Below are 109,980 nucleotides of genomic sequence, written 5' to 3' on the forward strand. Positions count from 1 at the left end.
ACCGGGCTTTTCAGCCATTCTGCGAACCGGTGAAGCCAGGCTTCTGGGACGCACAAAACCGTAAGAGAGAAGCCAGAGGCTTGCCTCTTTTATCGTTTCCGACGATTCGATTGGAGCGCGGAGACTATGTGGAACCTTCCGCGAAAGCAAGGAGTTTTTACTCTCCTCGTTTCCTCCTGGTCCGTGGCGACTGATGTCCCCGCAGCCCCGGTGGCCGGCCCGTCTCCGAGCGAGGCGGGGATATACGGAGGCCTCACTTCGTCCGCAAGCGGCATTTTCGTGGCGGACGAAGATTCACGCAGACTCCTGTTCGGCGGCTCGCCTATCCCGCCGCGATATAGGTTCGCAGGCTCTCGGCCTCCTGCGTTGCCTCCGCGATCTGGCATTTGACCACATCCCCGATGGAGATGACGCCGGACAGGCGCTGGTCCTTTAGCACCGGCAGGTGCCGGATCCTGCGATCCGTCATCCGCCCCATCAGGATCGCGACCGTCTCGCCCGGCTCGGCGAAGATCACCTCACGGGTCATATAGCCAGCCACAGGCCGCCCGAGGCTTTCGTCGCCGTCTGTCGCCACCGCCTTGACCACGTCTCGCTCGGAGAAGACGCCGACCACCCGGTCTCCGTCACAGACGATCAGGGCGCCGACCTTTCGGCGATCCAGCTCGCCACACGCGTTGGCCAGGGTGGTGTCGGGAGCGATGCTGAACACGTCGCCCCCCTTGGACTTGAGGATTTCTGCAACCAGCATAGCGACGCTCCTTCCCTAGTGTTTCTTGGGAGCGGCCGCCGGCCCGAAGGACACGAAGGCCGCTTCAGTGGTGAGGATCACCCAGACGGGCCCGCGAATCAAACCTTTCCGGAGGCGGAGCGAACCACCGTGCCAGGGGGCCGATGGCGAGGATCCCGAACAGGAAGCCGAAAGCATGGGCTTCCCAGGCGATTCGCGCGCCTTCAACACCGGGCGCAAAGCCGATCAGGCCCAGCACCGCGTTCACCGCCATCCAGGCGATCGACGTCGTGATGACGCCCCGGTTGGTCAGCGGCAGAACCCGCCCTCCCCCGCCCAGCAGCCGTGTCGCCGCCCCGATCAGGCCGAACACCGCGCCGGACGCTCCAACGAGCGGATCCACGCTCCCCCAGTGCACCAGACCGTAGCCCAGGGTCGCGACGACACCGGATACAATGTATAGGGCCAGAAAAACGAAGGCTCCTGCGGTGCCCCTGAACAGCCGCGCGACCGGAGTGCCAAAGATCAATGCCGCCACCGCATTCATCATCGCATGTGCCCACCCGCCGTGGACGAACAGCGAGGTCACCAGACCGGCATAACGCCCCTGGCTCAGGTCGATCGGCGCGAACGCCAGCTCCAGCCAATAGGTGTGGGCACGGGCCTGGAAGAAATAGAGCGCGGGCATCGAGGCGGCCAGCAGCACGGCCAGCAGCGGCGCGTTGAACACGCGTTCGCGCGACGGCGGCGGCGATTCGACCGGTCCCCAAGGGGATGAGGCGTTCGGGTCAGCGGGCGTAACGGCCTCCATCACGGCATACGACCCATTCTGACGTGGGTCTCCTCTAGGCTGCCGGTTGATGACCGACATCGCCATGACCCGCAATGCCGCAGGATCGTTCCAGCCCGATCGGGCCTCCAAGGCCGCATTGGAGAAGTAGAAGTCGCTTTTTATGACTCCAGAACTCCAGTCCGATCCTCAGCCCGCCCCCTCTGACCAAGGATCGGCAGAGAATTTCTCCGCTTTTTCGATCTCAAGTGGTTCTTAATAACCGTGACCCATTTTGGCACGCGAACCGTCTCCGGCGGATCGTGTCGCGTGGAATGCTCGAAATGGACCTCAGACTTACAATCGCTGCCGGAGGGGTCCTGGCCCTGTCCGTGATCGCGGTCCCCGCCATGGCCCAGACCGCGGGGTCCGGCGGCCTGTCGTCGTTCCAGAACGGCTATGGCGGCGCGCGCCAGTCGGTTACGACGGCCCAGACCGGGTCGACACGCGACGCCGCAGGCAACCGCCTGATCGTCGACGGCATCATCCAGGCGGGCGCCTCCGCCTATTCGGCCCAGTCCGGCGGCGTGTCCCAGACCTATTCCGGCTCCGGCGGCCACGGCGGCGGCACGGCCATCGGCGGTTCGACCGCCATCGGCAACAATCTGAACGTGGTGGTCCAGGGCAGCCACAACACGGTCATCGTCAACTCGCGTCAGACCAATACGGGCAATGTCAGTGCCCGCACGGACCTGACCGGCACCCTGACAGGCTTCTGATGAAATCCACCGCCCTCACCCGTCGGCTGAAGGTCGGCGGCGTCGCCGTGGCCGTCACGGCCCTGCTCGGTGCCTGCGTCAGCCCCGTTGCGGGTCCCAACGGCCGATATGCGACGCCGATCGGCAATGCGCCGGTGACCTCAAACCCGACCCCCTATTCCACGGCCCTGTATTGCCTGGCCGACTATGCGCGCCGCTACAACCTGCCCTCGCCTCGCATGGCCGTTGGGCGGATCAGCGACTACACCGGCACGGTCTCGTCCGACGGCGGCCGCCAGGTCACCGGCGGGGCGTCCCTGATGGCCTTCAGCGCCCTGGCCAAGGCCGGAGCCCAGATGGTCGAGCGCTACGACACCTCGATCTCCGAAATGGAGCTGCGTTACGCCAACAATCGCCTGATCGGCGACCAGGGCGGCACGGCCGAGGATCCCAACTATCGCCGCATCCTGGCGGGCCAGGTTCCGGGCTCGGACTTCTACCTGGTCGGCGGCATCACCGAGGTGAACTACAACATCCGCTCGGCTGGCTTCGATGCCGGCGTGGGCGAAACCGACAGCGACCGGCCGGGCTCCGGCATCGTCCAGGGCAAGGTGTTCGTGATGAACATCGCCATCGACCTGCGCCTGGTCCAGACGACCACGCTCGAGGTCGTCGATGTGGTGTCCTACCAGAAGCAGATCATCGGCCGCGAAATCTCGGCCGGCGTCTTCGACTTCCTGAACGGCAACGTCTTCGACATCTCGGCCGGGACCGGCGGGATGGAGCCGGTGCAGCTGGCCGTCCGCGCCCTGATCGAACGGGCGACGGTCGAGTTCATGGCCAATCTGTATGGCGCGCCGGGTCCCGAAGTCTGCCTGAACGCCTCCAACGACCCGCTGAACACGGTGGGCGCGACCGGGGGCTACTACCCCGCCTATGACAACACGGGAACGAACAATGGCCAGACCCGCGCCGATCCGGATCGCTGGAACGATCGCCGCGACGGCGCTGTGCGTCGCAGCCGCTACTAGCGCCTTCGCTCAGGACGGTCAGGTCGTCCTGAACAACCAACTCCAGCTGGGCGATGTCATCGCCGGCCAGACCCTGAACGTCGAGGGTGCCTCGGACGAGGTCGGTGCCGACACGGCCGCTCAGGGCAACAGCCTGTCCGGCACGGCCCAGGACCGTGACCTGCGACTGACCTCGACCCAGACGTCGAACGGCGACGTCCGCTCGACCACAACCCTGAACCTGGACGGCGACCTGGAAGGCCCGGTCAACGCCACGACCCAGTCACGCGGCAACTATCTGGCGGCCGCGGCCTATGGCGGCGATGTCGCCATCGAGGCGACCCAGGACGTCGGCCCGTCCGAGGTCACCGCCGCCTCGACCCTGAACGGCCCGACCGCGCGAATGCTGGGCGGGGCCTCCATCGGCGTCACCGCCATCGGCAACACGACCTCCATGGCCGCCAGCGCGTCGCATGTCTCCGGCACCGTCGTCCAGCGCTCCGAGGCAGGCGTCCGCGCCGAGAACTTCGCGGAGACCCAGTACATCCCCGCGACCGCCGAGTTCATCAGTCAGTCGATCGCCAACACCACGGCCCTGAACTCCGGAATCGCCTCCAGCCAGGACCTGACGATCCGCCAGCGCTCTGCCGGCGACGCCGTCACCGCCTCGACCAGCGCCAATGCCGCCAATGCCTGGGACCTGGCGGGTCGCGCCCGTGCGACCGCCAACCAGACCCTGCTCTACAACGACGGCGGCTCGGTCGTGGCCACGACGGACCAGTCGAATCTGTCCCAGGTCCGCGCCTCCACCGTCGTCACCAGCTACGACTGGGGCGGGGCCACCGCCGTCGCGGCCGGAACGGGCAACGAGGTCGTCGCGGGCAACAACGACGTCTATCTGGAGATCGACAACAGCCAGGTGAACTCCGGCGGCGTCGAGGTCACCGCCGACTTCACTGGCACCAACGGCTATGACGCCTATGTCACGGCCGATGCGGTCGGCAACTCGGTCACCGGCTACGTCTGCTCCACCTGCCAGGGCAATCTGATCGCGACGAACAACCAGACCAATTCGGGGCCTGTCTCGGCGACCGCGACGACCACCGTGAACGGGACAGGCCGGGCCATCGCGTCCAGCGCCAACGCCGTCGGCAACACCGCGACCTTCTACGTTTCCCGCCCAGGCTCCTGAAGCGCGACCAAGCGATGCTGACGTAAAGTTCACTTTACAGAGCGGCCTGATTCAGGACAGGTTGGCGTCGGGGCGATCTGCCCTCCTGTCAGACCCACTCCCGGGCCACGTCTCGACGACGGCTCCGGTTTCGCCTGGAGCCTTCATGACCCCTCGCCGCCTTCTGCTCGCCGCCGTGTCGGGCCTCGCCCTTCTGGCAGGCCCACTGTCCGGTGCCGCCCTTGCCCAGACGACGGCCGCGGCCCAGCCCTCCTATCCCTGGCCCCAGGCCGCCAGCGACATTCCCGCCGATCCCGCCGTCCGGTTCGGCGTCCTGCCCAACGGCATGCGCTATGCGATTCTGAGGAACGCCACCCCTCCGGGCCAGGCCTCCCTGCGGCTGCGCATCGACGCCGGATCGCTGATGGAGAACGAGGACCAGCTGGGTCTGGCCCACTTCATGGAGCATATGGCCTTCAACGGCACGACCAACATCCCGGAAAACGAGCTGCTGCGCATCCTCGAGCGCCTGGGTCTGGCCTTCGGGGCCGACACCAATGCCGCGACCAGCTGGGACCAGACCTTCTACCAGCTGGAACTGCCCCGCACGAATGACGAGACGGTCGACACCGCCCTTCGTATCATGCGCGAACAGGTCTCCGAAGCCCTGATGGAGGCCGACGACATCGACGGCGAACGCGGCGTCATCGAGGGCGAGGAGCGCACCCGCAACACCCCCGGCCTGCGCTCTGCCAAGGCACAGTTCGCCCTGCTGGCACCCGGTCAGCGCGTCTCTGAACGCTTCCCGATCGGTGACCTGGAGGTCATCCGCACGGCCCCACGCCAGCGTTTCGTCGATTTCTACAACAGCTATTACCGCCCCTCGCGCGCCACGATGTTCGCGGTCGGCGACTTCGACGTCGACGTGATGGAAGGCAAGATCCGCTCCGCTTTCGAAAGCTGGCAGCCCAAGGCCCCCGATGGTCCGGAGCCCGACCTGGGCCAGGTCGCGCCGCGTCAGGAGGAGACCCGCATCCTGGTCGAACCGGGCGTCCAGTCCTCGGTCCAGCTCAACTGGGTCACCAATCCGGACCGCGACCCCGACACAGTGGCCGAGCGCCGCTCGCGCATCCTGCGTGGGCTGGGCCTGTCGGTCCTGAACCGTCGACTGGGCGAGATCGCCCGCGCCGACAATCCGCCCTTCATCTCGGCCGGGGCAGGCAGCAGCACCCTGTTCGACAGCATCGATATCTCCACCTTGACCGCCAACTTCAACCCCGGCGGCCTCCAGCGCGCGCTTGAAACGGCCGAGCAGGAGCAGCGTCGCCTGGTCCAGTTCGGCACGACCGAGGCCGAGCTGCAGCGCGAGATCACCGACACCCGCACGGCTCTCGAAAACGCCGTGGCCTCGGCGGCTACCCGCTCCACCCCGGGACTGGTCAATGCCCTGCTGAGTGCAACCAACGACGACCGCGTCTTCTCGACGCCCCAGACCAATCTCGACATCTTCAACGCCGCCGTCTCGGGCCTGACCCCGGCCCAGGTGGACGAAGCGGTCAAGCCGGTGTTCGAGCGCCAGGGTCCGCTGGCACTGGTCGTCACCCCCGAGGCGATCGAGGGCGGAGAGGCCGCGGTCACCGCCATGCTTCAGGCATCCGAAGCCACGCCCGTCACCGCCCGTGCCGCCCAGGCCGCCGCCGAATGGCCCTATGCCAGCTTCGGCACGCCCGCCCAGCCGACCGAACGCCGCGAGCTGGCCGAGGTCGGGGCGACCCAGGTCACCTTCGCCAACGGCACGACCCTGGTGGTCAAGCCCACCACCTTCCGCGACGAGCAGATCCTGATCAGCGTGCGCACCGGCATAGGCGAGCTCGGTATGCCGACCGACGCGGTCCAGGCCCAGACCCTGGCCGGTTTCACGTTCGCCGCCGGCGGCCTGGGCAAGCTTACGTCCGATGAACTGGCTCGCGTCCTGAGCGGCAAGATCGTCGGAGCCGGTTTCTCCACCGACGCCGACGCCAATCAGCTGGCCGGCGCGACCCGGCCCCAGGACCTGACGACCGAGATGCAGTTGCTGACGGCCTATCTGACCGATCCCGGCCTGCGTCCGGCACCGTTCGAGCAGATCAAGGCCGTCTTCCCCCAGATCATCGCCCAGCAGTCGGCGACGCCGGGCGGGGCCTTCGCCATCCAGTCCAGCGGTCTTCTGGCCTCCGGTGACGCGCGTCAGGCGTTCCCAACCGCCGAACAGGTCGCCGGCTTCACCAACGACCAGCTGAAAAGCCAGGTCACCAGCGGCCTGTCGCAAGGCCCGATCAGCGTGGTGATAGTCGGCGACGTCACGGTGGACGATGCCATCGCGGCCGTCGGCTCCACCCTGGCGGCCCTGCCCGCGCGTTCCGCCGCGCCCGCGCCCCTGCCCGGCTCAGATACCCTGCGCTTCCCGGGAGGGACCGCGACGCCGGTCGCCCTGACGCACAACGGGCCGGCCGAGCAGGCCCTGGGCTATGTCGCCTGGCCGACGACGGACCAGATCGCCGATCGGACCGAGGCGCGCATCGTCGGCATCCTGGCCGATGTCATGGAACTGCGCGTGCTGGACGAAATCCGCGAACGTCAGGCCCTGGCCTATTCGCCAACGACCGACGCCAGCGCGTCCGAGGTCTATCCCGGCTACGGCTCGATCTTCGTCACGGCCCAGACCACGCCCCAGAACCTGGGGGCCTACTTCAGCGCGGTCGATGCCATCGCGGCCTCCCTGCGCGACACTCCGATCACGGATGACGAGCTGAACCGTGCACGAGCCCCGACCATCGAGGCCCTTCGCCGCAGCCAGGCCGGCAACGAATACTGGCTGGGCCAGCTGGAAGACGTCGCCGCCCACCCGGAGAGCATCCAGCAGACCCTGACCCACATCAGCGATCTGGAAGCCCTGACGCCCGCTGACATCCAGGCGGCGGCCCGCAAGTATCTGGTGCCCGAGAAGGCCTGGCGCGCCCAGGTCACCTCGGCCACCGCCGCCGCGCAGTAGACGGAAAAGAGGCCCCGGGGCTTTCGCTCCGGGGCCTTTCAGTCTTCTCAGGATCGTCGGCGATGAACCCGACGCTTCAATCTATGCGACCCGCCATGCCGACAAGCTGAACGGACCGTTGTCCGCCATTCAGGCTCAGAACACCCGCCCGCCGACGCCGCCGTCCAGCATCATCGAGGCTCCGACGATCGAGGCCCCCTGCGCCTGGACGACCTCCTCGCGGTATTCGGTGTAGATTTCTTCCTTGACCCAGACGAGCACCTTGATGCCCGCGCCATAGCGGCGCAGCAGCGAGCGTTCGTTGCAGTCGCGCTCTACGATCTGGGTCTTGCAACGCAGGTCGCCGGAGCGGTCGCGCCACAGGGCCTCGCCCTTCTGGCAGGCGAAGGTCTGACCGCCCTCGAAGCTGACCTGACCGGTCCACTCCGACCACGTCACTTGCAGCCGGGTCCCAGCGATGCAGCGATACAGCTCGCCCTCGTAGCCGTCATAGATGTCCCGGTCGGGCGTGACCTGGGACGCCGGATGCGGAATGTCGCGGTCGTCGATGCAGAAGGCCTGGATCACGACCCGCTTTTCCCAGCGGCGGCGCGCTTCGTAAGGAACGCGGATGACCTGTGCCACGGCCCCGGCCTCGACGTTCAGGCCCTGGATGACGGTCGGATAGGGCTGTTCGACGCTGAAATAGGCCCCGCCTCCACCCCCGCCCCGCACATTGCCATAGCTGTTCAGCCGGGCGTTGATGCCCGCGCGAGCCCCCGCCGTGGCGTTGGCCCCGGCATTGGCGTTCGCATTGACATTGACGTTCACATTGATGTCGCCGCCATAGGGCGGATAGCTGGGCGGAGGCGGGGGGGTGCAGCAATCCGGCGGCGGAGGGGGCGGTGGCGGAGGCGGAGGGGGCTGGCACGATCCGCAGGGCGGCGCCGGCGGCGGCGTGCAGCCCGAATTGCACTGGGCCGAGGCCGGTCCGGCAAGGCTGAGCAGAGCCAGGGCACCGGTGAAGGCCCCTGCCACCACCGGCAGCCAGATCTTGATCGCCACCCGCATGGGCCAGGCTCCTGAACGTTCTTTTTGCCGACCCTGACAAAACGCAGGCCGGTCCAATGGCCCATCTGCGGGCAAAACCCTTGCGTTTCCGTTGCCAAAGCATTCGGTGCCCTACCGCTCGCCGCGCGGCTGCTCGCTGCTTGAGGGCAGGCGACTGGCCCCCGCCTTGCGCCGTCGCGCCCGAAGGCGAGACCAATGTTCCATCCCGGCACACAGACCCTGATCGACCACTGGGCTGCCCTGCCCGCCGTCGGCCCGATTCCGGCGCGCGCCGGGTTCGATCCGATGCGGCTGGGGCGGCTGGTCCCGCAACTGTTCACTGCGGACCGGACAGCCGATGGCGCGGCCTTTCGACTGGCCGGGGCCTGGATCGAGACCCTGCACGGACGATCGATGCGGGGCGTCGGCTGGCTGGAGCTGTGGGCCCCCGAAAGTCGGGGCCTGGTCGCCGCCGCCGTCGTCCAGACGTTCCGCGAGGCCCGCCCCGTCGTGATGGTGGCAGAGGCGGCTCGTCTGCGGGGCGTGCTGGAGATCGTCATCGCCCCGATGCGCGGGCCGGACGGCGAGGCGAACCGGCTGCTGGGCCTGTATCAGCCGGTCATGGACCAGGAGCGGCGGCGCGAGGCGGTCGGGCCGCTGACCGCGCGGCTGTCGGTCGGCGTCGGCGTGGCGGGCAGACCGCCCTTGACCCTGGCCGCCGTGGATGGGCGACGGATCGCGTGATGTTCCCTTCTCTCCTTGCGGGAGAAGGTGGGCGAGCGAAGCGAGGTCGGATGAGGGGTGAGACCCGGTCTTGACGATCGGGGCATGGCGGATGCAACCCGCCCGCATCCGCGTACCCCTCATCCGTCAGCCTTCGGCTGCCACCTTCTCCCGCAAGGGGAGCAGGGACGTCGAATACCGCTTCCAGTTCTGCACATAGTGCTCGGCCGAAGCGGTCAGGGCGGCGATCTGGGCGTCGTCCAGGGCGCGGATCACCTTGCCCGGCTGGCCCATGACCAGCGAGCCGTCCGGAATGACCTTGCCCTCGGTGATCAGGGCGTTGGCGCCGATCAGGCAGTTCTTTCCGATCACCGCGCGGCCCAGGATCACCGCCCCGATGCCGATCAATGTGTTGTCGCCGATGGTGCAGCTGTGCAGCATGGCCATGTGGCCGACGGTGACGTTGTCGCCAACGGTCAGCGGCTCGCCCGGATCGGAATGCAGGACGCTGCCGTCCTGGATGTTGGTGTTGTGGCCGATCGTGATCGGATCATTGTCGCCGCGCACGGTCACGCCGAACCAGACACTGGCCCCCGACTTCAACGTGACATCGCCGACCACCACGGCATTGTCGGCGATCCAGTATTCGCCATGCGGCGGCAGTCGCGGTTTCTTGTCCGTCAGCGAATAGATCGTCATGGAACCATCATCCTGATCTTCAACAAATGAGGCTTTAACACTCGGGAAACCACGCTAGCCTCAATGTGTTGCAGCGATTCGAGGTCGCCATTTCGGCCCCGAGTCCGAAGCCGGATCAACCCCGGTCCGGTCAGAACCCTGGAGAGCGTGCGTGACGCGTTCGGGTATGCGGCGGGTCTTCCCGCTGGATGTGGGATACATCTCCGACCCCGGACGGCCTGTCGGCGCCTTCTCTTTCCGTCCCGCCCTCGTTCGAGGCGATGCCGTTTCCGGCGTCGCCTTTTTTATTGCCCGACGACCGGCTCCCCCGGCGTCGTCTCCCTGCATCTGGAGCCTGCCATGACCAAGCGCGCCGCCCTGAAGCGTCAATCCCGTGAAGGTGGAGCCTTCGACGGCCCCGACTATGGCAACGATGCCAAGGTCCGCCGCCTGCCGACGCCGCAGAACCGCGGGGGCTGGTCGCCGCATCCGTCGAACGACGATCGGGATCAGAGCTATCTGAAGACGCTGAAGCCAAAGTCCGAGGGTCAGGCCGAACTGCTGAACGCCATCGACACCCACAACCTGACCCTGGCCCTCGGCCCCGCAGGCACGGGCAAGACCTATCTGGCCGTGGCCAAGGCGGTCGAGGCGCTGGAGGCCGGCAAGGTTGGGCGCATCGTGCTGTCGCGCCCGGCGGTCGAGGCGGGGGAATCGATCGGCTTCCTGCCCGGAGCCATGGAGGACAAGCTGGCCCCCTATCTGCGGCCCCTCTACGACGCCCTGTCGGACCGGCTGTCGATGAAGCGGGTGGGGGCGTTGATGGCCGAGGGGCTGATCGAGATCGCGCCGGTCGGATACATGCGGGGTCGCACGCTGAACAACGCCTTCATCGTCATCGACGAGGCCCAGAACTGCACCTACGTCCAGCTGAAGATGCTGCTGACGCGGCTGGGCTGGCATTCCAACATGGTGGTGACGGGCGATCCGGGACAGACGGACCTGCTGCCCTCGCTGTCGGGCCTGGCCGACATCGCCACGCGGCTGGAAGCCGTGCCGGAAATCGCGGTGGTGCGCCTGGCCGAACAGGACATCGTCAGACATCCCCTGGTCGCCAGCATGATCGGGGTCCTGTAACGCCCCCGCGCGCGGCGTCGCGCTCGCGTTCCTGATCGGCCCCGCCGCGAAAAGCTCGCAAGGCCTTGCGCCCTTCCCAGGCGACGGGACCGGGAGGATTGTAAGGGCGAATGGAATGCGGGCGCGTTGGAGGGGTCGTTAAACCGGGTGGGCGTTGAAAGGGTTGGACTTCGGGGTCAGCGCGGACAGTTAAGCGGTGTAAAGCGGACACGGCGCTCCTTCTCCCCTTGCGGGAGAAGGTGGCCGAGCGGAGCGAGGTCGGATGAGGGGTGACACGCGGTATCGACGATGAGGGCATTGCCCGGCTCAGCGCATCCGCATCTTCGTACCCCTCATCCGCCCCTACGGGGCACCTTCTCCCGCAAGGGGAGAAGGACAACTCTACCGCTTGCGCGCGCCGTCCAGGCTCCAGGCACCGGGGCCGGAGGTGACCAGGTAGAGGAAGATGAAGCAGAACAGGATCGCCGCATCGCCGCCATTCACGGCGGGATAAGGCGAACTGGGCGCATGGAACATCCAGTAGGCCACGGCCATCATGCCCGACAGGATGAAGGCCGTCGGGCGGGTGAACAGACCCAGGATGATCAGCAGGCCGCCGACCACCTCCAGAATGCCGCCCACGCCCATCAGCGAGGCGATCGCCTGCTGGCCAGGCTCGGCCCCGTCGGGAAAGCCGAACAGCTTGATGACGCCGTGGGCCATGAAGGTCAGGCCGGTCACGATGCGCAATATGGCCAGCGCGCGCGGCTGCCAGGAGGAGATGGAAGCGGCGGTGTAGGTGGCCATGGGTTGTATTCCTGTTTCAAAAAGAGTGGTCCGTCCAACGACGCTAAGCCAGACGGACCGTTTGGCAATCTCAGGCTGCGTCGACCAAAACGATCTCCGCGTCATTGACGGCGGTCACCGTGATCGTGGCCTCGTCCGAGATCGCAGCGCCGTCGCGAGGCTTCAGGTTTATGCCATTGACCGAGACTTCGCCCTTGTCGGTGACCAGATAGCCCCGACGCGTCACGCCCAGAGGATAGGTCGCAGTCTCCCCCACCTTCAGCGTGGCACCGACGATACGGGCGTCGGTGCGAATGGGCAGGGCACCATCGTCGCCCTCGAAGCCTGAGGCGAGGACGACGAACTGACCGGCGCGATCGCCCTTGGGGAAGGGCTTGGTGCCCCAGGCCGGGGCCTCGCCGCGCTTGGTCGGCTCGATCCAGATCTGGAAGATGCGGGTCAGGACGGGTTCGGCATTGTATTCGGCGTGGCGGATGCCGGTGCCCGCGCTCATCACCTGGACGTCGCCGGCCTCGGTCCGGCCCTTGTTGCCCAGGCTGTCCTCGTGGGTGATCGCGCCCTCGCGGACATAGGTGATGATCTCCATGTCCGAGTGGGGATGCGGCGGAAAACCCGAACCGGCCGCGATCTCGTCGTCGTTCCAGACCCGCAGATTGCCCCAGCTCATGCGGGCCGGGTCATAATAGTTGGCGAACGAGAAATGGTGTTTGGCATTCAGCCAGCCGTGGTTGGCACCACCCAGGCTGTCGAACGGTCTGCGCTCGATCATCGAAGTCTCTCCGGCCGCGGGACGTCCCGCCGCGCTGTTGCGTAGACGGTAACATAGGGCGGCCGGAGATAACTGCAACAGTCTTGGTATTGATTAGCCTCTACCGGCCCAGATCGTAGGTCCCGGTGATGTCGATCCGGACGGCCAGTTCGCCGGCCGCCACGGGGGTGGAGGCGCTGTCGGCCATCGCCATGCGGGCCATCATCGGCATGGGCTGGGGGGCCTGATAGCCGCCGCCTTCGTTCAGGGTGCGGATCGGGCCGAGGGTGACGCCCAGGGCCTGGGCATACAGGGCGGCCTTGGCCTGCAGGGCCCGAACGGCCAGCACGCGGGCCTGATCCTCGGCGGTCTTCGGATCCTTCAGGCCGAACGAGATGCCGTCGATCTGGTTGACCCCGGCCGAGACGACGGCGTCGGCGGTCGTGCCGACCCGGGTCAGGTCCATGATGTTGACGGTCACCCGGTTCGACGCCTGATAGCCGCGCAGCTTGGGCGGCTCGTTCTGGACGTAGTCATATTGCGGCGACAGGTTCAGGCCCGAGGTCTGGATGTCCCGATCGGCGATGCCAGCGCGGCTGAGGGCGGCGAAGACCTCCTGCATGCGGCGGGCGTTATCGGCCATGGCGGCCTGGGCGGTCGGAGCCTCGGTCGTGACACCGAAGGTGATGGTGGCCATGTCGGGCGCGACCTTGACCTCGCCGTAGGCCGACAGGTTCAGGGCGGGCGCGGGGGTCATGGCGTGCATCTCCATGGGGGCGGATTGCGCCAGGGCGGCGGGCGCGGACAGGCCCACGAGGGCGGCTCCGAGCATGAGAGCAGGAAGGTTACGGGTCATGGACAGCCTCATCGAGAACGATACCTGGGACGGCCCTCAGTTCTCTGCGAGGGCCGTGGCGGAACCTTGGCCTTGAACGCCTGAACGGCGGTGGGGTGGCATCGGCAGGAACCGTTCATCTGCATGACATCGAAGCAAGGTCGCGGACGTCGTTGGTGCGCCACCGCTCGACGCGCGGCGTCTCGCTGCTTGAGCGCATGTCCGGTGCGCTAACGCTCGACGCGCGGCGTCTCGCTGCTTGAGCGCGGACTTTCCCGGACGTTCGCCCCCTGCTAGGCCGTGCCGTTCGGCGGGCGCGTAGCTCAATGGTTAGAGCCGACCGCTCATAACGGTCTGGTTGGGGGTTCGAGTCCCTCCGCGCCTACCGATCCCGACGAAAAACCCGGCCTGCGAGCAGGCCGGGTCCGTGTCGTGAAGCGTGGGCGATGGCCTAGAAGTGCCAGGCTCCGGTGATGCGGAAGGCGTGAAGCTCCAGCTTGTCATTCGAACGACGCTGGTCCGTGCCGTTCGCGTTCACGAGAATGAACGGATTGGTCGCGGCTTGCGTGCCCTGGCTGGTCCGAACGATCAGCGGGTCGGTGTCGATGTCGGTGTAGAGATACTCCAGTCCGACGCTGAAGTTGGACGTGACCTTGGTCTCGATCCCGGCGCCCAGTTGATAGCCCTCGGCATCCTGGTTCTGGACGGTGGGCGTGAAACCGTTGCCCGTGTTCGAGGACGAGAACTGGTCGCGGACTTCCGCACTGGCATAGCCGCCGGTGACGTAAGGCAGGTAACGCCCGTAGGCGAGGCCAAGCCGGAAGCGGGCACCGACCAGGTGCTGGACCTCGCGCTGGAAGGAATAGTTGGCCGGAGTGGTTGAAAAGGCCGTCACCGAATCCTGGACGGTCGGCACGCTGAAGTCGGCGACCACGCCGACGACGATCGGGCCGGTCTGGAAGTCGTAACCGGCGCGCACGCCGAACTCGCCGGAACCGTCCTCGTCGTCGTTGCAGCCGGCTCCTGCGTTATTGCCCTTGGGCGAGCCGTCGCAGAAGCCGGGCGAGAAGGCGTTGGCCGGGGCCGTGGTGTTCACGGTGTCGCCGAACCTGCCGTCAAGGTTGGTGTCGAACAGGACGGTTTCGTCGTCCTGCTGGCTGAGCTTCTGATAGCCGGCGAACCCCCCGGCGTAGAAGCCTTGCCAGTCCTGGGCGGCGGCGGAACCCGCGATCATGGCGAGGGCGGAAACGCCGGCAACGGCGACGGTCTTGAACATTGGATCCATCCTGACGAGCGGCCACGTCGGGCCTGACCGTCCTGATACGGTGCAGGTCTGCCCACGGACGCAAAACCGCCGTGGATTCGCCCGGATTGGGCTAAGCGACCCCGCTCAGCGCCTGCGACCGCGGCCTCCGCGCCAGCGATCGTCGCCATAGGGCGTGGGCTGATCCACATACTGGCCCTGGCCATTGTACCAGCCATAGCCCTGCTGGAACCGGTCATAGCCCGTCGGGCTGTAGGCATAGTCGTCGTAGGGATCGCCGTAAGCTCCATCCATCTCGTCCCACCAGTCGCGCGGATAGGCGGTCCGCTGACACTCGTAGCCCTGACCACCCTGGCCCCAGTAGGGCGCATAGCGATCCTGGTAGACCGGACGATAGGTCGGACGGCACAGGCTGTCGGACCAGACACGGTTGCCGTTGGCGGTCAGCTGGGCGCGGTATTCCTGCTGGAACACGGCCATGACGCCCACGAAGATATTGTCGGTGACCACCGCGCGGCCCGAGGCGATGCCGACGCCGACGCTGTCGGCGCGCACACGGCTGTTGGTCAGGCTGAGTTCGCCGTTGTAGAGCACGACACCCTTGTCGGACTTGCAGATCTTGGAGCCGTCGATGGTGACCGAGGCCCCTTCGATGGCGACACCCTCGACATATCCGCAGACCTTGGTGTTCGAGACCTCGACCCGCCCGTAGTCGCGGCGCGACCGGACTGAAATGCCGATGGACCGGGGGCCGTAGTTGTTGGGCGTGTCGACACCGACAAGCGTCGTCGAATCGATGCGCGACGGGTCGCCGGAGCCGGGCGTCAGTTCGATGCCGGACTGGGCACCCGTGACCACCGTCTCCCAGGTCGTCAGGGTCGCGCCGTCGGCGACGATGGCCGGGGCGATGGTCTGGGCGTCGATCACCACGTCGCGCAGATCGACCAGACCGCCGTCGGACAGGATGGCCGCCTCGTCGCCCGAGTGGCGGATGCCGGCGCGGCTCATGATTACCTGGCCGCCGTAGTTGACGATGCAGGCCGCATCGCCGCCGCGGGGCGAGGACAGAACGAGGTCGCGGACTTCCAGCCGCACGCCGGAAGCCACCGTGATGCAGGGCAGACCGTCCGGGGCCTGGAGGCTGGCGGACGGATTTTCGTTCCAGCGACGCGGATCGAAGCCGCCTTCGCCGATGATGGTCAGGGGCTTGTCGACGTTGAGCCAGCCCACGCAGGCCCCACCCCGCGCGCGGATCACCAGAGTGCCGCCGGGACGCACCCGCTGAACCGCGGCCTCGACCGCCCCCGTGCCGGGATTGCCGCCGCAATCGACCAGGACGATCTCCTCCGTGCCGTTCGGCTGATAGATCGGGGGAGGCGCGCCGTTCCAGCCGGGATAGCGATTGCCATAGGACCAGCGCCGGTGGGTGCGCGGGCGGCTGCGCTGGCCGGCGGGCGGATCGAGCAGCAGGCCAAAGTTCGGCCGCGTCTGGCTTTCGACCCGGGCGGCGGTCTGGGCAAACGCCTCGGGCGCGGCCGACAGCGTGAGGGCCAGGGCCAGAACCGGGGCGGAAGCGGCCAGGATCAACGTCTTCATGGTTCAGCCCCTCCTAACGGCGCTGCGAACGGGAAACTTGGGACAGGACGGCCTGCAGGCGCGAGGCGGAGGGGCCGAAGCCCGCCAGGGCCGAATCGATGCGGGAGGCGACGGCCTCGGCCTTGTCCTGGTCCGCGACCCCGGCGACGCCCAGCGCGAAATAGGTCGAGACGGCGAACTTGGCTTCGGGCGACCCCTGCTTGTCGGCCTGGGAATACCAGTGGAAGGCGCGGGCGTAGTCGGTGGGGACGCCGATCCCCTCGGAATACATCACCGCCAGCACCAGTTGCGCTTCAGACGAGCCGTTGACGGCGGCCAGCTGGATCGCGCGGACCATCTCAAGATACGACAGGCGCGATTCCATGTCGTGACCCAGCATGGCTTCCAGCGTCTGGATCTGGCGGGCGCTGAGGTCGGCCGGGCGGCTGACGACCGTCTCGGTCACGCCGAGGTAGCGCAGGGCGCGCCCGACATGGACGAAGGGTAGCTCGGTCATACGGCCGAGGGCGTACTCATAGGCGTCGCCGCGCGGCCGGCTCTCGTCCGAGAAGGGCACGCCGGAGGCCGGGGCGTCGTTCGGATAGAATTCGAACGGCGGCACCCACTGACGCGCCTTGGCCTCGACGAAGGCGCCGTATCCGGACCGGCGGGGCGAGGAGCGCTCGAAGTCCTTCAGCAGCACATAGGACCCGACGTCGCCCGTCTGGGTCGCCAGGTAATTGTAAAGGTAGGCATCGACGTCGTTGCGGGGAAACAGGGACGCGGCGGAATAGAAGCCGCCCCTGCCCTGCCCGCCGGTGGGATTGCGTCCGATGGCTTCGCGCGCTTCGCGATTGTCGGAGGGCTCGCCGTAGGGGCCGTAGAGCGAATCATGCAGGCGGGCCAGGGTGCGGAAACCCTCCGCGTCCTGGGTCGAAAGGACATAGATCATCCGGTCGCGGACGGCGGCCTGTTCCTCGATCGTCATCTGTCCCAGCTGTCGATCCAGACGCTGGTAGGCGACGTGGCGTTCCCAGGCGCGGCAGTCGTCGTAGCGGGAACCGCCACCGAAACCGCCCCAGCCGCGACGATTGATGCGGTTTATGGGCGCGTAGCCCTCGTCATTGGCGAGCGCCAGACCGGTCCAGACCGCGCTCTCGATCGGGTCCTCGATATTCTTGTCGGTGGCGCGAATGGCGGCATAGCGCGACCCAAGCTCCAGCTGGGCGAAGAAGTCGCCACGGAAGGCCCCACGCCGCAGCAGGCGCAGCCCGGCCTCCTGCGCATTGAACTCGGGTCCGGTGATCGACTGCGGGCGAGGGCATTGATTGGCGGCCGGATTGCCGGAACGCCGCCAGAAGGCGGCGCCGTTGTCGCCGCAACTGGCCAGAGCCCCGGCGGTCAGGGCCAGAAGCGTGATGGCGGACACGACCGCGACCGGGCCACCGACGCGACGGCGCGGGCGGTCGTCATGGCTGGCGTCACGATCGCGCATTCCCCTCACCCCGTATTTCCCCGCTCGGCGAACCGACGCCCGCGTTAACCATTTCCGAAACCGAGCCGTCGGTCCAGTGAAGTTCAAGACATGGTTAACGGCGTTCGCTCACAAAGCGTTGCCGCAGAACGGCGAAATTATGGTCCGGCCAAGCTTCGTCCACAGAAAACAGTGGTTTACGCCCGTGACGCGAACCCGGCGCTCGCGCGGCAGGGGGTCACGTCCTATATCGCGCCTCCCCTATGTCGTTTCCGATGGGCCCGTCCGATGTCCTATGTTGCCCGCAATGACCGCCCCGCCGACAAGGCCGAGGCCTATCGGGAGGTCGAATCGGAAATCCTGGCCGTGCTCGAGGGGGAGCCGAATCGCGTGGCGCGCATGGCCACGGTGACCTCGATGCTGGCCGACGCCTTCAACGACTACTTCTGGACCGGCTTCTATGTCGTGGATCCCGACAAAGCGGGCGAACTGGTGGTCGGCCCCTATCAGGGCACGCTGGGGTGCCTGAGGATCGCCTTCGGGCGCGGGGTGTGCGGCACGGCGGCCGAAACGCGCCGGACCCATATCGTGGAGGATGTCCACGCCTTTCCCGGACACATCGCCTGTGACGGGCGTTCCGAAAGCGAGATCGTGGTGCCGGTGTTCGACGCGGGCGGCGACCTGATCGCCGTCTTCGACGTGGACGCGACGTCGAAGGCCGCCTTCGATAGGGTGGACGCCGAGGCGCTGGAGCGGTTGATGGGCAAGGTGTTTGGAGCGAAGGCATGACCGATCGGGTGGTGGTGGTGACGGGCGGGCACGGCGTGCTGGGCCGCGCGGTGGTGGAAGCGGCGCTGGGGCGCGGGCTGAAGGTCGCCCTGATCGACCATGCGACTGGCGAGAAAGCGCCCAAGGACGCTCTGGAGATCGCGGGGGTCGACCTGACCGACGCAACGGCCGCCGGACAGGCGATGGCCCAGGTGTTCGAACGGTTCGGACGCATCGACGCGGTGCTGAACATCGCCGGGGGTTTCGTCTGGCAGAAGACGGACGACGCCGAGCCCGCCTGGGACCGGATGTTCGCCCTGAACCTGACCACGGCGCTGAACGCCAGCCGTGCCGCCCTGCCCCACCTGAAGGCAGCCAACGAAGGCCGGATCGTCAATGTCGGATCGGCGGCGGCCCTGAAGGCGGGGGCGGGCATGGGGGCCTATGCGGCGTCCAAGGCGGCGGTCCACAGTCTGACCCAGGCCCTGGCCGAGGAGCTGAAAGACACCTCGGTCACCGTCAACGCGGTCCTGCCCTCGATCATCGACACCCCGGCCAACCGCAAGGACATGCCGGACGCGGACCCGAAGGCGTGGGTGGCCCCGGCCGATCTGGCCGAGGTGATCCTGTTCCTCGCGTCCCCCCACAGCCGGGCCATGACCGGGGCGCTGGTGCCGGTGACCGGGCGGGTCTGAGCGTGACCCCGGTCCGCAGCGTCCTGTTCCTGCCGGCCTCGAACGCGCGGGCGATCGAGAAGGCGCGCGGGCTGAACTGCGACCTCGTCGTGCTGGACCTGGAGGACGCGGTCGCGCCCGAGGTGAAGGCCGAGGCGCGGGCAGCGGCTGTCGAGGCCGTGCGCGCGGGCGGCTTTCGTGGCCGGGTCGCAGTGCGGGTCAACGCCCTGGGCACCGAATGGGGCGAAGAGGATCTGGCGACCCTGACAGGGCTGCCGCTGGACTGGATCGTGGCCCCCAAGGTCGAGGAGCCGGGCACGGTCGATGCCTATGAGGCGCGGATGGACGACGGCGTGCGGCTGTGCGCCATGATCGAGACGCCCCGGGCGCTGCTGGAGCTGTCCCGGATCGCGGCTGCGGGCGGGCCGCTGGGCGCGCTGATGCTGGGGGTCAACGATCTGGCCAAGGCACTGGGGATGGGCGTGTCCCTCGATCGCGAGCCGCTGAAGCCCTGGCTGGCGGCGACGGTGGCGGCGGCAAGGGCACACGACCTGCTGGCCATCGACGGGGTGTTCAACCGGCTGGACGACGCCGAGGGGCTGGCGACCGAATGCGCCCAGGGACGGCTGTACGGGTTCGACGGCAAGAGCCTGATCCATCCCAACCAGATCGAGGCGGCCCACGCGGCCTTCTCGCCCAGCGACGCCGAGGTGGCGGAGGCACGGGCCATCGTCGCGGCCTTCGCGGCACCCGAGGCCGAGGGCAAAGGCGCGATCCGGGTGGGCGGCGCGATGGTCGAGCGGCTGCATCTGGTTCAGGCGCAGGCCCTGCTGGACCGGGCGGCGGCCTGTCGCTAGAGGCTGGCGAGCCTTTGAAAGCCCGCGCTTGACCACAGTCCCCTCCCTTCCGACCGACCGTCGCCGCGCCTGGGTCTGTGCGCCCGGCATCTGGAAGCTGCCCTACCTGGCGACCTTCCTGGACGATTTCGAACTGGCAGCCAGTCCCGTCGCGGCGGTGGATGCGGTGGCCGGGTGGGGTCTGAAGCCCACGTCGAAGGCGGGGCGGCAGAGGGCCGCCAGGCAGGGCCTGACCTATCTGGCTCTGGAAGACGGCTTCCTGCGGTCCATCGGCTTGGGGGAGACGGGCGCGGCCTCGGTCAGCCTGATCGTCGATGACCTGGGCATCTATTACGATGCGACGCGACCCTCGCGGCTGGAACAGCTGATCCTGACGGCCGATGACTGGTGCGACGAAAGCGTGCGGACACGGGCGCGGGCGCTGATCGACCGGATCGTCGAGACCGGCATGTCCAAGACCAATATGGGCGGGCCGCTGGACCGCTCGATCCTTAAGGACCGACCGCGCATCCTGCTGGTCGACCAGACGGCGGGCGACGCCTCCATCGCCCATGGGATGGCGGGGCCTGAAAGCTTCGCCGAGATGGTACGCACGGCCCGGTCCGAACACCCGGACGCCCAGCTGATCGTCAAGCGGCACCCGGCCGTGGCGGCGGGTCGGAAACAGGGCTGCATCGCCGACGCCGACCTGGCGGGCCTCACCCTGCTGGACACCGACGTGCGACCCGCCGATCTGTTGGCCGAGGTCGATCAGGTCTGGTGCGTGACCTCGGCGCTGGGATTCGAGGCCCTGATGCGCGGCCTGCCGGTGCGGTGTTTCGGGGCCGGCTTCTATTCCGGCTGGGGGCTGACGACGGATGCGGTCCAGACGGGACGGCGCGGCGTGGCGCGCGATATCGAGACCGTCGTGGCGGCGGCCATGATCCGCTACACCCGCTACGTCGACCCGGTGACGGGCCAGCGCTGCGAGGTGGAGGCGGCGCTGGAGCGGCTGGTCTCGATGCGCGCGCGGGCCGAGCGGCTGGCCGGGGACTGGGCCGGGGTGGGGTTCTCGCCCGCCAAGCGGCCGCCGATCCGCCGACTGCTGAACGGGCCCAGAACCACCATGACCTATTTCGCCTCGGCCAGCCGGGCGGCGAGGCGGGCCGAGGCGACCGGCGGACGGCTGATCTACTGGGCCGGCAAGGAGACGCCAGAGATCGCGGCGGCGGCGGCGGCGACCTCGGTGCCCGTGGTGCGGATGGAGGACGGCTTCATCCGGTCGCGCGGGCTGGGGTCGGACTTCTTCGGGGCGCTGAGCGTCGCTCTGGACGACCAGGGCGTCTATTACGATCCGACCCGGCCTTCGCGGCTGGAGACCCTGATCGAGGGCGGGGCGCAGTCGCCGGAGCTGCTGGCCCGGGCGGCGCGGCTGCGGGCGCGGGTGGTCGAGGCGGGGCTGTCGAAATACAATCTGGTAGGCAGCGCGGCGCGGCCGGACTGGCCGCAGGACCGGCGGAAGCTGCTGGTCGTCGGTCAGGTCGAGAACGACAAGTCGATCCTGAAGGGGTGCGGCGACATCCGCACCAACTCCGGGCTGGTCGCGGCGGCGCGGGCGGATTTTCCCGACGCCTTCCTGATCTATCGCAACCACCCCGACGTGATGAACGGCAATCGGCCGGGCCTGCTGGATGCGTCGGCCATCGAGGCGGTGGACGCGACGGCGGACGAGCTGGACATCGTCGATTGCCTGGACGCCTGCGATGGGCTGGCGACGCTGACGTCGCTGTCGGGTTTCGAGGCCCTGCTGCGGGGCAAGGCGGTGGCGACCTATGGCCGGCCCTTCTATGGCGGCTGGGGGCTGACGACCGATGCCATGACCTATGAACGCCGGACGCGGCGGGTCGGTCTGGATGCGCTGGTGGCCGCCGCCCTGATCGAATATCCGATCTATGTCACGCCCGACGGCTGGCCCTGCGAGGCCGAGGACCTGGTCGAGGCCTTGATCGCGGCCCGGCACGACCCGCCGCCCGCCGCCCCGCCCCACCAGATCGCCCGCTGGTGGAAGGGCATCAAGGCCAGTCTCGACCGCCGCCCGCCACCGGCCTATTGAGCGCTTCATGACGCACGCAGTTATCGCCGCCACCGGCCTGTTCACCCCCGAACAGTCCATCTCCAACGCCGAGCTGGTCGAGGCCTACAATGCCTGGGCCGAGCGGTGGAACGCCGCCCACGCGGGCCAGATCGCCGAGGGCGACGTCGCGGCCCTGACGCCCTCCTCGGAGGCCTTCATCGAGAAGGCGTCAGGCATCAAGAGCCGGTTCGTGCTGGACAAGGCGGGCATCCTGGACCCCGAGCGGATGGCCCCGCGCATCACCGAACGCTCGAATGACGAACTGTCGATCATGGCGGAGATGGCGGTCAAGGCGGCGCGACAGGCGATCGAGGCCTGGGGCAAGCCGGTCTCGGAGATCGGCGCGGTCCTGTGCGCGGCGTCGAACATGCCCCGCCCCTATCCGGCGCTGGCGGTCGAGATCCAGCAGGCGCTGGATATCGACGGGTTTGGCTTCGACATGAACGTGGCCTGTTCGTCGGCCACCTTCGGCATCAAGACGGCGGCGGACTTCATCGCCAACGATCCGTCCAAGGCCGTGCTGATGGTCAACCCCGAGGTCTGTTCGGCGCACCTGAACTTCACCGACCGGGACAGCCACTTCATCTTCGGCGACGTCTGCACCGCCGTGATCGTCGAGTCATCGGAAACGGCGGGGCCTGGCGGCTGGGACATCCTGGGCACGCGGCTGAAGACGGTGTTCTCGAACAACATCAGGAACAACTTCGGCTTCCTGAACCGCTGGGCCGAGGAGACGGGGGCCGCTCCAGGCGAGCGCGCGGCCGGTCAGCAAGACGACAAGCTGTTCATCCAGCAGGGCCGCAAGGTGTTCAAGGATGTGGTGCCGCTGGTGTCCGACATGATCGTGGATCATGCGGGCGCGCTGGGTCTGGACCCGACCGCCCTCAAGCGTCTGTGGCTGCACCAGGCCAACATCAACATGAACTCGATGATCGGGCGAAAGGTCCTGGGCCGCGATCCGACCGAGGACGAGAACGTCATCATCCTTGACGAATACGCCAACACCAGCTCCGCCGGATCGATCATCGCCTTCCACCTGCACAACGATGGGTTCGAGGCCGGCGAGACAGGGCTGATCTGCAGCTTCGGCGCGGGCTATTCGGCCGGGACGGTGTTCGTGCGCAAGCGGGGCTGAATCAGCGCCAGGCCGCCCAGATGATCCAGGGCCAGACGGCAACGATGACCACGAAGCTGACGGCGACACCCCAGGGCGGTCCACCACGGCGGATCATGGGCAGGGCACCGGTCACCAGCCACAGGGACTTGTAGATCACCTGCAGGACCAAGATCGGCACCATTAGCGACGGCCGCCACAACCCGACGACCGAACAGAGCAGGATCGCGCTCCACAGACTGGCGACCAGGCGGCTGAGGGGCACCGAGGCCGGAGCCCTGCCCTCGAACACCGCCGAAGGTTTGTCGGCGCTCGCAAGCCACAACCCGATCAACACCGGCGTCAGGATCAGGATGTTCAGCCCGTAGGCCAGGCGCAATGCCAGATCGACCGTCATCGAACCCTCGTAACCAGGGATCGAAGCCATATCACAAAGTGATGACCCATCGAACACCGGCTCAGCTTGCGCTTTTGGTTTCAATCTGTGACGTATCCGCCACCAAAGACACCGAGCGGCACGGAGTCCCTTGATGAGCGCAGCGCCCGCCAAATCCCCCGGCTTTCTGGAATCGCTCGCGCGCGACGTCGCGCTGGTGCTTAAGTCGCTGGGCGGATCGGCGCACCAGAACGTCGTGATCGACTGCGTCGCGGCGTTGAAGCGTCAGCGCGGAGAGCCGGTGACCCAGGACCTGCGTCAGGCGGTGGTCGAAGCTTTCGAACGCTATTCGGAATGGTTCACCCGGCCGTTCGGCGACGGGTCGATGCGTTGGGCGCTGGTGGCCGAGCCGGGCTGAGGAGCCCTTCTCCTCACTGCTGCGCAGCAGCGGGGCTTGCCGCCGTCCAGATCCCCTACGTCCGCTTGCACGGGCTCGCATCCACCTCCCCATTCGCCAGGCGGCGAACGGGGAGGAGACGTCGTCTTTCCTTAGAAGCGGCGGACGTAGCTGACGCCGTAGGTGTCGATCTTGCCACCGTTGTCGTCGGTGAAGTCGCGGCGCGTGATGTCGCCACGGATGCCGTTCACGCCGTCGAAGAAGTAGTTGGCGCCGACGCCATAGTTGACGCTTTCGCCGTCCTCGTTGGCGGAGAAGCCGGCGACGTCCGCCTTGATGCGGGTCGTGCCGTAACCGACGCGGCCGAACAGTTCCAGGTTCGGGCTGACGGGCAGATAGCCGACGGCATAGGCGGCGGCGTCATAGTCTTCCTCGATCGAGCCGGTCACGCCGGCGACGGTGATGTCGTCGTCGCGGACGCCGATGGAGGCTTCGCCTTCCAGGCCGAAATTGGGGTGCAGGCGCGCGTCCAGGCGGCCGGTGATGGCCCCCAGATCAGCGTCGTCGCCGTCCAGGTGCGTGTAGCCGATCGATCCGGACCAGGTCGGGCCCGAAACGGTCTGTGCGGCCGCCGGCAGGGCGAACAAGGTCAGGGCGGCGGTCGCGAGAAGAATGTTACGCATTGTTTCTTATACTCCTAAGGATGAGGGACGGATCGTCCCTGCCCCATCCAGCGAGAGGACAAGTAGGTATGAGAACCGGCCGTTCCATGGCCGATCGATTACACAGTTGAAACTGTGTGAGACGAAGCACAGACGGCGTTATACTGGCCGACTTCTTGCCTCAATCGTCAAGCTGGAGCTGCTTGTGAGACCTAGCGATCCTTTTCCCGCGCCTCGCCGCCCCGGTGCTCCAGGGCCGCCTGGGCCGCCGCCAGTCGGGCGATCGGCACGCGATAGGGCGAGCAGCTGACATAAGCCAGGCCGACCTGCTCGCAGAAGGCGATCGAGGCGGGGTCGCCGCCGTGCTCGCCACAGATGCCCATCTTGATGTCCGGACGCACGGCCCCGCCCCGCTCGGCGGCGATGCGGATCAGGTCGCCGACACCCTCCTGGTCCAGGCGGACGAAGGGGTCGGTCTCGAAGATGCCCTTGTCCATATAGGCCTGCAGGAACCGCCCGGAATCGTCGCGGCTGATGCCGAAAGTCGTCTGGGTCAGGTCGTTGGTGCCGAAGCTGAAGAACTCCGCGTGTTCAGCCAGATCACCGGCGCGCAGCGCGGCACGCGGCAGTTCGATCATGGTGCCGACCAGGTATTCGACCGTGTCGCCGGCCTTTTCGAAGACGTCCCTCGCGGTCCGGTCGGTCAGCTCCCGCAGGTATTTCATCTCCAGACCCAAGGCGACCAGGGGGTGCATGATCTCGGGGATGGGGGCAGCCTGCGCGCCTGTTTGCTTGACCTCCAGCGCGGCTTCCAGGATGGCGCGCACTTGCATCTCGTAGATCTCGGGATAGGCCACGCCCAGGCGGCAGCCGCGGTGGCCCAGCATGGGGTTGGTCTCGTGCAGCTCGCGGGCTCGGCGCTTCAGCTTGGCCGCGTCGATGCCAGAGGTGGCGGCGAGCGCATCGATGTCCTCGTCGGAGTGCGGGATGAACTCGTGCAGGGGCGGGTCCAGCAGACGCACCGTCACCGGCAGCCCGGCCATGATGGTGAACAGCTCGACGAAGTCCGACTTCTGGAACGGCTCGATCTTAGCGAGCGCGGTGCGACGGCCCTTCTCGTCATCGGCCAGGATCATCTCGCGGACGGCGGCGATCCGGGCCTCGTCGAAGAACATGTGCTCGGTGCGGCACAGGCCGATGCCCTCGGCCCCGAACCCGCGCGCGGTCTTGGCGTCCAGCGGGGTCTCGGCATTGGCGCGAACGCGCAGGCGGCGCACCGTGTCGGCCCAGCCCATCAGCGTCTGGAAGTCGCCGGTCAGCTCCGGCTCGATCATGGCGACCGCGCCTTCCAGCACCTCGCCCTTGGACCCGTCGATGGTGATGATCTCGCCGGCCTTGAAGGTGCGGCCGTTGGCAGTGAAGGTCCCGGCCGCCTCGTTGATCGACAGGGCATTGATGCCGCAGACGCAGGGGCGACCCATGCCGCGCGCGACCACCGCCGCATGGCTGGTCATGCCGCCGCGCGCCGTGACGATGCCGCGCGCCGCGTGCATGCCGTGGATGTCCTCCGGCGACGTTTCCTCGCGCACCAGGATGACGGCGTCACCCAGTTGACCCAGCCGTTCGGCCTCATTGGCGTCGAAGACGATCTTGCCGGTCGCGGCGCCGGGGCTGGCGGGCAGGCCGGTGGCGATCACGGTGCGGGCGGCGTCGGGATCCAGCGTGGGGTGCAGCAGTTGATCCAGGGCCGAGGGCTCGACCCGGCTGATCGCCTCCTCCTGGGTGATCACCCCCTCGGCGGCCAGATCGACGGCGATCTTCAGCGCCGACTTGGCCGTGCGCTTGCCGTTGCGGGTCTGCAGCATCCACAGACGGCCCTGTTCGACCGTGAACTCGATGTCCTGCATGTCGCGGTAGTGGGCCTCAAGCTTGCCGACGACGTCGACGAACTGGGCGAAGACCTCGGGCATCGCCTCTTCCATCGAGGGGGCCGTCTCGCCCATCTCCTCGCGGCCGATCTTGGTCAGGCTTTGCGGCGTGCGGATGCCGGCGACGACGTCCTCGCCCTGGGCATTGATCAGGAACTCGCCATACAGCCGCGCCTCGCCGGTCGAGGGGTTGCGGGTGAAGGCGACGCCGGTCGCCGAGGTCTCGCCCATGTTGCCGAACACCATCGACTGGACGTTGACCGCCGTGCCCCAGCTTTCGGGGATGTCGTGCATGCGGCGATAGAATTTGGCCCGGTCGTTCATCCAACTGGCGAAGACGGCCGAGACCGCGCCCCACAACTGTTCGTGCGGATCCTGGGGGAAGGGCTGACCCAGCTCGCGCTCGACCACGGTCTTGTATTCGGCGACGACCTTTTCCCAGTCGGCGGCAGACAGGTCGGTGTCGACCGTGACGCCCAGACGGTCCTTGTGGTCGTCCAGGACCTCCTCGAAGTCGTCATGCGACAGACCGAGGACCACGTTGGAATACATGGTGATGAAGCGGCGATAGCTGTCGAAGGCGAAGCGGCGGTCGCCCGACAGCTTGGCCAGACCCTCGACGGTTTCGTCGTTGAGGCCCAGGTTCAGGACCGTGTCCATCATGCCGGGCATGGAGGCGCGGGCCCCGGATCGGACGGAGACCAGCAGGGGGTTCGACGCATCGCCGAACGTCTTGCCGACGACGGTCTCGACCGTTTTCAGACCGGCGGCGACTTGGTCGCGCAGGCCGTCCGGATGTTGCTGGCCGTTCGAATAGTAGTGGACGCAGGCCTCGGTCGTGATGGTGAAGCCGGGGGGCACGGGCAGGCCCAGCGACGACATCTCCGCCAGGTTGGCACCCTTGCCACCCAGCAGGTTCTTCATCGACGCGTCGCCGTCGGCGGACCCGCCGCCGAATCCGTAGACCCACTGTGTCATCGGTAGTCCCCTGAGTTTGGTGTGCTGGCGGGTTGGCCCCGCTCGGTTGCGCCCTGACTAACGTGCCACGCGCGCGAAGGCGAGACCGGGCTGTAACAAAGGGTGATGCCGTGAAATGTTCCTTCTCCCCTTGCGGGAGAAGGTGGCCGAGCAAAGCGAGGTCGGATGAGGGGTGAGACTCGGCCTGACCGACAGGAGGACTGCCCCAGTATCTCGTGTGCGGCCTCGTACCCCTCATCCGTCGGCCTTCGGCCGCCACCTTCTCCCGCAAGGGGAGAAGGACATAGACTACCCCGCCACCTGCCCGAAGTCCGCCACCCGGCCCATCACGTCGCGCACCTGGCCCAGCAGCTTCAGCCGGTTGTCGCGCTCGGCGGCCACGTCGGAGTTGACCATCACGTCGGTGAAGAAGGCATCCACGGGGCTGCGCAGGCGGGACAGCGCCGTCATGGCGGCGGCGAAGTCCTCGGTTTCTAGCGCGGCGTCGACGGCGTTGCGGGCGACGTCGGTGGCGAAGGCGAGCTTCGTCTCCGCCTCGGGCTGGTCGGGCAAGCCGGTGGCGACCATGCCGGTGGGGACATCGCCCTTCCTGGCCTCGGCCTTCAGGATGTTGGACGCGCGCTTGTAGCCGGCCAGCAGGTTGGTCCCGTCGTCGGTGGCGAGGAAGGCGTCGAGGGCCTCCACCCGCCGCACGATGCGGACGAGGTCGTCGTCGCCCAGCGCGAACACGGCGTCCACGAGGTCGTGGCGCTTGCCCTGGTCGCGCAGGAGGACCTTCAGGCGGTCGGCGAAGAAGGCGAGGAGGTCGCGGACGCCTTGATCCAGTTCTTGGTCCAGCTCATCGACCGACTTGCTGATACCCAATCGCTGCAGATCGACGCCGGATAGACTGATCGGACCCGAAGCACCCACTGCAGCTTGGTAAGCCTTGGCTGCTTCGATGATGGACCCGAATTTGACGTGGCCGGTAGACGTCCACGCCAAGAAATACGCTCGACCCAAAAGCCGTTCGAGCCCCCCTCGCACTTGATTATCCAAGATCAGCCGGATCACCCCCAGCGCCGCTCGACGCAGCGCGAACGGGTCCTTCGACCCGGTAGGCTTCTCGTCGATGGCGAAGAAGCCGACGAGGGTGTCGAGCTTGTCGGCCAGGGCGACGGCGACCGTCAGGGGCGCGGTCGGGACCGAGTCCGCCGGGCCTTGCGGCTTGTAGTGGTCGCGAATGGCGTCGGCGATGGCGTCGCCGTGCTCGGCGCGAGAGTAGTAGCCACCCATGACGCCCTGAAGCTCCGGGAACTCGCCGACCATGCCGGAGGCGAGGTCGGCCTTGGCGAGGCGGGCGGCCTTTTCGGCCTGATCCGGGTCGGCGCCGACGAGGGGGGCGGTCTCGCGGGCCAGGGCGGCGATGCGGTCGACGCGCTCGGCCATCGTTCCCAGCTTGGCGTGGAAGGTGACGCCCTTCAGCTTCTCCAGCCAGGCGTCGAAGCCGACCTTCTTGTCCTCGTCCCAGAAGAAGCGGGCGTCGTTCAGGCGGGCGGACAGGACGCGACTGTTGCCGGCGGCGAGGGCCACGCCGCCATCGGAGGCCTCGACATTGGCGACGACGATGAAGTTGGGGGCGAGTGTGCCCGTCGCGGGGTCGCGGACGGCGAAATACTTCTGGTGAACCTTCATCGACAGGCGGACGACCTCGGGCGGCAGGTCGAGGAACTGGGGGTCCATGTCGCCCAGGATCGGCGTCGGCCATTCGGCGAGGCCGGCGACCTCGTCCAGCAGGCCATCGTCGTCCACGATGTCGAGGTTTCGGGCCTGACAGGCGAGCCTGGCACCCTCGATAATGTGGAGTTTTCGGTCGGCCGAATCGAGCATGACGAAATGCTGTTCCAGCTTGCTGCGATAGTCGGCGAAGTCCCGGACAGCGAACGGCTGGCCCGAGCCCATGAAGCGGTGGCCCTCGGTCGTGTCGCCGGATTGAATGCCGTCGATCTCGAACGGCACCACGGCCCCGTCGAACAGGGCCACGATCCGCTTCAGCGGGCGGACCCAGCGCAGGGTGCCGGTGCCCCAGCGCATCGACTTGGGCCAGGGGAAGGCGCGGACGATCTGGTCCACGGTCTCGGCGATGACGGCGGTCGTGGGGCGCCCCGCCTCCTCGATCACCGCGAACAGGACCCCGTCGCGCTCCGTCAGCTGATCCCGTGTCAGGCCGGTCTTGCGCAGGAAGCCCTCCAGTGCCTGCTCCGGCGCATTGGCGCGGGGGCCCTTGATCTCTTCGGAGCGGTCGGGCGTGGCCGTGGGCAAGCCCTCGATGACCAGCGTCAGACGACGCGGTCCGGCATAGGTGGTCAGGGCGTCCCAGGTCAGGCCGGCGGCCTTCAGGCGTTCGGAGGCCATGCGCTCCAGATCGCGGGCGGCCCCTGCCTGCATGCGCGCGGGGATTTCCTCGGAAAACAGTTCGACAAGCAGCTGGGGCATCAGACGGCTCCCCGCTCTTGTTCGACATAGGCGAGGGCGCAGGCCTTACACAGGTCGCGGATGCGGCCGATGTAGCTCTGGCGTTCGGCCACCGCGATGGCCCCGCGCGCGTCCATCAGGTTGAACAGGTGCGACGCCTTCAGGACCTGGTCGTAGGCGGGCAGCACCAGGGGCTGGCCCTGCGGCCCGGTCATGGCCAGCAGGCGGGTGCTCTCGGCCTCCATGTCCTCGAACCGGCGCTTCAGTCCCTCGACGTCATAGCCGTGGAAGTTGGCCTCGGACTGCTGGCGCTCGTTCTCCAGGAAGACCTCGCCATAGGTCGTGCCGTCGCGGGTGTATTTCAGGTCATAGACGCTATCGACGCCCTGAACATACATGGCCAGACGCTCCAGCCCGTAGGTCAGCTCGCCCGAGACGACGTCGACCTCAAGGCCCCCGACGCCCTGGAAATAGGTGAACTGGGTCACCTCCATCCCGTCGCACCAGACCTCCCAGCCCAGGCCCCAGGCCCCGACCGTGGGGTTTTCCCAATCGTCCTCGACGAAGCGGATGTCGTGCAGGGCCGGGTCGATGCCGATGGCACGGAGCGAGCCGAGGTAGAGCTCCTGCAGATTGTCGGGGTTGGGCTTCAGGATGACCTGAAACTGGTAGTAGTGCTGAAGGCGGTTGGGGTTTTCGCCATAGCGGCCGTCGCCGGGGCGGCGGCTGGGCTGGACGTAGGCGGCCTTCCACGGTCGCGGACCCAGCGCGCGCAGGACAGTCGCCGGATGCAGGGTCCCCGCCCCCACCTCGATGTCATAGGGCTGCAGGATCGCGCAGCCCTGATCGCCCCAGTAGCGCTGGAGCGTGAGGATCAGGTCCTGGAAGGCGAGCGGTTCGGTCGGTGCGGCCACGGGGAGTCTTCAGGCAAAGAGAAAGGCGGCGGACCCTAGGGTCTGCCGCCTTCCAACTCAACTCACCGTCGCGGTGAGATTACGACTGCGGCTTGGGGGCCGTGCCGTCGGTCTGGCCGTCGGTCGGATTAGGGACCGGGGGCGAGGCCGTGGTGGTCGTGGACGCGGCCGGCTGACCGTTGGGGGCGCGCACCGCCTCGGGGGTCGGGTTGGAGCTGGTGGTCGAGGCCGGCGGCACGGTGGTCGTGCTGGTCGAACCCGCCGGAGCCGTGGTGCTATCGACCGGCGGCGGCGACACTTCGCCATTGGTGGTGGCCGAGTCGTTGTCCATGTCGTCGCCGGTCATGGTCTCGTCCGTCGCGGGCGGAGCGGCCTCGGTCTCATCGGCAGGCGGGGTGGCCATGGACTCATCGGAGGCCGGAGGCGTCGCCCTGGCGGTGCCCTCGGCGGGCGCGGCCGTGTCCTCGTCGGCGTCGCCGACGGCGACCTGGCTTTCGCCGGGGTTCAGAACGCGGTCGATGGCGAAGATGGAACCGTTCGAAGCGTCGATGTCGGCGGTCGTCACGGTGGCCTCATCGACCTTGATGGCCGAGCCGGTGCCGTCCAGCTGGACCTGGGTGCGGGCGGCGGTCTCGACGCCCCCCTTGGTGCCCTCGATCTGGCTGGAGTTCACGTCGGCGACGATGACATGATACAGCAGCAGCTGACGCAGGTCATTGACGTTAGCGGGGTCCAGCAGGCGGGTGCGCTCGGCTTCCGGCAGAGCCGCGAAGGCCGCGTCGGTCGGGGCGAAGATCGAGATCGCGGGCTGGGTCTTCAGCGTGTCGGTCAGCTGGGCGGCGTCCAGTGCCGTCAGCAGCGTCGTGAACTGGCCATTGGCCTTGAGCACATCGATGACGGTGTTGGCTGCGGCGGGGGTCGCGGCCTGGGGCGGCGTGACGGCCTCGTTCGGCACGGGGGCCGGAGCCGCGGATTGGGCGGGAGGCGCGGTTGGCGTCTGGGCCGGAGCCATGGCGTCCTGGGCGAAGGCGGAGCCGGCACCGAACAGAGCGACGGCGGCGGTGGCGGTCAGTAGGCGAGTGCGAAGCATGACAGTTTCCTTTTCAATGCTGCACGGACCAGCGGGGAGGAATTGATCGCGGCCCGTAACGGAGTGTTACGAGGCATAAGAAGCCGCAACACCGTCTACCGGTTCCATTTCGGATGAACGCGTGTTCAGACAAGATGAAGCGTCTGGTCATCTTGTGACCATTGACCGGCGGTGGTCAGTATATCGCCGCGCTATCGCCTTATTGTCTGGCTGAGGACCGCGTTGCCGCCCAGAAGCGTCGGGACGGCCCAACCTGAGCCATTATTACTGTGAAGGTTCCGGGCGGCCTGCTGAGCCTGCGTTTCGTCGTCGAACAGCCCGAAAACGGTGGCCCCGGACCCCGACATCCGGACGAAGCGCGCGCCAGATTGACCAGCCACGTCCCGCAGCGCGGAGGCGATGACGGGTTCGAGACGCGCGGCCGCCGCCTCGAGATCGTTTCGGGTTCCAGCCAGCCAGCGGATGGCCGCGCCCGCCGTCCAGGCGGACGGTGGGGCCGGGCGCGAAGCATCTCCTGTCGGGTCGGCGTCATAGGCCCGATACACCGCGCCGGTCGGAGAGGGACGACCCGGATTGTAAAGGACGGCATGGAGGGGCGGCAGGTCCGCAGCCTCCGTCAGGCGTTCTCCGATCCCCTCCGCAAAGGCCGAACGGGCGCGCAGACACATCGGACCGTCGGCCCCGACGACTCGGGACAGGTCCTCCAGCGCCGCCTCGGACAGGCCGAACTCCAGGGCCTCATTGGCCAGGTGCAGGGCGGCGCCCGCGTCCGACGAGCCGCCGCCCAGACCGGCCGCGATCGGCAGGCGCTTGTCCAAAGCGAACCGCAGCGGCAGGTCGGTCAGGCCCCGGTCGACGGCGAGCGCCCGCAGTGCCTTCAGGATCAGATTGTCCCCCTGCCCGTCCAGTCCGCCCGCGAAGGGTCCTGTCACGGTCAGCGAAAGGCGGTCGGCCGGCTCCACCGAGACGAGGTCGCCCACGTCGGCGAAGGCGACCAGGCTGGACAGGGGATGGTAGCCGTCCGGCCGCACCGCACCGACATGCAGGAACAGATTGACCTTGGCGGGAGCCAGGCGCGACAGGACAGCCAGGTCAGCCCCCGGTCGCCATCGACGGCGCGGGGGCCGCCTCGGTCAGGCCCTGTTCCAGCTTGCGTTCGACGTCGGCGCGACGTTCGGCGTCGGGGTCCAGGGTCAGGACGCGATTCCACTGAAACCCGGCCTCGCGGCGACGACCGACCTGCCAGTAGGCGTCGCCCAGATGGTCGTTGATCTCGGCGTTGGCCGGTTCCTTGGCGACGGCCTGTTCCAGGGTGTCGACGGCGGTGTCGTACTGGCCCTGGCGATACTGGGCCCAGCCCAGGCTGTCCTGAATATTGCCGTCATCGGGATCGGCGGCGTGGGCGCGCTGGATCATGGCGGCACCCTCAGCGACGCGCGTGCCCTTGTCGACCCACAGGTAGCCCAGGTAATTCAGGAACGAAGGTTCGTTCGGCTCGGCCTGCAGGGCGGCCCACAGTTCGCCCTCGGCCTCGGGCACGCGGTCAAGCGACTCATAGGCGACACCGCGCATGAAGCGGACGTTGGCGGACTGATCGGCGTTGTTCAGCAGCGGCCCGTCCAGCACCGCCAGGGCGTCGTCCCAGCGTTCCAGCTTCATCAACTGACTGGCGATCAGACCCGCGATGCGGGGGTCGGACGGGGTCGCGGCCTCGGCCTGACGCAAGGCTGCCAGTGCCTCTTCAGGTTTGTCGGCCTTGTCGAGGGTCTGCGCCAGGGCCACCCGGGCGGCGGCATAGACCGCCGGGTCGTCATCGGGAACCTGTTCCAGGGTGAGTTGCGCGGGACCTTCCAGACTGGCCTGGGACAGGGTCGAACCCAGGCGATAGAGCGAGGCCGCGTCGCGATCGAGGTTCAGCGACAGGCGCAGATAGACGACCGCGAACTCGTTCGCTCCCTCGGCGGAAGCCTGCTGGGCGGCGATCGTCAGGGCTTCGGCCGCGCCTTCCTTGAAGGTGGGCAAGGCGGGCGCGCGACCGCGGGCGACCACGCGGGCGCGGGCGGCGGCCAGCGCCGGATCGGCGGCACCGGCGGCCAGCCCGGCGTCATACGCGGCCAGGGCCTCGTCCCGACGGCCGCGCCGTTCGAGGAAGTTGCCATAGGCGACCAGGAAGAGAGGGCCGGTGCGGGCATCCTCAGCCAGCGCTTTCAAGGCGGCGTCCGCCTCGTCATAGCGCCGGCGGTACTCGAGCAGGCGGGCGCGGTCATAGCGGCCCAGCACGACGGTCAATGGATCGGCCGTTGGATTGGGCTCGGCCAGGGCCTTGTCCCAGTCGCCCGCGGCGGCGGCGACCCAAGGTGCGATCAGGGCCCCGGCACGGGCATGAGGCGCGCCGATCGGGTGGGCCGTCAGGGCCGCATTGGCCTGTCGGGCGTCGCCGGCCGCCAGTTGCTGAACCACCGAGACCAGGACCCCGGCCTCGGAAATTACCGGCGAAACGCCCTCGTCCGGCGAAATGCGCGCGGCCAGATCGAGGTCTCCCGCCAGAAGGGCGGACGTAAAGGCCTGTTCGCGCACGATCGGCTGTTCCGGGGTCAGACCTTCCACGCGGGCCAGAAGATCGGCGCCTTGCGCGGACTCGCCCGAGCTGAGGGCCGAGCGACCGGACAGATACAGGCCGTAGGCGCTGCGGCCCTGGGCGTCGCGCGGGGCGGGCGACCAGACACGAGGAATCGCCTCGATCGTCGGGGCCGCCGGCGGCGCGGCGGCGGCACCGTCCACGATCAGGGGTGGCGACAGCTCGGGTTCGACACTGATGTCGGGTCGGCGCGGGGCCGGATCTGACACGGGCGGCGCGTCCTGGGCGGCGGCGGCTCCGGCACCGGCAAGGGCAATCAGGGAGGCCGAGACGAGGAGGATGCGCATGGACCGAACGTCGCGACTTTGTGGACGGTCCGCAAGAGGGAAGAGGACCCGGAGATCAGGCCGTTGTGATCAGGCCGTCGTGATCAGGCCGCCGTCGCCTCGGCCAGGTCGGCCAGCCGTTGAGCCGCGTCGGGGATGGAGACGGAGCGGGCAGCCGCGCTCATGGCCGCCAGACGGCGGGGATCGGCGAGCACCGCAGCGACGACATCCGTCATGGTCCGGACGGTGACATCGTCCTCCAGGATCATCTCGGCGGCGTGAACGTCGGTCAGAAGTTTCGCGTTCAGCCGCTGATGGTCGTCGGTGGCGATCTTCAGCGGGATCAGGATGGACGGCATCGCGGCGACGGCCAGCTCGGCGCAGGTCGAGGCCCCGGCCCGGCCGATGACGAGATGAGCCTGGGACAGGCGGGTCGCCATATCGCGGAAGAAGGGCGCGACCTCGGCGTCGATCCCGGACTCGAGATAGATCTGGCGAGCGGCCTCCAGGGTCTCGGGGCGAGACTGCTGCTGGACTTTCAGGCGGCGGCGGATCGCATCCGGCAGGGCCGCGAGCGCGCGCGGCGTGGTCTCGGACAGGATGCGCGCGCCTTGGCTTCCGCCGGTGACCAGGATATGGATGGGGCCGTCACCGGGCGGGAGGTAGGCGCGGTCGTAAAGAGCACGGATGTCGGCGCGGACGGGGGCACCGACGACCTGGCTGCGAGCCTTAACGGCCGGGCCGGCACGTTCCAGCGTGGGAAAGGACGAGGCCACATTGCGGACATGCGGCGCGAGAATCCGGTTGGTGCGTCCCAGCACGGCGTTCTGCTCGTGGATCAGGGTCGGGCGCTTCTGCAGGATCGCCGCGATCAAGGCGGGGGCCGAAGGGTAGCCGCCGAAGCCGACGACGACATCGGCATCCAGCCGGCTGAAGGCCGATCGTGCCTGCTGAACGCCGCGCACGATGGCCAGACCGGCCCTGGCCAGGGCGACCGGGCCGGAGCCGGTGGCGGCGTCCAGCGCCAGGCGCTCCTCGGCCGGGAAGGCCTGGGCGTATTGCCCGCCGCGATGGTCGGTGGCCAGGACGACCCGCCAGCCCCGCGAGGCCATCTCGCGGGCCAGGGCCTCGGCTGGAAACATGTGACCGCCGGTGCCCCCGGCAGCGACGACGCAAAGTCTGGTCATGGACGCGGTGTTAGCCGACGCTCCGGGCTCCGTCATCCTGCGACGATGCACAGCAAGCCGTTACGCCACGTTCATTTGACCGCAACGCCCCGCCCTCTATGGTCGGACCTGGCCGATCGTGGCCGCTCGATCGGACCGCCGCCTCCCCATGAAGCAGTTCTTCCTGACCGTGCTCGGTGTCTTCACCGGCCTGATCCTGTTCGTCGTCGTCCTGCCGATCGTGCTGATCGTCGGAGCGGCCGCCTCGGCCAAGGAGCCGGCGACGCCGGCCAACGCCGTACTGGAGCTGGACCTGCGCGAAGGCCTGACCGATCAGGCGCCGACCAACCCCTTCGCGGCGTTCGGCGGTGGGGGCCTGTCGGTCCTGCAAATCGTCGACACCCTGGCCCAGGCGGAAAAGGACGCGCACGTCAAAGTCCTGCTGATCCGCCTGCCGGAAGCCGGCATCAGCCCCGCCTCGGCCGACGAGATCCGCCAGGCCGTCCGCCGTTTCCGCGCCTCGGGCAAGCCGGTCATCGCCCATTCGCAGGGCTTCCAGCCGGTGGGCACCGTGATCTCCAGCTATATGGTCGGAGCCTCGGCGTCCGAGCTGTGGATGCAGAACACGGCAAACTTCCAGGCCACCGGCTTCTCGGCCGACACCATCTTCCTGGGTCGCGCCTTCGACAAATACGGCGTCCGCGCCGAGTTCGAGCAGCGTTACGAGTACAAGAACGCCGTCAACGAATACACCCAGTCCGACTATGCTGGCCCGCACCGCGAGGCGATGACGGCCTGGATGACCTCCATCTACGACTCGGCCATCGCCAACGCCGCCTTCGATCGCAAGGTGCCGGCGGCCGCGCTGAAGGCCACGATCGAGGCCGGTCCGTATTCCGCGCCCCAGGCCCTGTCGGCCAAGCTGATCGACAAGATCGGCCAGGTCGAGGAGGCCGAGGCCGAGGCCAAACGCCGGGCCGGTCGCGGGTCGGACATCCTGGAGTTCGGCGACTACGCCTCGTCCAAGGGCGAACGGCAGGGCTCCGGCCGCGACGCCATCGCCATCATCGGCGGCGAAGGGGCCATCGTCACCGGAACGGGGGGCGGCGCGTCCTTCGGTGGTGGATCCTCGATCCACTCCGACGACACGGCAGAGGCCATCTACGATGCGATCGAGGACCGGTCGGTGAAGGCCATCGTCTTCCGCGTCTCCTCGCCCGGCGGTTCGCCGGAAGCTTCGGAACAGATCCTGGCCGCCGTCCGCGCGGCCAAGGCGGCGGGCAAGCCGGTCGTGGTCTCCATGGGCGACTATGCGGCGTCCGGCGGTTACTGGATCAGCTCGGAGGCCAACTGGATCGTGGCCCAGCCCTCGACCCTGACCGGCTCCATCGGGGTGTTCGGCGGCAAGTTCGTGGTGTCGGAGGCGCTCGGCCGGTTCGGCGTCGATCTGCGCGGCCTGTCGGTCGGCGGGGACTATGCCGACGCCTTCGCGCCCAGCCAGAGCTTCACCGAAAGCCAGCGCGCCGCCTTCTCCGCCTCCATGGACCGGACCTATGAGGAGTTCGTCCAGCGCGTGTCCACCGGCCGTCGCCTGCCCGTCGCCCGGGTGCGCGAGATCGCGCGCGGGCGCGTCTGGACCGGGGCGCAAGGCAAGACCCTGGGACTGGTCGATCAGCTGGGGGGGCTGACCGAGGCGATCAGCAAGGCGCGCGAACTGGCCAATATCTCGCCCGACACCTCCGTTCGCTTCAAGCATTTCCCGACGCCACAGTCGCCGTGGGAAGCCCTCTCCTCTGCGTTCGGCGTCCAGTCCGAAGCCGCGCAGGCCCTGGTCACCCTGGGTGGCGTCATGGCGGACCCCCAGACCCGCGCGGTGCTCGGCCGCGTCGAGATCGATCGGATGCGTAGCAGCGGTGCCTCGGTCCTGGCGGATCAGCCCCTCTGAAGGCCGCGACACACTCGCCTGTGAAGCGCTCGGTCATTGACGGTTCACATCTGTGGACCGACATTGGGATTCAGGCGTTCCCATCGACCTCCCTCCGGGCGCGCTCGACCAAGGACCAGTGATGATGCAGGACCGCTATGCCTCCCTCGGTTTCCAGAACCGCCGTCCGAACGGGCTGCTTGGCCCGATCATGTGGCTCGGGGGTCTGGTCGCGGCTGTGGCAGCGCTGACGGTCGGCGCGATCCTGGCGGTCTTCACGGCGGCCGCCGTCGCGGTGATCGCCCTGTTCGCCAGCGTGCTGGTCTTTTTCGCGGGTCTGGCCGTGCGGGCGCGCCGCCGGGTCACGGCCCGTGCGCGACGCACCGACGACGTGATCGAGGCGACCAAGGTCGGCGACACCTGGGTGACCTACGGCTGGGAGCGCCAAGGGCGCTAGGCCCCGATGCCACCGATCACCGAGGCACCCTCCCCCAACTTCGACCAGCGGCGCGGGCCGCCGGACATGGTCTTGCTGCACTATACCGGCATGCGGACGGCCGAGGCCGCCATCGCCCGGCTGCGCGATCCCGGGGCCAAGGTCTCTGCCCACTATGTCGTCGACAAGGACGGCTCGATCCTGCGTCTGGTTCCGGAAGAACGCCGCGCCTGGCATGCGGGCAAGTCCTGGTGGAAAGGCGAAACGGATATCAATGCCGTCTCCATCGGTATCGAGATCGTCAATCCCGGGCACGAGTTCGGCTATCGCCTGTTCCCCGACGCACAGATCGAGGCCGTCATCGCCCTGATCGACGACATCCGCACCCGCTGGTCGGTCGAGGACGCCCGCATCCTGGGCCATTCCGACGTCGCCCCTTCGCGCAAAGAAGATCCGGGCGAGCTGTTTCCGTGGAAACGGCTGGCCGAACATCGCCAGGGTCTTTGGTTCGAGCCCGCCCCCGAACGCATCGCCGCCCTGGGTCCGCCCTTGACCATCGGCCACGAGGGGCTGGGCGTGCACGTCTTGCAGGCCGGGCTGCACCGTCTGGGCTACGAGCCCCTGCCGAACGGTCGATACACCGACGAGACGCGCATCACGGTCGAGGCCTTCCAGCGCCACTGGAGGCCCTCGAAGGTCGACGGCATCGCCGACGGAGAGACCCGCGCCACTCTGATGGGCGTCCTTCAGCTCGCGACGGCCGAGAGCGTGACGGGCGTCCTGAATTGACCTGTCGCGCCAAAGCGTCCACCTAGCCCGCGTCAGACGGCCGGGCGGTCGCGGCGGAGCTTGCCTCCGTCGAGGAAAGTCCGGGCTCCACGGTGAAAAGGCGGCGGGTAACGCCCGCCCGGGGTGACCCGAGGGATAGCGCCACAGAAAGCAAACCGCCCGGGTCTCGACCCGGGTCAGGGTGAAAGGGTGGGGTAAGAGCCCACCGCGTGGCTGGTAACAGCGACGGCATGGCAAGCCCCGCCTGGAGCAAGACCGAATAGGGACGTCGCGCGAGCTCGCTCGCAGGGTTCACCGCCCGAGGCGTCCGGGTAGGTCGCGAGAACCATCCGGCGACGGGTGGTCCAGAGGAATGATCGTCACCGTTTTCGAACGGGACAGAACCCGGCTTACAGGCCGTCTGATACTTTATTTAGGTGGGCTACCGCTCACCGCGCGGCGGCTCGCTGCTTGAGCCTGATTTCGGTGGGCTACCGCTCACCGCGCGGCGGCTCGCTGCTTGAGCCCAATGTCTCCTCCCTGTCGCCGAAGGCGATGGGGAGGTGGATCCGGAGCGCAGCGTAGGAAACGGAGGGGTTCTGGAAGCCCCACCACCATTAACCCTTTGGCCCGAAACGCGGCGCACATTGCCCACAGGCTGTTAATACTTGCCATGTTCTGTGTATGTTCACGGTCTATGCAGTGTAACCGCGTGGTCACGGGTCAATCGTGGTTAAAGAGACCTTCACGATCCCATTGAGACCCAGTTCATCCCATGCTATCCCAGTCCCGTGATTTGGGGATTGGCGGCGTCGGCACTTCAGGCGCGGGGATGATGGGGGAGCGGGCCCAAGGCGGGCTCGGTTAGGCAGGCGTGTTTCTCGGAACCAGTGAGAAGCAGCTGGACGGCAAGCGCCGTCTCCTGATCCCGCAGGAATTCCGCACGTCCGCGAACGGGGCCGAACACGGCGTCTTCTGTTTCTTCTCGGTCGAGTCCGACTGTCTGGAGGCCGGCGGCGACAAGCTGATGGCCGAATATGTCGCCATGATCGAGGCGCTGCCGTTCGGCGACGACTGGCGCACCGCGCTGGAAGAAACCGTCTATGGCGGCCAGAAGCAGCTGGCCTATGACGGCGGCGGCCGCATCACCCTGCCCGAAAGCCTGTGCCAGGAAGCCGGTCTGGATGAAGACGTGGTCATCGTCGGCATGGGGCCCCGCTTCCAGATCTGGGACCGCGCCCGCTGGTATGCGCGCAAGGACGACCGCCGGGTTCTGGCGCGCAAAGCCATGCGCGAGCGTGGCGACGCCCGCCGCACCACGGGCGGTGATCAATGAGCGGCCCTCATGCCCCCGTCCTGCTGGCCGAGGTGATCGAGGCACTCGCCCCGACGCCGGGCGATGTCATCATCGACGCCACTTTCGGGGCCGGTGGCTATACCCGCGCGATCCTGGCGACCGGCGCGACCGTCATCGCCCTGGACCGCGACCCGACCGTCCGGCCCCACGCCGAAGCCGTCGCCAACGATCATCCCGGCCGGTTCACCCTGGTTCAGACCCCGTTCTCGGGTCTGGCGCAGGCCTTCGCCGACAGCGGAATGGAGCGTCTGGACGGCGTGGTCTTCGACATCGGGGTGTCGTCGATGCAGCTGGACGAGGCCGATCGCGGCTTCTCCTTCATGCGCGACGGCCCGCTGGACATGCGGATGTCGCGCGAAGGCGACAGCGCCGCCGACATCGTCAACACCTGGGATCACGGGCCCCTGGCCCACATCCTGAAACAGTACGGCGACGAGCGTCAGTCGGGCCGGATCGCCACCGCCATCCTGCGCCGCCGCATCACGCAGCCTTTCACGCGGACGCTGGACCTGGCCGATGTCGTGGAGCGTGCCCTGGGCGGCCGTCGCGGTGCCCCCACCCATCCCGCGACCCGCACGTTTCAGGCCCTGCGCATCGCTGTGAACGACGAACTGGGCGAACTGACCGCCGGGCTGGAAGCGGCCGAGGCCACCCTGGCACCGGGCGGGCGGCTGGCCGTCGTGACCTTCCATTCGCTGGAAGACCGCATCGTGAAGGCTTTCCTGACCGAACGCACAGGCAATGCGCCCGGCGGATCGCGCCATGCCCCGATGGCGGTGGAGACCCGCAAGCCCAGTTTCACCCTGTCGTTCAAGGGTGCGCGCGAGGCGGGCGAGGCCGAACTGGCTGGAAACCCCCGCGCCCGCTCGGCCAAGCTGCGCGCCGCCGTGCGCACCGACGCCCCGGCCTGGAAGGCGGCCGCATGACCCGCAATCCGGTCCAGGCCCTGTTCGACTGGAAGGTCCGCGGCATCCGCTGGATCGAGATCATCGGCTTCGTCGTCGTCGGGGCCCTGGTCTTCTCCGTCTATATCGCCAAGGCGGCGGCCGCCCGCGAGAGCGCCGAGATCGGCCGGCTGGAACGCGACATCGCCGAGACCGGCCAGCGGGTGCGTCTGCTGCGTGCCGAGGCCGCCCGTCTGGAACAGCCGGGCCGGCTGGAAGCCCTGTCGCGCGGTGCCGGGCTGGCCCCCGTCGCTGCGGCACGCCAGGCCGACGAGGCTCAGCTGACCAACCTCAAGCCCGCGCCCGTGCCTGCACCGGCCGCTCCCGCGCCCGTGGCCGAGGTGCCCGCGCCTGCGGCCGATTCCGCTGCGCCCCCAGTCGAGGAGGAGCCGCGATGAGCGTTCAGGACCACCGCTTCTATCGCCCGCCGACCACGACCGCGCGTCAGGCCCGGCCCATCACCTCGACCGTCTCGCCCTGGCTGCGCTGGGCGGCCGAAGCGGTCTGGTTCGTTGAACACGCCTTCGAGCGCGCGCACGCCGACGCCCGCCCTGAAGAAGATACCCGCGTCCGCATCTTCGTGATCCAGATCGTCTTCGCCGTGGTGTTCAGCGGACTGGCCATCGGAGCCGCCCACGCCGCCCTTTTCGCCCCGAAGAACGGCGGCGGATCGGTCGCCATGGCCGGGGCCCTGACGCGCGGCGACCTGACCGACCGCAACGGTGCCCTGCTGGCCACCAATATCGTGCACTACGGCCTCTACATCGACCCGTCCGAGGTCTGGGACCGGGACGCGGCCTTCGCCGCGATCCGCCGCGCCCTGCCCGGCGTATCGGCCACGAAGCTGCGTCGGGTGCTGGATGGCGACCGTCGCCTGATCGTCCAGCCCGGGCTGACCCCCGCCGAGCGCCAAGCGGTCCACGCCCTGGCCCTGGGTGGCATTTCGTTCGAGCCCGAGGATCGTCGCGTTTATCCGCTGAACGCCTCCGCTGCACATCTGATCGGCGTGGCGGACACCGGGGGCCAGGGAGTCTCCGGGGCCGAACTGGCCTTCAACGACGACATCCGCGCGGCGGGCCAACGGGGTCAGGACTTCGCCCTGTCGATCGACCTTCGCGTCCAGGGCGTGCTCGAGAACGAACTGAACGCCGTCGCGTCCACCGCCGGGGCCAAGGGCGCGGTCGGGGTCGTGGCCGATGCCAAGACCGGCGAGATCCTGGGCATGGCGTCGTGGCCGACCTATGACGCCAACAGGCGTGGCGCGGCCACCGACGATCAGGCGCTGAACCGCGTCACGTCGGGCCACTACGAGATGGGGTCGGTGTTCAAGACCTTCACCATCGCCGCCGCCCTCGACACCGGCCAGGCCGACATGAACACCATGCTGGACGCCTCGGCCGCCTATCAGATCGGCAACCGATCGATCCACGACTTCCATGCCACCAACCGGGTCCTGTCGCTGGAAGAGGTCTATCTGCATTCCTCCAACATCGGCACCTCGCGGCTGGCGGTCGAGCTGGGGTCGCAGGGGATGCGGGATTATTTCCAGCGGCTGGGCCTGCTGGACGCCGCGCCGATCGAGCTGAAGGAAAGCGCGCGCCCGCGCCTGCCCCGCGACTGGTCGGATTCCACCCGTGCCTCCATGTCGTTTGGATACGGCATCATGATCACGCCGCTGCAGATGACGGCGGCGACCGTGGCCCTGGTCAATGGCGGCCTGTATCGCCCGATGTCGTTGCGCCGAGGTGGAGCGGGGGTCGAAGGGCGGCGCGTGATCAGGCCCGAGACCTCGGCCGAAGTCCGCCAGTTGATGCGCGCCAACGTCCTGCGCGGCTCGGGCAAGCAGGCCGACGCGCCGGGCCTGCATGTCGGGGGCAAGACCGGATCGGCCAACAAGCTCGTCAACGGCCGTTATGACCCCAGCCACGGCATCGGATCGTTCGCCGCCGTCTTCCCGTCGGACGGGCCGGACGATGCGCAGCGCTATGTGATCTTCGTGCTGATCGACGAGCCGAGCCAGGGGTCGCGGCTGGGTGGAGCGATCGCCGCGCCGGTCGTCGGCCGCGTCGCCGACCGCATCGCCCCCTTCCTGGGGCTGGCCCGCCGCTTCGATCCGCCGGCAACCACGGTTGCCAACCCGTGAGCGCGATCCGTCTGTCCGACCTGCTGCGCCGCGATGTCGCCGCCGATCCGATGATCACTGGCGTCACGGCCGACAGCCGCAAGGTCGCGCCCGGATCGCTTTTCGTCGCCCTGCCCGGGACCGCCGCCGATGGCCGCGCCTTCATCCCACAGGCCCTGTCGCAGGGGGCTGCGGCCGTCCTGGCCCCGCAGGACACGCCAGACGGGGCCGCGCCCCTGCTGGTGCGGTCGGGTGACGTGCGCCGCGCCTACGCCCTGGCCGCGCGCGGTTTCTATGGCACCCAGCCCGCGACCTGCGTCGCCGTCACCGGCACCAACGGCAAGACCTCGGTCGCCGCCTTCTGTCGCCAGATCTGGGCCGCGCTCGGCCTCAAGGCCGCCAGCATGGGCACCCTCGGCGTGGTGGCCCAGGCAGGATCGATCAGCGAAAGCCTGACCCCGCCCGGCCTGACCAGCCCCGATGCCGGGGATGCCGCGCGTCTTTTGGCTACCCTGGCCGAGGGCGGCGTGACCCACCTGGCGCTGGAGGCTTCGTCCCACGGCATCGATCAGCGCCGCCTGGACGGGGTTACGCTGAAGGCCGCCGCCTTCACCAACCTGACCCAGGATCACCTGGATTATCACGGCGATATGGACGCCTATCGCAACGCCAAGCTGCGGCTGTTCGAAACCCTGTTGCCGCGCGGCCGGACCGCCGTGCTGAACGCCGACAGCGACGCCTACAACGCCTTTGCCGCCGCCTCGATCATGTCGGGCCTGGGCGTCATGGGCGTGGGCGAACGCGGCCGGGACCTGTCGCTGATCGAGCGTCGCGCGGTTCCTGAAGGGCAGCGCCTGATCCTCGACGTGCGCGGCGACCGCCACGATGTGCTGCTGCCTCTGGCCGGCGCGTTTCAGGCCTCCAACGCCCTGGTCGCAGCGGGCCTGTGCATCGCCGCCGGCGAGGACGCCGCCAAAGTGCTGCACGCCCTCGAAAAGATCACCGGGGCCGCCGGCCGCCTGCAGCGCGTATCCGGTGGGCGGGGCGAAGCCTATGTCGACTACGCCCACACGCCCGACGGGCTTGAGACGGTGCTGAAGGCGCTGCGTCCCCACGCCACCGGCCGCCTGATCGTCGTGTTCGGCGCGGGCGGCGACCGCGACAAGGGCAAGCGGCCCCTGATGGGAGAGATCGCCGGACGTCTGGCCGACATCGTCATCGTCACCGACGACAACCCTCGCTCCGAGGATCCGGAGGCGATCCGCGCCCAGGTCCGCGCCGGCTGCCCCTTCGCGCTCGAGATCGGCGACCGCCGCGCCGCCATCCGCGAGGCCGTCGCCACGATGCGCGACGGCGATGTGGTCGTCGTCGCGGGAAAAGGGCATGAACAGGGTCAGATCGTGGGCGGGACGACTCACCCGTTCGACGACGCCACTGAACTCGCCGAGGCCCTGCGCTTAAATGCCTGACACCCTTCCGTCCCTCTGGACGGCCCAAGACATCGCAGCGGCCACGGGCGGAAAGATCGAGGGCGGGGTCTTCGACGCGAACGGGCTGACCTACAACAGCCGCGAGATCGAGCCGGGCGACCTGTTCCTGGCGCTGAAGGGCGCGCGTGACGGGCACGACTTCGCCGCCAGCGCCTTCGCCGCCGGAGCCTCCGGGGCCCTGGTGGAACGTCCGGTCGACGGCGGTCCCTGCATCGTCGTGCCCGACACCCTGCGCGCGTTGGAGGCGCTGGGGGCCGCCGCTCGCGATCGCGCGCCCCATGTCCGACGCGGGGCCGTGACCGGCAGCGTCGGCAAGACCAGCGTCACCCAGGCGATCAAGGCGGGTTTGGACCTGGCCGGTCCCGCCCATGCCTCGATCAAGAGCTACAACAACCACATCGGCGTGCCGCTGACGCTGGCCCGCATGCATCCGGCGGTAGAGCGCGCCGTGTTCGAGATCGGCATGAACGCGCCGGGCGAGATCGCGCCCCTGTCGAAGATGGTCCAGCCCCACGCGGCCTGCGTCACCACCGTCGGCCCGGTGCACATCGAGGCCTTCGCCGACGGCGAGGCCGGGGTCGCTCGCGAAAAGGCCGCGATCTTCCAGGGGCTGGGGCCGGGTGGCCTGGCCGTCATCAACGGCGACAATCCGTGGGAAGACCTGCTGCATCAAGCGGCGCTGCACGTCGGGGCCCGCGTCGCGACCTTCGGGTCGGAAACAGCGCACGACGCTCGACTGATCGACTTCACCCCGAACGCCGAGGGTGCCCGCGTCACGGCCGAGGTCTATGGCCGCACGCATGTCTTCCCGCTTCGACAGTCCGGCTTTCACTGGGGGCTGAACAGCCTGGCCGTCATCCTGATGCTGGACGCGCTGGACGTGCCGGTCGAGACGGCGCTGGAGGCTCTGGCCCATTTCGAGCCGCTGAAAGGCCGGGGCGAGACGCGCGTCGTGCATCTGCCGCGCGGGGCATTCACCCTGATCGACGAGAGCTACAACGCCAATCCGCTGTCGATGAAGGCGGGCTTCCTGTCCCTCGGCGCCAAGGCGGTCGAGCGGGACGGACGGCGCGTCGTGGTCCTGACCGACATGCTGGAACTGGGCGATCAGGCGCAGGCCCTGCACGCGGGCCTTGCCCCCGCGATCGAGGCCGCCGCCATCGATGTGGTCCATGCGGCGGGTCCGCAGATGCGGCACCTGTACGACGCCATCAGTCCCGAGCGCCGGGGCATCTGGGCCGAGAGCGCGTCTTCGCTGGCAGATCAGGCGGCCGATCTGGTCGGGCCGAGCGACATCGTCATGGTCAAGGGCTCCAACGGGTCCAAGGCTTCGCTTGTCGCGGCGGCGCTGCTGAGGCTAGAGCGAGACACTTCCCGGGGGGCCTAATGTTTTATCTGCTCTATCTGTATTTCGGCGACGCGGCGAAGGACTACCCGCTGCTGAACCTGGTCCAGTACCAGACGGTGCGTGTCGCCCTGGCCATGGCCACGGCCATGATCGTGGCCGTCATGATGGGCAGCCGCTTCATCGCCTATATGCGGGTCAAGCAGGGCAAGGGTCAGCCGATCCGCGCCGACGGCCCCGTCAGCCATCTGTCCAAGGTCGGCACCCCCACCATGGGCGGGCTGATGATCCTGGCGGGCATCGCGGTCGCCGTGCTGCTGTGGGGCGACCTGACCAACCCCTACATCTGGATCGTCTCGGCCGTGACCGCCGCCTTCGCGGTGCTGGGCTTCGTCGACGACTATGCCAAGGTGACGAAACAGACCTCGGCCGGCCTGACCTCCAAACAGAAGCTGGTGGCCCAGGTGATCGTCTCGGTCATCGCCGGCGTCCTGGTCGTGCTGTGGACGACGCGGTCGCCCACCTCGCCAGGTCTGGAGACGTCCATCGCCTTTCCGTTCTTCAAGAACGTGCTGTTGAACATCGGCTGGTTCTACGTCGCGTTCGTGGCCTTCACGATCGTGGGCTTTTCGAACGCGGTGAACCTGACCGACGGGCTGGACGGCCTGGCGATCGTGCCGGTGATGATGGCGGCGGCGGCGTTCGGGGTCATCGCCTATCTGGTCGGCAACTTCATTTTCGCGGACTATCTGGGCGTCCACCATGTGCCGGGGTCGGGCGAGCTGGCCATCTTCTGCGCCGCCATCATCGGCGGGGGGACCGGGTTCCTGTGGTACAACGCCCCGCCGGCCAAGATCTTCATGGGCGATACGGGCTCGCTGGCCTTGGGCGGCGCGCTCGGCTCCATCGCCGTCGCCACCAAGCACGAGCTGGTGCTGGGCATCGTCGGCGGTCTGTTCGTGATCGAGGCCGCCTCGGTCATGATCCAGGTCGCCTATTTCAAGGCCACCAAGAAACGCATCTTCCTGATGGCCCCCATCCACCACCATTTCGAAAAGCTGGGCTGGCCGGAATCGACCGTGGTCATCCGCTTCTGGATCGTCGCCGCCATGCTGGCCCTGGTCGGGCTTTCGACGCTGAAGCTGCGGTAGGCCGATGATCCCCGTCCCGGGCTATCAGGGCCGCCGCGTCGCCGTCTTCGGCCTGGGCCGATCGGGCATCACGGCGGCGCGGGCGCTGAAGGCGGGTGGGGCCATCCCCATCCTTTGGGACGACGGCGTCTCGGGCAGGATGCAGGCCGAGGCCGAGGGCTTCGTCGTCGAGGACCTGACCACCGCCGACTGGTCCGGTTTCGCCGCCCTGGTGCTGTCGCCCGGCGCGCCCCTGACCCGTCCCAAACCCCACTGGACGGTCGACAAGGCCCGTGCCGTCGACGTCCCGGTCATCGGCGACATCGAACTGTTCGCCCGCGCGATGGCTGCCATCCCGGAGGCTGAGCGCCCCCGCGTAGTCGCCATCACCGGCACCAACGGCAAGTCGACGACCACCGCCCTGATCGGCTGGGTGCTGAAACAGGCGGGCCTGACGGTCCATATCGGCGGCAACATCGGCATCGGCGTGCTGGCCCTCCCGGCCCCGACACCGGACGCCGTCTACGTCGTCGAGGTCTCCAGCTATCAGCTGGACCTGACCACCAGTTTCGCCCCCGACGTCGCCATCCTGACCAACATCAGCCCCGATCACCTTGATCGCCACGGCGGGATGGAGGGCTATGTCGCGGCGAAGAAAAGGATCTTTGCTAACCCCCAGGCCGATCGAGCCAGCGCGGCTATGATCAGTAACGATGACGTCTGGAGCTACTGGATTGCTGACGACATAAATGACGATTGGGCCACTGCCTGTGTCAGCACGCGCGCCGCGGGAGACTTCAGCCGAGAACCTCTCAACGCCTTCAGCAGCGGTTTCGGCTTTCGCGCCGTGGACGGTGTTCTGACGATGGAACGGCGCGATAACTCGCAAACAATCGCTGACATGCGCAACGCGCGTTCGCTCCCGGGACGTCACAATGGCCAGAACGCGGCTTTTGCCTATGGCGCGGCCGTTCGCCTGGGTGTTCCGCATGAGGCCGCCGTCGAAGGCCTGATGACCTTCCCCGGCCTGGCCCACCGCATGGAGACGGTCGGCCATCTCGGCGCCGTCCGCTTCGTCAATGACTCCAAGGCCACCAACGCCGACGCCGCGCGTCAGGCCCTGATGTCCTATCCGACCAGCTTCTGGATCGCCGGGGGGCGGGCCAAGGACGGCGGGATCGAGGATCTGCGCGACCTCTTCCCGCGCGTGACCAAGGCCTATCTGATCGGAGAGGCCGCCGAGGATTTTGCCCGGACCTTGGGCGACACCCCCCATGTCATCGCCCATGACATGGCCACCGCCGTCGCCCTGGCCGCCGCTGACGCGGCACAGGCGGGCGGAGATCAGGTCGTCCTGCTCAGCCCCGCCTGCGCCAGCTTCGACCAGTTTCCCGATTTCGAGGTGCGCGGAGAGGCGTTCCGGGCCGCCGTTCTTAACCTCGGCGCTACCCCTTCGGTTCATGGTTGAGAAACCATGACCGACGCGACCGCCCCCTATAGCCATCCGTTCTCGCGCAACGACCCCAGCCCGATCGCCCAGTGGTTCTGGACGGTCGATCGGGCGCTGCTGGGCGCGGCCCTGACGCTGATCGGCCTGGGCGTGGCGCTGAGCTTCGCGTCCTCGCCCGCCGCCATCCTGGCGGACGAATCGATCACCGACCCTTTCCACTATTCCTGGCGCATGATCGTCTGGGCCACAGGCGGCGTCGGTATCATGCTGACCCTGTCGCTGCTGAGCCCTCGCGGCGTGCGCCGTATCGCGGTTCTGGCCCTGCTGGGCGCCATCGTCGTCATGGCCATGCTGCCGTTCATCGGCGACACGGTGAAAGGAGCCGCGCGCTGGGTGAACCTGGGTCCGTTCAGTCTTCAGCCTTCCGAGTTCGCCAAGCCCAGCCTGATCGTCTTCGCCGCCTGGATGTTCGCGGAGGGCAAGAAAGGCCAGGGCGTGCCCGGCGTCTCCATCGCCTTTGGCTTCTACATGGTCGTCGTGGCCCTGCTGCTGATCCAGCCGGACATCGGCCAGACCCTGCTGATCACCACCACCTTCATGGCTGTCTTCTTCATGGCGGGTGTGCCGCTGCGCTGGGTCGCGGTGCTGATGGGGGCCTTCGCGGCGGGGACCACGGCCATCTATCTGTTGTTCCCCCACGTCCAGGCCCGCGTGGCCAAGTTCGTTTCCCCCGGCATCGAGGACACCCATCAGATCGACCGCGCGTCCCAGGCCATCCGCGCCGGCGGCCTGGTCGGGCGCGGCATCGGCGAGGGAGTCATGAAGCGCTCCGTGCCCGACCTGCACACCGACTTCATCTATTCGGTCGGGGCCGAGGAGTTCGGCCTGATGCTCAGCCTGACTATGATCGCGCTGTATGCCTTCATCGTCATCCGGGGCATGCGCAAGGCGATGAAGATGAACGATCCGTTCGAACAGACGGCGGCCGCAGGCCTGTTCATGCTGATCGGGCTGCAGGCCTCGATTAATGTGGCGGTGAACCTGAACCTGATCCCGACCAAGGGCATGACCCTGCCCTTCATCAGCTATGGCGGATCGTCCATGCTGGCCATGGGGGTGACCATGGGCTTTGCGCTCGCCCTGACGCGTCGTCGGCCCGGTGCCTATGAGCCGGGGGCCAGCCTGGCCCGGCCGCGCCGTCTGCTGATGCCCTGATCGACGCGGCATCGCGATTGATGCCGCACTGCGAAATCCCTATATGAGCGGCCTGCGAGCGGGGGCCAATCGCCCCGCGTCACGATCGGACCGCACTCCCCATGCTGGTCACCATGATGAAGTCCAAGCTGCACCGCGCGACGGTGACGCAGGCCGACCTGGACTACGAAGGCTCCATCGCCATCGACGGCGATCTGCTGGACGCGGCCGGGATATTCCCGAACGAACAGGTCGATGTGCTGAACATCACCAATGGTGCCCGCTTCACCACCTATGCGATCGAGGCCCCGCGCGGATCCAAGGTGATCGGCGTCAACGGCGCGGCCGCGCGTCTGGTGCAGAAGAACGACAAGGTCATCGTGGTGACCTATGGCCAGCTGGAGCAGGAAGAAGCGCGCCAGTGGTCGCCGACGGTCGTGCTGCTGGATGACGGAAATCAGGTGAAGAAGGCGGCGTGAGCCTTTCCTTCTCCCCTTGCGGGAGAAGGTGGCTGAGCGAAGCGAAGTCGGATGAGGGGTGACTCCCGGTCCGGCCGGTGAGCTGTCTGTCCCGCTCATTTCGCCTGCGTCGTCGTACCCCTCATCCGGCCCTGCGGGCCACCTTCTCCCGCAAGGGGAGAAGGGAAGGTCAGGCCCTCACCGCGCCCCTTGCCGCATCGACCCCCAGCGCCTTCAGCGCGGCCGCCGCGATGTGATCCGCGTCCAGCCCGGCGGTGACGTACTGCGCGGCGGGCGCGTCCTGGTCCTGGAAGACGTCGGGCAGGTGCAGGGTGCGGATCTTCAGGCCCGTGTCCAGCGCGCCTTCCGACGCCAGGAACTGCAGCACGAAGGCACCGAAGCCGCCCATGGCCCCCTCCTCCACCGTGATCAGCGCCTCGTGCTCTCGCGCCAGACGGGTGATCAGGTCGTGGTCCAGGGGCTTGGCGAAGCGGGCGTCGGCGACGGTGGCCGAGATGCCGTGGGCGGCCAGCAGGTCGGCGGCCTTCAGCGATTCCTGCAGGCGCGTGCCGAACGACAGGATGGCGACTGCCGTGCCTTCGCGGACGATGCGGCCCCGGCCGATCTCCAGCGGAGCGGCCAGTTCCGGGATCTCCACGCCCACGCCGTCGCCGCGCGGATAGCGGAAGGCCGAGGGCCGGTCGTCGATCTCGCAGGCGGTGGCGATCATGGCGGCCAGATCGGCCTCGTCCGCCGCCGCCATCAGCACCATGCCGGGCAGAGCGCCCATGTAGCCGATGTCGAAGGAGCCGGCGTGGGTCGAGCCGTCGGCCCCCACCAGACCGGCGCGGTCCATGGCGAAACGGACCGGCAGTTTCTGGATCGCCACGTCGTGGACGACCTGGTCATAGCCGCGCTGAAGGAAGGTCGAATAGATGGCGCAGAACGGCTTCATGCCGTCCGCCGCCAGACCGGCGGCGAAGGTCACCGCATGCTGCTCGGCGATGCCGACATCGTAGGTGCGCTTGGGGAAGGCCTGGCCGAACAGGTCCAGACCGGTGCCCGACGGCATGGCGGCCGTGATGGCGACGATGGTCGGATCGATCGCTGCGCGCTTGATCAGTTCGGTGCCAAACACCTTGGTATAGCTGGGCGCATTGGAGACGGACTTGGACTGCTTGCCCGAGACGACGTCGAACTTGACCACGGCGTGCAGCTTGTCGGCGCTGCTTTCGGCCGGGGCATAGCCCTTGCCCTTCTGGGTCACGACGTGGACGACCACCGGACGGTCGGTGATGGCGGCGGCGTTCTTCAGGATGGGGACCAGATTGTCCATGTCGTGGCCGTCGACCGGCCCGATATAATAGAAGCCAAGTTCCTCGAAGAAGGTGCCGCCAACGATCATGCCGCGCGCGTATTCCTCGGCCTTCCTCGCCGCCTCGCGGAACGGGCGCGGCATGTGCTGGACCACCTCGCGGCCGAACTTGCGGAAGTTCTGATAGGCTCCGCCCGAGACCTGCTTGGCCAGATAGGCGCTCATGCCGCCGACGGGGGGCGCGATCGACATGTCGTTGTCGTTGAGGATGACGGTCAGCTGACCCGTCGTTTCGGCCGCGTTGTTCATCGCCTCATAGGCCATGCCGGCGGACAGCGACCCGTCCCCGATAACGGCCACGACCTTGTTCTTCTTGCCCTGCTGATCGCGAGCGGCGGCGAAACCCAGGGCCGCGCTGATGGAGGTCGAGGCATGGGCCGCGCCGAAGGGGTCGTATTCGCTCTCGGACCGCTTGGTGAAGCCGGACAGCCCCCCGCCCATGCGCAGGGTGCGAATACGGTCGCGGCGACCGGTCAGGATCTTGTGCGGATAGCACTGGTGGCCGACGTCCCAGATCAGGATGTCGTCGGGCGTATTGTAGACATGGTGCAGGGCGACGGTCAGTTCGACGACGCCAAGGCCGGCCCCCAGATGTCCCCCGGTGGTGGAGACCGCATCGATCGTCTCGGCCCGCAGTTCGTCGGCCAGTTGCCTCAGCTGGGCGGCGTCGAACCCGCGCATGTCGGCGGGGACGTGAACCTTGTCGAGAAGCGGAGTGTCGGGCATCGAACGCGCAAACCTTGGCTTTATTGTCTGTTTGTCGGCCGGTCTGACGCCGGTCGCTTCCTCACTACGACCTTCGATTTAGCACGAAGTCCACGCTGGCCTTGAGGTTTTCGGCATCGGCACCGAACACGTCGAGGTGTCCACGCGCCTGATCCGCCAGTTGCGCGACCCGATGCCGCGCCACGTCGACGCCCAGAAGGGTCACGAAGTTGGTCTTGCCCTGGGCGGCGTCCTTCTGCGCCGCCTTGCCCAGCACAGCCTCGTCGCCATCGAAGTCCAGAAGATCATCGACGATCTGATAGGCCAGGCCGATGTCGTGGGCGAAGTCGGTCAGGGCCTGACAATGCCGCTCGCTGGCCTTGGCGACGATCAGGGGGATCTCGAAGGCATAGGTGAACAGGGCTCCGGTCTTGAGCCGCTGCATGCGGGCGACGCCCTCCAGGTCGTCGCGCACGCCCAGCAGATCGACCATCTGGCCACCCGCCATGCCGCGCGCGCCGCTGGCCAGCGACAGCCTGGCCGCAAGGGCGCAGCGGATGTTGGCGTCCTCGTGCGTATCCTCGTGCAGGATGATGTCGAAGGCGGCGGTCTGGAGCGCATCGCCCGCCAGCACCGCCGTCGCCTCGTCATAGGCCCGATGCAGGGTCGGGCGGCCGCGGCGCATGTCATCGTCGTCCATGCAGGGCAGGTCGTCATGCACCAGGCTGTAGGCATGGACGCATTCCAGGGCGCAGGCGGCCCGCAGCACGGGGCGTTCCTCGATGTCGAACAGCCGGGACGCCTCCATGGCGAAATAGGGCCTCAGGCGTTTGCCGGGGCCCAGGGCGGCATAGCGCATCGCCTCGGTCAAGCGCGATTCCGGGCCATCAGCGCGGGGCAACAGTTCATCCAGCGCGACGGTGACCATGTCGGCGACCTCGGCCACCCGGTCCGCCACGCTCTGAAACGGGGCATTGGCGGCAAGGCGCATCAGAACAGCCTCCCACCCAGGGGGACGTCACGGTCCACGCCGATCAGAACCACCTCGCCCGCCGCATCGGGGAAACCCAGGGTCAGCACCTCGGACATGAAGGGGCCGATCTGGCGCGGGGCGAAGTTGACGACGGCGGCGACCTTGCGGCCCGCCAGTTGGTCCGGCGTGTAATGGTGGGTGATCTGCGCCGAGGAGCGTTTGACGCCGATGTCGGTGCCGAAATCGATGGTCAGCTTGTAGGCGGGCTTGCGCGCCTCGGGAAAGGCTTCGGCACGGACGACCTGGCCGACGCGGATATCGACGGCGGCGAAGGCGGCATAATCGATGCGGTCTGCGAGCGCGGTCGCCATCAGCTGAACTCGGCCGGCTCGATGCCCTTGGCGGACCCGTCAGCACCGACGACGATCTTGTCCACCCGCAACTGCGCCGCTTTCAGCCGGGCCTCACAGTGCGCCTTCAGCCGGGCACCCTCTTCGTAGAGGGTGATGGATTCCTCGAGCGGGGCCTGGCCGGATTCGAGGCGCGAGACGATGGTCTCGAGCCGCGACAGGGCATCCTCGAAGCTGAGATCGGCGGGAACGGAAGGCGTTGCGTCTGACATCGCCTCAGACCCTAGAGGGGCGATGCGCTCGCTTCAACGGGGAAGCGTCAAACCCGCTCGTAACGCCGCTGGGACCAGTATCGGAAGCCCTGGTTGTGGACCAGCTTCCAGCCGTCGGCCTTGAGGCGGCCGCCGACCATGTGATTGAAGTAGCCGTGGGCCAGGACCAGGACGTCCTCGCCGGTCTGTGCACGAGCGATCAGTTTCCGGGCGGCGCGTTCGGCGCGGGCCTCGGCTTCGCGGCGCGTTTCCTGCCCGTCGTGGTGATCGAAGGCGTGCCACCAGAAGCGCGCCACGGCCCCCCAGTATTTGGGCGGCAGCTTGAACCACGACGGAAAATGCGGCGGCGGCAGGGGGGCCTCGATGAACAGGACGTCGGAGGTGACCTCGCGTCCGGCCGAGATGGCGGCTGCGGTCTCCTGGGCGCGCTGGCGGGTAGAGGCGAAGATGACCCCGGCCCCCTGGGCGGTTTCCAGCAGCTCGCGCGGCGGCGTCTGACCCGCCAGCAGCCCGCCCAGCTCGTATTTCGCCCACCAGTCGCGGTACTGGTCCGCCGTCAGCAGGCATTTGCGCGACAACGCAGGCTCTCCGTGACGGGCCAGGGTGATCGAACCAGGTCGCGGGGCGATGGCGCGCGAAGCGGCCAAGGCGGGCGTCCGCGTTTCTGCCTGAGGATGATCAAGGGTGTCTGGCATCATGGTAAGACGGAGATACGGGCGGAACGACCGCCTGGACCCTGTATCACGCCTCCCCCAAGGCCCGGACATGGGCGAGGGCCGAGCGGCCCAGTCCTTCAAGGTCGTAACCGCCCTCCAGCGAAGAGACAACCTTGCCGCCGCATCGACGGCGCGCGACCTCCAGCACAGCGCGGGTCGCCCAGGCGAAATCCTCGGCCTCCAGGGACTGGTGGGCGAGCGGATCGCGGCGATGGGCGTCGAAGCCGGCCGAGATCAGGATCAGATCCGGCGCGAAATCGTCCAGCACCGGCATCAGCCCACCGGCGAAGCTGGCCCGCCATGATTCGCGCGCGGCATGGGGCTCGACGGGGACGTTGACGATATTGCCGACCCCGGTCTCCGACGGCGCGCCTGTGCCGGGATACAGCGGCATCTGGTGGATGGAGGCCAGGAACAGGCTGTCGTCCGCCTCGAACGCGGCCTGGGTGCCGTTGCCGTGGTGAACGTCGAAATCGACCACGGCGACGCGAGCCATTCCCAGGCCCTGGGCCACACGGGCGGCGATGGCGACGTTCGAGAACAGGCAGAAGCCCATGGCCTGGTTCGGCTCGGCATGATGGCCCGGCGGGCGGACGGCGGCGAAGGCGCGCGCGGTCTGGCCCTCCGCGACCGCCCTGACCGCGTCGATTACGGCCCCGGCGGCGAGGCGGGCGGCACGGACGCTACCCGGCGACAGGACGGTGTCGGCGTCAAGCTGCGCCAGGCCGGACGTCGGTGATGCTTCGATCATGCGCGAGACGTAGGCCGCCGGATGGATGCGTTCGAGGTCGGCGATCGTCGCCTCGGTTGCGGCACGACGCTCCAGCGACAGATCCGAATCGTCCAGCGCGGCCATGACGGCGGACAGCCGCTCGGGACGCTCCGGGTGACCACCGCCGGGCGCGTGGGCGATCATGTCGGGGTGGGTGAACAGGGCGACGGACATCGAACGCAGGATAGAAGCGAGTCTCGCCGGACCCAAGTCTCATCGAGCATGCGGGATTGAGCGGGGCGCCGGTTCGCGGCAAACCGTGGCCATGACCGACGCCATGATCCGCCCCGCCCGCCCCGCCGACGCCGCCGCTCTCGGCGTGCTGGGTCGCCAGACCTTCATCGACACCTTCGTGGCCGAGGATGGGTTCGCCATTCCCTATCCGAAAGACGATCTGACCGCCTTTCTCGACACCAGTTTCAACGAAGCGACCATCACCGGCAAGCTGGCCGAACCAGGCGCGGCCTGGTGGGTCGCCGAGCGCGATGGGACCTTGCTGGCCTTTGCCAATGTGGGCGCGAACACTTTACCCCACCCCGACGCCCGGCCGAGCCACAGCGAGCTGCGACGGTTGTATGTCGGCCGCAATGCCCAGGGCCTAGGGCTGGGCACCCAGTTGCTGAAGGTGTCGCTGGACTGGATGGAGGACAACACCGACGGCCCTCTGTGGATCGGCGTCTGGAGCGGCAATGTGAAGGCGCAGAGGCTGTATGCCGCCTATGGGTTCGAGAAGGCGGGTGAGTATCGGTATCCGGTCGGCACCTGGATGGACGACGAGTTCATCTTGCGGCGCGGCTGATCCAGGCTCAGGTTCGGACCATGCTCCTGCCGTTCTTCACCGCCCTGCGTCAGGCCAAGGTGCCTGTGTCGACCAAGGAATGGCTTCATCTGATGGAGGCCATGGACAAGGACGTGGCCGGGGGACGGGTCGAGGACTTCTACCACCTGTCGCGCGCGGTGCTGGTCAAGGACGAGAAGCATTACGACCGCTTCGACCAGGTGTTCGGGACGGTATTCAAGGGCATCGAGACGGTCGGCGCGGGCGAGGAACCGGGCCTGGACGTGCCCGAAGACTGGCTGGCGCTGCTGAACCAGAAGTTCCTGACCGACGAGGAAAAGGCCGAGATCGAGGCGCTGGGCGGGTTCGAGAAGCTGATGGAAACCCTGAAACAGCGCATGGAGGAGCAGAAGGAGCGCCACGAGGGCGGATCCAAGTGGATCGGCACCGGCGGCACCAGCCCCTTTGGCCACGGCGGCTACAACCCCGAGGGTGTGCGGATCGGGGGGCCCGCCAAACAGGGCCGCGCGGTCAAGGTCTGGGAAAAGCGCGAATACCGGAACCTGGACGACACCGTCGAACTGGGCACCCGCAACATCAAGGTCGCCCTGCGCCGTCTGCGCCGCTTCGCGCGCGAGGGCGCGGCCGAGGAGCTGGACATCGACGGCACCATCGACGGGACGGCGCGCCAGGGGTGGCTGGACATCCGCATGCGGCCCGAGCGACGCAACACCATCAAGGTGCTGCTGTTCCTGGATGTCGGCGGGTCGATGGATGGCCACATCAAGCTGTGCGAGGAGCTGTTCTCCGCCGCGAAGACCGAGTTCAAGAACCTGGAGTTCTTCTACTTCCACAACTGTCTCTACGAGGGCGTCTGGAAGGACAATCGGCGACGTCACGCCGAGAAGATCCCGACCTGGGACCTGCTGAATAAATACCCCGGCGACTGGCGGGCCATCTTCGTCGGCGACGCGACCATGTCCCCCTATGAGGTCACGATGCCGGGCGGGTCGGTCGAGCATTGGAACGAGGAGGCCGGCGCGGTCTGGATGCGACGCGCGCGACTTCAATGGGACAAGTCGGTGTGGCTGAACCCGGTGGCTGAGCGATACTGGAGCTACACGGCGTCCGTGAAGCTTCTGAGCGAGGTCATGGACGAGCGGATGTTTCCGCTGACCCTGGACGGTCTCGACCGGGCCATGCGGGCCCTGACCCGCTAGACAAACGAAAACGCCGCCCCGCGAGGGACGGCGTCATCGTGAAAATCCGTGAAAGATCTAGCTGCGCTTGTCGTTGTCGCGCAGGCTGTCCTTGACGCCACCGACGGTGTTCTGGACCTTGCCTTCGACCTGATCGGCCTTGCCTTCGGCTTTCAGCTTTTCGTCACCCGTCAGGTTGCCGAAGCCCTCCTTGATCTTGCCACCGACGTTCTTGGCAGCACCTTCAATACGATCATGATCGGCCATGGCGAGGCTCCTGATATTCGGCGTCGGCCACAGCGGCGGCGCTTCGGCATCAAGAGCGAACGACCCGGTTCGGCGTTCCGTATGGTCCAGCTTAGCGTCTGAGCCATTTCGCCACGGCCCAGGCGTGGGCGTCGTGGCGAAGCTCGGCCAGCGCGGTGCGGGGATGCAGCCAGACCAGCTCGTGGTCGGCCTCCATCTTGCGCGCAGGATCGATGGCCAGCATTTCGGCGATCCAGAAGCCGCCGACGTTGTTGACTGCAGCGCCGTCTGACTTGAGGAAGAACTGGCCGGCCTCGGCGATGCGCTCAAGCGGCCGGATGCTCATGCCGGTTTCCTCGACGAACTCGCGGATCAGGGCTTGCTGCTCGGTTTCGTCACCGTCGATCGCTCCTCCGGGAAGGTCGTAGTAGGGCGTGTCGCGGGTGACCCGGACGCAGGCGATCTTCTCGTCGTGAAAGACCAGGCCAAAGACGGCGGGCCGATGCAGATACTCGGTGCCGGGATCCGCCCGCCCGAACTGAAGCGCGGGCTTCACAGATCGAAAGCCAGTCGCGCCCGGACGCCCTTGTGCGCCCCGTCGAATTCGACCGCCGACCGCAGGCCAGACGCCATGGCGGTGATGATCTTGCCGCCCAAACCCGTGCCCTTGGGCTTGCCGTCGCCCAGGCCGGGTCCGTCGTCCTCCACCGTCAGGATCGCGCGCCCGGCGGCGTCGGGGGCCAGGATCACGCGGATCTCGCCGGTTTGACCAGGGGCGTAGGCGTATTTCACGGCGTTGGTGACCAGCTCGGTCACCACGACGCCCAGCGACACGGCCTGGTCGGTGGTGACCCTCATGGCGCTGGCCTGAAGCGTGATGTTGGGCGAGCAGTCGTCGGGTCCCAGCGACTTGGACAGTTCATCGACCAGACCCTCCAGATAGGCCTGCATGTCGACCGTCTCCATGTCGCCGGACGTGTAGAGCCGCCGGTGGACGTGGGCCACGGCCTCGATCCGGGCCTGCGCCTCCTTCAGGGCACTGCGGGCGCCCTCGTCGGCGAGATGGCGCAGTTGCAGCGACATGAAGGTCGAGACCAGCTGAAGCGAGTTGCCGACGCGGTGGTTGACCTCACGCAGCATGGCCTCGGCGCGGTCGCGGGCCATGCGGACCTGTTCCTGGGCCTGCTCGTTCTCGCGTTCCAGGCGGCGGCGCAGAAGGGCGTCCTCCAGCGCCCGGCGCAGCAAGGCGGTGAAGTCCTCGGACACATCCTTGATGACGTAGTCGGCCGCGCCGGCGCGCAGGGCCGCGACGGCGATGCGGCCTTCCTGAGCCCCTGTCACATAGACGACCGGAGGTGGCGCGGGGCGGTGCAGCAGTTCGGGAAGAACGTCCAACCCGTCACGGCCGGGCATGTAGTGATCCAGCGCGCAGACATCGTATTCACCGGCATCCAGCGCCGCGACTCCCGCATCGCCGTCGGCGGCCAAGGTCACCTCGTATCCGTGACGGGCGAGTTCCTTCTGCACGAGCCGCGACAGGCCGCGATCGTCGTCGATATAGAGCAGCCGGATGGGCGGCTTTTCAGGCGTCATTCGATGTCCGGAGCCTGCATGACCGACAGGAAAAGGCCCAGCTGCCGGATCGCCCCGGCGAAGCTCTCATAGTCCACCGGCTTGGTGATGTAGACGTTGCAGCCCAGGTCGTAGCAGCGCTGGATCTCCGTCTTGTCGTCGGTGGTCGTCAGGACGACGACCGGTGCGCGCTTCAGGCGCTCGTCCTTCTTGACCTCGGCCAGGATCTCGGTGCCGCTCATGTCGGGCAGGTTCAGGTCCAGCAGGATCAGCATCGGGCCGTTGGCGCGGACCTCCTCGCTGAACAGATAGTCGAGGGCCGGCTGGCCATGGTCGAAATGAACGATCTCGTTCGAGATGTTGGCCCGACGGATGTTCTTCTCGATCAGCTTGGCATGGCCGTGATCGTCTTCGACCATCACGATCTTTACGGGATTGCTGTTGGTCAAAGGGCGTCTCCGGCGTCGTCGAGGATGAGGCGTTTGGGGAATTTAAGACGAAATGTCGAGCCTTCGCCCAGAACGGAATCGACCGTGATCTCACCACCCAGGCGACGAACGCTGTTCCGGACGAAGGCCAGTCCCAGGCCCTCCCCCTTTTGATCCTGCCGACCTGCGCGGCGGAACAGTTCGAAGACCCGTTCGTGGTCCTTTTCAGCGATGCCCCGGCCATTGTCGGCGACGGCGATTTCGACCCAGCCCCCGGGCAGATCGCGCCCCGACACCTCGATATGACCTGGACGGCCGGGCTGGAGATATTTCACGGCGTTGTCGATCAGGTTGCCGACGATCTGTTCCATCGACAGGCGATCACTTTCGACCGGCACCATGTCGCCGATCACGACCTCGGTCTCGGATTCGTCCAGCTGATGACGGACCGTATCGGCGATCTGGGCGGCGATGGCCCCGACATCCAGGGTTTCGGGCACCAGATTGCGCCGCCCGTCGCGCGACAGCTTCAGAATGGCGTTGATCAAACGGTCCATCTTTTCCGTCGACGCCCGGATGAAGCCGACAGCCTCGGGGATATCCTCGCGCGCGGCGATCAGGGCATCGCGTTCCAGCAGCTCCGGGGCCACGGTCTCGACCTTGGTCATCTGCAGGTCGATGGTCTTGCCCGCCTGTTCCAGCTCGGCGGTGTAGCCCATGACGTTCACCAGCGGCGAACGCAGGTCGTGGCTGACGATATAGGCGAAGCGCTGCACCTCTTCGTTCGAGCGGATCAGGGCAGCGGTGCGGGCCTTCACCGTTTCCTCAAGACCCGCGTTCACGCGGTCGATCGCGGCCTGGGCATCCTTGAGCCCAGCCAGATAGCGCCGGACCAGCAGGAAGACGACAACCCCCAGCATCAGGATCAGCAGACCGGCGATCCCGTTCACGACCGCGGTGAAGGTGGCCGATCCCTCCGACTGGTCCCGTCGCTCGGCCAAGCGGGACCCCATCCGGCTGTCCAGATCCCCCAGTTCGGATTCCAGCTGTTCCATCAGGGACTTGCCGTCACCTTCCGAAATTCTTCGCATGGCCTGCTGACCCTGCCCGCTCTGGCTGAGGGCCACGACCGAGTTCATCTCCAGAATCTTGTCGCGCGACAGGCGCGTGACCGCCTCGACGGTCGCGGCGTCAATGGGGTCGTTTCCCAACCGCTCTGCCATGCCGTCGATCAGATAGGCGTTGGTCTCCACGGCGCGCTCGTAATCCATGCGGAAGGTGTAAAGGCCGGTAAGGACAAAGCCGCGCTGGGCTGATTCGGCGTCCTTGAGGTTCAACAGCAGGATGCGGCCCGAACGGCGCGCCTGCCATGCCGCCTCGACCTGGTCGTTGAACGCGGCCGTCCGCTGGATCATCACGAACGTCGTGGCATTGACGACCAGCAGGAGAAGTATGGCAGCCGACAGCAGCAGGACGATCGAGCGCCCGAGGGTGCGTTGGCGCAGAAGCGGGCCCACCCGCGAAACGATATGCGACAACGAAACCATGACTTCGTGCTTTAGCGAAGCCATATCGCCTGTCCAGAGAAGTCGTTCGCGGCGCAACACATGCAGGCCTAAAGCATTCGGTTAAGAAGCTGTGCCGTTTGGGGAGTTCGATTTCATGGTGTCGTGGTGGTGGTTCATCCCAACGGCCGTGGCCGTCATCGGAGCGTTGATCCTGATCAGCGGTCTGGCGGGCCTGTTCAAGGGTCGGTTCTTCGGTGGACTGTTCGGCACCCTGGCAGGCGGCGTGCTGCTGACGGGCGCGCTGGGCGCCGCGCTGCTGGGGCAGAATGTGCAGACCTATTCGCGCCTGACTTATGAGCGGCCCGTGGCGGGCCTGGCGGTTCGCCAGCTGGCCCCGCAATATTTCGAGGTCACGGTGACCCAGCCCGCCAACGGAGAGACGCCGGCGCGGATGGCCGTCTATCCCGTCAATGGCGACGAGTGGCGGATGGAGGCACAGGTCCTGAAGTGGAAGCCATGGGCCAACGTATTGGGCCTGGACAGCCAGTATCGACTGGATCGTCTGTCCGGCCGCTATCAGGACATCGAGCAGGAGCGCACCGGGGCCCGCAGCGTGCACGCCCTCTATGTCGAGGAACCCGGCACCGTCGCGGGCGTGCAGACGCCGTGGTCGCTGGGTGTGTGGGACATGGCGCGAAAGTATCGGCGCTATGTCGACGCCGTCGATACCCTGTATGGGTCGGCCGCCTATATGCCGATGGCGAACGGCGGGACCTATGAGGTCTGGATCACCCAGTCGGGTCTGATCGCCCGGCCGACCAACGAAGCCGCGCGCGCGGCCTCGGCGGGCGGCTTCGTGCGGGTGAACTAGACCGAACCCAGGGTCCGCAGGCGCGCCTTGGGATGGACCTCGTTCTGGCTCATGACCACGGTCTGACCCCGGAAACGCTCGATGATGGAGCGGACATAGGGCCGGATCTGCGGGCCGGTCAGCAGGACGGCGCTTTCGCCAGACATGGCGGCGCGTTCGAAGACGTCACGGACGGCGCGGATGAAGTCCTGAAGCCGTGACGGCGCCATGGCCAACTGCTTGTCCTCACCCCCGCCCACCAGGGCCTCGGCGAAGGCGCTTTCCCATTCGGGCGACAGGGTGATGATGGGCAGGGCCCCGTCGTCGCCCTTGTATTGCCAGCACAGCTGACGGGCCAGGCGGGTGCGGACGTGCTCGACCAGGGTGGTGACGGAACTGGAGTGCGGGGCGGCCTCGGCCAGGCCTTCCAGAATGGCACCCAGATCGCGGATCGAGACCTTCTCGCGCAGCAGGGCCTGGAGCACGCGTTGCAGCGTGGTGACGGTGACGACGGACGGCACCAGTTCCTCGACCAGCTTCTTCTCTTCCGGCCCGAGTTCCTTCAGCAGCTTCTGCACCTCGGCATAGCTGAGCAGGTCGGCCATGTTCTCCTTGAGGATTTCGGTCAGATGGGTGGTCAAGACCGTCGAGGGATCGACGATGGTGTAGCCGCGGAAGGTGGCCTCTTCGCGCAGGTTTTCGTCGATCCAGGTGGCGGGCAGGCCGAAGGCGGGTTCCTTGGTGTGTTCGCCGGGCAGTTCGACTTGCCGTCCGGCCGGGTCCATGGCCATCAGCGACCCGAGGCGGACCTCGCCTGAACCGGCCTCCATCTCCTTGATCCGGATGGCATAGCCCTGGGTCGGCAGGCGCATGTTGTCGAGAATGCGCACCGACGGCATGACGAAGCCGTATTCCTGGGCCAGGGCGCGGCGCAGGGCGCGAACCTGATCGGTCAGGCGGCGGCCCTCCAGATCGTTGATCAGGGTCAGCAGCGAATAGCCCAGCTCGATCTTGACCTCGTCGATGGTCAGGGCCGTGCCGATGGGCTCCTCGATGTCTTCCTTGGGTTTGGCGTTGACGGCGTCGTTCTCGACCGGCTGGGGCTTCAGCTTGGCGCGACCCAGACGCCAGGCCATGAAGCCCGCGCCGATGGCCAGGGCGGCGAAGGGGATGATCGGCATGCCGGGGATCAGGGCCAGCAGACCGGCGGCGGCCGACACCATTCCCAGGCTGACCGGGTTGGTGGCCAGTTGCGCGACCAGGGCCTTGTCGGCGGAACCCTCGACGCCGGCCTTGGACACCAGGAAACCGGCGGCGATCGAGATGATGATGGCCGGGACCTGGGTGACCAGACCGTCGCCGATGGTCAACTGGATATAGGTGTTGGCCGCCTCGCCGATCGGCAGGCCGTGCTGGACCGTGCCGATCAGGATGCCGCCGATGGCGTTGATGAAGACGATGATGAGCCCGGCCATGGCGTCGCCACGCACGAACTTGGACGCACCGTCCATAGCCCCGAAGAAGGTCGATTCCTGCTCCAGCTCCTTGCGCCGGATCTTGGCCTGATCCTCGGTGATCAGGCCCGAGGACAGGTCCGCGTCGATGGCCATCTGCTTGCCCGGCATGGAGTCCAGGGTGAAGCGGGCGGACACTTCGGCGATCCGGGTTGAACCCTTGGTGATGACGACGAAATTCACCACCAGGATGATGGCGAAGATGATGATGCCGATGATGAAGCTGCCGCCCATCATCAGGGCACCGAAGGCGTTGATGACCTGACCGGCGGCATCGTGGCCCTCGTGGCCGTGGGTCAGCACCAGGCGCGTCGAAGCCAGGTTCAGGCCCAGCCGGAATAGGGTCGAGATCAGCAGCACCGTCGGGAAGATGGCGAAGTCCAGCGGACGCTTCATCATCAGCGCCGTCATCAGGATCAGCACAGACGACACCAGGCTGATGGCCAGGAGCAGGTCCAGCAGGAATTTCGGCACCGGCAGGATCAGCAGCAGGATGACGCCGATCACGCCGACCGCCATGCCGACCTCGCCGCGCATCAGCCAGCCGCGAATGTCGCCGCCGGTCGGACGGGCCATGCCGTCCTTCATCATGACGGGTGTGTCGGTCATGCGCGACCGAGCTGGCTCAGGGCCAGACGGGTTGCTTGCGCGATGACGGCGGCGTTCTGGGCGTCGGAGGTGGTGCGCGTGGCGTGGTAGTAGGTGGCGACGATGATGGGATCACCGGTCGGCGGATACAGGATGCCGATGTCGTTGGTCGGGCCATAACCGCCCGTGCCGGTCTTGTGCGCCACGCGCCAGCCGTCGGGGACACCCGCCTTGATGCGGTCGGTGCCGGTCGGCGAGGTGAACATCCAGCCCAGCAGCATCGTCTTCGATTCAGCCGACAGCGGCGAAGTCGGGTCGATGAACAGGCGGTGGAGGTTGGCTGCGGATTGGGCGGGCGTGATGGTGTCCTTGATGCCGTCCAGGCGGTTCATCTCGGGTTCGAAGCGATCGACCGTGGTCGTGTCATCGCCGATGCCGCGATAGAAGGCGCGCATGGCCTCGATGCCGCCCAGCGACTTGAGCAGCAGGTTGGCACCGGGATTGTCGCTGACCTCGACGACGGCCTGCATCAGGCGTTCGACGCTGAGGCTGGAACCGATGGCGGGCTCGGTCACCGGGGCGTGGTCGAGCATGTCTGCGCGGGTGATGGGGACGGCGCGGTCCAGTCGTTCCTGACCCGCCTGAACTTTCAGCAGCGTCGCGGCCGACAGATACATCTTGAACGTCGAGCAATAGACGAACCGTTCGTCTCCGCGCGCGGTCAGCCGTCGGCCCGAACCCAGGTCGTGGGCGAAGAAGCCGAAACGGCCGCCGTGTTCGGCCTCCAGCGCGGAAAGGTCGAATGCTTCCGGGTGGGCCGCTGCGGGAGCAGCCGCGGGCGCTGTCTGTGGCGCGCAGCCGACCAGGCCCAGCGCACCGATGCCGGTCAGGACGCTTCTGCGGTCCGCGACGACCATTCTAGGCCGCGCTCGCGCCGTAGCCGGCCGTGGCGATCCCGGTCTGGGGAGCCATGATCTGGGTCCCTTCGTCGGCGTATTCGTTCAGCTTGTTGCGCAGCGTCCGGATCGAGATGCCCAGGATGTTGGCCGCATGCGTCCGGTTGCCCAGGCAATGGGTCAGGGTGTCCAGGATCAGGGTCTTTTCCATCTGCGCAACCGTCTGGCCGACATAGGCGCGTGACACGGCATCGGCCGTCTGGGCGGCACGACCGGCCAGACCATTGTCCACAGGCCCGCCCACAGCCCCAGTCAAGGGTTGACCGTCCGGCAGGCGGATGGCCTCCGCGTCGATTTCGGGTCCGACGGCCAGCAGGACCGCGCGGTGCATGGCGTTTTCCAGCTCCCGCACATTGCCGGGCCAGCGGTGGGCGGCGAGCGCGCGACGGGCATCCTGGGACAGCGGCCGGACTGGAACGCCGTTGGCGGCGGCGTATTTCTTGACGAAGTGATCGGCCAGGACCGCCACGTCGCCCGGCCGTTCGCGCAAAGCCGGCAGGCGCAGGTTTACGACGTTCAGCCGATACAGCAGGTCCTCGCGGAAGGTGCCCTCGGCCACGGCCTTGGCCAGGTCGCGGTTGGAGGTGGCGATGATGCGGATGTTGACGGGCACCGGCTTGGTGCCGCCGACGCGGTCAATGATCCGTTCCTGGATCGCGCGCAGCAGCTTGGCCTGCAGCCGGGCGTCCATCTCCGAGATTTCGTCCAGCAGCAGCGTGCCGCCGTCGGCCTCCTCGAACTTGCCGATGCGGCGGGCGACCGCGCCGGTGAAGGCGCCCTTCTCGTGACCGAACAGCTCGGATTCCAGGAGGTTGTCGGGGATGGCGGCGCAGTTGACGCTGATGAACGGCCGTTCGGCGCGCTTGGAATGGGTGTGCAGGTAACGAGCCATCACCTCCTTGCCGACGCCGCTTTCGCCGGTGATGAGGATGGAGGCCTCCGACCGCGCGACCTGATCGGCCAGCTTGATGACGGCCTGCATCGACGGATCGGCCGAGATCAGCGGACGCTCGTCGTCAGCCACCGCGGCCAGGACGGCGGCGATCAGGTCGGCGTCGGGCGGCAGCGGGATGAATTCCTTGGCCCCCGCGCGGATGGCGGCGGCGGCTTTCTCCGCATCGTTGTCGACACCGCAGGCGACCACCGGCACGAAGATGCGTTCCGCGTCGTTGGCCGCGATCAGGGCCCCGATGTCGAGGTTGTAGTCGACCATCAGCAGGTCGGCCCCCTGCCCGCGCCGAAGCTGTTCCGTCGCCTGATCCGCGCGCTCGACGTGATTGACCTTGGCGCCATGCGCCATGGCCATTTTCACCGCCGCCGCGAGCTGGCCCGAAAGCCGTCCAACCACCAGAAGCCGCATGGGTCTTCTCCCTTAATCCGTACGTGAGGGTCCGAACGCCTAGGCGTTCGAATCCTCGGTCTTGATGATTTCCGTCATGGTCACGCCCAGGCGGTCCTCGACGACGACGACCTCCCCGCGCGCGACCAAACGGTTGTTGACGAAGATGTCGATGGCCTCGCCGACCTTGCGGTCCAGCTCCAGCACGCTGCCCCGGTTGAGCTTCAACAGCTGTGCGACCGTCATATGGGCCTTGCCCAGCACGGCCGAGATATTGACCGGCACGTCGAAGACGGTCGCAAGGTCGGCGGCGGACTTGTCGCCCGCGTCGTCAAAGGTCGTCAGGGCGGTGGAGTCCGGAAACTCCTCCAGGGCGAGATCGTCGGCCATCAGTCTTGACCTCCATGGTCGAGGGATTCGGCGTGTCCGGCCTCGGCGGCCAGGGCGGATGACAGGGCGATGGCGATGCGGTCGGCGGCGGCGGCCGGATCGAAGTCCGCGCGACCGTCGGCCCACTCCAGCTGGAAGGCCGCGACCGCTAGGGCCAGATCATCGCGGAAAGCGACCAGACCCGAGAAACCGGCGTCGATGCAGACGGCCTGAATTTTCGTGCGGGCCGCCTCGTCCAGCCCGGACGCGCGGACGACCAGACGCGGCGAGGCGTCGATCTCCTGGCCCAGGGTCTCCAGCGCGGATTGCAGCGGGCCGGTCGGGAGGTGATCCAGGGCGGCGGCGGCGATGACGCGGGCGGCGGCCAGGGCCAGATCGGCGGCGTGTTCGCGGTGCTGGTGCGCGACCTGGTTCAAAGCGGGGGCGGCCATGGCGACGGCCTGACCGATCGAAGACAGGGCCATGGCCGACAGGCTGTCGACCTCGGCAAGCGCCGCCTCGCGTGCCTCCAATCGCGCCTGGGCGACCAGGGCCTCGACCTCGGCGGGCATATAGGCGCGCTTGGTCGGACGGAAGGTCGACGCCCGGACGACGGAACCCGCCTCGTCGAACTCGGTGTCGAAGGAAAAGGGGCGGCTGTTGAGGGGGGCTGTCTCGACCATGTCAGTAGATCAGCTCGTCGTCGCCGGAGGCCCCGGCCAGCATGATCTCGCCGCGCGCCGCCAGGTCCTTGGCGACCTGGACCATGGCCATCTGGGCGGTGTCGACGTCCTTGAGCCGGACCGGCCCCATGGATTCCATGTCCTCGCGCATGATCTTGGACGCGCGCTCGCTCATGTTGGTGAAGAACATCTCGCGTAGCGGCTCGGAGGCGCCTTTCAGCGCCAGGCCGAGCGAATCCTTCTCGACCGCGCGCAGCAGGGTCTGGACGCCGCCGGGATCCAGCTTGGACAGGTCCTCGAACACGAACATCAGCGCGCGGATGCGCTCGGCCGATTCGCGGTTGCGTTCCTCCAGGGCGCCGATGAAGCGGGCCTCGGTCTGGCGGTCGAAACTATTGAAGATGTCGGCCATCATTTCGTGGCTGTCGCGCTTGGACGTGCGGGCCAGGTTCGACATGAACTCGGTACGCAGGGTCTGTTCGATCTTGTCCAGGATTTCGCGCTGAACCGGCTCCATGCGCAGCATCCGCTGGACGCATTCCAGGGCGAAGTCCTCGGGCAGGCTGGTCAGGACGCGGGCGGCATGGTCGGGCTTGACCTTGGACAGGACCACGGCGACCGTCTGGGGGTATTCGTTCTTCAGGTAGTTGGCGAGAACCGCCTCGTTCACATTGCCCAGCTTGTCCCACATGGTGCGACCGGCCGGACCGCGAATCTCCTCCATCAGGCCTTCGACGCGCTCGGCCGGCATGAAGGAGGCCAGCAGCCGCTGGGTCTGCTCGAAACTGCCCATGACGGTGCCGGACCCGGACATGCCCGACACGAACTCGACCATCAGCTCCTCGACCACCGTCGCGGAGACCGTGCCCAGCGAGGCCATGGCCTGGGAGATCTCCTTGACCTCGTCGTCGTCCAGCCCCTGCCACAGCCGGGTGTGATCCTCGCCCAGCGCGAGCAGGATCACCGCTGCCTTCTCAGGCCCCGACAGCTTCTTGGCATCATCGACGGAGGCCTTTTTTGACATCATCCGGGCGGCCATCAGCCTTCGTGCACCCAGCCGCGGAGGATCGAGGTCGATTCATCCGGATGCTTCTCGACGAAGTCGGCCACCTTCTTGACCGACGAGGCTTTCACCTGGCCCTCGATGCGGGCGATGTCGAGACGCTGGTCCATGTCGGAGGGGCCAGGCAGTTGACCCATCGATCCGCCGACCATGGAGGTTTGCAGGGATGTCACGGGGACCTGACCACCGCCCGACACCGCCATCGCCATCTGCTGACCGCCGGCGCCGGACGCGCTCTTCAGCAGCGGGCGCAGAACGAAGAAGATCAGCAGCAGGGCCGTGACCAGCAGCACCAGCAGTTCGACCCCGCGCATGATGTCGTTCTTGGTGAAGTTCAGCAGGGGCGATCCGCCGTCGGTGCCGCCGGCCGAGACCAGGGCGTCGCGGTTGAAGCGGACGTTGGTGACCCGCACCTGGTCCCCGCGCGTCTGATCGAAGCCCATGGCGGCCTTCACCAGATCCTCGATCTGCGTGATCTCCTCGGCCGTGCGGGGGGCGTAGGTCGGCTCTCCACCCGGCTCGGCCGCCGAAGTCAGCTTGCCGTCGACGGCGACCGCGACGGACAGTTTACGGACCTCGCCCGGTTCCTTGACCGTGGTCGTGGTGGTGTTCGAGATTTCGTAGTTGGTGGTCTCGGTGCTGGCGCTCTCGGTCGAGCCTTGAGGCGTCGTGGTGGGGGCGGCTCCGCCGGGGATGTTGTTGGTGGCCGTGGCCCCGCCGTCGGCGATGCCGGTCGTGTCCTGGGACTGGGTGCCGTTGGTCGAGGTGGAGCGGACGACCTGGCCATCGGGATCGTATTTCTGCTCCTGGGTGGTGGAGCGGCTCATGTCGATGTCGGCGGTGACCTGGACGCGGGCCGCGCCTGGGCCGACGACCCCTTCGACCAGGTCCTTGATCCGCTGCTGCAGCTGGGCCTCGGTCGCGCCCTTGGCCTCCTCGGCGGTGGCGGAGGTGAAGCCTTCCTCGTCGTCGGCGGCGGCCAGGGTCTGGTTGGTTTCGTCGACGACCGTGACCTTGTTCGGTTTCAGGTTCGGCACCGACGAGGCGATGACGGCGCGGATGGCGCGGACCTGATCCGTGGAAAGCTTCCGACCGCCCAGGCCGACGACGACGGAGGCGGTGGGCTCGGCCGCGTCCTGCTGGAACAGCTCGCGCTTGGGCAGGGCGATGGCGACGCGGGCGGACTGAACGCCGCGCATGGACATGATGGTTCGGGCCAGCTCGCCCTGAAGCGCGCGTTGCTCGCTGATCTGCTGCTGGAACTCGGTCTGGCCCAGCACCGACTGGGTGTCGAACAGCTCGTAGCCGACCGAACCGGAGGTCACGAGCCCCTTGCCGGCCAGCATCAGGCGCGCCTCGCCGACCTGATCCCGGTTGACCATGATGGTCGAGCCATCGCCGCGCGTGGAATATTTGATGCCGGACTGTTCCAGCGAGGCGGTGATCTCGCCGGCTTCGCGCAGGTCCAGGTTGGAATACAGCAGAGCGTCGGGGGCCTGGCCGACGCGCAGCATCAGGGCCACCAGCACGGCAGCCACGCCTGCGCCGACACCCAGCACCATGGCCAGGCGCCCGATCCCGAATCTCTGCAACGCCGCCGTAAAGCCGCCCACGCGTCCCCGCCCAATACTGTCGCGGGAGCCCAGACCCCTCCGCTAGGCAGAAACTGCCGCCCGCGTGGTTAACGGCGGTTTAAGTGTCGCGGTGAAGGGCGAGAAAGTGTCAGGGCGGCCAGCACATCGCCCGCCCCGGACGGAAGGCTCGCGTCCGGGTCGCGCAGCACCGCCTCGACATCGCGGAACACGGTTTCGGCCTGCAGGTCGCGGTTCAGCAGGTGCCAGCCGTCGGGATAGAAGGCCGTGCGAAGTCGGGGCGGATCGCCCGCCCGGATCAAGGCGCGACGCATGGGGCCGGGCTCGATGATCTGGTCGTGGGCCCCATACATCAGCATCGTCGGGACGCGGACCTGGCCCAGCTTCATCGACGCGCTTTCCATCAGATCAACGAGGCCCGACAGGGTGTCGAAGCGGGTGGCGCGGATGAAAAGCGGGTCGGTGCCGTTGGCGACCAGTTCGGCCAGATTGTCGGTCGCGCGGATGTCGCGCACAGCCCAGTCGGGAGCCTGGACGGCGCGCGAGCCCAGAAGTCGGGCTGCCGCCCACAGGCTGGCGCGGTTCAGGACGGTCTGGCTGGACCAGCCCCAGACGGCGGGGGCCAGCAGGATCGCCTGATCGGCCGCAGGCGGGCGGTCCGAGGCAAAGGCCGAGACGGCGACCGCCCCACCCATGCTTTCGCCCACCACCGCGATCCGCGCGTGCGGGTGTCTGGCGCGGACCAGGGCGACGACGGTGCGCAGGTCCTCGACCATCCGCGCCTCCCCGGCCCAGGTGCCGCGTCCGGGGGCCCGGCCGAAACCGCGCTGGTCATAGGCATAGGTGGCGATACCACGTTCCGCCCACCACGGCCCCGCCAGACGCCAGGCGGTGGCGTAATCGTTCATGCCGTGCAGGGCCACGAGAACGGCCCAGGGCTCGCCGGTCGTCGGCACCCAGCGGCGGTACGGCAAACGCCCGCCGTCCTGCACGATGAAGGCAGCCGGTTCGATCCGCGGTCCGGTGAAGTCCGACGCAGGCGACAGCGGCGGCTGGACATAGGGCGAGGCGCAGGCCCCGAGGCCCAGCATCAACCCCGTCAGCATCGTGCGTCGGATCATGTGCCGAGCATGCTCCGAACCCTCTGGCGAAGATACGGCACGACCTCGGTCTCGAACCACGGATTGCGCCGCAGCCAGGCCGTGTTGCGCCACGACGGATGCGGCAGCGGCAGGATGGAGGGACCGTATTCGCGCCAGGCGCGGACGGTCTCGGTCATGTTGGAATGGGCACCTGCCCCGAGCGCCCAGACCTGGGCATAGCCGCCGACCAGAAGGGTCAGCTCCATCTGCGGCAGGGCCTCCAGCAGCCGGGGCCGCCACAGCTCGGCGCAGCGACGCGGCGGGGGATAGTCTCCGCCCTTCGGCGCCGTACCGGGATAGCAGAAGGCCTGGGCGGCGACGCCGATCCGGTGGTCGGCGTAGAAGGTCTCGTAGTCAACGCCCATCCAGTCCCGAAGGCGGTCGCCCGACGGATCGGTGAACGGCAGGCCGCTTTCATGGACGCGCCGCCCGGGAGCCTGGCCGCAGATCAGCAGCCGCGTTTCGGGAAAGACACGCACCACCGGGCGCGGCGTATGGGGAAGCTCGCCCAGGCAGGCGCGGCAGGCGCGGATGTCCGAAAGGACGGCGTCGAGATCAGGCGAAGTCGTCATCGACCTCTGGCGTGGGCGGCAGGGCGGCGAGCGCCGTGGCGGTTTCGGCCTCCGTCGGCAGACGCAGGCGGGTCACGCCCCGGAAGTTCGTGGGATCCACGACCTTGCCCTTCTTGGTGATCGTCAGCCGACCCTGGCGCATCAGATGCAGCGCCGTGGCCCGCACCTTGGGCAGGACGCGCTGCCACTGCTCGGTCTGGATGTGTTTGGCCACGTCCGCCGGTTCGACGGACTTGCCGCCGACGCCCTTGGGGTCCGCTTTCGCCAGGGTTTCGAAAATTGCCGCTTCGATTGGATCGCTCATCGGGCCTATATGCTGCACTGCGAGAGAGAAAGTAAGGCGGGCTCCGCCTCATGTAGCGCGAAGCGCGATAGGCGAAGGGTAAGGCACATGGTCGGGAAGATCACGGTCAGCGAGGGCGAATTCACCGGCTGGCAGACCTATGACCTGCACGGCACCTTCGACCAGGTGGTGGGCCCGTTCTATTTCAAGCCCGATCCGGACGGCCGGATGCGCTGCGCCTTCCGCGCCGAGCCCAAGCACATGAACGCGGGCGACCGGATGCACGGCGGGTGCCTGATGACGTTCGCGGACATCGCCCTGTTCCAGACCGCCTATCAGGAGATGGAGGGCAAGAACGGCGTGACCGTGCAGCTGGATTCCACCCTGATCGACGGGGCCTATGTCGGCGAACTGATCGAGGCGACGGGCGAGGTCGTCCGAGCCGGCGGCTCGCTGATCTTCGTGCGCGGCCAGATCACGGCGGGTGATCGGACGCTGATGACCTACTCCGGCATCATCAAGAAGTTCACGCCGCGCTAGCCTTTGCCGCGCGGCCTTCAGATTGTGCACCCACGTCTGCGGGCCTTGTAAGACGGGGGTATCGACGGCTGACTGACGTCCGGAGGTTGGCATGAGCTGGAAGATCGTTCGCAGGGTCGCAGGGTGGGTCGCACTGGGCCTTCTCGGCCTGACGGTTTCGGGCGTGGGGTTCGTCGCCTGGCAGGGCTCGCGAACGCCCTCGGGTCGGGCGGACTACGTCGCTCTGGGCAGTTCGTTCGCCGCGGGAGCGGGTCTCGGGCCGTTGCAGGAAGGTAGCCCCCTGATGTGCGCACGGAGTGTCGGCGGATATCCCCAGCGGCTGGCCCGTCTGACCGGGCGCGCCATAGTCGATGTGAGTTGCGGCGGCGCGGTGACCCGGCACCTGCTCGCCGGCGGGCAGTTTTTCCAGGGCCCGCAGATCCGGGTGATCGGGCCCGACACACGGCTGGTGACAATCACAGCGGGCGGTAACGACATCGGCTACGTCGGAGACATGTCCCTGCTCGCGGCGCGGAAGGACGCAAACCTGTTCGGCTGGATGGTCCGTCGGTTCTGGAAGGGCCCCAAACCGGTGAATGCGCGGGACTGGGAGGGGCTGACCCGCGACCTGACTGCGACAATCATAGCAGCGAAAGCGCGGGCTCCGCGGGCTCGCATCGTAGTCGCGACCTATCCGACGCTGATGCCGGGCGAAGGAACCTGCGACCGCATCGGACTGACCGCGCAGGAAGCCGATCTGATCGGCCGGGTCGGCACCCGATTGGCGGCGACGACGCAGGCGGCGGCGGAGGCGCAGGGCGCCGGGGTCGTCGACATGCACGCCCTGGGCGTCGGTCATGACGCCTGTTCGACCAAACCCTGGGTCACCGGCTGGCGGGACGCGGGCAAGGCGCCCTTCCACCCGACGGCGGCGGGAGCCGAAGCCACGGCCCGGGCCATCGCGGCGACGCTGACCGAAGCCGACTAGACCCCGGCCTTCGCCGCCGGCCTAGCCCGACAGGCGTCCAGCCATCGCGCGAGATGGGTGAACTCTTCCGGCGGGCGGTATTTGACAAGGCGGGCGAAATCCAGACCGACCGCGCCGACGACATCGGCGATGGTGAAACGGTCCAGGGCGATGAACTCATGCTCGGCCAGATGGCGGTCCAAGGTCTTCATGAAGCGCTCGGCCGACACGCGATTGTAGTCGGCGACCTGTGGCTGCGGGGTGGCCTCCAGCACCGCCAGCGCGGGATGGGTCAGGCGCACGTTCAGCATGATCGGGTTGGCGAGATAGAACTCGCAGCGGCGGGTCCACATCTCGACGATCGCCTGTTCCCGAGCGTCGTGTCCGAACAGGTTTGGTTCCGGGTACAGCGCCTCCAGATACCGCCCGATGGCGACGGATTCGGAGATGGTCGTGCCGTCGTCGAGCTCCAGCGCCGGAACGTGGGGGACCCCGACCCGGGCGCGATAGTCGGGCGTCTTGTGGTCGCCGGACATGATGTCGACGGGGACGATCTCGACGTCCTCGATGCCCTTTTCGGCCATGACCCAGCGGACGCGCCGGGGGTTGGGGGCGCGGAAGGAATCGTACAGCTTCATCGGGGCAGCCCTTGTCGGTTCAGCCGAATATGGAGGCGGGCATCGCACCCACAACCGCCGCCGTCATCAGGGTGGCCAGGAAACCGGCGAACAACGCCTTCCAGACCATGCCCAGGACCTCTTCGCGACGTTCCGGGATCAGGACCGACAGGCCCGTGACCGTGATGCCGACCGAGCCGATGTTGGCAAAGCCGCACAGGGCATAGGTCATCAGCATGCGGGTGCGCTCGCTCATGTCGCCGGTCGGAATCTTGCCCAGCTCGATGAACGCCACGAACTCGGTCAAGGTCAGCTTGGTGCCCAGAAGCCAGCCCGCCTTGCCCGCCTCGGACCATTCGACGCCGACCAGCCAGGCCACGGGCATGAACAGCCAGCCCAGCAGCCGCTGGACCGTGACGTGGTCGCCGAACAGCCAGAAACCGCCGACCATCAGATTGACCAGGGCCACCAGCGCCACGAACACGATCAGCACCGCCGAGATGTTCAGCACGACCATCAGGCCATCGGCCGTTCCCTTGACGATCGCGTCGATGGCCGAATCGTATTTCAGGGCCGAGCCGTAATCCGCGACGGCCCCCCCCTCGCCCGGCTTTTCGGGAATGATGATTCGGGCCAGCAGCACGCCGGCGGGGGCCGAGACGATCGAGGCGACCAGGACGTGACCCGCCGCATTGGGCAAGGTCGCCGACAGGATCGCGGCATAGGCCACCATGGTCGAGCCAGCCACGGTGGCCAGCCCCACGACCATCATCAGAAAGATCTCGGACCGGGTCAGCTTGTCCAGATAGGCGCGGATGACGATGGGGCTTTCGATCATGCCCAGGAAGATGTTGGCGGCGACAGCCAACGCCGAGGCCCCGCCCAGACCCATCGTCTTCTGGAACAGGACGCCGAAGCCCAGGGTGATCCACTTCAGAATCTTCCAGTGCCACAGCAAAGCCGACAGGGCCGAGATCACCAGGATCAGGGGCAGGACGTTGAAGGCGAAGGTGAACAGGCCGCCGGCATTGGTCACCGCATAGGGCTGATCGCCGCCAGCCAGGTAGCCGAACACGAACTTGGTGCCCTCGGTGGTGGCGACGGCCAGGCCATCGACGGCGCTGGTCACGGCCGCCAGAACGCCTTGCGATCCCGGAATGGCGAACAGGGCCAGCACCAGCAGCGCCTGGACGCCGATGGCCCCCAGCGTCAGTCGCCAGGGAAACCGTGCCTTGTTCTCCGACAGCAGCCAGCAGGCAGCGACGATGGCGACGAGGCCGAGAAGGCTCTGGAGGTTCAATACGCTGAACATGCGAGGTTCCGTCCGGCCCCCTGCCGGCCCTTCCCGTTGAACCGAACCCGAGCGGTCTGGCAAGGGCGAGAGTCCTGGAGAGGAAAAAAGTGACTCTTACTTCTCCAACGGCCGGGCGCGGATTGGTTGTCGAAGGCCACCCTAGTCCGCGCCTGCGTCAGAACCGGTCGCACCCAAGGCGGACGAGAATGGCGGCCCGCCGACGTGGGCCGCCATTCTCGATATCAGGCCTGGCGTCGGACCAGCTTGCCGTAGTCGTCCATCAGGGTCAGCGAGATGTCGCCGGGCGTGAAGGTGTATTCGCCGATCGACTGGACCGGGGTGACCTCTGCGGCCGAGCCGGTCAGGAAGCATTCGCTGAAGGTCGAAAGTTCCTCGGGGCGAATGTGGCGCACGACCACCTCGATACCCTTGGACTTGGCGATGTCGATCACGGTCTGACGCGTGATGCCGTTCAGGATGTGGGTCACGTCGGGGGTGTGGATCACGCCGTCCTGGACGAAGAAGACGTTGGCGCCGGTGGCCTCGGCGACATAGCCGCGCCAGTCCAGCATCATGGCGTCGGAGAATCCGCGCCGCTCGGCCGCGTTCTTGGACATGGTGCAGATCATGTAGAGGCCGGCGGCCTTGGCGGTCGTCGGAGCGGTCGCGGGATCGGGGCGGCGCCATTTGGCCCACTCCAGCCGGATGCCCTTCTTCTTGACCTCGGGGTCGAAATAGCTGGGCCAGTCCCACACGGCGATGGCGACGTGAACCTTGTTGTTCAGGGCCGAAACGGAGGTCTGTTCCGGTCCCAGATAAGCGACCGGGCGGATGTAGGCGTCCTCCATCCCCATCCGGGCGCAGGTTTCCTTGCAGGCTGCGTCGATCTCGGCCACGCTATACGGAAGCGTAAAGTCCAGAAGTTCAGCGGAACGCGCCAGACGCTCGGAATGCTCTGTCAGCTTGAAGATTTCCCCGCCATACATACGCTCACCCTCGAACACCGACGAGCCGTAGTGCAGGGCATGGGTCAAAACGTGCGTTTTCGCTTCCCGCCAGGGCACGAAATCGCCGTCCATCCAGATCCAGCCATCACGATCGTCGAAAGGAACCAAGGCCATTGAACAACGTCTCCTGCGCAGATTGCTCGCTTAGAACGCCCGAAACGCCCGAGGTCAACGTCGCGCGCGCGGGAATGTTCGCATGAGCGGCGGTCGGTCAGGCCCCGTGGCGGGCGCAGGCGTCGGCCGCCACCTGCTGATCGTCGACGACGACGACCGGATTCGCGAGCTGCTGAAGGAATACCTGGCGCGCGAGGGCTATCGGGTGACGGGGGCCGCCCACGCCGCCGCCGCGCGGCGGCTGATGGAGCTGATCGAGTTCGATCTGGTCGTGCTGGACGTCATGATGCCGGGCGAGTCGGGCCTGGAGCTGACGACCTGGGTGCGGGGCAAGGCGCAGCTGTCCAAGACGCCGGTCCTGCTGCTGACCGCGCGGGGCGAGGCGTCGGACCGGATCGACGGACTGTCGCGCGGGGCCGACGACTATATGTCCAAGCCGTTCGACCCCAAGGAACTGGCGCTGCGGATCGATGCGATCCTGAGGCGCACGGGGGTCAAGCCGATCATGCCGCGCGAGATCCGGCTGGGCAGCGCCATGTTCGACCTGGAGCGGCTGGAGCTGACCCGCGACGGCGCGCCCATGCGACTGACGGAGGCGGAGGCGCAGTTGCTGAAGACCCTGGCGCTTCATGCCCACGCTCCTGTCGAGCGGATGGACCTGTCGCCGGACACGGCCGACATCACGGGCCGGGCCGTGGACGTGCAGGTGACCCGCCTGCGTCGGAAGCTGGAGGCCGACCCGAAGAACCCCCGCTATCTGCAGACCGTGCGGGGCGTCGGCTACATGCTGGCCCCGGACTGACATGAGGCTCCTGCCCTTCCCCGTCTTCTGGCGCGTGGTGAAGCGACAGCTGCCGACGACGCTGTGGGGACGGTCCTTGCTGATCATCGTCCTGCCGATCCTGATCATGCAGGGGGCGGTGACCTGGGCCTTCTTCGACATGCACTGGCAGACCGTGACTGCGCGGTTGTCGGAGGGGCTGGCCGGGGACGTGGCCTGGGCGGCCGAAAGCTATCGCGACGAACCGACGCCCGCGAACCTGGCCGTCATCGCCGATCGGGGTGAACGCTCGATGCAGCTGTCGATCGCGCTGCGGCCCGATGCGAAACTGCCCGAGGAGCAACGGCGCGGGCCGATCGGGGTGGTGGATCGCACACTGGAAGCGGCGCTGGCGGGACGGCTGGACCAGCCCTTCTGGTTCGATACGACGCGCTATCCCGCCTATGTCGACATCCAGGTGCAGCAGCCTGACGGGGTCCTTCGGATCATCGCGCCGCGCGAACGAGCCGTGGCGACGCAGGCACACATCTTCGTGCTGTGGCTGATGGTGGCGACGGTGCTGCTGATGGGGGTGGCGATCCTGTTCATCCGCAACCAGGTCCGCGCGATCGAGCGACTGGCGGAGGCCGCCGAGGCCTTCGGGCGGGGTGAAACCTCACCCCGGTTCAAGCCGCATGGGGCCCGCGAGGTGCGCCAGGCGGCCGTCGCCTTCCTGGCCATGCGCGACCGGATCCAGCGTCACATCGAACAGCGGACCGCCCTGCTGGCCTCGGTCAGCCATGATCTGCGCACACCCCTGACGCGGCTGCGTCTGGAACTCGCCCTGGCCCCGCAGTTCAAGCGTCAGAGCGCCATGAAGGGCGATCTGGACGAGATGGAGCACATGATCGACGAATACCTGGCCTTCGCCAAAGGCGAGGCCGGAGAAACACCGCAGCCGGTAGATGTCGCGGCCCTGCTGAAGGCGGCCGGCGAGGACGTGAAGCGGGCCGGAGCCGAGGTCGAGATCGCGGTGCCGAACAGCCTGACCGCCTCGCTGAGACCCATCGCCTTCAAGCGGGCCCTGACCAATCTGGCGGGCAATGCGGCGGCGCACGGCGAGCATGTCCGGCTGAGCGCGCGCGCCCTGGCGTCGGGCGGGTTCGAGATCGCGGTCGAGGATGACGGCCCCGGCATTCCCGACGACATGCACGAGGAAGCGTTCCGCCCTTTCAGCCGACTGGACGAGAGTCGCAATCAGAACCGCAAGGGCGTGGGGCTGGGCCTGGCCATCGCGCGGGACGTGGCACGCGGGCACGGCGGCGACATCACCCTGGCACGCAGCGACCTGGGGGGCCTGCGCGCCCTGATCCGGCTGCCGGGCTGAGCCATCACATTGCAGGGACGGCACTGGCGAAAGCCGTGCCGGGAGCGCATCTTCGGCTGAGAGTTTTCAGGAGGTCGTCGTGCGTCGTCTCGCCCTAATCGCTCCCCTCGCCCTGCTCGTCGGACTGGCAGGGGCCCCGGCGCTGGCTCAGAGCCCGCAGGTCAACGTCACGGTCGGTGGCGACCTGACGCGTGAGGCGCGGACGCTGGGCCAACGCGAGGTCGATGCCCAGGTCGCGCGCCTGACCGAAACGGTCGCCGGCGAACTGGATCGTCAGGGGGCGCTGCAGGGCGCACAGATCAATCTGGTGCTGACGGACCTGAAACCGAACCGGCCGACCATCGAGCAGGCCAACGCCCGGCCCGGCCTGTCGATCATCGACAGCATCTCCATAGGCGGGGCGGCGATCGAGGGCGAGGTGGTGACGGCGGACGGGCGACGGTTGCCGGTTCGATTCTCGCGCTATTCGACCTCTCTGGCCGAGGTCTTCGGGTTCGACACCTGGCGCGACGCCGAGCGGGCCTATGATCGGCTGGCCGATAATCTGGCGTCAGGCCGATTGATCTCGCGCTAGGGATTCCGCTCGCTGGATCGCGGCCTGGACCGCGGCCCGGGCGGCGGCATCGAGGTCGGCGGCCTGAAGCGCCGCAAGACCGGCCTGGGTGGTGCCGCCCGGCGAGGCGATACGGCCGATCAGATCGTCCAGGCCCGCCTCGGTCGCCGCCCCTGACCCGGCCGAACGGAGCGCGCCCCGCGTGAGGCGAGTTGCGGCATCCGACGACAATCCGGCCTCGGCCCCTGCCCTCGCGAGCGCCTGGGCCAGAGCATAGAAGAAGGCGGGCGCGGATCCCGCGACGGCGGTCGCGGCGTCGATCAGGCGTTCATGATCCAGATCGACCGTATCGGCGATGGCATCGAACAGGGCGTGAGCCGAGACTCGCGCCTTTGCGTCATCGGACCAGATCGCCGCAACGCCCTGGGCCTGCGCGACGGCGGTCGTCGGCATGACACGCACGATGCAACGTCCCGGCAAGGCCGTCGCGATATCGCTGGCCCGAACCCCGGCCATGACGGAAACCACCGTGGTCTCGGCAGGCAGGCCGGCCGCCAGGGGGGCCACAGCCTCGCGCCAGACGCCGGGCTTCACGGCGACCACAAGGATGCGGGTTCCGGGCGGACAGGTCTGGGAGTTGGCACGGGTCAGGATCGTGGGGTCGATCACCGCACCCGTCAGACGCCAGCCTTCGGCGATCGCCGACCCCAGGCGCCCGTGACCGAGCAGGGTGACCCCGCCGACGGCCATGTCAGGCCGTGCCGACGGTCTCGAACAGGCAGGAATCGATCGCGTCCTGCGGCTTCTTGTTGCCGCGGATCATGAAGTCGAAGGCCGGATAGTAGCGGTCCGACGCCTCGACCGCCGCGTCGATCATGGACGCGGCCTGAGCCAGGGTCGGGCGCTCGCCGTGCGGCAGGGCCAGGGAGTGGCGGAAGACGATCTCGCCGTCCTCGGCCCAGACCTCGAAATGGCCCATCCAGGTGCGCTGGTTGACCATGGACACCAGTTCGTAGGCGGCGTTGCGACGCGACTTGGTGGCCCGCAGGTCCAGCGCGCAGCACAGTTGCAGGCAGTCGCCCTCGGGCCGCCAGGCGAACCACAGCTCGTAGTCCTTCCAGTCGCCGGCCAGGGCAAAAGCCAGATCGCCGTCGTCGGTGCGGTCGAACGGCAGGTTCTCGGCGTTCAGGACATGTTCGACCACATCCAGCGGATCAAAGGGGGTGTCGGTTTCGTGGCCAACAGCATCCATCAGGAAAACTCGATCTCGCGGGAGGTCGGCAGCGACTCAAGGGCTGCCTTGGAAGGACGGTAGGCGTGTTCGCGGATTCGGCTCAACCGGCTGCGTCCGGAAGACGAGTTCCGTCTGTGGACGTTCCCGTTTTCGGCGCTTTAGGCTTGGCGGCAGCGGCCTTTTGAAGTTCGGCGACCTCGGCGCGCAGGGCGGTGATCTGGGCCTTCAGCACGTCGAACTCGTCGCGGCGGACCAGGTCCATCTCGGCGGCGATGCGGTCGGACTGGGCGCGGAAGGCGGACTTCGCCTCTTCGCCGGCCGCCTGGGCCAGGCCCATGGCGCTGGTCGACAGCTTGGCGAACTCATCCAGGAAGGGATTGCGGGTCTGCATGGTCGTCTCCGGCGCTGGCTGATGCACGTCGTTAAGGGAGGGTTGCCTGATATGGTGAACGAAACCTTACCCGACCACCCCCTGCATACGCTCAAACAGGGCCGAAACGTGTCACGCTCGCGTGACGCACCGACCCTTGCTAAAGGGCTGGAACAGCCGTTTCAGGAGTGCCGCGCTTGCCTTTTCCCGAGTTCGACCCGGTCCTGATCCATCTGGGGCCTCTGCCGATCCGCTGGTACGCCTTGGCCTATGTGATGGGCATCGTCCTGGGCTGGGTCTATGCGGCCAAGATCGTCAAGAGCCCCCGCGTCTGGCTGCCCGGCAAGCCGCCGATCACCACCGCCCAGCTGGACGATCTGGTTCTGTGGATCACGCTGGGCATCATCCTGGGCGGCCGGTTCGGATACGCCCTGTTCTACAAGCCGATCATGTACGCTCAGCTGTTCACCGGCCAAAGCTGGGGCGAGCGGCTGGAGCTGTTCCAGCTGTGGACCGGCGGGATGTCGTTCCACGGCGGGTTCATCGGAGTCTGCATCGCGGTCTTCTTCTTCGCCAGAAAGCACAAGGCGAACCTGCTGAGCCTGGGCGATGCGATCGCGCCGGTGGTGCCGATCGGTCTGGCGTTCGGGCGGCTGGCCAATTTCATCAACGGCGAGCTGTGGGGCCGTACGACCGACGTGCCGTGGGCGATCCGGTTCTGCAACGCGCGGATCGAAAGCCTCTACGGGTTCTGCCCGGCCGGGAACGAGCCGCGCCATCCCAGCCAGCTGTACGAGGCGGGGTTGGAAGGCATCGTGCTGCTGAGCATCCTGTCGCTGGCGGTGTGGAAATGGCGGCTGCTGAGCAAGCCTGGATACATCACCGGCCTGTTCCTGGTCGGATACGGCCTGGCGCGGGCGGCGCTGGAGAACGTGCGTCAGCCGGACGTGGGTCTGGATCACCTGCCGTTCGGTCTGACCATGGGCATGATCCTGTCGGTGCCGATGATCCTGATCGGGGCGTACCTGATCCGCCGGGCCTGGATGCGGCCGCCGGCGGTCACCACGGAGCCCGTCGAGGCCTGACGTCATGGCGCTGATGGACAGGCTGGCCCGCGAGATCGCCCTGGCCGGGCCGATGACGGTGGCCGACTATGTCACCCGGTGCCTGCACGATCCGACGGACGGGTATTATGCCACCCGTCCGGCGCTGGGAGAGGGCGGCGACTTCATCACCGCCCCCCTGATCACTCAGATGTTCGGCGAACTGATCGGCCTGTGGGCGGTGGAGGCCTGGCAGCGACTGGGTGCGCCCGAGCGGTTTCGGCTGGTGGAGGTCGGGCCAGGCGACGGGACGCTGATGGACGATGCGCTGCGGGCCGCGCGGGTCGTGCCGGGGTTCCTGGAGGCCTGCGATCTGATCCTGATCGAACCCAGCCGGCCGCTGAGGGACATTCAGGCCGGCAGGTTGGCGCAGGCTGACGTGTCGCCGCGCTGGGTGAAGACGCTGGGCCAGATCGACACCGATGCGCCCGTGATCCTGATCGCCAACGAAGTGCTGGACTGCCTGCCCGCGCGCCAGTTCGTGCGCACCGACGGTGGCTGGGCCGAGCGGCGGGTGGGAGTGACCGACGACGGAGAACTGACCTTCGGCCTGGTCGGGATCACGGGCGGGTTCGAGCGTCCGGGGTTCGAGGTCGAGCCGGGCCAGGTGGTCGAGGCGTCGGAGCAGCAGGCGGCGTTCGGGCGCGATCTGGCCGCGCTGTTGGCCGAGACGGCGGGCGCGGCCCTGCTGATCGACTACGGACGGGATCGGCCGGGCGTGGGCGATACGCTGCAGGCGCTGAGGCGACATGCGAAGGTCGATGTGCTGGCGACGCCGGGCGAGGCGGACGTGACCCAGTGGGCGGACTTCCCCGCCGTGCTGGAGGCGGCCGTGCGGGCCGGAGCGGACGTGACGGGCTGTGTCGGGCAGGGCGAATTCCTGCGGCGATTGGGCATCGAGGCGCGGGCCGAGCGGCTGACGGCGGGACGGCCTCAGGCGGCCCCGGTGATCGGCCGCCAGCTGGACCGTCTGACGGCACCCGATCAGATGGGCGAACTGTTCAAGGCGGCGGCGATCTTCTCGCCCCATAGTCTGAGCGTGCCGGGGTTCGAGACATGAGCGCACCAGAGCCGATCACCCATCCACTGCTGACGCGGGCGGGCATCCGCCACGGCTTCTTCACCCGCCGGGGTGGGGTCTCGACCGGACTCTACGAGGGGCTGAACACCGGGCTGGGATCCAGCGACGATCCGGCGGCGGTGGCGGAGAACCGGCGCCGTGTGGCCGAGGCGATGGGCGGCGGGTCGGACGATCTGGCCGGCTGCTATCAGATCCATTCGGCGATCACGCGGGTGGCCGACGGTCCCTGGCGTGGCGATCGGCCCGAGGGTGATGCGGTCGTTTCAAAGACGCCGGGCGTGATCTGCGCCATCCTGACCGCCGATTGCGCGCCGGTGCTGCTGGCCGATGCGGAGGCGGGCATCGTGGGTGCCGTCCACGCGGGATGGAAGGGCGCGCTGGGCGGCATCGTGCATTCGGCGGTGACGGCGATGGAGGCGCTGGGCGCGCGGCCGGACCGGATCGTCGCCGTCGTCGGTCCCTGTATCGCCCAGGCCTCCTATGAGGTCGGAGCAGACTTCCAGGAGCGGTTCGAACATCACGATCCCGGCGCGGGACGGTTCTTCGCCGCCGGCGTGACCGAGGACCGCCGCATGTTCGACCTGCCCGGCTTCGTGCTCTGGCGGCTGGAGCAGGCGGGCGTGGTCGAAGCGGCATGGACTGGCCACGACACCTGTGCCGATGAGGCCACCTTTTACTCGAACCGCCGGGCTTTTCAGCGCGGCGAGCCTGATTTCGGCCGGCTGATTTCGGCGATCAGCCTGGACTAGTCTTCGCTGACGACGGCTTCGCTTTGAAAATAGGGCTCGACGGGGCCCTGCAGCTTTACGGTCAGGGCGTTGCCCTTGCGATCGACCCGCTTGCCGACAGCCAGACGCACCCAGCCCTCGGACACGCAGTATTCGTCGACGTTGGTCTTTTCCTCCCCCTTGAACTTGATGCCCACGCCGCGCGCCAGGATGTCGGCGTCATAGTGGGGACTGGCGGGGTTGACCGAGAGGCGGTCGGGGGGCGTGTCGGACATGGCAGAGCCTTCGAGCGGCGGGGCGGAGCGGAGGCGGGTGATACCCCTCCCCGTCCCCGGTGCCAACCTTGGGTCTGTGTTTACTGGACCGACTGGCGGGGCGCGGTCGGGTTCGACGGCGGTGGCGCGGTCGGCGTGGTCGGCTGATAGGGCTGCGCGCCGGTGGTCGCCGAGGCCTGATTGGCGGCCGGGGCTCGGGGGCTGGACCGGGTCGGGGTCGTGAGGCGACGAGCCTGACGCGGCGCGGGGCGCGTCTGGGGCGCGCGGTTCGCGGTGGTCTGGGGCGGCGGTGGCGTGGAGCCCGAGGTGTCAGCGGCCGTCGTCGGCGCGGGCGGGGTGGTCGCAGCGGTCTGGGTCGGGGTCGGGGTCGGGGTCGGCGGCGTCGCGGCGGCAGCAGCGGCGCGGGCGGCCAGTTGCTGGGCCTGGAAGCGGCGGGCCAGCTTCTCGGTCAGTTCGCGCGCGGCGGGGGCCGGCATCTGGGCCATGATGGCGGACAGGCCGCGCGGGCGCATGGCGGCGGCGATGGGCAGGCGCACGCTGTCGTCCAGGGTCGCGAAGACGGCGGCGGCCTCACGCGGGCGCATGGCGGAATAGACGGCGACCAGCCGGTCGGTCTCGGCCTTCTGGCGCTCGTCGACCTGACCCAGCAGGCCCTGGACCTCGGCCTTGATGGCATTCAGGGCCTGGACCTTGGCGTCCAGCTTGGCCTCGGCGGCGACCATCAGCGGCAAAGTGGTGGCGAAGTCGGCGTCGCGGGCGTCCAGCTCGGTGCGGCGCGCGGACAGGGACTGGATGATCCGCAGCTCGGCGGGAGAAATTCCCGCCTGCTGGGCCAGTTGCTCGGGCGTCAGGGCGCAGACAGCCGGCACGACGCGGGCTGCGGCGGGCACCGTCGCGGCCTCGCTGACGGCGGTGGTCGCGTCCTCGGCCCAGGCCTTGGCGCCTTCAAACAGGCCGGGACCGGCCCCCACGGCGCGCACCGCCACGACCCCGCCGATGGCGATGGCGATGAGGGGCAGAAGGCGGGGCGGCTTGGCCATTACATCAGCAGTCCAGTTTGGCCCTCACGTCGCCGTGCGCTTGCTGCGCGAGGCATGGGGCCGCTTCAAAATTCAGGCGGCGAACAGGTCGTCGTCGAGGCTAGCCTTGGCGCGGTTGAGGCTTTGCTTCGCGGATTGGTTAGCGGTCAGGGCGTGCAGGATGGCCTGGACGTTTCCGGCGCCGGCGGCGGCCTTGGCGGGCGTCGCCATGCCCTGGATGCGCTCGGCCAGGGCGGCCATGCGGAAGGCACGGTCGTCGGAGTCGGCCTGAGTATTCTCCCTTCTGCTTGTCGGGAGGGACGGCTGCGGAGCAGCGCGGGTCGGCCTGTGTGAAACAGCGGACTCCCCGCTCGACACTTCCCCACCCGGGCCTTCGCTCCGCTCAGACCGTCCCTCCCCATGAAGAGGAGGGAGAGGCGCGCCGCGTGCCCCGCGCGCGATCAGCATTTCCAGATCGGTCTTCAGCTGGCGCGCCTTCAGGATGCGGTCGTGCAGCAGGTCGGCGTCCTCGCCTGAGGCGCGAAGGCTGGCCAGGGCGTTCTCGGCGCGGCCGCAGGCGGCGTTCAACTCTGTCACCGCTCCGGCGAAGACCAGTTGCCCGGCGCGCAGCTGGGTCAGCTTCTTCTCCAGCCGCACGCCGTAAGCGAGTGCGGCGACCAGAAGCAGCATCAGGATGGCGTCCAGGATCATGCCGGTCATGTCAGCGCCTTCCCTTGGTCAGGCTGTTGGCGGCCTCGACACTGATCGGGCCCTCCACGCGGATGGCGATATGCTGACCCTTGCGGCCCATACGTCCGGTCGTGACCGGAATCGAACCGCACCGGATCGAGACGTCGCTGTCGGGCGTGGCATTCAGCATGAAGGTGTCGCCGACCTTCAGGTTCAGGACGGTGGACAGGGGCGCAGACTGTTCGTCCAGCACGGCGCGGACCTCGGTGTCGGTGGTCCAGAGCTCGGTGGCCAGGTGGCCTTCCCAGATGTTGTCGCGGCCGAACTTCTCGCCCATGAACTGCTGCAGCAGCATCTTGCGGATCGGTTCCAGCGTCGCATAGGGCAGCAAGAGCTCGACCCGGCCGCCCCGATCCTCCATGTCGATGCGCAGCTTGACCAGGATGGCGGCGTTGGCCGGGCGCGCGATGGCGGCGAAGCGGGGGTTGGTCTCCAGCCGGTCCAGGTTGAAGTGGACGGGTGTCAGAGGCTCGAACGCGGCCTGGGCGTCGGCCAGGATGACCTCGACCATCCGCTGGACCAGAACGCGCTCGATCGTGGTGTAGGGCCGACCCTCGATCCGCAGCGCGGCCGTGCCGCGACGGCCGCCCAGCAGGACGTCGACGATCGAATAGATCAGGTTGGAATCGACCGTAAGCAGACCGTAGTTGTCCAGTTCCTCGGCCCGGAACACCGCCAGGATGGCCGGCAGCGGGATGGAGTTCAGATAGTCTCCGAACCGGATCGACGAGATGTTGTCGAGGCTGACCTCGACGTTGTCCGAGGTGAAGTTGCGCAAGCTCGTCGTCATCAGCCGCACAAGGCGGTCGAAGACGATCTCGAGCATCGGGAGCCGCTCGTAGGATACGAGCGCGGAGTTGATGATGGCGCGGATGCCGGTCCGCTCCGAGCCGTCGTCGTCGCCCAGGTCGAAACCCAGAAGGCTGTCGATCTCGTCCTGGTTCAGGACACGCTCGGAAGATCCGCCCGCGCGCTCTTCGCCGAACGCCTCCGCCGCCGCGAAGGGGTCCAGTTCGGTGTCGGCGACGCCCGCGTCAGACATCTACTGGACCAGCATTTCTTCGATCAGGACCGCGTCCACGCGCGACGGCGCGGCGATCAGATTGACCCGACGCAGAATCTCGGCGCGCAGCTGATACGAGCCCGCCGAACCCGCGAGGTCCTCGGGGCGCAGCTCGCGCAGGAAGCCCTGGAACATGTCCTGCATGCGCGGCATCTGGCCCTGTAGCGTCTCGGCCAGGTCGGCGTCGTGCATCTCCAGCGTCAGGGTCAGCTTGAGGAAGGTCGGCTTGCCGTCGGGCGACTGAATGTTCACCACCATGTCGGGCAGGGTGTAGAAGGTGACGCCGTCGGGGCCTTCGGAGATCTTGCCCAGGGCGGGATCGGCCTCGCCGCCCTCGCCTTCCTTCTTCTCGCCGTGGCCGCCCTTCTTCTCTTCCTTCTTTTCGGTACCGTGACCGCCCTCCGCCTCGGCACCCTCGGCGGCGGCGGGCTTGGGCTGGAGCATGAAAAAGGCCCCCGCACCGCCTCCGCCCAGAACCAGCAGGGCCACGGGCGCGATGATGAAAAGCAACGGGAGTTTCTTTTTCTTCGGAGCCTCGTCGCCCTCGACCTCGGCGCCATGCGCCACGGCCAGAGCCGTCGCCTCGTCCTTGGGCGGCTTGTCCTTCTTCTTGCCCAGCTTGATCATCGGCGCGCCCCGGAAAATCCCAATGTCCGAGATGCGGCGCGTTTGGTTAACGCGAGGTGTAAATCCGGCAAGTTTTGCCGGGTGACCCAACCCGCCTTGCCGCTGAAAGCCCCGTCCCAGCTGGATTAACCCTGTTGGCACGGTCATTGCGAGGCGCTGGGCGAAGGAGCCTGGTCACCCGTGGAAAATGCCGCCTACATCGGACTGTCCCGCCAGATGACGCTGCGCCGCGAGCTGGATATCGCGGCCAACAACATCGCCAATGCGGAGACGACGGGATTCAAGGTCGAGCAGCTTCTGCTCGGCACCGAGGTGGGCGGTCGAGCGCGCAACGACGCCGTGCGACCGGGGGCCAGCTTCGTTCTGGACAACGGGGTGGGCCGCGATTTCGGCCAGGGCGCGTTGAACGAAACGGGTCGCACCCTTGATTTCGCCATCGACGGCGAAGGGGCCTTCTTCCAGATCCAGGACGGGGCGGGCGAGGCCTATACCCGCGACGGGGCCTTCACCATCGATCCGACAGGACAGCTGGTCACCAAGTCCGGCCTGCCGGTGCTGGGCGACGGCGGGCCGATCATCGTCGATCCGACAAAGGGTCCGCTGACCGTCGCCGAGGACGGCACCATCAGTCAGGGTGGGGCCGCGCTGGGCACCCTTTCGCTGGCCCGGTTCGACAACCTCGCGGTCCTGTCCAAGGACGGCGACGGCCTTTACCGCAATGCCTCGAACGCCCCCGCGCTCGACGCAACGGGCGTGCAGGTCCGCCAGGGGATGCTGGAGGGATCCAACGTCAACACCCTGGTCGAGATCACCAATCTGATCGAGATCAACCGCGCCTACGAACGCGCGACCAAGATGATCGAAAACGTCCAGGACCTGTCCCGCCGCTCGGTCGAGCGGCTGGGCCGCAGCACCTAAGGAACAGTCATGCGTGCTTTGAGAACCGCCGCTTCGGGCATGGCCGCCCAGCAGCTGAACGTGGAGGTGATCTCCAACAACATCGCCAACATGAACACCGTCGGCTACAAGCGCCAGCGGGCCGAGTTCCAGGACCTGATCTACCAGAACGTGGAACGGATGGGCGCGCAGTCGTCCAGCCAGGGCACGGTCGTCCCCACCGGCATCCAGGTCGGTCTGGGCGTCAAGGCGGGCAGCGTCTACCGCATCACCGAACAGGGCACCCCCACCCAGACGGGCAACGACTACGACGTCGCCGTGGACGGCAAGGGCTATTTCCAGATCACACTGCCGTCGGGCGAGATCGGCTACACCCGCGCGGGCAACTTTTCGCTGAGCGGCGAGGGCCAGCTGGTGACCGAGGACGGCTATGCGGTCGAACCGGCCATCTCGATCCCGCAGGACGCGATCGACGTCAGCATTTCCAAGACCGGCCAGGTCCAGGTGACGACCGCCGGATCGCCGGAGCCCGCCATCGTCGGGCAGCTGGAACTGGCGACCTTCTTCAACGAGGCGGGGCTGGAAGCCATCGGCGACAATCTGCTGCTGGAAACGGCCGCATCGGGTCCGGCGACGACCGGGACGCCGGGTGAGACCGGCTTCGGGCAACTTCTGCAGGGCTACACCGAGGCGTCCAACGTCGATGCCGTGACCGAGATCAGCGCCCTGATCATCGCCCAGCGCGCCTATGAGATGAACTCCAAGGTCATTACCACCGCCGACGAAATGATGAGCGTCTCGGCCCAGGTGAAGGGCTAGGATCATGCGGACCTTCAGCCTGATCGCCGCGATCGCCTTGCTGGCCTCTCCCGCCCTCGCGGGACCCGTCACGCTGAAGGCCAATCCGGTCGACGACGACGGTCGCGTCACCCTGGGCGATGTGTTCGATGGCGCGGGGCCCGCCTCGAACTTCATCCTGGCCAGCCGGGCCGGACCGTCGGTCGTGTTCGAGGCGGCGCAGCTTCAGGCCATCGCGTCGCGCAACGGGCTGCAGTGGGCCAATCCGAACGGCCTGCGCCGGGTCGTGGTGCGCGACGCCGCCCTGGCCCCCGCTGTCCAGCCATCCGCGGCCCTCTCCACGAGCGATGCCGTGGCCCCAGCGCCGATCACCGTCGCCCCTCAGCGTCCCGCCCTCACGCCATCGCGCCAGGCGCGCGCCGCCCGTGTCATCGCGCGCAACGACATGGTCGAGGTCGCCTTCGTCTCCGGCGGCGTGACCCTGACCGTCACCGGCCGCGCCACCCGCGATGCCGCGCCGGGCGAGAGCGTACCGATCCTGAACGTCGCCTCGGGACGCACCATCGACGCCGTCGCCACAGGCCCCGGCCGCGCCATCACGGGTCCGGAGGCGCAAGCCTTCAGGGCCCAGGCCGCCCGTGCCCAATCCCAGATCGCCTCGCGCTAGGAACCACCAGTCATGCGTAAATCCATCCTCGCCCTCGCCCTGACCGCCCTGACCCTCGGAGCGTGCTCCACGGTCGTCGAGACGGTCCAGGGGCCGCAGCTGGCACCCATCGGCTATCCCGCCCAGCTGGTGCCGGTGACCCAGGCCTATACGACGGTGCCCGAGCCGCGCTCGGCCAGCGCCAACTCCCTGTGGCGGACGGGGGCACGCGCCTTCTTCGGCGACCAGCGCGCCAGAAACATCGGCGACATCCTGACCGTCAACATCGACATCGACGACCAGGCCCAGACGTCGAACACCACGACCCGCAGCCGGTCCAACGACATCACGGGCGGTATCAGCAACTTCTTCGGGCTGGAAAACAGCCTGGGGCGCGCCTTCCCCGGCGGTTTCGACCCGCAGAACCTGGTCGGTGTCCAGGGACAGTCCAACGCCAACGGCACGGGATCGGTCAGCCGGTCCGAGAAGGTCAGCCTGACCATCGCCGCGGTCGTCACCGACATCCTGTCCAACGGCAATCTGGTCATCCAGGGTCGGCAGGAAGTGCGCACCAACCGCGAAGTGCGCGAACTGACCGTCGCCGGCATCGTGCGGCCCGAGGACATCTCTTCGGCCAACACCATCGCCCACACCCAGATCGCCGAAGCTCGCATCAGCTACGGCGGGCGCGGAGACATCAGCCGGGTCCAGGCCACGCCCGCGGCCCAGAGCCTGGTCGAGCGCTTCAGTCCCTTCTAGCAAGGCCATTGACGCTCAACGCGCGACGTCTCGTTGCTTGGGCGAGAGATCGCGGCCCGAACGCGGACCGGCCGGGTTCAGGGTCTGGACCGTTGCAGGACGGTCACGCGCGGGGCCCCCGGCGAGCGCTCGTGTGAACCGTTAACAAGAACCCGCGTTAGACGATCAGACGCAAGGTTCACCCATGTTCAAGATTCTGATCCCCGCCGCCGCCTCGCTCGGTCTCATCGCCTTCGCGGCTCAATCCCAGTCGGCAGACGTGGCAGCGAACGCCGACGTCCAGGCCGCGCCGGTGATGAGCTGGAGCGTGCACCACGAGGGGGCTCTGGCCAAGCTGACCTATGGTGTGGCCAACTCCGACCAACTGGCCTTGATGGTGTCGTGCGCCCCGGGAGACCGGACCGCCGCGGTCTATGGCGATGTCCAGCCTGAAGGCGCGCGCCTGATGCAGGCCAGCGCGACGTCACAAACCTTTGATCCTCTGTCGGGCGGCGAGGCCGAAGAGGCGCGCATAGGCCTGAACGACCCGGCCCTGCGGGGACTCGCCGACATGGGGACGATGGCCGTACGCGGGGATGCCGGCCTGTTCCAGCTGACCGCCGGCCAACAGGAACGTCGCATGGTGAGCGATTTTCTGGCCTATTGCTCGACGGGCCGCGCCTGATCGGCCCGCGACAGGGGCTGAACCTTGAACATTCTGGCGATCGTGGCCGTGGCTGCCGTTCTTCAGGGCGGCTGGACGTGGACGCTCTACGAGGGAGATGGTCCCCTGGTCCTGGCCAATGAGGTGCCCGACACACCGCAACTTCGGGCGACGCTTCAATGCGACGCCGGCTCCGGTATCGCGCGCTTGGACCTGTATGGCGGTCAGCAAGGCGCGGGCTACGCGACCCTGACGTCCGGATCCGCTTCCGCGACCGGACAGATGTCGGCCGGAAACGACCGGCGGTCGATCGCGCTTCGAACCGACCATCCCGTGTTCGGACAGTTCATGCTGAACGGCGCGCTGGACGTGGGCCTTGGGGATCAGCACCAAACGATCGACGTGCAGACTGAACACCTGGCCAAGCTGAGGCGCTTCGCGGAGCTTTGCGCCGGATGAACCCCAGTCGCATCAGGATCGCGCCCTACACCGCCGCGTTCGTCAGTATCGCACTCACATCCGCCTGCTCGAGCGTCGCACCCGTCGATACCGGGACGGCCCCCGCCGCCATCGCCGCATCGCCTTCCCCCGTCGAGGGCTATGACTGGCACCTGACGATCGGCGACGGCTACGCCAGGCTGGCCTACGGCGTCGCCGAAAGCGACGACCTGAAGCTCGGCCTGGATTGCGCGGCGGGATCGGCGAGGGTCGACGTCACGGCCAATGCCCCAACCGGATCACGCACGATCCTGCTGGAGTCGGGTGGCGACACCGAACGACTGATGGCGCAGGGGGAGCCGTCACAACTGACGGACGGCGATCTGCTGACCGCGACGGCCGCCGCCGACTTGCCGGTGTTCCAGCGCTTCCGCCGCCTGGGGTGGATGGCCCGGTGGACCGGCGAGGACCACCGCGAGACCTATGTCGCCCATCCGCAATCGCGGGCGGATGTCGAACGGTTCTTCGCCCTGTGTGACTGATCCCGGCGGGTCGACCGGGATCAGGCTTCGACGCCGACCCCGATCGGACAGACCACGCCGGTGCCACCGACACCGCAATAGCCGTTCGGGTTCTTGGCCAGATAGCCCTGGTGGTAGCCCTCTGCGAAGTAGAACGGTCCGGCCGGGGTGATCTCGGTCGTGATCGTCCCCCGACCGGCCTGGGTCAGGGCCGCCTGATAGGAGTCGCGCGAGGCCTCGGCCTGCGCCTTCTGTTCGTCGTCCAGGTAATAGATGGCCGAGCGGTAGGTCGAACCGATGTCATTGCCCTGGCGCATGCCCTGGGTCGGATCGTGACCTTCCCAGAAGGTCTTCAGCAGGTCGGCATAGGTGATCTGCGCCGGATCGAACACGACCTGGACCACCTCGGTCTGGCCGGTCAGGCCCGTGCAGGTCTCCTCATAGGTCGGATTGGGCGTGATGCCGCCGGAATAGCCGACGGCCGTGACCCAGACGCCCGGCAGCGTCCAGAACTTGCGTTCCACGCCCCAGAAACATCCCATGCCGAAAATGGCCGTCTGAAACCCTTCCGGATGCGGCCCCTTCAGGGGGCGACCCAGGACGAAATGCGTTTCGTCGGTCGCAAGAGGCGTGGCGCGGCCCGGCAGGGCGGTGTCGGGCGTCGGCAGGGTGATCTTGGCGCTCATGTTCGAAAAAATCCGGGAGAAGAAGGACATGTCGTCCATATGGGAACCGGTCCCCTTTTTGCCCAGTGGGGTCTCCCCACAGACTGTGCTTGCCCGATGGTTCCGCCTGTTCTATCAGCCTGCCCTCCCCGGGCGACCTCCCGGGACGTTTGCATCGTGGTCAAACGGACAGGTGGCGGAGTGGTCGATCGCGCACGCTTGGAAAGCGTGTGTAGGTGAAAGCCTACCGAGGGTTCGAATCCCTCTCTGTCCGCCACACACCCCCGGCACCGTGCTCTGATCTGACGCTGGTCGTGCAAGGCCCCGTAATGTGGGGCCTATTTGCCGCCAAACTCCCGCACAGGAAGCCATTCGACGCCGACGGGAGCAGGGTCATGACCGGCTTGGCTCGCCCAGTCTCTGCCCGAACCGCATTTGGTGGAGTTTCCCTGTTATCGCCCTGAACAGGGAAGTCAGGTGTTTTTTGAGAGCTTGATTTTGCGCCCGAAGACGCGGCGCACCCCGCAAATGCCGTACCTGCGGGGTTTCAGGGCGCAGCGGGCTGCTGCGGTCGGCGAAATTAACAGGGAACGATCGCTCACAGGAACAGGGATCATTTGCACGCGGAACAGGGACCGAAAATCAGTCGAACAGGGAGTGTTGCTGGGTCGAACAGGGATCATTTTCCGTCGAAGCACAGTGTGCGGCGTTGGTCTGCCCAGTCGGTCGGCAGCCGCGTTTTCAGCAGTTGATCGAGCGTAAGAGCCGGCGGCTGGCGGCCTTCAAGGATCGCCTTCTGGATGTCGGGTGCCAGGAAGACAAGAGGCCATAGCCGGCGTTCGTAACTGCTCGACGGCGGCTTGCCGGTACCTTCGAGCTTGCCATCGCTCGCGCGCCACCCCAGTCCAGCAGCGATCTTGTGCGCCTGGCGAAGGCCGCGGATCAGCACCGGATCGCGTCGCGCCTTTCGAGCGATATTCGCGGAGGCGGGGGTCAAAACCCAGGTCCGCCCACCGCGCGCTTGGCATCGGACCGGTGCGTTCAGCACGACACGGTCGGGATGGACGTCACAGGGCGTCAGGCCACTGCGGACGTCTCGTGGCAGCGACTTGGCCTCAAACGCGATGCGCAGCTCATGGGGCAACACCTCCACCCGGCGCACTGGCTTTAGAAGATAGGCAAGAGGGCGGTCAGGCGCTCCCGGCGTCACCGTCACCAGCTGGGTTCGTACAGCCTCTTCCAGGGCTTCTGCTGAGACGCGGCGTAGAACACCCTCTCGGGTCGCGACCTTGCGACCCTGCTGCAGCGGCGCTGAAACGTAGTAGCGGTAGACCCGGCCTGCCCGACCGTATCCGAACGATGGGCTCATCGGATGCCCATCGGCGTCGAACACCAGACCCTTGAGTGGAAGCTGCGCCGAGCGAAGAGGCCGGTCCCTGCGCGTTCGGGCGTTGGCCGCCAGCTGCGCTTGAACACTGGCGAACACCTCTGGCTCGATGATCGGGGGATGGCAGCCGGCCACGCTGGTGTCGCCATGAACGATCTCGCCGAGATAGATACGGTTGCGCAGCATGTGGAACAGGGCCCCGCGACTGAGCAGGACACCACCCGAGGTCGAGCCCCTGGCGCTGACCCAGACCTTGGAGCGTACCCCCTCCTCCGCCAACCTGGCTTCCACGGCAGAGACCGACCCCAGCTGCAGGTAAAGGTCGAAGATCGCTCTCACGCGCTCGGCCTCGTCGTCATTCCTAACCAGCATGCGGGTGGCCCGATCGGTTGGCGGGTCGTAGCCCATGGGTGGAAGACCGCCCATCCACATGCCCCTGGCCTTGGACGCCGCGATCTTGTCGCGAATGCGCTCGCCGGTCACTTCGCGCTCGAACTGGGCGAACGAGAGAAGCACGTTCAGCGTCAGCCGACCCATGGAGGTGGTGGTGTTGAACGACTGGGTTACCGACACGAACGAGGCTTGGGCCTTGTCCAGCCGATCGACGATGCGCGCGAAGTCCGCGAGCGAACGCGTGAGCCGGTCGATCTTGTAGACCACGATGGTGTCGACCAGCCCGGCATCGATGTCCTCGAGCAGGCGCTTCAGCCCGGGACGCTCGATGTTGCCGCCCGAGAAACCGCCATCATCGTAGACCGCCGGCAGGACCTTCCAACCCTCGCTGGCCTGGCTACGGACATAGGCCTCGCAGGCCTCCCTCTGGGCGTGCAGGCTGTTAAAGGCCTGATCCAGACCCTCCTCGCTGCTCTTGCGGGTGTAGATCGCGCAGCGGATCGAAGGGCGGGTAGCGCTCATGGATGACCCTCCCCCGCCCTCAGGCCAAAGAACCTCGGCCCGTTCCAGCGAGAGCCGGTAATCTTGCGCGCCACCTGCGACAGGCTGCGGTGCAGGTCCCCCCGGTGGCGCAACCGCCCGTCTGGCTCCACCACGACCTCGTGGCGTGCGCCCTGCCACTCCCGGGTCAGCCGCGTGCCGGGGGTCAGCCTCGTCGTGACCGGCACAGAGGCGTCACGCCGTATCGCGCGACGCAAGTCCGCATCCAGTCCGCCGTCCCGGGCTGCCTGAAGGCGCCAGGCCAGCATCAAAGCGAGTATCTCGGGCGAACGGATCGCCGGCGGTGCGCCGAAACGTTCGCGCCAGATCGCGCGAAGCGGCTCCAGGCCGAGGGTGCCTAGGGTCGCGCAGTCAACGTCGGCAGAAGATCTGGTGCTCATCGTGGTCTCGGTTCAGCGGGGCCTCCTCGGGCCCACCGACACGAGCCCGGGGTGGCCGGGCGCGCAGACACTCACGCTCCGTTCCAAGCCGCAGTCCAGTCTCGGGGGAATAATAATCGCCGCTGTGGACATCGTCGCAAACCAGGGCTAACCGAATCACGATTCACGTTATGTTCATGCCATGAACACCGTCGCCGCTTCCCAAGCCCTCGAGGCTCGCCCGCCGTCAGAGCTTCGGCCCTACAGCCGAAACGCCCGGACCCATTCCCGCAAACAGATCCGTCAGATCGCCGACAGCATCGAGCGGTTCGGGTTCACCAACCCGGTGCTGGTCAGCGACGATGGCGAGATCATCGCGGGCCATGGCAGGGTGGCCGCTGCCAAGCTGCTGGGCCTCCCCACGGTGCCGACCCTGCGGCTGTCGCATCTCAGTCCCGAGGAGCGGAGAGCCTATGTGTTGGCCGACAACAAGCTGGCGCTGAATGCCGGGTGGGATCAGGACATCCTGGCAATCGAGCTGCAGGCACTGATCGATCTGGACTTCGACGTCACCCTGACGGGCTTCTCGCTGGCTGAGGTCGACTTCACCCTCGATGCCGCTCGTGAGCGCGATCCTGACGCACCGCCCGGGGTCGAGGACGAGGTCCCGCCGATCCAGGCCGAGGCGGTTACCCGCATGGGCGACGTCTGGGTGTTGGGCAGACACCGGCTCATCTGTGGCGATGCGCGCGTTCCCCAGGACTACGCCAGGCTGCTGGGTGATGAGCGGGTGGACTTGGTGTTCACCGACCCGCCATACAACGTACCGATCGAAGGCCATGTCTGCGGCTCAGGCCGTATCCGCCATCGCGAGTTCGCCATGGGTGTGGGCGAGATGAGCCAGGACGCCTTCACCGCCTTCCTCAAGGACGCCCTCAAGCCCATGGCAGCGAACTGCCGGGACGGCGCGATTGCTTATGTCTGTATGGACTGGCGGCATATGACCGAGGTGCTCAATGCGGGGTCCGAGGTCTTCTCCGAGCTCAAGAACCTGTGCGTCTGGAACAAGACCAACGGCGGCATGGGGACCTTCTACCGGTCCAAGCATGAGCTGGTGTTCGTCTACAAGGTCGGGACCGCAGCTCACACCAACACCTTCGGTCTGGGCGACAGTGGCCGCTACAGGACGAACGTCTGGGATTACGCCGGGATCAGCAGCATGGGTGCCGGCCGCTCCGAAGCGCTGGAGATGCACCCGACGGTCAAGCCCACAGCCATGGTCGCTGACGCGATCCGCGATTGCTCCAGGCGCGGCGACATCGTGCTCGACGGGTTCGGGGGATCGGGCACCACCCTGATTGCCGCCGAGACCTGTGGCCGGTCTGCCCGTCTCATCGAGTTCGACCCGCTCTACTGCGATGTGATCATCCGCCGCTTCGAGCGACTGACGGGCAAGCAGGCAATGTTGCAGGAAGGCGAAGCACTGTTCGATGAGGTGGCCGTGCAGCGCCTTGGCGGGTTGGCGGCATGAGTGACGCAGCCGACAATCCCGCACCCGGGAAGGGCCTGGTTGGATACGCCAAGCCGCCGGTCGAGCATCGTTTCCAGAAGGGCCGGTCCGGCAACCCAAGGGGACGACCGAGAAAGAAGCGCACGCCGGCGGAGCCTGCAGACCCCGTTCTGAGCCACCATCTTGGCGACCTGGTCTTGTTGGAAGCGATACGACCAATCCAGGTGCGAGAAAACGACCAGATCGTTGAGTTACCTCTGATCCAGGCCGTGATCCGCAGCCTGGGCGTGGCGGCGGTCAAAGGGAGCCACAGGGCACAAATTGCCCTCGCAGGCATGGTCAAGGCCGTGCAGGACAAGACACTCGAGGACCGTCTGGCCCTGTTCAAGTCAGCGGTGGAATACAAGGATAGCTGGGAGGAAGCATTCCTCGCCTGCGATGCGCGCAGCGAGCCTCGCCCGGAGCCTGTGCCCCATCCCCACGAGATCCGCCTTAACTCGCGAACCTTGGAAGTCACTTACAACGGTCCCGAAACCCCGGATGACAAGGCCAAATGGGACAAGCTGATCGCTAGACGGGAAGCGGCACTTTCCGAAATCGCCGATATGGAGAAGCTGAAAAAGTGCAAAACATGGGCTGATCTGCGAGAAAGCCTCGATCGCGACATCGCCTCCGAGAGCCACCTCGCGAACCTTATCGAGGATATCATTCCCAACGAAAAGACGCGGCGTGAGCCAGACTTCGACATAAGAGAATGGCGCAAAAGACGGCAGGCGATACGAAAGCTGAAAGACAGCTTCAAGCGGGACCGCTGACAGCAGCGTTGATCGGTCGCGTCTACTTTGCGCCAGGAGCGGACATTCACCGAGCGCCGGAAACCCGACATTCAGCCATGCCATCTGAGCCTGGGAATGTCCGCTTTTCGGTCCGCAGCCTTTGGCAGCTCCCGACCCAAAGCAGACCTTGCGAAAGACCTGGGTTGGAGATGACGGACGAACAGGTCCGGAACTACCCCTAAGCCTGCAATCCTCCGAGGCTGGGAGTCGTGATTTAGGCGCTCATCGAGGTGGTCCGGACCCGCTGGCGAGGTCACCGACGCAGTGCCGCTGGGCTTGCAAAGATGCGCTAATGCACTCTGTGACTGGGCGAAACTCCGGGCATTGCCCGCCGTAGCGGTTGTCGTAAGCCTCCGTGAAGTCCACGAACATAAACATCACAGTAGCCAGAGAATGGTGATCACCTCCCGCTTTTCGCGGAACCAAATGGGCGCGTAGTGCTAGACGGGTTTTGCTAAGGTTGGCTGGCACCGCGAGCCTCCTACGCGGAAGGGCCGTAGATGGCTCCACCTCCTGCCCATGGAGACATCGGCCTAACGCTCGCGCTTGCGATTGTGTCTGCCTCCCAGACGCCACTGCTGCTGCTTGATGACCAATCAAACGTCGTCGCGGCCAGCCAGTCGTTTCTCACGTCCTTCGATCTCTATTTGGGCGAGGTGAGTGAGAAGTCATTATTTGAGATCGGAGCGGGCGGATTTAACCTGCCGCGCATCAAGTCCTTGCTCGCGGCAGCCGCGACTACCGACACGCCGATTGACCCATACGAGATTGACCTCGTCGATCCGGATGGAACCGTTCGCAACCTCACGCTGACAGCTCAGAAACTGGTCTTCCTGGATGGCGCTCCCACTCGGCTCCTCCTGACCGTAGTCGATGCTACGAAAGCCCGTGCCGCAGAGCGAGCCAAGGACGCCCTCGTCCGGGACAATGAACTCCTAGTTCAGGAAGTCCGCCACCGGGTCGCCAACAGCCTTCAGATCATCGCCAGCGTGCTTCTGCAGAATGCCAAGAAAGTCACGTCTGAAGAAAGCCGCGCCCACCTTCGCGATGCACACCAACGGGTAATGTCGGTAGCAGCAGTCCAAAGCCAGCTAGTGGTGTCCACATTGGGGGATGTGGCTCTGAAGGCGTATTTCACGCAGCTTTGCCAGAGCCTGGGCGCTTCGATGATCGAGGATCACGGCCAGGTCGCTATTGTCGTGAACGGCGACGGCAGCACCTCGTCCGGGGAGGTGTCGGTAAGCCTCGGGCTGATCGTGACCGAACTCGTAATCAACGCCCTGAAACATGCCTTCCCCGATGGGAGGAAGGGTCTCGTCACGGTCGATTACCATTCGGAACACGAAGGCTGGGCGCTGTCGGTCTGCGATGATGGCGTGGGAAAGCGGGCCGCCAGTGAGGCCGATCCTCAGGGTGGTCTCGGGACGGCCATCGTGAACGCTCTAGCGGCGCAGCTGGAAGCCAAGATCACCGTAACCGATCTCAGGCCCGGCACGGGGGTGTCGGTGGTCCACCAAAAACCCATCGGTGTGCGGCTTGGCTCGGCACCTGCGGAACTTCATGCGGTCTAGGCGACCACGCGCGACTGCCAATGTCCGTTTTCGACCGTCAGGCGACGGTCGGCTTCCGACCCAAAGTGGACCTTAGTCCGAGGTCGTGATCCATTGTCTATTTAGACCGAGCGGCGCGCATGAAGGCGATGGAACTGAGGGCGACTAGCAGTCCAATCGACCGAATGAGGTTATCATGATTGAACGCAATGAAGATCGTTATCCCTGCTGCAATGGCAGTCCATGCGAGCACGGTGAGGATCATCTTTTTGTTCATCACAACACGTTTCTGAGCGGACACGGATGAGGCGCGACTGCGCGATCTGAAAGCCTAGCTCGCCGAAGGCAGCTTTACACCCCGCTGCGACCGTCCGCTTCCGACCCATTGCGGACGTTGGCAGGTTTCAAGCTATGGTCACCGGATGACCGAAATCAACTACCTCTCGCCGGGCGAGCAGATGCCGGATGTCGGCGACGATCAGCCGTGGCTAACTGTCGAAGCATCTCACGGTGGCCAGTTCTTTGGCTCGGGGGGATCGTGGAAAGCTAACGGCGAGTGGGTAGGCTATGGCTCGTTAGTCGAGGACGACGTTTCGCTCGAAGCAGCAGTGGCTGCGGCACAGAAGTGGGCAACCAAATATGGCGTCCCGACCATCTGGGTTCAGGCTACCCCTTAGGTGCGCTTCCCACCCATAGGCGACCGTCCGCTTCCGACCCAAAGCGGACCTTCCTCAGATGCCCGTTGACGCGAAGAACAAGACGATGCCCACAAACCCTAATGCAGCAACGATCCCAAATCCGATAAGGCTGGTTGCGACGAACTTCAGCGTCAGACGGGCCAACTCGCCAAGTCCGACCTGATCAAGTTTCGCAGGTTCGGGGGCGCGATCGGCCATACTTACAATAATGCACCCGTCGATGTTCGCTTGCCACCCCTGACTGCAAGTAGGGAGGTCTGCTCTCGGGCAAGATTGGGATCGCCGCTCCCGACCCAAAGCAGACGTTGCGACCGTCAGCATAAACGTGAAATCGTAGGGGATGGACGACGGCGAACCAGAAGTGTCTGCAAGGTATGTCGTGGGCCTCGCGCCAGGCGAGGTGATCCAGTTTGGCACCGGCGATTGGCGTGATGGGTCGGTCAAAGGTGTTGCGGTCAGCGAAGCGGCATTCGACAGACTGGAGCCCGCGATCAGGAAAGCCATTCCAGACTGGCGTGAAGGTGCCCGATATTGCGTTACGGAAATCCCCCGGTCGAGTTTGGAGGCGTTAATCGGGGCATTTGGCGCGCTCTCCCATGACGATGAGGCAACCATGACGATGATCGGGCAAGTGACGGATTGGCTCTCGTCAGCGAGTGAGCGCGGCGAGCCGGTGAGCATCTTCGGCATCTGATGAAGGTCGCCTATCCGCCCTAAGGCGAACGTCTGTTCCCGACCCGTTGCGGACATGAACAGACCGCGCCGAGCCGATGTCGCCGACAACACTTAAAGCCGTTAGGGCGCTTCAAGCATCATGATGACCGGAAAGCCCTCGATGTCCGGGCCTAACGTGGCGGCGGCGGGACAGCGCTCTCGAACTTCGCTCTCAAGGCGAGGCATCGCATTTGTCAGCTCCGACCCCAGACTGGCGCGATCGACGCCCACCTCTTCCCGCCACCAGTTGGCCAAAGCGCTTTCGGAAGGACAAGCCGCCGCTCCAACCGTCAGAAACACCTGATCGTCGCCAGTCGAGAGGCCGATGAGCCAGCCGGCATCGTTCTTGTGGGCTTCGCAGTTGACCGCAAAGCCGTCCGAGCCAGGTCGACATACCGTGACCCAGCTGGCGTTCGTGGCAGCGTAGTCGTCCGAGCTCTCACCCGAAACCTCGTCGTCTCTCGACTCCCATCGCTCCGCAGGCCAGTCGTGCTGAGCGAAGTCGCCGGGGCGAACGTCGTAGTGGAGGCCATCGTCAGCGATCCTGAGTTCGACCTGGCTGCCGTCCTGATGGGTCCAAGACGTATCGGTAACTTGCGACCAGCCGCTGCCTGTCTTGGCGAGAGACGCGGCAACGACGCTTTTTAGTCGCGCATCCGCGACAGCCACGGTGCAGCCTTGGGGAGCGTCCCAAATGCTGGCATCGATGTTCCCGCGAAGGGTCGCATTGTTGTTCCCGAACCGCCCGTAAGCCGCGACTTCGGCCAAAGCCGTCTCGTCGGGCCTATCTCGTTCAAACGTGTCCATGAAGCTGGAGCAAGCGTCCATCGCGAGCACGGCCGCGTCGCCGGGCGCGTTGAACTCAGCCGCCCAGATCGCTGCGTAGTGCTCGACGACGCTACGGGGGTCGGTCTCGTAAGCGTAGACACTGCCCCCGTCGTTAGATCGATAGATGGTGAGCCCGAGACGACCATCTTTAGAGACCATCTGCACATTCTGCTCTCCGACTTTCGCCGGGACGCCTAGCCAATCGTTCGACAAACTCGGTGGGTGGGGGGCGAGCAGGCGGTCCAGAAAGCTAAAGACGGCATAGCGGGAGGCCTGCTCGAAGCCGAAGGAGCACGAACGAGGCGCCGCCTCGTTCAACGTGACCCGAATGCCACTGCGGGTGTCAAAGACGCCGTCCGCCACAGGGGGCCGGCCCAAGGCCTCATAACCCAGCGTGTCGGCGAGCGAAGATCCGCGCACGAGCGGCTCGCAGACATCGAAAACCACGGTGCGCATTTCCTCGATTGCGCGGGACGCAGCTTGGATTTCTGCAGGCATCGACTCATATTCTTGCTGGGTTGCGGCCGTGAGGGGTTCAGCTTTGGCGCTCGGGGGCGATATGACGCCTGCTAAAACGATGGCGACGAGCATCGAGGCAGGGAGAAACTGTTTCATCCCGCCATCCTAAGGCAAAGCTTGGTTAGCGAGCCAGTCGGTTCCTGACGCAGCTTCTGCTTTCCACCCCTCCGAGACATTGGGGCAGTCCGCTTTCCGGCGGGCTGCCCCATGCCGGCTCAAAGGTCGATCTGCTCCGAAATCTCCAACGCGTCGTCTACTTCGATGCCGAGATATCTGACGGTGCTCTCCAGCTTCCCGTGGCCGAGCAGGAGTTGGCAGGCGCGCAGATTTCCGGTCTTCTTGTAAATCAAGGCCACCTTCGTCCGTCGAAGGCTGTGGGTCCCATACGCGCTCGGGTTCAGGTCGATCGTTGTCACCCAGGCATCGACGAGGCGAGCATACTGCCTGGTGCCGATGTGCTGTCCATCTCGGCTGCGGCTGGGGAACAGCCAGTCGTCGCGCCGTCGCCCTCGGCGCTCCAGCCAGTGAGCCAAAGCTTCTCTCGCGGCCTCTGTGATTTCGAACGGCACCGGTCGACCGGTTTTTTGCTGGACGATCGTCGACCGCTGCCGAATGACGCCGCCCTGGGCGATGTCGCCAAGCCGGAGCTTCACGAGATCACAACCCCGCAGTTTGGCGTCCAATGCGATGTTGAACATCGCCAGATCCCGGATCGAGCCGACGGACTTGAGATGCTGTCGGATCGCCCAGATATGCTTTGGCTTGAGCGGGGCCTTGGCTCCGGTCATTCGACCAGCGTTCCAGGGTTTGCGAGGTAAGCGAAACAGATCGGGCTGGCTCATAGCCACCTCCCACGATCGACGCCCCTTCCTCAGCATACGCTTCAAACGGCGCAGATGCGCCACGAGCGGACATTCGTCCGATCGCCAAAAGGCGAAGTTCAACGCGGAGGGCATGTTGTGATGGCTATCCCATAGTGGGAATGACGAAGCTGGAGTCCGCGTGTTCCAGTTCGCTGTCCGGCCAGCGGGCGGTGACCGTCTTGACCTTGGTCCAGAACTTCAGGCCTTCCATGCCGTGCTGGTTGGTGTCGCCGAAGGCCGAGCGCTTCCAACCGCCGAAGGTGTGGTAGGCGACCGGCACGGGGATGGGCACGTTGATGCCGACCATGCCGACGTTGACCCGGGCGGCGAAGTCGCGGGCCGCGCGGCCGTTCTGGGTGAAGATGGCGACGCCGTTGCCGTACTGGTGCTTGCTGGGCAGGCTCAGGGCCTCCTCGAAGCTGGCGGCGCGGACGATCTGCAGGACGGGGCCGAAGATCTCTTCCTTGTAGCTCTCCATCTCGGGCGTGACGTGGTCGAACAGGGACGGGCCGATGAAGTAACCCTTCTCGTGCCCCTGCAGGCTGAAGCCGCGGCCGTCGACGACCAGTTCGGCCCCATCCTTCACACCTTGTTCGATCCAGCCTTCGACGCGGGCCTTGTGCTGGGCGGTCACCACGGGGCCGTAGTGGGCGCCGGCGTCGGTGGAGACGCCGACCCGCATGGTGGGGATCTCGGCCACCATACGCTCGCGCAGTTCGTCGGCTGTCTTCTTTCCGACCGGGACGACCACCGGCAGGGCCATGCAGCGTTCGCCGGCCGAGCCGTAGGCGGCGCCCGACAGGTCCTTGATGACCTGGTCCATGTCGGCGTCGGGCAGGACGATGCCGTGGTTCTTGGCCCCGCCCATGGCCTGGACCCGCTTATGGTTGGCGGCGCCGACCTGGTAGACATAGTGGGCGATGTCGGACGAGCCGACGAAGCTGACGGCGTGGACCAGCGGGTGCTCCAGGATCGAATCCACCGCCAGCTTGTCGCCGTGGACGACGTTCAGGACGCCCGCAGGCGCGCCCGCCTCCATCATCAGCTCGGCCAGACGCACGGGCACCGACGGATCGCGCTCACTGGGCTTCAGGATGAAGGTGTTGCCGACCGCGATGGCCACGCCGAACATCCACATCGGGATCATGGCCGGGAAGTTGAACGGGGTGATGCCAGACACCACGCCCAGCGGCTGGCGCATCGAATAGACGTCGATGCCGGGACCGGCGCCCCAGGTGTATTCGCCCTTCAGCGCATGCGGGATGCCGCAGGCGAACTCGATGACCTCGAGGCCACGCTGGATGTCGCCTTTGGAATCCGCGACGACCTTGCCGTGTTCGGAGCTCAGCAGTTCGGCCAGCTCGGTCATGTTGGCCTCGACCAGACGCTTGAACTCGAACATCACCCGCGCGCGGCGCTGGGGGTTGGTGGAGGACCAGCCTTCGAACGCGTTCTGGGCGGCCTGGACCGCGCGGTCCATCTCGGCCACCGAGGCCAGCTGCACGCGGGCCTGAACCTCACCGGTGTTCGGGTTGAACACGTCGGCGAACCGGCCGGATGTCCCGGTGAAGGACGCGCCGTCGATGAAGTGGTGGATGTCGCGCATGCTGATCCTCGGATGCCAGGGCTGGGCACGGGCGATCGCGCCAGCGGGTTCCTGCCTGTCCTAGCCATGCGCCACTCTGTTATCAACACCATCGTTGACGCACGGCGCCGGCCATGGCAACTTTTCAGCAGGGAGAGCCTCATGGTTGAAGACGTTCGCATCGACATCCTTGTGATCGGAGCCGGCCTGGCCGGACTGCGGGCGCTCCACACCTTCCGGGCGCAGGGCTTCACGGTGCAGGTGCTCGAGGCGTCGGACGAGATCGGCGGGGTCTGGAACTTCAACCGCTATCCCGGCGCGCGCTGCGACGTGGAAAGCTTCGACTACTCCTACCGGTTCTCCGAAGAGCTGGAACAGGAATGGCGGTGGAGCGAGCGATACGCGAAGCAGCCGGAGATCCTGCGATACATCAATCATGTCGCCGACCAATTCGATCTGCGTCGCGACGTCAGCCTGAACACGCGCGTGCGCCGTGCAGAGCTCGACGAGCCGACGGGCCGCTGGCGGATCGAGGCGGAGGACGGCCGCGCATGGTCTGCCCAACGCTTCGTCATGGCCGTCGGCCAGCTGTCGATGCCGAAGGCCACGACCTATCCCGGACAGGACACCTTCGCGGGGCAGGTGCTGTACAGCGCGCGCTGGCCGCGCGAACCGGTTGCGCTGGAAGGCAAACGCGTGGCGATCATCGGCACCGGGTCGTCCGGCGTGCAGATGACACCGATCATCGCGGCCCAGGCCGAGCATCTGACGGTGTTCCAGCGAACGGCGAACTATTCGATCCCCGCCGCAAACGCCCCTGTCTCGGACGAGGAGGACGCGGCGGTGAAGGCGAACTACCGGGCCCGCCGCGAGGCGGCGCGAAACTCGCCCAGCGGTCTGGGGTTCGCGCCCGATCCCCGGTCCGCCGCCGAGGTCGATCCGGAAGAACGCGAACGCGCGTTCGAGGCCGCCTGGAACCGGCTGGGGTTCGGCTTCGCCCTGACCTTCAAGGATATCCTGCTGAACGAGGCGGCCAACGACATTGCCTCGGCCTTCGTGCAGCGGAAGATCGGCGAGCAGATCGAGGACCCCGCACTGCGCGACAAGCTGGTCCCCAAGGGCTTTCCATTCGGAACGCGTCGTCCTTCGGTCGATGGCGGATATTTCGCCACCTTCAACAGACCCAATGTGTCGCTGGTCGATATCAGCGAGACGCCGATCGAGCGCTTCACCCCGACCGGGCTTCGCACCACGGCGCAAGACCTTCCGTTCGACGTGGTCATCTACGCCACCGGCTTCGATGTCTTCACCGGGTCGATCCTGAAGATCGACATCGTGGGCCGTGACGGCCAGACCCTGAAGGACGCCTGGGCCGGCGGGCCGGCCAGCTATCTGGGCATCGGCGTCCACGGCTTTCCCAACCTGTTCTTCGTCGGGGGACCCGGCAGCCCGTCGCTGCTGAGCAATGTCATCCTGTCGAGCGAGGAACAGATCGACTGGCTGGCGGCCCTGTTCGACACCGCGCGACAGCGGGGGATTTCGGAGATCGAGGCGACGGAGGCCGCCCAGTCCGACTGGGTGGATCACGTCAATGCCCGCGCCCACGAGACCCTCTACATGAAGACGCCATCCTACTACGTCGGGGCCGAGATGCCGGGCAAGCCCCGCGTCTTCATGCCCTATTCCGGGGGCGTCCGAGGCTATCGCCGCATCCTCGAAAAGGCCTCCGCCAACGGTTATGACGGGTTCGAGCTGCGGGGCGGAGAGGCGATGCGTGCCGCCTCCTGACGGGTCGCTGGATCCGGATCTCGCCCGGTGGCTCGAGGATCCACGGGTGGCGCTGCGGGTGCCCGCGGATCTCGCGGCCTTCCGGAGCGGCGCGAACGGCTATCTCGCCCGGGCACCGAAACCGGAGATCCAGACGGTCGAAGACCTGGAGATCGCCGGACCCGGCGGGCCCCTGCCCCTGAGGCTCTATCGCTCGACCGGTGACGCGGACACCGCGATCGTGGTCTTCCTGCATGGAGGAGCCTTTGTCTTCGGTGACCTGGACACCCACGACGCCCTGTGCCGACGCCTGGCCCTGAGCACCGGGCTGACCGTCGTCTCGGTCGATTACCGCCTGGCCCCCGAGCACCCCTACCCCGCCGGTCTCGACGACGCGCTCGCGGCAGTCCGGTGGGTGCGGTCTTCGTTTCCCGGCGTCCCGGTCGGGCTGGCCGGCGACAGCGCCGGAGCCTGGCTGGCCCTCGCGGCCGCCGTTCGACTGGCGGATCGGGGACAGCCGGTAGACGCCCTGGGCCTCCTCTATCCGGCGGTCGATCCGGCTTGCGCCAGTGCCTCCCAGATGGCGTTTGGCCGCGACCATATGCTGACGCGCGACTTCATGGCCTGGGCCTGGAGCGTGTTCGCGGGCGAGGATATGCCCGATCTGACGAAGGTCGACCTGTCCGGTCTGCCGCCGAGCGTGGTGATCACCGCCGGGTTCGATCCTCTTCGGGACGAGGGCCAATCCCTGATCGACCGGGCAAGAGCGGCGGGCGTGCAGGTTGTCGCCCACCACTATCCCGACATGATCCACGGGTTCGCAGGCCTGCCCCAAGGAAGCCGACGTGGTGACGAGGCGTTGAATCGTCTGTCGGAAGGGCTGGTCTCCGCCCTGACCTGAGGGGCGCTCAGAGGCCGCTGAAGTCCGCCGGGCGTCGGGCGACGAAGGCCGCGATCCCCTCCTGCCCCTCAGACTGGGCGATAGCTTCGGCGATGCCCTGGGCCTCGCGTTCCAGCTGCGTCTCGAGCCCGTTCGACAGGGATTGATGCAGCAGCGCCCGCGTGCGCGCGAAGGCGCGTCGCGGCCCCTCCGCGAATGTCCTGGCCACGGCCAAGGCGTCGTCCCTCAAGGCCGCGTCGTCGGTCACCCGGGTGATCAGACCGATCCGCTCGGCTTCCTGGGCATCGATCCGTTCGCCGGTCAGCGCGAGCCGTTGGGCCTGGCGAAATCCGACCAGGCGCGGCAGGAGCCAGGTCGCGCCTCCGTCCGGCGTCAGGCCGATCGCCCCATAGGCCATGGCGAACTTCGCCGACCTGGCCGCGAGGGCGACATCGCCCAGGATAGCCAGTCCGAACCCGGCACCGGCTGCTGCGCCATTGATCGCCGTGACCAGCGGCTTTTCCATGTGGGCCAGACGGGCGACCGCCGCGTGCAAGGACGCCGTGAGGCCATCGACGAGGGCGGACGCACCGGTCCCGGCCGCGGCGAAGGCTTTCACGTCGCCCCCAACGCAGAAGGCCCGCCCCTGCCCCGTCAGCAGAACCGCCCGCACCGCATCGTCGCTGGCAATGTGAAGGGTCGCTTTCAGAAGACTGTCCGCCATCTCCTGATCGATGGCGTTGCCGCTGTCGGGGCGCGACAGGGTCAGGACCGCGACGCGATCGCGAACTTCGACCTGAACGGCTTCGGTCATCGCTTCAGCACGATAGAGCCGCCATTGGCTCCCAGGCCCAGGACGGCCGACATCGCGATGCGGGCACCCTCGACCTGGCGCTCGCCGGCCCGGTCCTGCAGCTGCCACGCCAGTTCGCAGACCTGCATCAACGCCTGGGCCGTCGTGGCCTCACCGAACGACAGGAAGCCCCCGCTGGGATTCACAGGCAAACGGCCGCCGAGGGTCAGCTCGCCGGACAGCAGCATTACATCGGCCTGCCCCGGCTCGAAGAAGCCGAACAGCTCGGGCCAGGCCAGGATGTGCCAGGCGGTGTTGTCGGCGATCTCGACCAGGTCGATGTCGTCGGCTCCGATACCGGCCAGGGCCCACGCCCTATGGACCGCCGAGACGACCTCGCTGGTGTGCGAAACACCGGGGCGCGGCGTCGCGCCGACGGTGGGGATGCGCGCGGCAGGGTCGCCGAAGCGGCCGGTGGCGATGGCGCTGGCGGCGACCTCGATCATCGGTCCTCCCGCGCGGCGCGCCTGCGCCTCGGATCCGAGGATAACGGCGGCGGCCCCGTCGCTGACCGCGCAGATCTCGAGCAGGTGCAAGGGGTCGCTGACCATGGGAGAGGCCATAACCTCGTCCACGGTCGAGGGTGTCCGGAACCGGGCGTAGGGGTTCAGCGCCCCGTGGCGGCGCATCATGACCGAGGCGGCGGCGTAGGTTTCAGCGGTGGTACCGTGATCGTGCATCCGGCGCCGGGCTTCCATCGCCCAATAGGCCGGATTGGTGGCCCCCATGGTCTTCCAGCGCAGGAAGTCATGATCGGCCGGATCGTCCGTAGAGCCGGGCGGGCGCGGGATGAACCCCTTGGGCATCCGCTCGGCCCCCATGGCGGCCACGGTCTCGTACTGGCCGCTGGCGATCAGCATATGGGCGGTATGGAAGGCGACGGCCCCGGCCGCACAGGCTCCGCCGACATTGATGCAGGCCAGTCCGTGTTCCGAGACGGCCTGCGTCAGTTCGTTGGCGTGCAGGCCCCATCCCATGCCGCCCTCGAAGCGCGAACTGGCGGCGACCAGCCCCTGGAGATCGCGCCACTCCAGCGACGCCTCGGCCATCGCGGCTTTCATGGCATGGATGGCCAGCTCGACCTGCGTCGTCTCCGGCCATTTGCCCCAAGGGTGCGCCCCGACGCCCAGCACATAGACCGGCCTCATGCGTCGGCTCCCTCGTCGGGGACGAAGCTGTGGGTTACGACAGCATTTCCAGCATCGTCGTTCGAAACCAGGGTGGAAAGGCGTAGCGGCATGCCGATCCGGATATCTTCCGGCGGCG

General features: G+C 67.2%; 111 protein-coding genes, 2 tRNA genes and 1 other RNA gene (1 of these 114 only partly in view). 53 read left to right on the top strand and 61 right to left on the bottom strand.

Annotated elements, in window-relative coordinates; translation table 11 throughout:
• Positions 1-322 precede the first annotated feature (322 nt).
• Together AC1DW4_RS12255 and AC1DW4_RS12260 are read right to left on the bottom strand one after the other, a co-directional pair.
• Complete coding sequence (locus AC1DW4_RS12255) at positions 323-751, bottom strand: CBS domain-containing protein (protein ID WP_477017549.1); 429 nt, start codon at positions 749-751, stop codon at positions 323-325.
• A 64-nt stretch (positions 752-815) separates the two neighbouring features.
• Positions 816-1,460, bottom strand: a complete 645-nt coding sequence (locus AC1DW4_RS12260; RefSeq protein WP_477017550.1) for a rhomboid family intramembrane serine protease — start codon at positions 1,458-1,460, stop codon at positions 816-818.
• Positions 1,461-1,843: 383 nt separating this feature from the next.
• Here AC1DW4_RS12260 and hfaA point away from each other — a divergent pair, with 383 nt between their 5' ends.
• From hfaA to AC1DW4_RS12280, 4 genes are all read left to right on the top strand, one after another.
• On the top strand, positions 1,844-2,278 hold the full coding sequence (hfaA, locus tag AC1DW4_RS12265; protein WP_477017551.1) for a holdfast anchoring protein HfaA: 435 nt from the start codon (positions 1,844-1,846) through the stop codon (positions 2,276-2,278).
• On the top strand, positions 2,278-3,288 hold the full coding sequence (gene hfaB / locus AC1DW4_RS12270; RefSeq protein ID WP_477017552.1) for a holdfast anchoring protein HfaB: 1,011 nt from the start codon (positions 2,278-2,280) through the stop codon (positions 3,286-3,288). Before hfaA ends, hfaB begins: the two co-directional genes overlap by 1 nt.
• Complete coding sequence (gene hfaD / locus AC1DW4_RS12275; RefSeq protein ID WP_477017553.1) at positions 3,215-4,459, top strand: holdfast anchor protein HfaD; 1,245 nt, start codon at positions 3,215-3,217, stop codon at positions 4,457-4,459. The genes hfaB and hfaD overlap by 74 nt, the downstream gene beginning before the upstream one ends.
• Before the next feature lie 145 nt (positions 4,460-4,604).
• On the top strand, positions 4,605-7,469 hold the full coding sequence (locus AC1DW4_RS12280) for a M16 family metallopeptidase (protein ID WP_477017554.1): 2,865 nt from the start codon (positions 4,605-4,607) through the stop codon (positions 7,467-7,469).
• 135 nt (positions 7,470-7,604) lie between these two features.
• Here the strand turns inward: AC1DW4_RS12280 and AC1DW4_RS12285 are convergent, their stop codons facing one another.
• On the bottom strand, positions 7,605-8,519 hold the full coding sequence (locus AC1DW4_RS12285) for a hypothetical protein (protein ID WP_477017555.1): 915 nt from the start codon (positions 8,517-8,519) through the stop codon (positions 7,605-7,607).
• 195 nt (positions 8,520-8,714) lie between these two features.
• Here AC1DW4_RS12285 and AC1DW4_RS12290 point away from each other — a divergent pair, with 195 nt between their 5' ends.
• The gene (locus AC1DW4_RS12290) at positions 8,715-9,242 is read left to right on the top strand and encodes a PAS domain-containing protein (protein WP_477017556.1); all 528 of its coding nucleotides are present in this window, start codon (positions 8,715-8,717) and stop codon (positions 9,240-9,242) included.
• 126 nt (positions 9,243-9,368) lie between these two features.
• Here the strand turns inward: AC1DW4_RS12290 and AC1DW4_RS12295 are convergent, their stop codons facing one another.
• Positions 9,369-9,920: a gamma carbonic anhydrase family protein gene (locus tag AC1DW4_RS12295; protein WP_477017557.1), complete on the bottom strand. Its 552-nt coding sequence runs from the start codon at positions 9,918-9,920 to the stop codon at positions 9,369-9,371.
• A 327-nt stretch (positions 9,921-10,247) separates the two neighbouring features.
• On the opposite strand from AC1DW4_RS12295, the gene AC1DW4_RS12300 reads away from it, so the two are divergent.
• On the top strand, positions 10,248-11,036 hold the full coding sequence (locus tag AC1DW4_RS12300) for a PhoH family protein (RefSeq protein WP_477017696.1): 789 nt from the start codon (positions 10,248-10,250) through the stop codon (positions 11,034-11,036).
• 381 nt (positions 11,037-11,417) lie between these two features.
• Here the strand turns inward: AC1DW4_RS12300 and AC1DW4_RS12305 are convergent, their stop codons facing one another.
• The 3 genes from AC1DW4_RS12305 to AC1DW4_RS12315 form a co-directional block, all read right to left on the bottom strand.
• Positions 11,418-11,822: a DoxX family protein gene (locus tag AC1DW4_RS12305; protein WP_477017558.1), complete on the bottom strand. Its 405-nt coding sequence runs from the start codon at positions 11,820-11,822 to the stop codon at positions 11,418-11,420.
• 70 nt (positions 11,823-11,892) lie between these two features.
• The gene (locus AC1DW4_RS12310) at positions 11,893-12,591 is read right to left on the bottom strand and encodes a pirin family protein (protein WP_477017559.1); all 699 of its coding nucleotides are present in this window, start codon (positions 12,589-12,591) and stop codon (positions 11,893-11,895) included.
• 100 nt (positions 12,592-12,691) lie between these two features.
• The gene (locus AC1DW4_RS12315; protein WP_477017560.1) at positions 12,692-13,426 is read right to left on the bottom strand and encodes an SIMPL domain-containing protein; all 735 of its coding nucleotides are present in this window, start codon (positions 13,424-13,426) and stop codon (positions 12,692-12,694) included.
• 291 nt (positions 13,427-13,717) lie between these two features.
• On the opposite strand from AC1DW4_RS12315, the gene AC1DW4_RS12320 reads away from it, so the two are divergent.
• A tRNA-Ile gene (locus tag AC1DW4_RS12320) sits at positions 13,718-13,790 on the top strand.
• A gap of 66 nt (positions 13,791-13,856) precedes the next feature.
• On the opposite strand, the gene AC1DW4_RS12325 is transcribed toward AC1DW4_RS12320, so the two are convergent.
• From AC1DW4_RS12325 to AC1DW4_RS12335, 3 genes are all read right to left on the bottom strand, one after another.
• Complete coding sequence (locus tag AC1DW4_RS12325) at positions 13,857-14,681, bottom strand: outer membrane protein (RefSeq protein ID WP_477017561.1); 825 nt, start codon at positions 14,679-14,681, stop codon at positions 13,857-13,859.
• A 114-nt stretch (positions 14,682-14,795) separates the two neighbouring features.
• Positions 14,796-16,265 carry a right-handed parallel beta-helix repeat-containing protein gene (locus tag AC1DW4_RS12330; RefSeq protein WP_477017562.1) on the bottom strand — a complete coding sequence of 490 codons (1,470 nt, stop codon included), beginning with the start codon at positions 16,263-16,265 and terminating at the stop codon, positions 14,796-14,798.
• Positions 16,266-16,278: 13 nt separating this feature from the next.
• Positions 16,279-17,739: a tetratricopeptide repeat protein gene (locus tag AC1DW4_RS12335; RefSeq protein ID WP_477017563.1), complete on the bottom strand. Its 1,461-nt coding sequence runs from the start codon at positions 17,737-17,739 to the stop codon at positions 16,279-16,281.
• A 267-nt stretch (positions 17,740-18,006) separates the two neighbouring features.
• Between AC1DW4_RS12335 and AC1DW4_RS12340 the strand changes: the two genes are divergently transcribed.
• The 5 genes from AC1DW4_RS12340 to AC1DW4_RS12360 are packed head-to-tail and all read left to right on the top strand — an operon-like array spanning position 18,007 to position 23,265.
• A complete protein-coding gene (locus AC1DW4_RS12340) occupies positions 18,007-18,507 on the top strand; it encodes a GAF domain-containing protein (protein WP_477017564.1) in 501 nt (166 codons plus the stop codon).
• Entirely contained in the window at positions 18,504-19,181 is a 678-nt protein-coding gene (locus AC1DW4_RS12345) for an SDR family NAD(P)-dependent oxidoreductase (RefSeq protein ID WP_477017565.1), read from the top strand. The genes AC1DW4_RS12340 and AC1DW4_RS12345 overlap by 4 nt, the downstream gene beginning before the upstream one ends.
• A 2-nt stretch (positions 19,182-19,183) precedes the next feature.
• On the top strand, positions 19,184-20,017 hold the full coding sequence (locus AC1DW4_RS12350) for an HpcH/HpaI aldolase/citrate lyase family protein (RefSeq protein WP_477017566.1): 834 nt from the start codon (positions 19,184-19,186) through the stop codon (positions 20,015-20,017).
• 28 nt (positions 20,018-20,045) lie between these two features.
• Positions 20,046-22,109 carry a capsular polysaccharide biosynthesis protein gene (locus tag AC1DW4_RS12355; protein ID WP_477017567.1) on the top strand — a complete coding sequence of 688 codons (2,064 nt, stop codon included), beginning with the start codon at positions 20,046-20,048 and terminating at the stop codon, positions 22,107-22,109.
• Between the two features lie 7 nt (positions 22,110-22,116).
• Positions 22,117-23,265 (top strand): beta-ketoacyl-ACP synthase III, encoded by a 1,149-nt coding sequence (locus AC1DW4_RS12360; protein ID WP_477017568.1) that lies wholly within the window; start codon positions 22,117-22,119, stop codon positions 23,263-23,265.
• 1 nt (position 23,266) lies between these two features.
• On the opposite strand, the gene AC1DW4_RS12365 is transcribed toward AC1DW4_RS12360, so the two are convergent.
• The gene (locus tag AC1DW4_RS12365) at positions 23,267-23,641 is read right to left on the bottom strand and encodes a hypothetical protein (protein ID WP_477017569.1); all 375 of its coding nucleotides are present in this window, start codon (positions 23,639-23,641) and stop codon (positions 23,267-23,269) included.
• A gap of 133 nt (positions 23,642-23,774) precedes the next feature.
• On the opposite strand from AC1DW4_RS12365, the gene AC1DW4_RS12370 reads away from it, so the two are divergent.
• Positions 23,775-24,038, top strand: coding sequence for a hypothetical protein (locus AC1DW4_RS12370; RefSeq protein WP_477017570.1), 264 nt, complete (start codon positions 23,775-23,777; stop codon positions 24,036-24,038).
• A gap of 131 nt (positions 24,039-24,169) precedes the next feature.
• Here the strand turns inward: AC1DW4_RS12370 and AC1DW4_RS12375 are convergent, their stop codons facing one another.
• From AC1DW4_RS12375 to murG, 8 genes are all read right to left on the bottom strand, one after another.
• Positions 24,170-24,700 carry a porin family protein gene (locus AC1DW4_RS12375; RefSeq protein ID WP_477017571.1) on the bottom strand — a complete coding sequence of 177 codons (531 nt, stop codon included), beginning with the start codon at positions 24,698-24,700 and terminating at the stop codon, positions 24,170-24,172.
• Positions 24,701-24,891: 191 nt separating this feature from the next.
• Positions 24,892-27,585: a pyruvate, phosphate dikinase gene (gene ppdK, locus AC1DW4_RS12380; RefSeq protein WP_477017572.1), complete on the bottom strand. Its 2,694-nt coding sequence runs from the start codon at positions 27,583-27,585 to the stop codon at positions 24,892-24,894.
• A 288-nt stretch (positions 27,586-27,873) separates the two neighbouring features.
• Entirely contained in the window at positions 27,874-30,060 is a 2,187-nt protein-coding gene (glyS, locus tag AC1DW4_RS12385; protein WP_477017573.1) for a glycine--tRNA ligase subunit beta, read from the bottom strand.
• Positions 30,060-30,953 (bottom strand): glycine--tRNA ligase subunit alpha, encoded by an 894-nt coding sequence (locus tag AC1DW4_RS12390; RefSeq protein WP_477017574.1) that lies wholly within the window; start codon positions 30,951-30,953, stop codon positions 30,060-30,062. Before AC1DW4_RS12390 ends, glyS begins: the two co-directional genes overlap by 1 nt.
• A 79-nt stretch (positions 30,954-31,032) precedes the next feature.
• Entirely contained in the window at positions 31,033-32,043 is a 1,011-nt protein-coding gene (locus tag AC1DW4_RS12395) for a fasciclin domain-containing protein (RefSeq protein WP_477017575.1), read from the bottom strand.
• Between the two features lie 191 nt (positions 32,044-32,234).
• Positions 32,235-33,134, bottom strand: a complete 900-nt coding sequence (locus AC1DW4_RS12400) for a 4-(cytidine 5'-diphospho)-2-C-methyl-D-erythritol kinase (RefSeq protein ID WP_477017697.1) — start codon at positions 33,132-33,134, stop codon at positions 32,235-32,237.
• A gap of 1 nt (position 33,135) precedes the next feature.
• Positions 33,136-34,968, bottom strand: coding sequence for a tetratricopeptide repeat protein (locus tag AC1DW4_RS12405; RefSeq protein WP_477017576.1), 1,833 nt, complete (start codon positions 34,966-34,968; stop codon positions 33,136-33,138).
• A gap of 83 nt (positions 34,969-35,051) precedes the next feature.
• Positions 35,052-36,134, bottom strand: a complete 1,083-nt coding sequence (murG, locus tag AC1DW4_RS12410) for an undecaprenyldiphospho-muramoylpentapeptide beta-N-acetylglucosaminyltransferase (protein ID WP_477017577.1) — start codon at positions 36,132-36,134, stop codon at positions 35,052-35,054.
• Between the two features lie 148 nt (positions 36,135-36,282).
• Here murG and sppA point away from each other — a divergent pair, with 148 nt between their 5' ends.
• The 14 genes from sppA to panD all read left to right on the top strand — a co-directional run bounded on the left by sppA (position 36,283) and on the right by panD (position 50,752).
• On the top strand, positions 36,283-38,058 hold the full coding sequence (gene sppA / locus AC1DW4_RS12415) for a signal peptide peptidase SppA (protein ID WP_477017578.1): 1,776 nt from the start codon (positions 36,283-36,285) through the stop codon (positions 38,056-38,058).
• Positions 38,059-38,179: 121 nt separating this feature from the next.
• Positions 38,180-38,494, top strand: a complete 315-nt coding sequence (locus AC1DW4_RS12420; protein ID WP_477017579.1) for a hypothetical protein — start codon at positions 38,180-38,182, stop codon at positions 38,492-38,494.
• Positions 38,495-38,500: 6 nt separating this feature from the next.
• On the top strand, positions 38,501-39,262 hold the full coding sequence (locus tag AC1DW4_RS12425) for a peptidoglycan recognition protein family protein (protein WP_477017580.1): 762 nt from the start codon (positions 38,501-38,503) through the stop codon (positions 39,260-39,262).
• Between the two features lie 32 nt (positions 39,263-39,294).
• Positions 39,295-39,670, top strand: an RNA gene (gene rnpB / locus AC1DW4_RS12430) — RNase P RNA component class A.
• Positions 39,671-40,115: 445 nt separating this feature from the next.
• Positions 40,116-40,577 (top strand): division/cell wall cluster transcriptional repressor MraZ, encoded by a 462-nt coding sequence (locus tag AC1DW4_RS12435; RefSeq protein WP_477017581.1) that lies wholly within the window; start codon positions 40,116-40,118, stop codon positions 40,575-40,577.
• Complete coding sequence (rsmH, locus tag AC1DW4_RS12440; RefSeq protein WP_477017582.1) at positions 40,574-41,524, top strand: 16S rRNA (cytosine(1402)-N(4))-methyltransferase RsmH; 951 nt, start codon at positions 40,574-40,576, stop codon at positions 41,522-41,524. The genes AC1DW4_RS12435 and rsmH overlap by 4 nt, the downstream gene beginning before the upstream one ends.
• Positions 41,521-41,940 (top strand): cell division protein FtsL, encoded by a 420-nt coding sequence (gene ftsL / locus AC1DW4_RS12445; RefSeq protein WP_477017583.1) that lies wholly within the window; start codon positions 41,521-41,523, stop codon positions 41,938-41,940. The genes rsmH and ftsL overlap by 4 nt, the downstream gene beginning before the upstream one ends.
• Entirely contained in the window at positions 41,937-43,685 is a 1,749-nt protein-coding gene (locus AC1DW4_RS12450) for a peptidoglycan D,D-transpeptidase FtsI family protein (RefSeq protein ID WP_477017584.1), read from the top strand. The genes ftsL and AC1DW4_RS12450 overlap by 4 nt, the downstream gene beginning before the upstream one ends.
• A complete protein-coding gene (locus AC1DW4_RS12455; protein WP_477017585.1) occupies positions 43,682-45,133 on the top strand; it encodes a UDP-N-acetylmuramoyl-L-alanyl-D-glutamate--2,6-diaminopimelate ligase in 1,452 nt (483 codons plus the stop codon). The genes AC1DW4_RS12450 and AC1DW4_RS12455 overlap by 4 nt, the downstream gene beginning before the upstream one ends.
• Positions 45,126-46,541, top strand: coding sequence for a UDP-N-acetylmuramoyl-tripeptide--D-alanyl-D-alanine ligase (locus tag AC1DW4_RS12460; protein WP_477017586.1), 1,416 nt, complete (start codon positions 45,126-45,128; stop codon positions 46,539-46,541). Before AC1DW4_RS12455 ends, AC1DW4_RS12460 begins: the two co-directional genes overlap by 8 nt.
• Complete coding sequence (mraY, locus tag AC1DW4_RS12465; protein WP_477017587.1) at positions 46,541-47,650, top strand: phospho-N-acetylmuramoyl-pentapeptide-transferase; 1,110 nt, start codon at positions 46,541-46,543, stop codon at positions 47,648-47,650. The genes AC1DW4_RS12460 and mraY overlap by 1 nt, the downstream gene beginning before the upstream one ends.
• A gap of 4 nt (positions 47,651-47,654) precedes the next feature.
• A complete protein-coding gene (gene murD / locus AC1DW4_RS12470; protein WP_477017588.1) occupies positions 47,655-49,097 on the top strand; it encodes a UDP-N-acetylmuramoyl-L-alanine--D-glutamate ligase in 1,443 nt (480 codons plus the stop codon).
• Positions 49,098-49,103: 6 nt separating this feature from the next.
• Positions 49,104-50,294, top strand: coding sequence for an FtsW/RodA/SpoVE family cell cycle protein (locus AC1DW4_RS12475; RefSeq protein WP_477017589.1), 1,191 nt, complete (start codon positions 49,104-49,106; stop codon positions 50,292-50,294).
• 101 nt (positions 50,295-50,395) lie between these two features.
• A complete protein-coding gene (gene panD, locus AC1DW4_RS12480) occupies positions 50,396-50,752 on the top strand; it encodes an aspartate 1-decarboxylase (protein ID WP_477017590.1) in 357 nt (118 codons plus the stop codon).
• Positions 50,753-50,921: 169 nt separating this feature from the next.
• On the opposite strand, the gene dxs is transcribed toward panD, so the two are convergent.
• The 6 genes from dxs to AC1DW4_RS12510 form a co-directional block, all read right to left on the bottom strand.
• Positions 50,922-52,832: a 1-deoxy-D-xylulose-5-phosphate synthase gene (dxs, locus tag AC1DW4_RS12485; protein WP_477017591.1), complete on the bottom strand. Its 1,911-nt coding sequence runs from the start codon at positions 52,830-52,832 to the stop codon at positions 50,922-50,924.
• A 64-nt stretch (positions 52,833-52,896) separates the two neighbouring features.
• Entirely contained in the window at positions 52,897-53,802 is a 906-nt protein-coding gene (locus AC1DW4_RS12490; protein ID WP_477017592.1) for a polyprenyl synthetase family protein, read from the bottom strand.
• Positions 53,802-54,155: a tRNA-binding protein gene (locus tag AC1DW4_RS12495; protein ID WP_477017593.1), complete on the bottom strand. Its 354-nt coding sequence runs from the start codon at positions 54,153-54,155 to the stop codon at positions 53,802-53,804. Before AC1DW4_RS12495 ends, AC1DW4_RS12490 begins: the two co-directional genes overlap by 1 nt.
• Positions 54,155-54,406 carry an exodeoxyribonuclease VII small subunit gene (locus AC1DW4_RS12500; RefSeq protein ID WP_477017594.1) on the bottom strand — a complete coding sequence of 84 codons (252 nt, stop codon included), beginning with the start codon at positions 54,404-54,406 and terminating at the stop codon, positions 54,155-54,157. Before AC1DW4_RS12500 ends, AC1DW4_RS12495 begins: the two co-directional genes overlap by 1 nt.
• Before the next feature lie 47 nt (positions 54,407-54,453).
• Positions 54,454-55,104 (bottom strand): phosphoglycerate mutase family protein, encoded by a 651-nt coding sequence (locus tag AC1DW4_RS12505; protein ID WP_477017595.1) that lies wholly within the window; start codon positions 55,102-55,104, stop codon positions 54,454-54,456.
• A gap of 43 nt (positions 55,105-55,147) precedes the next feature.
• Complete coding sequence (locus AC1DW4_RS12510; protein ID WP_477017596.1) at positions 55,148-56,068, bottom strand: histone deacetylase family protein; 921 nt, start codon at positions 56,066-56,068, stop codon at positions 55,148-55,150.
• Positions 56,069-56,159: 91 nt separating this feature from the next.
• On the opposite strand from AC1DW4_RS12510, the gene AC1DW4_RS12515 reads away from it, so the two are divergent.
• Entirely contained in the window at positions 56,160-56,693 is a 534-nt protein-coding gene (locus AC1DW4_RS12515; RefSeq protein ID WP_477017597.1) for an N-acetyltransferase family protein, read from the top strand.
• A gap of 20 nt (positions 56,694-56,713) precedes the next feature.
• A complete protein-coding gene (locus AC1DW4_RS12520; protein ID WP_477017598.1) occupies positions 56,714-57,892 on the top strand; it encodes a vWA domain-containing protein in 1,179 nt (392 codons plus the stop codon).
• Between the two features lie 57 nt (positions 57,893-57,949).
• Here AC1DW4_RS12520 and AC1DW4_RS12525 read toward each other — a convergent pair whose 3' ends face one another.
• The 5 genes from AC1DW4_RS12525 to AC1DW4_RS12545 form a co-directional block, all read right to left on the bottom strand.
• Positions 57,950-58,138, bottom strand: a complete 189-nt coding sequence (locus tag AC1DW4_RS12525) for a CsbD family protein (protein WP_477017599.1) — start codon at positions 58,136-58,138, stop codon at positions 57,950-57,952.
• A 91-nt stretch (positions 58,139-58,229) separates the two neighbouring features.
• Complete coding sequence (locus tag AC1DW4_RS12530) at positions 58,230-58,673, bottom strand: NUDIX domain-containing protein (RefSeq protein ID WP_477017600.1); 444 nt, start codon at positions 58,671-58,673, stop codon at positions 58,230-58,232.
• Positions 58,670-59,710: a sensor histidine kinase gene (locus AC1DW4_RS12535; RefSeq protein ID WP_477017601.1), complete on the bottom strand. Its 1,041-nt coding sequence runs from the start codon at positions 59,708-59,710 to the stop codon at positions 58,670-58,672. Before AC1DW4_RS12535 ends, AC1DW4_RS12530 begins: the two co-directional genes overlap by 4 nt.
• Positions 59,707-60,108 carry a response regulator gene (locus AC1DW4_RS12540; protein ID WP_477017698.1) on the bottom strand — a complete coding sequence of 134 codons (402 nt, stop codon included), beginning with the start codon at positions 60,106-60,108 and terminating at the stop codon, positions 59,707-59,709. Before AC1DW4_RS12540 ends, AC1DW4_RS12535 begins: the two co-directional genes overlap by 4 nt.
• 26 nt (positions 60,109-60,134) lie before the next feature.
• Positions 60,135-61,664 carry a sensor histidine kinase gene (locus tag AC1DW4_RS12545; protein ID WP_477017602.1) on the bottom strand — a complete coding sequence of 510 codons (1,530 nt, stop codon included), beginning with the start codon at positions 61,662-61,664 and terminating at the stop codon, positions 60,135-60,137.
• 115 nt (positions 61,665-61,779) lie between these two features.
• Here AC1DW4_RS12545 and AC1DW4_RS12550 point away from each other — a divergent pair, with 115 nt between their 5' ends.
• Complete coding sequence (locus AC1DW4_RS12550; protein WP_477017603.1) at positions 61,780-62,496, top strand: hypothetical protein; 717 nt, start codon at positions 61,780-61,782, stop codon at positions 62,494-62,496.
• Here AC1DW4_RS12550 and flhA read toward each other — a convergent pair.
• From flhA to AC1DW4_RS12600, 10 genes are all read right to left on the bottom strand, one after another.
• Complete coding sequence (flhA, locus tag AC1DW4_RS12555; RefSeq protein WP_477017699.1) at positions 62,493-64,580, bottom strand: flagellar biosynthesis protein FlhA; 2,088 nt, start codon at positions 64,578-64,580, stop codon at positions 62,493-62,495. The two genes, AC1DW4_RS12550 and flhA, sit on opposite strands and share 4 nt — an antisense overlap.
• Positions 64,581-64,594: 14 nt before the next feature.
• On the bottom strand, positions 64,595-65,494 hold the full coding sequence (gene bla, locus AC1DW4_RS12560) for a class A beta-lactamase (RefSeq protein WP_477017604.1): 900 nt from the start codon (positions 65,492-65,494) through the stop codon (positions 64,595-64,597).
• A 1-nt stretch (position 65,495) separates the two neighbouring features.
• Positions 65,496-66,893, bottom strand: a complete 1,398-nt coding sequence (gene flbD, locus AC1DW4_RS12565) for a sigma-54-dependent transcriptional regulator FlbD (RefSeq protein ID WP_477017605.1) — start codon at positions 66,891-66,893, stop codon at positions 65,496-65,498.
• Between the two features lie 39 nt (positions 66,894-66,932).
• Positions 66,933-67,265: a flagellar motor switch protein FliN gene (fliN, locus tag AC1DW4_RS12570; RefSeq protein WP_477017700.1), complete on the bottom strand. Its 333-nt coding sequence runs from the start codon at positions 67,263-67,265 to the stop codon at positions 66,933-66,935.
• A complete protein-coding gene (locus tag AC1DW4_RS12575; RefSeq protein WP_477017606.1) occupies positions 67,262-67,924 on the bottom strand; it encodes a FliH/SctL family protein in 663 nt (220 codons plus the stop codon). Before AC1DW4_RS12575 ends, fliN begins: the two co-directional genes overlap by 4 nt.
• A gap of 1 nt (position 67,925) precedes the next feature.
• Positions 67,926-68,963: a flagellar motor switch protein FliG gene (fliG, locus tag AC1DW4_RS12580; RefSeq protein ID WP_477017607.1), complete on the bottom strand. Its 1,038-nt coding sequence runs from the start codon at positions 68,961-68,963 to the stop codon at positions 67,926-67,928.
• On the bottom strand, positions 68,963-70,600 hold the full coding sequence (fliF, locus tag AC1DW4_RS12585; protein ID WP_477017608.1) for a flagellar basal-body MS-ring/collar protein FliF: 1,638 nt from the start codon (positions 70,598-70,600) through the stop codon (positions 68,963-68,965). The genes fliG and fliF overlap by 1 nt, the downstream gene beginning before the upstream one ends.
• Before the next feature lie 68 nt (positions 70,601-70,668).
• Positions 70,669-71,700, bottom strand: a complete 1,032-nt coding sequence (locus AC1DW4_RS12590; RefSeq protein WP_477017609.1) for an alpha/beta fold hydrolase — start codon at positions 71,698-71,700, stop codon at positions 70,669-70,671.
• Positions 71,697-72,293, bottom strand: coding sequence for a uracil-DNA glycosylase family protein (locus tag AC1DW4_RS12595; protein WP_477017610.1), 597 nt, complete (start codon positions 72,291-72,293; stop codon positions 71,697-71,699). Before AC1DW4_RS12595 ends, AC1DW4_RS12590 begins: the two co-directional genes overlap by 4 nt.
• Positions 72,277-72,597, bottom strand: coding sequence for a DUF3253 domain-containing protein (locus AC1DW4_RS12600; protein WP_477017611.1), 321 nt, complete (start codon positions 72,595-72,597; stop codon positions 72,277-72,279). The genes AC1DW4_RS12595 and AC1DW4_RS12600 overlap by 17 nt, the downstream gene beginning before the upstream one ends.
• A gap of 87 nt (positions 72,598-72,684) precedes the next feature.
• Between AC1DW4_RS12600 and AC1DW4_RS12605 the strand changes: the two genes are divergently transcribed.
• On the top strand, positions 72,685-73,116 hold the full coding sequence (locus tag AC1DW4_RS12605) for a PaaI family thioesterase (RefSeq protein WP_477017612.1): 432 nt from the start codon (positions 72,685-72,687) through the stop codon (positions 73,114-73,116).
• Between the two features lie 91 nt (positions 73,117-73,207).
• On the top strand, positions 73,208-74,083 hold the full coding sequence (locus tag AC1DW4_RS12610; protein ID WP_477017613.1) for an SGNH/GDSL hydrolase family protein: 876 nt from the start codon (positions 73,208-73,210) through the stop codon (positions 74,081-74,083).
• On the opposite strand, the gene AC1DW4_RS12615 is transcribed toward AC1DW4_RS12610, so the two are convergent.
• The 3 genes from AC1DW4_RS12615 to AC1DW4_RS12625 all read right to left on the bottom strand — a co-directional run bounded on the left by AC1DW4_RS12615 (position 74,080) and on the right by AC1DW4_RS12625 (position 77,094).
• Positions 74,080-74,700 (bottom strand): glutathione S-transferase family protein, encoded by a 621-nt coding sequence (locus tag AC1DW4_RS12615; protein ID WP_477017614.1) that lies wholly within the window; start codon positions 74,698-74,700, stop codon positions 74,080-74,082. The two genes, AC1DW4_RS12610 and AC1DW4_RS12615, sit on opposite strands and share 4 nt — an antisense overlap.
• 19 nt (positions 74,701-74,719) lie before the next feature.
• Positions 74,720-75,991, bottom strand: a complete 1,272-nt coding sequence (locus AC1DW4_RS12620; RefSeq protein ID WP_477017615.1) for a NupC/NupG family nucleoside CNT transporter — start codon at positions 75,989-75,991, stop codon at positions 74,720-74,722.
• Between the two features lie 224 nt (positions 75,992-76,215).
• Positions 76,216-77,094 (bottom strand): branched-chain amino acid aminotransferase, encoded by an 879-nt coding sequence (locus tag AC1DW4_RS12625; protein WP_477017616.1) that lies wholly within the window; start codon positions 77,092-77,094, stop codon positions 76,216-76,218.
• 82 nt (positions 77,095-77,176) lie between these two features.
• Here AC1DW4_RS12625 and AC1DW4_RS12630 point away from each other — a divergent pair, with 82 nt between their 5' ends.
• The 3 genes from AC1DW4_RS12630 to AC1DW4_RS12640 all read left to right on the top strand — a co-directional run bounded on the left by AC1DW4_RS12630 (position 77,177) and on the right by AC1DW4_RS12640 (position 79,815).
• Entirely contained in the window at positions 77,177-77,896 is a 720-nt protein-coding gene (locus AC1DW4_RS12630) for a response regulator (RefSeq protein ID WP_477017617.1), read from the top strand.
• A gap of 1 nt (position 77,897) precedes the next feature.
• A complete protein-coding gene (locus AC1DW4_RS12635; protein ID WP_477017618.1) occupies positions 77,898-79,241 on the top strand; it encodes an ATP-binding protein in 1,344 nt (447 codons plus the stop codon).
• A 79-nt stretch (positions 79,242-79,320) separates the two neighbouring features.
• Entirely contained in the window at positions 79,321-79,815 is a 495-nt protein-coding gene (locus AC1DW4_RS12640) for a hypothetical protein (protein WP_477017619.1), read from the top strand.
• Here the strand turns inward: AC1DW4_RS12640 and AC1DW4_RS12645 are convergent.
• From AC1DW4_RS12645 to AC1DW4_RS12655, 3 genes are all read right to left on the bottom strand, one after another.
• Entirely contained in the window at positions 79,792-80,544 is a 753-nt protein-coding gene (locus AC1DW4_RS12645; protein WP_477017620.1) for a pyrroline-5-carboxylate reductase family protein, read from the bottom strand. The two genes, AC1DW4_RS12640 and AC1DW4_RS12645, sit on opposite strands and share 24 nt — an antisense overlap.
• Position 80,545: 1 nt before the next feature.
• Positions 80,546-81,046 (bottom strand): type III secretion system chaperone family protein, encoded by a 501-nt coding sequence (locus AC1DW4_RS12650; protein WP_209322659.1) that lies wholly within the window; start codon positions 81,044-81,046, stop codon positions 80,546-80,548.
• A gap of 82 nt (positions 81,047-81,128) precedes the next feature.
• Positions 81,129-81,419 carry an accessory factor UbiK family protein gene (locus AC1DW4_RS12655; protein WP_477017621.1) on the bottom strand — a complete coding sequence of 97 codons (291 nt, stop codon included), beginning with the start codon at positions 81,417-81,419 and terminating at the stop codon, positions 81,129-81,131.
• Between the two features lie 176 nt (positions 81,420-81,595).
• On the opposite strand from AC1DW4_RS12655, the gene lgt reads away from it, so the two are divergent.
• The 3 genes from lgt to pgeF are packed head-to-tail and all read left to right on the top strand — an operon-like array spanning position 81,596 to position 84,331.
• Complete coding sequence (lgt, locus tag AC1DW4_RS12660) at positions 81,596-82,483, top strand: prolipoprotein diacylglyceryl transferase (protein WP_477017622.1); 888 nt, start codon at positions 81,596-81,598, stop codon at positions 82,481-82,483.
• A gap of 4 nt (positions 82,484-82,487) precedes the next feature.
• Positions 82,488-83,561, top strand: a complete 1,074-nt coding sequence (locus AC1DW4_RS12665) for a class I SAM-dependent methyltransferase (protein WP_477017623.1) — start codon at positions 82,488-82,490, stop codon at positions 83,559-83,561.
• A complete protein-coding gene (gene pgeF, locus AC1DW4_RS12670; protein WP_477017624.1) occupies positions 83,558-84,331 on the top strand; it encodes a peptidoglycan editing factor PgeF in 774 nt (257 codons plus the stop codon). Before AC1DW4_RS12665 ends, pgeF begins: the two co-directional genes overlap by 4 nt.
• Here pgeF and AC1DW4_RS12675 read toward each other — a convergent pair.
• The 5 genes from AC1DW4_RS12675 to AC1DW4_RS12695 form a co-directional block, all read right to left on the bottom strand.
• The gene (locus AC1DW4_RS12675; RefSeq protein ID WP_477017625.1) at positions 84,328-84,585 is read right to left on the bottom strand and encodes a DUF3297 family protein; all 258 of its coding nucleotides are present in this window, start codon (positions 84,583-84,585) and stop codon (positions 84,328-84,330) included. The genes pgeF and AC1DW4_RS12675 overlap by 4 nt on opposite strands.
• 80 nt (positions 84,586-84,665) lie before the next feature.
• Complete coding sequence (locus tag AC1DW4_RS12680) at positions 84,666-85,625, bottom strand: MotE family protein (RefSeq protein ID WP_477017626.1); 960 nt, start codon at positions 85,623-85,625, stop codon at positions 84,666-84,668.
• Between the two features lie 72 nt (positions 85,626-85,697).
• Positions 85,698-86,324 (bottom strand): DUF6468 domain-containing protein, encoded by a 627-nt coding sequence (locus AC1DW4_RS12685; RefSeq protein WP_477017627.1) that lies wholly within the window; start codon positions 86,322-86,324, stop codon positions 85,698-85,700.
• Between the two features lies 1 nt (position 86,325).
• Positions 86,326-87,396, bottom strand: coding sequence for a flagellar motor switch protein FliM (fliM, locus tag AC1DW4_RS12690; protein ID WP_477017628.1), 1,071 nt, complete (start codon positions 87,394-87,396; stop codon positions 86,326-86,328).
• The gene (locus AC1DW4_RS12695) at positions 87,397-88,044 is read right to left on the bottom strand and encodes a flagellar basal body-associated FliL family protein (protein ID WP_477017629.1); all 648 of its coding nucleotides are present in this window, start codon (positions 88,042-88,044) and stop codon (positions 87,397-87,399) included.
• A gap of 180 nt (positions 88,045-88,224) precedes the next feature.
• Between AC1DW4_RS12695 and flgF the strand changes: the two genes are divergently transcribed.
• The 7 genes from flgF to AC1DW4_RS12730 all read left to right on the top strand — a co-directional run bounded on the left by flgF (position 88,225) and on the right by AC1DW4_RS12730 (position 92,767).
• Positions 88,225-88,962 carry a flagellar basal-body rod protein FlgF gene (gene flgF / locus AC1DW4_RS12700; protein ID WP_477017630.1) on the top strand — a complete coding sequence of 246 codons (738 nt, stop codon included), beginning with the start codon at positions 88,225-88,227 and terminating at the stop codon, positions 88,960-88,962.
• Between the two features lie 9 nt (positions 88,963-88,971).
• A complete protein-coding gene (gene flgG, locus AC1DW4_RS12705; protein WP_477017631.1) occupies positions 88,972-89,760 on the top strand; it encodes a flagellar basal-body rod protein FlgG in 789 nt (262 codons plus the stop codon).
• Positions 89,761-89,764: 4 nt separating this feature from the next.
• On the top strand, positions 89,765-90,406 hold the full coding sequence (locus tag AC1DW4_RS12710; protein ID WP_477017632.1) for a flagella basal body P-ring formation protein FlgA: 642 nt from the start codon (positions 89,765-89,767) through the stop codon (positions 90,404-90,406).
• A gap of 12 nt (positions 90,407-90,418) precedes the next feature.
• Entirely contained in the window at positions 90,419-91,144 is a 726-nt protein-coding gene (gene flgH / locus AC1DW4_RS12715; protein WP_477017633.1) for a flagellar basal body L-ring protein FlgH, read from the top strand.
• Positions 91,145-91,328: 184 nt separating this feature from the next.
• Positions 91,329-91,808 (top strand): hypothetical protein, encoded by a 480-nt coding sequence (locus AC1DW4_RS12720; RefSeq protein ID WP_477017634.1) that lies wholly within the window; start codon positions 91,329-91,331, stop codon positions 91,806-91,808.
• A 24-nt stretch (positions 91,809-91,832) separates the two neighbouring features.
• A complete protein-coding gene (locus AC1DW4_RS12725; RefSeq protein WP_477017635.1) occupies positions 91,833-92,246 on the top strand; it encodes a hypothetical protein in 414 nt (137 codons plus the stop codon).
• Entirely contained in the window at positions 92,243-92,767 is a 525-nt protein-coding gene (locus tag AC1DW4_RS12730) for a hypothetical protein (protein ID WP_477017636.1), read from the top strand. Before AC1DW4_RS12725 ends, AC1DW4_RS12730 begins: the two co-directional genes overlap by 4 nt.
• A gap of 20 nt (positions 92,768-92,787) precedes the next feature.
• Here the strand turns inward: AC1DW4_RS12730 and msrA are convergent, their stop codons facing one another.
• Positions 92,788-93,432 carry a peptide-methionine (S)-S-oxide reductase MsrA gene (msrA, locus tag AC1DW4_RS12735; protein ID WP_477017637.1) on the bottom strand — a complete coding sequence of 215 codons (645 nt, stop codon included), beginning with the start codon at positions 93,430-93,432 and terminating at the stop codon, positions 92,788-92,790.
• Between the two features lie 166 nt (positions 93,433-93,598).
• Between msrA and AC1DW4_RS12740 the strand changes: the two genes are divergently transcribed.
• Positions 93,599-93,688, top strand: a tRNA-Ser gene (locus AC1DW4_RS12740).
• 402 nt (positions 93,689-94,090) lie between these two features.
• On the opposite strand, the gene AC1DW4_RS12745 is transcribed toward AC1DW4_RS12740, so the two are convergent.
• On the bottom strand, positions 94,091-95,713 hold the full coding sequence (locus tag AC1DW4_RS12745; RefSeq protein WP_477017638.1) for a recombinase family protein: 1,623 nt from the start codon (positions 95,711-95,713) through the stop codon (positions 94,091-94,093).
• Positions 95,710-96,132 carry a DUF2924 domain-containing protein gene (locus tag AC1DW4_RS12750; protein WP_477017639.1) on the bottom strand — a complete coding sequence of 141 codons (423 nt, stop codon included), beginning with the start codon at positions 96,130-96,132 and terminating at the stop codon, positions 95,710-95,712. Before AC1DW4_RS12750 ends, AC1DW4_RS12745 begins: the two co-directional genes overlap by 4 nt.
• A 181-nt stretch (positions 96,133-96,313) precedes the next feature.
• On the opposite strand from AC1DW4_RS12750, the gene AC1DW4_RS12755 reads away from it, so the two are divergent.
• The 4 genes from AC1DW4_RS12755 to AC1DW4_RS12770 all read left to right on the top strand — a co-directional run bounded on the left by AC1DW4_RS12755 (position 96,314) and on the right by AC1DW4_RS12770 (position 100,684).
• The gene (locus tag AC1DW4_RS12755) at positions 96,314-97,642 is read left to right on the top strand and encodes a site-specific DNA-methyltransferase (RefSeq protein ID WP_477017640.1); all 1,329 of its coding nucleotides are present in this window, start codon (positions 96,314-96,316) and stop codon (positions 97,640-97,642) included.
• Complete coding sequence (locus tag AC1DW4_RS12760) at positions 97,639-98,436, top strand: DUF5681 domain-containing protein (protein WP_477017641.1); 798 nt, start codon at positions 97,639-97,641, stop codon at positions 98,434-98,436. Before AC1DW4_RS12755 ends, AC1DW4_RS12760 begins: the two co-directional genes overlap by 4 nt.
• 521 nt (positions 98,437-98,957) lie before the next feature.
• On the top strand, positions 98,958-100,028 hold the full coding sequence (locus AC1DW4_RS12765) for a sensor histidine kinase (RefSeq protein WP_477017642.1): 1,071 nt from the start codon (positions 98,958-98,960) through the stop codon (positions 100,026-100,028).
• Positions 100,029-100,429: 401 nt separating this feature from the next.
• The gene (locus tag AC1DW4_RS12770) at positions 100,430-100,684 is read left to right on the top strand and encodes a hypothetical protein (RefSeq protein WP_477017643.1); all 255 of its coding nucleotides are present in this window, start codon (positions 100,430-100,432) and stop codon (positions 100,682-100,684) included.
• A 54-nt stretch (positions 100,685-100,738) separates the two neighbouring features.
• Here the strand turns inward: AC1DW4_RS12770 and AC1DW4_RS12775 are convergent, their stop codons facing one another.
• Complete coding sequence (locus AC1DW4_RS12775; protein WP_477017644.1) at positions 100,739-100,903, bottom strand: hypothetical protein; 165 nt, start codon at positions 100,901-100,903, stop codon at positions 100,739-100,741.
• A gap of 142 nt (positions 100,904-101,045) precedes the next feature.
• On the opposite strand from AC1DW4_RS12775, the gene AC1DW4_RS12780 reads away from it, so the two are divergent.
• Positions 101,046-101,399: a hypothetical protein gene (locus AC1DW4_RS12780; protein ID WP_477017645.1), complete on the top strand. Its 354-nt coding sequence runs from the start codon at positions 101,046-101,048 to the stop codon at positions 101,397-101,399.
• 101 nt (positions 101,400-101,500) lie between these two features.
• On the opposite strand, the gene AC1DW4_RS12785 is transcribed toward AC1DW4_RS12780, so the two are convergent.
• From AC1DW4_RS12785 to AC1DW4_RS12795, 3 genes are all read right to left on the bottom strand, one after another.
• The gene (locus AC1DW4_RS12785; protein WP_477017646.1) at positions 101,501-102,862 is read right to left on the bottom strand and encodes a hypothetical protein; all 1,362 of its coding nucleotides are present in this window, start codon (positions 102,860-102,862) and stop codon (positions 101,501-101,503) included.
• A 119-nt stretch (positions 102,863-102,981) separates the two neighbouring features.
• Positions 102,982-103,608 (bottom strand): tyrosine-type recombinase/integrase, encoded by a 627-nt coding sequence (locus AC1DW4_RS12790; RefSeq protein ID WP_477017647.1) that lies wholly within the window; start codon positions 103,606-103,608, stop codon positions 102,982-102,984.
• A 124-nt stretch (positions 103,609-103,732) separates the two neighbouring features.
• On the bottom strand, positions 103,733-105,235 hold the full coding sequence (locus AC1DW4_RS12795; protein WP_477017648.1) for a CoA-acylating methylmalonate-semialdehyde dehydrogenase: 1,503 nt from the start codon (positions 105,233-105,235) through the stop codon (positions 103,733-103,735).
• 141 nt (positions 105,236-105,376) lie between these two features.
• Between AC1DW4_RS12795 and AC1DW4_RS12800 the strand changes: the two genes are divergently transcribed.
• Both AC1DW4_RS12800 and AC1DW4_RS12805 read left to right on the top strand, forming a co-directional pair.
• Complete coding sequence (locus tag AC1DW4_RS12800; RefSeq protein WP_477017649.1) at positions 105,377-107,002, top strand: flavin-containing monooxygenase; 1,626 nt, start codon at positions 105,377-105,379, stop codon at positions 107,000-107,002.
• Positions 106,989-107,882: an alpha/beta hydrolase gene (locus tag AC1DW4_RS12805; protein WP_477017650.1), complete on the top strand. Its 894-nt coding sequence runs from the start codon at positions 106,989-106,991 to the stop codon at positions 107,880-107,882. The genes AC1DW4_RS12800 and AC1DW4_RS12805 overlap by 14 nt, the downstream gene beginning before the upstream one ends.
• Before the next feature lie 7 nt (positions 107,883-107,889).
• Here the strand turns inward: AC1DW4_RS12805 and AC1DW4_RS12810 are convergent, their stop codons facing one another.
• The 3 genes in view from AC1DW4_RS12810 to AC1DW4_RS12820 are tightly spaced (each overlapping or abutting the next) and all read right to left on the bottom strand, a layout consistent with a single transcriptional unit that may run on beyond the window.
• Positions 107,890-108,675, bottom strand: coding sequence for an enoyl-CoA hydratase/isomerase family protein (locus AC1DW4_RS12810; protein ID WP_477017651.1), 786 nt, complete (start codon positions 108,673-108,675; stop codon positions 107,890-107,892).
• On the bottom strand, positions 108,672-109,862 hold the full coding sequence (locus AC1DW4_RS12815) for a lipid-transfer protein (protein WP_477017652.1): 1,191 nt from the start codon (positions 109,860-109,862) through the stop codon (positions 108,672-108,674). Before AC1DW4_RS12815 ends, AC1DW4_RS12810 begins: the two co-directional genes overlap by 4 nt.
• A protein-coding gene (locus AC1DW4_RS12820) for a Zn-ribbon domain-containing OB-fold protein (protein ID WP_477017653.1) crosses the window boundary here: on the bottom strand, positions 109,859-109,980 show its 3' end. 310 nt of this gene lie beyond the right edge of the window; only the last 122 of its 432 coding nucleotides appear in the window; the start codon falls outside the window, past its right edge; the stop codon is at positions 109,859-109,861. Before AC1DW4_RS12820 ends, AC1DW4_RS12815 begins: the two co-directional genes overlap by 4 nt.

It is taken from the genome of Brevundimonas sp. P2_A6, assembly GCF_056404975.1.

Excerpts from the sequence above, each read along its gene's own strand:
- AC1DW4_RS12255 (WP_477017549.1), bottom strand. The coding sequence starts at position 751 with ATGCTGGTTGCAGAAATCCTCAAGTCCAAGGGGGGCGACGTGTTCAGC.
- hfaA (WP_477017551.1), top strand. The coding sequence starts at position 1,844 with ATGGACCTCAGACTTACAATCGCTGCCGGAGGGGTCCTGGCCCTGTCC.
- hfaB (WP_477017552.1), top strand. The coding sequence starts at position 2,278 with ATGAAATCCACCGCCCTCACCCGTCGGCTGAAGGTCGGCGGCGTCGCC.
- hfaD (WP_477017553.1), top strand. The coding sequence starts at position 3,215 with ATGGCCAGACCCGCGCCGATCCGGATCGCTGGAACGATCGCCGCGACG.
- AC1DW4_RS12280 (WP_477017554.1), top strand. The coding sequence starts at position 4,605 with ATGACCCCTCGCCGCCTTCTGCTCGCCGCCGTGTCGGGCCTCGCCCTT.
- AC1DW4_RS12285 (WP_477017555.1), bottom strand. The coding sequence starts at position 8,519 with ATGCGGGTGGCGATCAAGATCTGGCTGCCGGTGGTGGCAGGGGCCTTC.
- AC1DW4_RS12290 (WP_477017556.1), top strand. The coding sequence starts at position 8,715 with ATGTTCCATCCCGGCACACAGACCCTGATCGACCACTGGGCTGCCCTG.
- AC1DW4_RS12295 (WP_477017557.1), bottom strand. The coding sequence starts at position 9,920 with ATGACGATCTATTCGCTGACGGACAAGAAACCGCGACTGCCGCCGCAT.
- AC1DW4_RS12305 (WP_477017558.1), bottom strand. The coding sequence starts at position 11,822 with ATGGCCACCTACACCGCCGCTTCCATCTCCTCCTGGCAGCCGCGCGCG.
- AC1DW4_RS12310 (WP_477017559.1), bottom strand. The coding sequence starts at position 12,591 with ATGATCGAGCGCAGACCGTTCGACAGCCTGGGTGGTGCCAACCACGGC.
- AC1DW4_RS12315 (WP_477017560.1), bottom strand. The coding sequence starts at position 13,426 with ATGACCCGTAACCTTCCTGCTCTCATGCTCGGAGCCGCCCTCGTGGGC.
- AC1DW4_RS12325 (WP_477017561.1), bottom strand. The coding sequence starts at position 14,681 with ATGTTCAAGACCGTCGCCGTTGCCGGCGTTTCCGCCCTCGCCATGATC.
- AC1DW4_RS12330 (WP_477017562.1), bottom strand. The coding sequence starts at position 16,265 with ATGAAGACGTTGATCCTGGCCGCTTCCGCCCCGGTTCTGGCCCTGGCC.
- AC1DW4_RS12335 (WP_477017563.1), bottom strand. The coding sequence starts at position 17,739 with ATGCGCGATCGTGACGCCAGCCATGACGACCGCCCGCGCCGTCGCGTC.
- AC1DW4_RS12340 (WP_477017564.1), top strand. The coding sequence starts at position 18,007 with ATGTCCTATGTTGCCCGCAATGACCGCCCCGCCGACAAGGCCGAGGCC.
- AC1DW4_RS12345 (WP_477017565.1), top strand. The coding sequence starts at position 18,504 with ATGACCGATCGGGTGGTGGTGGTGACGGGCGGGCACGGCGTGCTGGGC.
- AC1DW4_RS12360 (WP_477017568.1), top strand. The coding sequence starts at position 22,117 with ATGACGCACGCAGTTATCGCCGCCACCGGCCTGTTCACCCCCGAACAG.
- AC1DW4_RS12365 (WP_477017569.1), bottom strand. The coding sequence starts at position 23,641 with ATGACGGTCGATCTGGCATTGCGCCTGGCCTACGGGCTGAACATCCTG.
- AC1DW4_RS12370 (WP_477017570.1), top strand. The coding sequence starts at position 23,775 with ATGAGCGCAGCGCCCGCCAAATCCCCCGGCTTTCTGGAATCGCTCGCG.
- AC1DW4_RS12375 (WP_477017571.1), bottom strand. The coding sequence starts at position 24,700 with ATGCGTAACATTCTTCTCGCGACCGCCGCCCTGACCTTGTTCGCCCTG.
- ppdK (WP_477017572.1), bottom strand. The coding sequence starts at position 27,585 with ATGACACAGTGGGTCTACGGATTCGGCGGCGGGTCCGCCGACGGCGAC.
- glyS (WP_477017573.1), bottom strand. The coding sequence starts at position 30,060 with ATGCCCCAGCTGCTTGTCGAACTGTTTTCCGAGGAAATCCCCGCGCGC.
- AC1DW4_RS12395 (WP_477017575.1), bottom strand. The coding sequence starts at position 32,043 with ATGCTTCGCACTCGCCTACTGACCGCCACCGCCGCCGTCGCTCTGTTC.
- AC1DW4_RS12405 (WP_477017576.1), bottom strand. The coding sequence starts at position 34,968 with ATGCGCATCCTCCTCGTCTCGGCCTCCCTGATTGCCCTTGCCGGTGCC.
- murG (WP_477017577.1), bottom strand. The coding sequence starts at position 36,134 with ATGACCAGACTTTGCGTCGTCGCTGCCGGGGGCACCGGCGGTCACATG.
- sppA (WP_477017578.1), top strand. The coding sequence starts at position 36,283 with ATGAAGCAGTTCTTCCTGACCGTGCTCGGTGTCTTCACCGGCCTGATC.
- AC1DW4_RS12420 (WP_477017579.1), top strand. The coding sequence starts at position 38,180 with ATGATGCAGGACCGCTATGCCTCCCTCGGTTTCCAGAACCGCCGTCCG.
- AC1DW4_RS12425 (WP_477017580.1), top strand. The coding sequence starts at position 38,501 with ATGCCACCGATCACCGAGGCACCCTCCCCCAACTTCGACCAGCGGCGC.
- rsmH (WP_477017582.1), top strand. The coding sequence starts at position 40,574 with ATGAGCGGCCCTCATGCCCCCGTCCTGCTGGCCGAGGTGATCGAGGCA.
- ftsL (WP_477017583.1), top strand. The coding sequence starts at position 41,521 with ATGACCCGCAATCCGGTCCAGGCCCTGTTCGACTGGAAGGTCCGCGGC.
- AC1DW4_RS12450 (WP_477017584.1), top strand. The coding sequence starts at position 41,937 with ATGAGCGTTCAGGACCACCGCTTCTATCGCCCGCCGACCACGACCGCG.
- AC1DW4_RS12460 (WP_477017586.1), top strand. The coding sequence starts at position 45,126 with ATGCCTGACACCCTTCCGTCCCTCTGGACGGCCCAAGACATCGCAGCG.
- mraY (WP_477017587.1), top strand. The coding sequence starts at position 46,541 with ATGTTTTATCTGCTCTATCTGTATTTCGGCGACGCGGCGAAGGACTAC.
- murD (WP_477017588.1), top strand. The coding sequence starts at position 47,655 with ATGATCCCCGTCCCGGGCTATCAGGGCCGCCGCGTCGCCGTCTTCGGC.
- AC1DW4_RS12475 (WP_477017589.1), top strand. The coding sequence starts at position 49,104 with ATGACCGACGCGACCGCCCCCTATAGCCATCCGTTCTCGCGCAACGAC.
- panD (WP_477017590.1), top strand. The coding sequence starts at position 50,396 with ATGCTGGTCACCATGATGAAGTCCAAGCTGCACCGCGCGACGGTGACG.
- dxs (WP_477017591.1), bottom strand. The coding sequence starts at position 52,832 with ATGCCCGACACTCCGCTTCTCGACAAGGTTCACGTCCCCGCCGACATG.
- AC1DW4_RS12490 (WP_477017592.1), bottom strand. The coding sequence starts at position 53,802 with ATGCGCCTTGCCGCCAATGCCCCGTTTCAGAGCGTGGCGGACCGGGTG.
- AC1DW4_RS12495 (WP_477017593.1), bottom strand. The coding sequence starts at position 54,155 with ATGGCGACCGCGCTCGCAGACCGCATCGATTATGCCGCCTTCGCCGCC.
- AC1DW4_RS12500 (WP_477017594.1), bottom strand. The coding sequence starts at position 54,406 with ATGTCAGACGCAACGCCTTCCGTTCCCGCCGATCTCAGCTTCGAGGAT.
- AC1DW4_RS12505 (WP_477017595.1), bottom strand. The coding sequence starts at position 55,104 with ATGATGCCAGACACCCTTGATCATCCTCAGGCAGAAACGCGGACGCCC.
- AC1DW4_RS12510 (WP_477017596.1), bottom strand. The coding sequence starts at position 56,068 with ATGTCCGTCGCCCTGTTCACCCACCCCGACATGATCGCCCACGCGCCC.
- AC1DW4_RS12515 (WP_477017597.1), top strand. The coding sequence starts at position 56,160 with ATGACCGACGCCATGATCCGCCCCGCCCGCCCCGCCGACGCCGCCGCT.
- AC1DW4_RS12520 (WP_477017598.1), top strand. The coding sequence starts at position 56,714 with ATGCTCCTGCCGTTCTTCACCGCCCTGCGTCAGGCCAAGGTGCCTGTG.
- AC1DW4_RS12525 (WP_477017599.1), bottom strand. The coding sequence starts at position 58,138 with ATGGCCGATCATGATCGTATTGAAGGTGCTGCCAAGAACGTCGGTGGC.
- AC1DW4_RS12535 (WP_477017601.1), bottom strand. The coding sequence starts at position 59,710 with ATGACGCCTGAAAAGCCGCCCATCCGGCTGCTCTATATCGACGACGAT.
- AC1DW4_RS12540 (WP_477017698.1), bottom strand. The coding sequence starts at position 60,108 with ATGGTCGAAGACGATCACGGCCATGCCAAGCTGATCGAGAAGAACATC.
- AC1DW4_RS12545 (WP_477017602.1), bottom strand. The coding sequence starts at position 61,664 with ATGGTTTCGTTGTCGCATATCGTTTCGCGGGTGGGCCCGCTTCTGCGC.
- AC1DW4_RS12550 (WP_477017603.1), top strand. The coding sequence starts at position 61,780 with ATGGTGTCGTGGTGGTGGTTCATCCCAACGGCCGTGGCCGTCATCGGA.
- flhA (WP_477017699.1), bottom strand. The coding sequence starts at position 64,580 with ATGATGAAGGACGGCATGGCCCGTCCGACCGGCGGCGACATTCGCGGC.
- bla (WP_477017604.1), bottom strand. The coding sequence starts at position 65,494 with ATGGTCGTCGCGGACCGCAGAAGCGTCCTGACCGGCATCGGTGCGCTG.
- flbD (WP_477017605.1), bottom strand. The coding sequence starts at position 66,893 with ATGCGGCTTCTGGTGGTTGGACGGCTTTCGGGCCAGCTCGCGGCGGCG.
- AC1DW4_RS12575 (WP_477017606.1), bottom strand. The coding sequence starts at position 67,924 with ATGGTCGAGACAGCCCCCCTCAACAGCCGCCCCTTTTCCTTCGACACC.
- fliG (WP_477017607.1), bottom strand. The coding sequence starts at position 68,963 with ATGGCCGCCCGGATGATGTCAAAAAAGGCCTCCGTCGATGATGCCAAG.
- AC1DW4_RS12590 (WP_477017609.1), bottom strand. The coding sequence starts at position 71,700 with ATGATCCGACGCACGATGCTGACGGGGTTGATGCTGGGCCTCGGGGCC.
- AC1DW4_RS12595 (WP_477017610.1), bottom strand. The coding sequence starts at position 72,293 with ATGACGACTTCGCCTGATCTCGACGCCGTCCTTTCGGACATCCGCGCC.
- AC1DW4_RS12600 (WP_477017611.1), bottom strand. The coding sequence starts at position 72,597 with ATGAGCGATCCAATCGAAGCGGCAATTTTCGAAACCCTGGCGAAAGCG.
- AC1DW4_RS12605 (WP_477017612.1), top strand. The coding sequence starts at position 72,685 with ATGGTCGGGAAGATCACGGTCAGCGAGGGCGAATTCACCGGCTGGCAG.
- AC1DW4_RS12610 (WP_477017613.1), top strand. The coding sequence starts at position 73,208 with ATGAGCTGGAAGATCGTTCGCAGGGTCGCAGGGTGGGTCGCACTGGGC.
- AC1DW4_RS12615 (WP_477017614.1), bottom strand. The coding sequence starts at position 74,700 with ATGAAGCTGTACGATTCCTTCCGCGCCCCCAACCCCCGGCGCGTCCGC.
- AC1DW4_RS12620 (WP_477017615.1), bottom strand. The coding sequence starts at position 75,991 with ATGTTCAGCGTATTGAACCTCCAGAGCCTTCTCGGCCTCGTCGCCATC.
- AC1DW4_RS12625 (WP_477017616.1), bottom strand. The coding sequence starts at position 77,094 with ATGGCCTTGGTTCCTTTCGACGATCGTGATGGCTGGATCTGGATGGAC.
- AC1DW4_RS12630 (WP_477017617.1), top strand. The coding sequence starts at position 77,177 with ATGAGCGGCGGTCGGTCAGGCCCCGTGGCGGGCGCAGGCGTCGGCCGC.
- AC1DW4_RS12635 (WP_477017618.1), top strand. The coding sequence starts at position 77,898 with ATGAGGCTCCTGCCCTTCCCCGTCTTCTGGCGCGTGGTGAAGCGACAG.
- AC1DW4_RS12645 (WP_477017620.1), bottom strand. The coding sequence starts at position 80,544 with ATGGCCGTCGGCGGGGTCACCCTGCTCGGTCACGGGCGCCTGGGGTCG.
- AC1DW4_RS12650 (WP_209322659.1), bottom strand. The coding sequence starts at position 81,046 with ATGGATGCTGTTGGCCACGAAACCGACACCCCCTTTGATCCGCTGGAT.
- AC1DW4_RS12655 (WP_477017621.1), bottom strand. The coding sequence starts at position 81,419 with ATGCAGACCCGCAATCCCTTCCTGGATGAGTTCGCCAAGCTGTCGACC.
- AC1DW4_RS12665 (WP_477017623.1), top strand. The coding sequence starts at position 82,488 with ATGGCGCTGATGGACAGGCTGGCCCGCGAGATCGCCCTGGCCGGGCCG.
- pgeF (WP_477017624.1), top strand. The coding sequence starts at position 83,558 with ATGAGCGCACCAGAGCCGATCACCCATCCACTGCTGACGCGGGCGGGC.
- AC1DW4_RS12675 (WP_477017625.1), bottom strand. The coding sequence starts at position 84,585 with ATGTCCGACACGCCCCCCGACCGCCTCTCGGTCAACCCCGCCAGTCCC.
- AC1DW4_RS12680 (WP_477017626.1), bottom strand. The coding sequence starts at position 85,625 with ATGGCCAAGCCGCCCCGCCTTCTGCCCCTCATCGCCATCGCCATCGGC.
- AC1DW4_RS12685 (WP_477017627.1), bottom strand. The coding sequence starts at position 86,324 with ATGACCGGCATGATCCTGGACGCCATCCTGATGCTGCTTCTGGTCGCC.
- fliM (WP_477017628.1), bottom strand. The coding sequence starts at position 87,396 with ATGTCTGACGCGGGCGTCGCCGACACCGAACTGGACCCCTTCGCGGCG.
- AC1DW4_RS12695 (WP_477017629.1), bottom strand. The coding sequence starts at position 88,044 with ATGATCAAGCTGGGCAAGAAGAAGGACAAGCCGCCCAAGGACGAGGCG.
- flgG (WP_477017631.1), top strand. The coding sequence starts at position 88,972 with ATGCGTGCTTTGAGAACCGCCGCTTCGGGCATGGCCGCCCAGCAGCTG.
- AC1DW4_RS12710 (WP_477017632.1), top strand. The coding sequence starts at position 89,765 with ATGCGGACCTTCAGCCTGATCGCCGCGATCGCCTTGCTGGCCTCTCCC.
- flgH (WP_477017633.1), top strand. The coding sequence starts at position 90,419 with ATGCGTAAATCCATCCTCGCCCTCGCCCTGACCGCCCTGACCCTCGGA.
- AC1DW4_RS12720 (WP_477017634.1), top strand. The coding sequence starts at position 91,329 with ATGTTCAAGATTCTGATCCCCGCCGCCGCCTCGCTCGGTCTCATCGCC.
- AC1DW4_RS12730 (WP_477017636.1), top strand. The coding sequence starts at position 92,243 with ATGAACCCCAGTCGCATCAGGATCGCGCCCTACACCGCCGCGTTCGTC.
- msrA (WP_477017637.1), bottom strand. The coding sequence starts at position 93,432 with ATGAGCGCCAAGATCACCCTGCCGACGCCCGACACCGCCCTGCCGGGC.
- AC1DW4_RS12745 (WP_477017638.1), bottom strand. The coding sequence starts at position 95,713 with ATGAGCGCTACCCGCCCTTCGATCCGCTGCGCGATCTACACCCGCAAG.
- AC1DW4_RS12750 (WP_477017639.1), bottom strand. The coding sequence starts at position 96,132 with ATGAGCACCAGATCTTCTGCCGACGTTGACTGCGCGACCCTAGGCACC.
- AC1DW4_RS12755 (WP_477017640.1), top strand. The coding sequence starts at position 96,314 with ATGAACACCGTCGCCGCTTCCCAAGCCCTCGAGGCTCGCCCGCCGTCA.
- AC1DW4_RS12760 (WP_477017641.1), top strand. The coding sequence starts at position 97,639 with ATGAGTGACGCAGCCGACAATCCCGCACCCGGGAAGGGCCTGGTTGGA.
- AC1DW4_RS12765 (WP_477017642.1), top strand. The coding sequence starts at position 98,958 with ATGGCTCCACCTCCTGCCCATGGAGACATCGGCCTAACGCTCGCGCTT.
- AC1DW4_RS12770 (WP_477017643.1), top strand. The coding sequence starts at position 100,430 with ATGACCGAAATCAACTACCTCTCGCCGGGCGAGCAGATGCCGGATGTC.
- AC1DW4_RS12775 (WP_477017644.1), bottom strand. The coding sequence starts at position 100,903 with ATGGCCGATCGCGCCCCCGAACCTGCGAAACTTGATCAGGTCGGACTT.
- AC1DW4_RS12780 (WP_477017645.1), top strand. The coding sequence starts at position 101,046 with ATGGACGACGGCGAACCAGAAGTGTCTGCAAGGTATGTCGTGGGCCTC.
- AC1DW4_RS12785 (WP_477017646.1), bottom strand. The coding sequence starts at position 102,862 with ATGAAACAGTTTCTCCCTGCCTCGATGCTCGTCGCCATCGTTTTAGCA.
- AC1DW4_RS12790 (WP_477017647.1), bottom strand. The coding sequence starts at position 103,608 with ATGAGCCAGCCCGATCTGTTTCGCTTACCTCGCAAACCCTGGAACGCT.
- AC1DW4_RS12795 (WP_477017648.1), bottom strand. The coding sequence starts at position 105,235 with ATGCGCGACATCCACCACTTCATCGACGGCGCGTCCTTCACCGGGACA.
- AC1DW4_RS12800 (WP_477017649.1), top strand. The coding sequence starts at position 105,377 with ATGGTTGAAGACGTTCGCATCGACATCCTTGTGATCGGAGCCGGCCTG.
- AC1DW4_RS12810 (WP_477017651.1), bottom strand. The coding sequence starts at position 108,675 with ATGACCGAAGCCGTTCAGGTCGAAGTTCGCGATCGCGTCGCGGTCCTG.
- AC1DW4_RS12815 (WP_477017652.1), bottom strand. The coding sequence starts at position 109,862 with ATGAGGCCGGTCTATGTGCTGGGCGTCGGGGCGCACCCTTGGGGCAAA.